The organism is Acinetobacter sp. CWB-G5, from assembly GCF_019209785.1.
Lineage (GTDB): Bacteria > Pseudomonadota > Gammaproteobacteria > Pseudomonadales > Moraxellaceae > Acinetobacter > Acinetobacter johnsonii.
On sequence record NZ_JAHUTF010000002.1, the window covers coordinates 57,672 to 173,014 of the forward strand.

Consider the following 115,343-nt stretch of genomic DNA (forward strand, 5'->3'; position numbering starts at 1 on the left):
CAAACAGATAAGCGTATATTACAAGTACTACAAGTCGATGGGAAACTTCAAAATAATGAACTGGCTCAGCGCATTGGACTGTCTGCTTCACCGTGTTTAAGACGAGTAAGACAACTAGAAGAAGACGGGATTATTCGGGCTTATGTGGCTTTGGTAGATCCTGCTAAAGTGAATCTGCGATTGACCGTGTTTGCACGCATTTGGCTAAAGAGTCAGGATCCGCAAACGGTGAACCAATTTGTTGAATCGATTCGTGAAGTTCCTGAAGTGGTCGAGTGTCATTTAATGGCAGGGGATTGTGATTTCTTTTTACGTATTGTGGTTGCAGACTTAGACGCCTATCGACAGTTTCAAATCCATCGTCTAAATAAAATCCCCAATATACAAAGTATTAAAACAGAAATTCCATTACAAAATATCAAACAAACCACAGAATTGCCGATTTGGTAACTCAAAAGTTGATAGCGAAATTGCCCGTGAATGTGACAGCATGACTCAAAGTGATAGGACTTGTACTCTAGTCATGCTACTTAGGATATTATGACTCTTCGTTTAAAAAGCCTTCTTTAATTTCTTTAGGCAGATCTGCGTGCCACCATGCATAAATACTGGCTTTAATTTCTTCATCTTCTTCAGGATCATTTAAAGGTTCATCATCTTCACGAACCAGTTCATCACCTTCAAATTTGAACCAAAACTCCCAAGGATCATCATCACCGCAACCCCATGCTTGCGCATGGATGTCAGGAAGCAAGGCTTTCAGGAAGAATAAAATCGCTTCCATGAACTCATCACCTGATGAACCATGGACAAAGTGTGCGATGGAATAACCCGCGAGGGAGTATAGCGATTCAGGACCTAAGTCAAACTCGATATTATCGACGGTATTTAAAATATCTTCGGCCAGTTCAGCACCATGTTCTGGATTGATGTCACAGACTAAAGCTGTAAATTGACTCGCATCGCCGCGATGTTCTTGAAATAATCGGTCTAACTTTGACATGATTTGAGCATCTGCATGCCTGTAATATAAGTTGCTATGCATTTCCATCGAATTTTCCCCAAGTAAAAAATATGTGATTAAAAGTGCTATCTGTATAGCGCCGTTGTATTTATTTTTGCTGTCAAATTGAGCTGAAGTATAAAAGAATGTGCCTTTTGTGCAAGCATAGGTATAATTGGAAATAAAATATAAAACAAAGTCTTATATGAATTTTTCCAATCTGTGCGGAGCACTAGGATGAGTTAATATTATTGATTATGATACTTGGGCATTGTCTAAAGACATGTTTTGAATGGCTCGCTCCAAATCGGTCAGAATGTATAAACTTGTTAACGATGACATCGAAACGATAAATTAAATTTTCCGAAATTGTCTAATGCACAGCACATTGTATCGTGATAGACTAAGAGAAATCGGGTGTGCCCCGATTTTTTTATGCGGATTCGTTCCGCGCAGACAAGATTTTAGGTTTACAACATGCCCATTTCAGAGACATGGTTATTACCTGATGGTGTAGCTGATGTACTACCAGAACAGGCGCAAGTGATTGAAACTTTGCGTCGTCAAGCATTAGATTTCCTCGCAACTCGAGGTTATCAGTTGGTGTACACGCCATTCATTGAATACATCGAATCGTTATCTTCTCTTTCAGAATCGAATCAAGATTTAGACTTAGCCACTTTTAAAGTGATTGATCAGCTTTCTGGTCGTTTGCTTGGTGTGCGTGCCGATATGACACCACAAGTGGCTCGTATTGATGCGCATGTACATCCAGTTGAAGGCGTCGCTCGCTATTGCTATGCAGGAACAGTCCTACATACCAAACCACAGGGCTTTAATACCACGCGTACACCTTTGCAGTTAGGTGCTGAGCTATTCGGTTCAGACAGCATCGATGCCGATGTTGAACTGATCGATGTGATGATCAGCCTGCTTGAAAAAACAGGTTTTGCAGACGGTATCCATTTGGATTTAGGCCATGTGGGCTTATTCCGTAGTATGGTGAAGGTTGCGGGTTTAAACAAAGCGACTGAACGCCAACTCTCTGATTTATACCAACGTAAAGCTCTGCCAGAATTGGCTGAATTTACCCAAGATTTAAACTTCGGTGCTGACTTTTATACTTTAGGACGTTATGCAAGTGACTTAGATGCCTTGCAAACGCATTTAAGTTCAGAAGTCGTTGCCGATGCAGAATTTAAGCACGCTTTCGATGCATTAAAAACCACACAATCTGAGATTCAAGCACGTTGGCCAAATCTTCAGATGGGTATTGATGTGGTTGAGCTACGTTCGTATCACTACCATACGGGCTTAATGTATGCCGTTTATGCACCAAACCGTGCTGCGCCATTGGCACAAGGTGGACGTTATGACGGAATTGGTGAGCACTTTGGGCGTGCGCGTCCAGCAACGGGCTTTAGTTGTGACTTATATGCACTTAGTGCAGGTCGTTTTCAGCAAAACAGTCTTGTGGTTGCACCCAAAGGTACTCAAACAGATTTGATCCAAGCGATTGAACACACGCGTGCTCAAGGCATGAGCGTGATTCAACTTTTGGGGCAGGATGATTTAACTACACTTCCATATGCAACGCACCAGTTGGTGAATGTTGCAGGTCAATGGACTGTAGAACAGATTTAATCACTTCTTCAGGTAAGCTAAAACCTGAGAAGTTCTTCAATTTTAACAGCATGATGCAATGAGGCTATTATGGGCAAGAATGTTGTGGTACTCGGTACCCAATGGGGCGACGAAGGTAAAGGTAAAATCGTCGACCTGCTCACAGATCAAGCGGCTGCGGTCGTTCGTTATCAAGGCGGACATAACGCAGGTCATACACTTGTCGTTGGTGGTAAGAAAACTGTATTACACCTCATTCCATCTGGTATTTTACGTGAAAACGTACTGTGCTTAATTGGTAATGGTGTGGTGCTTTCTCCTGAAGCGCTCATCAAAGAGATGGACATTCTTGAAAAAGAAGGCGTGCCAGTTAAAGAACGTCTACGTATTTCTCCGAACTGTCCACTGATTTTGCCAAACCATATTGCACTTGACCAAGCGCGTGAAATCAAGCGTGGTAATGCGAAAATTGGTACCACTGGTCGTGGTATTGGTCCTGCGTATGAAGACAAAGTTGCACGCCGTGCAATTCGTGTTGCAGACTTGGTTCGTGGTGGCGAGCATCTTAAAGCTCAGTTAACTGAACTTCTTGAGTACCATAACTTCCAATTAACGCAATTCTACGGCGTAGAAGCAGTTAAATTAGAAGATGTACTTGCGCTGTGTGATCAATGGCGTGAAGTGGTTGCACCACTTGTGATTGATGTCACTACAGAGCTGCATAATTACCGTAAAAACGGTGACAACATCATGTTTGAAGGTGCTCAAGGTTCACTTCTAGATGTTGACCATGGTACATATCCGTATGTAACGTCTTCAAACACGACTGCTGGTGGTGTAAGCTCAGGTTCTGGTTTGGGTCCATTACATCTTGATTATGTATTGGGTATTACTAAAGCATATACAACACGTGTAGGTGCAGGTCCGTTCCCAACTGAGTTGGTTTATGACGCTGCAAATGACGTAGGTGATGCGATTGGTAAGCACTTAGGGACTGTAGGTTCTGAATTTGGCGCTTCTACAGGTCGTCAACGTCGTTGTGGTTGGTTCGATGCTGAAATCCTTCGTCGTTCTGTAGACGTAAACTCACTTTCAGGTATTTGCTTAACTAAACTTGACGTTCTTGATGGTTTAGAAGAAGTGAAAATCTGCGTAGGTTACGAAGCGGCAGATTCTGGTTGTGTTGGTTCTTCTGATGCGCTTGCATTTGAAACTTTAAAACCAATTTACGAAACGATGTCGGGTTGGTCTGAGTCTACCTTTGGTGCGAAATCAATGGATCAATTGCCACAAGCAGCGATCAACTATGTAAAACGCATTGAACAATTAATCGAATGCCCAATCGATATCATTTCTACAGGTCCAGACCGTGAAGAAACGATTGTTTTACGTCATCCATTTGACGCTTAAACGATAAAGCATTGAGTAAAAAACCCTGTCTCGTACAGGGTTTTTTATTTGTGCGATCCATCTGTACATGAGCGTTACAGATATTGATTTAAGCTGCTGAGCTGGAATGATTTTCCCGACTAAAGTTGCATGAATAAGCACGACATAGTGTATAAGTGCTTGTTAGAATAAAATGCACAATAAACAGATGAGCAGGCAGGATGCAAAAGAATATCGCGGGAACTATTTTTTACTCACTACTTTTTGCTATGGGTGGTGCGCCAACAATCGCGATGATGATTATTCAAGGGCAAACCACCGATCCAGACGTGATTTATAGTGCGCTCATTGGATTGTCTGTGATTATTGCTTGTATCTTGGTGCCGATCATTCTGCTCCAAAATGCATTTCTGTTTGCAAAGCGTAAAAGTGCGACCCTTGAGGAAAAAATTGAACCTTTAAGCCACCTGTATTTGGGTTTAAATATCCTGTGTTTGGTTTATTGGCTTTTAATTCAGTTTATGTAAGTAGGTTTAAGGTGGCGTGTAGATAAGGCTTTACCGCTGAAATTTGGCTTATTGTACTTAATTGTGAAGATATTTTTACATAATTGCTATGATAAAACGCGGTGATGATATTTAACACTTTAAATCTATTCAATATAATTCAGCACATTATGTAAAATGCTTTGAGATGGATGGAGTTAAGCAATAATGAAAAATAAAATATTAATGAGTTTGTGTGCAGCAAGTGTGGTTACCATTTCAGGTTGTGCAACTTTTGCGGAAGTGGCAGGTGCAGACACTGCAACATTAAATGCAGCAGCAACCCAAGGCTTCAACAAAACAGTGAATGAAGCGCGAAGCACAAAGACCTTAGATACCTCATCTACGACCTATAAGCGTATTTATGGTGTATTCAATCGCTTGAAGCCATATGCCGATCAAATGAACCAAACTGGAACGAAATTTGACTGGCAGTTGGCGGTACTTAAGTCAAATCAGGTCAACGCCTATGTTGCACCTGGTGGTAAGGTGGTGTTCTACACAGGTATTGTAGATAAATTGAACCTAACTGATGCTGAAATTGCAGCGGTGATGGGACATGAGATGGTGCATGCTTTAGAAGAGCACTCGAAGAGTAAAGTGGGTGCGCAGGCATTAACGGATTTGGCCTTGGGAATTGGTCTAAGTGCAGCAGGTGTGGGTCAAACAGGTTCAGCAGCAGCGCAGCTAGGTAGTCAAATTGGTATTGGTTTGCCATACTCACGTAGCCTAGAAAGTCGTGCGGACCAAGGTGGTCTAATGTTGATGGCTAAAGCAGGTTATAACCCTCAAGCCGCAATTAGTCTGTGGGAAAAAATGAATAAGCTTGATGGAGCAGGCGGTTCTTCATTCCTGTCGACACACCCATCAAATAGTCAGCGTATTGAAGCAATGCGTAAGAATTTAGCTGCTGCTCAAGCGGTTTATAATCAAAGACGTTAATTTATCTTTGAGTAAAAAAGGACGCTAAGGCGTCCTTTTTTAATGTCAGTTGATGATTTTGAAAAGTATAAATTATTTGTGACAGGTGAAGTCGTGTTTCACCTGAACAGCTAACTAAGAAATATCTATGGCGCAGGATTAGGTTGTTGCTGATGGATAGCTTGAATACCCTGTAAAACTTCTTCCGATAAATCTATCTCAAAGGCTTGGATATTTTCTTTCAACTGGTCTAAGTTGGTTGCCCCAATAATCGTACTGGTCACAAAAAACTGCTGCTTGATGAAGGCTAAAGCCAGTTGCGTCGGCGTTAAACCGTGATGTTCAGCCAGCTGTGCATACTGTTCTGTTGCCCATTCACTCTCTGGGTTGCTATAACGACTAAAGCGGCTGAAAAGCGTCACGCGAGCATTCGCTGGGCGTGCACCATTACGGAATTTACCTGTGAGATAGCCAAAAGCGAGTGGGGAATAGGCGAGTAAACCAACGCCTTCATATTTCGCAATTTCTGACATACCAATTTCATAAGTACGGTTCAATAGGCTATATGGATTTTGCACACTGACAAATTTAGACAGGCCGAGCTGTTCTGCAATTTGTAGAAACTTCATGGTGCCCCATGGTGTTTCATTAGATAAGCCAATATAACGAATACGACCTTTTTGAATCTCTGCTTCTAGTGCTTGTAGTGTTTCTTGCAAAGAGGTCACGGTTTGCGTGTTATGAGCTTCACTGTTTTCATAGCCTAATTTGCCAAAAAAGTTGGTTGGACGTTGTGGCCAGTGTAGCTGATATAAATCGATATAATCGGTCTGTAAACGCTTTAGGTTGCCATCTAGAGCCGAAGAAATGTCGCTTGCATTAAAACGAGTCTGTCCATCACGAATATGACTACCACCTTGAGATGGCCCTGCAATTTTAGAGGCTAGAAATAACTTGTCCCGACCGCCGCGCTGGGCAATCCATTGGCCAATAATACTTTCGGTTGCACCTTGTGTTTCAGGTTTTGGAGGAACAGGGTACATTTCAGCAGTATCCCAAAAGTTAATGCCTTGCGCCAAAGCATAGTCAAGTTGCTCAAAGGCTTCAGCTTGAGTGTTTTGCTCACCAAAGGTCATGGTGCCGAGACAAATTTCAGGCACCAAAATGCCTGTATTGGCTAAAGGTTTAAATTGCATTCAACATTTCCTTTTATGGACTGCGTTTTTCCGGTCGAATTAGGTTACACAGTTATGCCCAGTAGGTTAAATCACTATTTTTACAAAGTTTGTCATGAATTTGTCAAAACAGAAGCAGATTTAAAGGCAAAAAAAAGCAAATCCTAAGATTTGCTTTTGGCTGTATCAGCTACGAAGAAAAGTCTTATTCTTCGTCTTCATAGTCATCAGCATTCGCTTTTGACTCTTCTAAAGAGGCATCAAAAATTAAGATGGCTTTACCATCAGTTTCGATCATGCCTTGCTCTTCGAGTGTTTTTAAAACACGACCAACCATTTCACGTGAACAACCGACAATACGTCCAATCTCTTGACGCGTAATACGAATTTGGCGGCCATTTGGTAAAATCATCGCTTCAGGTTGCGAAGATAGGTCGATTAGGCAACGCGCAATACGACCTGAAACGTCGATAAATGCAAGGTCAGTCACTTTACGAGTGGTATTTTTTAAACGGCGAACTAGCTGTGCAAATACTGCATAGCTTAGGTCAGGGTATTGTTTGCTGAGTTCATGGAAGTTTTCATAAGTCACTTCAGCAATTTCGCAGACATCACGGGTACGAACTTCTGCAGTACGTTGTGAGTTTGCTTCGAATAGACCCATTTCCCCAAAAAAATCACCCGCATTTAAATAAGCGACCACGATTTCACGTTCATCGTCTTCACGCAGAATAATGGAGACCGAACCTTTTAAAATCAAATATAAAGATTTAGATTCTGAGCCTGCATCTACGATGGTGGTACGCTTAGGATAACGATTAATATATGCGCGTTTTAATAATGCTTTGACTGACTCGGGGAGTTGACCTGGAGACAGCGCATCAGTGCTTAATTGTGAAAAGCTTGAAGTCATGCTAACGGTTCCGAAAATGGATAAAATATAGATCGCACAGACCTAGGGTGAACTTGTCACACAGTCAGAGCTGAAATTCCTTATCAACTCAATTTATGTTAGTGTACAGTCACTTCGTCAATCTATAGCTTTTTTTAGGTACTTGCAATGCAAACAACTGTTCATTGGTTAGAGAATGTTGCTTTCGAAGCAAAAACTCAAAGTGGTCACAGTGTTATCATGGATGGATCGCCAGAATATGGGGGTGAAAACCGTGGTCCAAGACCAATGGAATTGATCCTGACAGGGCTGGGTGGTTGCGCTTCTTTTGACATCGTAACCATACTTAAAAAATCACGCCAAGAAATTACCGATGTACGCTGTGAACTCAAGGCAGAGCGGGCAGATAGCATCCCTGCAGTGTTCACAAAAATCCACTTACATTTCGTGATTACGGGTCATGCGGTGAAGGAAAAACAAGTCGCAAAAGCTGTGGAATTATCGGCAGAAAAGTACTGTTCTGCGAGCAAAATGTTGATGGATGGTGGGGTTGAAATCACCCATGATTTTGAGATTATTGAAGCAAATTAAACGCTGACTTTTAAGTCATTTGAGGCTGATCTAGTGATCGGCCTTTTTCATGCTTCACGCTTTTGTTTTGATTCCGTAAACTGGGACACAATTCATCACACGAATAAATAGAAAAATGCGTTGTTTGTTTGATTAATAATTGATCAAATGATTTTGGTTGTCACGGATTGATAGGTCGTCGTGGTCTTTAATACATAAATAATCTAGGTTGGCGCTTGAAAATAAGGCGGATAAGACCCATCTTATAACCGAGTCTTATGAATTTATTGTTAAGATAAGCTAATGAAAAATAAGTTAAAATGTAGAAAAATTAATTAAATTTGAATTGAATTTTGAGCAATTGTTCCCATATATCCATCAAGTTCGAAATTTGTTGTGAGGAAAACAAGAATGCGATTTGAAAAATTCACAAACCGCTTACAGCAAGCTCTCTCAGATGCTCAATCACTTGCAGTGGGGAAAGACCATACCGCAATTGAAGGTATTCATATCTTATCAACATTGTTAGAAGAAACCTCTAATCTGAGTTTGTTGCAACAAGCGGGTGCCAATTTACCTGCTTTACAAAGCAAATTAAAACAAGCACTAGCTGATGCACCAACACTGACTAATCCCACAGGGGACGTCAACTTAAGTTCAGAGGCAGTCAAAGCACTGAATTTGGCAGATAGCTTCGCGCAAAAAGCAGGCGATGAGTTTTTGTCTACCGATTGGGTGATGCAAGCCTTGGCCGAAGTGGGGGCAACTAAAACGCTACTCAACAGTGTGGGCGTGCAAGCAGAAAGCTTACGCAAAGTCATTTTAAAAATTCGAGGTGATGAGAAAGTCATGAGCAACAATCATGAAGATCAACGTGATTCTCTGAATAAATACACCATTGATTTAACTGAACGCGCACTGGCAGGTAAGTTAGATCCTGTGATTGGGCGTGATGATGAAATTCGTCGTACCATTCAAGTTTTGTCGCGTCGTACCAAAAATAACCCAGTGTTGATTGGTGAACCAGGGGTGGGTAAAACAGCCATTGTTGAAGGCTTGGCACAGCGGATTATTAACCGCGAAGTGCCTGAAAGCCTACAAGGTAAACGTGTTTTATCCTTAGATTTGGGTTCATTGCTTGCGGGTGCTAAATATCGTGGCGAGTTTGAAGAGCGCTTAAAAGCAGTACTGAAAGATTTGTCTAAACAAGATGGTGAAGTCATTTTATTTATCGATGAATTACACACGCTGGTAGGCGCTGGTAAAGGCGATGGTGCGATGGATGCAGGTAATATGCTCAAACCTGCTCTGGCACGTGGTGAGCTACGCTGTGTTGGTGCAACCACATTAGATGAATATCGCCAATTCATTGAAAAAGATGCTGCGCTAGAGCGTCGTTTTCAAAAAGTGTTGGTCGATGAGCCGAGTGTGGAAGATACCATTGCGATTTTACGTGGGTTGAAAGAGCGCTACGAAGTGCACCATGGTGTGAAAATTTTAGACTCTGCCATCATTGCAGCAGCGAAAATGTCACATCGTTATATCACCGACCGTCAATTGCCTGATAAAGCAATTGATTTGATTGATGAAGCGGCTTCTCGTATCAAAATGGAGCTGGACTCTAAGCCAGAAGCTCTGGATAAACTTGAACGTCGTTTGATTCAATTGAAACTACAACTTGAAGCAGTGAAAAAAGATGAAGATGCAGGTAGTCGTGCGGAAGTCGCTCATCTTGAAAAGCAAATTAGCGAAGTTCAACACGAATACAATGATCTAGAAGAAGTTTGGAAAGCTGAAAAAACCTTAGTTGAAGGCACCAAACAAGTTCAAGCTGAATTAGATCAGGCTCGTATTGCGCTGCAAAAAGCGCAGCGTGAAAACGACTTGGGTGAAATGTCACGTCTTCAGTATGGTGTGATTCCAGAGCTGGAAAAACGTCTCAATGAAGAAGAAGTCGTTGAGGAAAAAGAAGAGCCAAAACTACTGCGTAACAAAGTCACTGACAATGAAATTGCAGAAGTCGTTAGTGCTGCTACCGGCATTCCAGTGGCTAAAATGATGCAAGGTGAACGTGAGAAACTTCTCCATATGGAAGAGTTCTTACATAACCGTGTCGTTGGGCAGGATGATGCTGTAGTTGCAGTATCCAATGCGGTTCGTCGTTCGCGTGCTGGCTTATCTGACCCGAACCGACCAAGCGGCTCGTTCTTATTCTTGGGCCCAACGGGTGTTGGTAAAACAGAGTTGACCAAAGCACTGGCAAACTTCTTGTTTGATAGTGACGATGCCATGATTCGTATCGACATGTCCGAGTTTATGGAAAAACACTCTGTCAGCCGTTTGGTGGGTGCGCCTCCTGGTTATGTCGGCTATGAAGAAGGTGGTGTGCTAACCGAAGCTGTACGCCGTAAACCGTATAGTGTCGTGCTGTTCGATGAAGTAGAAAAAGCACATCCCGATGTGTTTAACATCTTGCTCCAAGTTTTGGATGATGGTCGCCTAACGGATTCGCAAGGTCGCGTGGTTGACTTTAAAAATACCGTGATCGTCATGACATCGAATTTAGGTTCGAGTGATGTGCGTGAGTTGGGTGATAATCCTTTGGATGAAGAAGTGCGAGCAGTGGTGATGAATGCTGTGACGCAACATTTCCGTCCAGAGTTTATCAACCGTATTGATGAGTTAGTGGTTTTCCATTCACTCAAAAAAGCGCAAATTCGTGGTATTGCGGATATTCAATTGGATCGTTTACGTGATCGTTTGGTTGAAAAAGATATGCGCTTAACGGTGGATGATCAAGCCTTTGACTTATTGATTGACGCTGGTTTTGACCCTGTATACGGTGCACGCCCATTGAAACGTGCCATCCAACAACAGGTCGAAAACAATTTAGCACAAAAGATATTGTCTGGTTACTATGTGGCTGGAGACAATATTATGATCACTGCACATGATGGTCAGTTGAGCTTTGATAAAGTGAAAATGAGTTAATCATTTACATGGTTCATTGAAACTAAAAAACCCAGCTTCGGCTGGGTTTTTTATTGCGTGATAGAAATGTTAAAAGATGACACTTTTAAGCAAAAATGTGACCTAAGTTTTCACATTTATGTGATAGGTATGGCATATAAGTGATTTATTTGCAAAACAATTATCTTTATTCGAAGATTCTCTTTATAATTTATTTTAATAAAAAACAAACAACTTGAGATAGAAGAAATGACTCAATTGAAGTGGGGTATTGGAGGCGTACTTACGCTTGCTGTGGTCGCAGTGGGGGGTAATCTTTATGCGGATAAAAGCTTGAAGGCTTATTATCAACACAGCACCAAACAGTCGAATGATTTAAAGTTGCAATATCAACAATTTCAAATGGGTGCTTTAAATGGCAGTGCGAACTGGACCGCTGAATTAGTACTAGACCCATGTAAACCGAAAGAAGTGATCCAATTGAAGGGGCAGGATCATATTCAACGGAGTTGGAATGGATATGCGATTCGTTCAGATATTAATATTATGCAAGCACCTGGTGCACTTCAGTCCTTGTTGAAGGAACCACTTAAAGTACAAAGCAAAGTGAATTGGTTGGGTACTTTGAATAGTACCTTGACTACGCCAGTGATTACCCGCAATGAAGCTCAACTCCAGTCTAGATTAGACCCGATGACATTAAAGTTTCGGGCAAAACCGATCGAACAACAGTTAAAGATACTGGATTTACAGCTTGAAATTCCGAATCTAACAGTCACCGATCCAAATATACATTTGCAAATGGTGGGACTAAAGCTAGAAAGTAACCAAGGGCTGAATGGTGAATATCTTGAGGCGGGTGAAACCAAAATTAAGATGGATCTACTGAAAATGTCAGATCGAGATATCAATAAACCGATCAATGCCGAACTGAAGAATTTTAGTATAGAAACGCAAAGTGAACTGACAGACCGAGTTGTAAACACTGAAATGTTGTTGCGTCTAGATGAAATGAAAATGCCTTCAGCACCCGCTGTCCAAAACGTACAGTTTAATTTTAATGTGCTCGATGTAAACCGACAAAAATTACAGACGCTGTTTGATATTTTGGCGAAAAGTGAAAACAGTTGTTTGGCAAAAGAGGCAATGGAAAAAGATATGGAGCCTGCTTTATTGGCAGTGATTAATGAAGGTTTCCGTTTTGAATCAAAAGAGAACCAATTTGCTATTGGGGAAGGGGTTGCACAAGCGAGTGTGACAGGGCGTATTATGCCGAGTCATCAATCGACGGTGATGGGTATGGTGAAAATGATGCCGAGTTTAATGGAATACAAAGCAGATATTCAGTTTGATAAAAATATGATCTCACGCATCATGAATAATTATCTGCAAAAAGGAGGCATCAGCATGTCTGATCAAGAGATCGAAAGCATGCTTTCGACGATGCAGAGTTCAGGGCAGGTGAAACGTGAAGGGAATACCATGAAAATGTCAGTTGATTACAAATATGGGCAAACCAATTTCCTGACTGAATAATGCAAAATATGATGATCTAACATAATAAAAGGGACGTATTTCGTCCCTTTTTTATATCTGAAAATTGTCTAATGCAAAATTTAGCGAAGATGAAAGACCTGCTGGTATTTCATCTTCAGTGCATTAGTTTTTTGGATGGGTAATTTTCCATGCACGGTGGATTTTTTGATTGCGCTTGAAATCAGGCCCAATGGTTTCACTGGTAATTTCTTCGACATCAAAGAATGCTAAAATTTCTTCGTCCATTTCAAAACCACGATAGTTGTTCGAGAAGTACAAAGTACCATCCGTAGTTAAACGGTTCATCGCGCGTTTGAGCAATGATAAATGGTCGCGTTGTACATCAAAGGTACCGTAGAACTTCTTCGAGTTTGAGAAGGTTGGTGGGTCAATAAAGATCAGCTCATACTGTTCATGACCTTCTTTTAACCACTCAAAACAATCACTAGCAAAGAACTGATGTTGTTCATCGGCATGATCGACTGTTAAGCCGTTCAAGACGAAGTTCTCTTTAGACCAGTTCAAATATGTATTTGAAAGATCAACGCTGGTGGTACTTGCCGCACCGCCTAAAGCTGCATGTAAGCTGGCTGTAGAGGTATAGCTATAGAGGTTCAAAAAGTGCTTACCACGCGCTTCTTGCGCAATGCGTAAGCGGATTTGACGGTGGTCGAGGAACAAACCTGTATCTAAGTAATCGGTTAGATTGACTAAAATTTTTGCTTTGCCTTCCTGCACGATAAAACGCTTAGAAGCAGTACTTTGCTTGGTATACTGGTTTTTACCTTCTTGGCGAGCACGTGTTTTGATAAAGATCGCATCACGGCCTAAACCTGTTACCGCACGAATCGCCTGTAAAGCAAGGTTGAAACGCTTTTTGGCTTTTTCAGGATCGATTTTTTTCGGTGGCGCATATTCTTGGACGTGTAAACGTTCACCATACAAATCGACTGCGACGTTAAAGTCTGGAAGGTCAGCATCATATAAACGTAAACAGTGAATGTTTTCTTTTACTGCCCATTTCTTTAAGGTCTGCATGTTCTTTTGTAAACGGTTAGCAAAGTCTTCAGCACCTTCAATCGCTTCAAACTGTTGCGGTTGCCATGTTTCCAAGAAAGGTTTGACTACTGCAACTGGCTTAACTGAACCTGAACGTACGTAAATTGGCAGTTTACCATTCATCAAACGCATGGTTTGCGGGTCATTCAGCGCCAATACATCGGCTTGCTCGACGGCTGCGGCGATAACTGCTGCGGTTTGATTTGGGAAGTTCTTTTGCAGCAAAGCAGATAAGCCTAAATATAAAGCACGGTTTGAGGCTTTATCACCCAAACGCTCACCATAAGGTGGGTTGGTCACAATAAAGGCTGTTTTTCCTTCGGCTTCAAAGTTTGGCCAATCGGCTAAAGTTCGTTCTTCGATTTGGATCTGGTCAAGTACACGTTCAAAACCAGCAGCAATAATATTTTGCTTGGTGGCTTTTACCGCTTCCCAGTCTGCATCAAATGCGTAGAACTTAGGGAGAGGTTGTTCCAAGGCTGTTTGATGGCGTTCAGCTGCTTCCGCTTTAATGCTCATCCACAGATCATGATCATGGCCATTCCAGCCATTGAAACCGAAACGACGAACTAAACCAGGTGCGCGGTCAGTCAGCATCATCAATGCTTCAATAATGAACGTCCCAGAACCACACATGGGGTCAAGGAAAATATCGGGTCTTTTTGCAAGGAGCTTAGCTTTTTGTAAAATCGCAGCAGCTAAGTTTTCTTTAATTGGGGCATCGGTCATATAACGACGGTAGCCACGTTTATGCAATGAATCACCAGATAAGTCTAAACAGTAGGTGTGTTCAGTTTTTCCTGCGAGTGCATAAATGGTAATTTCAGGTTGCTTAATATCAATACTTGGACGCTTACCGACAGCTTCCATGAATGAATCGACGATACCGTCTTTTACACGTAGAGTTGCAAACTGGCTGTTCACCTTAATTTCACGTTCAATATGTAAACGAACGGCGAAGGTGCTTTGTGGTGCAAAAATTAGCGACCAATCAAAGTTCATTGCACCTTCGTAGAGCTCTTCAGCGACATCACGTGCGTCATGGCTAAATTCCAGCTCATGGACATGAATTGGTGTGAGTACACGCGAAGCAAGACGCGACCACATACAAATGCGATAGGCATGTTCCAGTGTACCTTTGAAAACTAAACGCCCAGGAAAACGTTCAATGTTTTGAACACCTAAACCTTCTAATTCTTCTTGGAGTAAGGTTTCTAAGCCATCGGCACACGTAACCCAATAGCTGCTTAAACGCGAAGCGGTTTTCATAAATTTGAGAGACCAAAATAAAACAAAATAAACTCGCTAAAGTTTAACGTATTTTGCCTCTGAATGGTTTTTTAAATATGCTTCTACTCAGCGGAAATATCAAAATAAATGAATCACCATGTGAACAATAACGTTTTTGGTACGTATTTTGCTAAATCCTTGCAAGTTTAATTTGCTGACTGATTTCTGATAGATCGTTAGTAAATATTTTTCACTTGAAAGGGGATGAATATGTCGACCAAGTTAGATCGCGGTGTTGTAAGTCATGCTGATGCTTTTTCAATTGCAACTTTACTTTATGCACGTCTGCGCCGTGTATCGGGGCGTGTAATTGATGTGATGTATTTGGTGGAAAACCCAAGTTATGCACGTCAAATGGCAGAGCTTGCTTTAAGTACAGAAGATGCTGAACTGATTCGATTGGTGAGTCGTTTAGACAGTGTCATGGATGTTTTTAACTATGAAGAAACCGCCGTGATCGAAAAACCTAAACAGGTCGACACGACACGACATGAGTTGGAAGCCACTGAAGAAGAAATCTACCGTGCCCAAGTGTCACATCACTATATTGGCGCTTTACGATAAGAATGGCTGAAGTTGGATCGCTCTCGCAAGAGAGCTTTTTAAAATGTCCGCTTGGGATAAATAAGATAAGAAACTCTATAGAATTGATATTTATAGCAATTTGATGGACTCAGAATTTGGCTAATTTAGCCTTTGATGGTTTAATTTAACTGGTTGAAATAATAGATAAGAATTTCATAATCTTAGTTTTGAAGCCGATGATAATTAAGGCAATTGTTTTAAACTGAGGTCCAAATCAAAAAGAAAATCTGTATAATGCGTTAACTTAACGTACAAGGAATCTCTCATGCACTTGGCAGCATTGCATACTCCGAGTCAGATTCAACTCAACCAAGATGGTCATCTCAAACACTTCCTCACCATCGAAGGTCTTTCTAAAGAAACTCTTACAAAAATATTGGACACCGCGCAGTCCTTTTTTAATGACCAAAATCAGCTGATTACCAACAACCTCTTAGAAGGTCGAACGGTAATGAACCTTTTCTTTGAAAACTCAACCCGTACTCGTACCACTTTTGAAGCAGCGGCAAAACGTCTTTCTGCAAATGTATTAAATATTGATATCGCACGTTCAAGTACGTCTAAAGGGGAGACGCTCAGAGACACTTTGTGGAACTTAGAAGCGATGGCCGCGGATATTTTTGTGGTACGTCATTCTTCCTCGGGTGCGGCACATTTTATTGCCCAAACCGTTTGTCCGCATGTCGCAATTATCAATGCAGGTGATGGCCGTCATGCGCATCCAACACAAGCTATGTTGGACATGCTGACCATTCGCCGTGAAACCAAAAAGAAATTTGAAGATATTTCAATTGCCATCATTGGTGATATTAAACACTCACGCGTGGCGCGTTCAGATGTTGCTGCATTACAAACACTGGGATGTAAAGACATTCGTGTAATTGCACCGAACACACTGCTGCCATACGGCTTTGATGAATATGGTGAAGGCGTACGTCTATTTAATAACATGGAAGCAGGGATCCGAGACTGCGATGTAATTATTACCTTACGCATTCAAAATGAACGTATTGATTCGCCAGCGCTGTCATCTCAAGCTGAATTCTACAAAATGTACGGTTTAAACAAAGAACGTCTTGCGATGGCAAAACCTGATTGCATCGTGATGCATCCGGGGCCTATGAACCGTGGTGTAGAGATTGATTCCAGTATTGCCGATGGTCCGCAGTCTGTGATTTTAAATCAGGTGACCAACGGGATTGCTGTACGTATGGCAGTTTTGGCGCTTGCAATGCAAGGTCAACTGCAAGAGCAAGGTTTGTTAGACGCGATTGCGGTATAAGGAATAAGTCATGACTGTTGTAAAAATTGAAAATGTACGTGTTCTTGACCCAATTCATCAAACAGATGCGGTTCAAACGATATATATCGAAAATGGCAAGTTGGTTGCTGAAACAACCAATGTCACTGAAACAATTGATGGTCAAGGCAAGTGGTTAATGCCAACCATGGTGGACTTATGTGCACGCCTACGTGAACCAGGTCAGCAACAGCACGGGACATTAAAATCAGAAGGTCGTGCTGCGCGTGAAAATGGTATTTTGCATGTGTTTACACCGCCAGACTCAAAACCGATTGTGCAAGACAATGGTGCTTTGATTCATGGTTTGATGGAAAAAGCCATGTTGGATGGCGGCATTTATCTTGAAGTGATTGGTGCTCAAACCCAAGGCTTACAAGGCAACCAACCTGCAAATATGGCGGGTCTTAAAAAGGGCGGTTGTAAAGCAGTTTCAAATGCCAATGCGCCTTTTGCAGATGACGATGTGGTGCTGCGCACTTTAGAATACGCAGCAGGCCTTGGTATGACGGTAGTGTTTTATGCCGAAGAACCGCAAATTGCCAAAGATGGCTGTGTCCATGAGGGCTTTGTGGCATCGCGTCAGGGCTTACCGACCATCCCAGCGATTGCCGAAACCATTGCCATTGCCAAGTATTTGTTAATGATTGAAGCGACGGGTGTTCGTGCCCACTTTGGTTTATTGTCTACAGGTGCTTCTGTTGATTTGATTAAAATCGCTAAAGATAAAGGTCTACCAGTCACATGCGATGTGGCGATGCATCAGCTGCATTTAACAGATCAGCTGATTGATGGCTTCAACTCACTTGCACATGTCCGTCCGCCGTTACGTGCTGAGTCGGATAAAGAGCTCCTTCGCCAAGGTGTGAAAAGTGGAGTGATCGATGCGATTTGTACACATCATGAACCGTTAAGCAGTTCTGCAAAGCTAGCACCATTTGCTGAAACACAACCGGGCATCACTGCTTTTGATACCTATGTAGCTTTTGGTGTGCAATTGGTACGTGAAGGTTTATTTAGTCCTTTGGAATGGGTCGAAAAAGTCACGATTGCACCTGCCACGGTAGCCAATATGCTTGAACGTTGGACTGCTGAAGCAGGCTGGGTATTGGTTGATCCTGAGTTAGACTGGATTGTGAATAAAGACAATATTTTGTCGCAAGGTAAAAATACACCTTTGATCAATCAAGTGGTGAAAGGAAAAGTTCTAAAAACTTTTGCAGCTTAAATATTGCCTTAAACGTGGATTAAAAAGTCAGCTTCGGCTGGCTTTTTTATTGGGCCTAGATAAAACTGATGCAAATACAATATTTTACAAAGTATAAAAAATGAACAGATAAACTGGAAAATGACGATGAAAACAATGAGAAAAAGTGGGGTAAGGCTTCATGAATGTCGATTTTATGGATTTACTAAAACAAAATGTCTCTGCAATTGTTTTAGAGGGTGATACACAACATTTACTTGAAAAAAATCAAGCAATTCAATCCTTTTTACCAATTTTACTGTCTATATTAAAGTCAAAGTCTGAACTGATTCCTGCATTTCAGCAGCAGTTGAATCCACGTCTTAATGATGCTTTTGCATCGAATGTCAGTCTCAAGCAACAGTTTTTGGAGCATGTCCGCGGGGCAGCACCCGCAGATGAAATTGAAAGTACCTTGAGCCGTTCGATTACACCTGCATTAGCATTTTTAGCCACAGAGGCAGGTTCTTCAGAACCAGAAGCAATTTCTCATTTACTACAAGTCAACACAGATTCCATTAGTCGTGCGTTACCTGAGTGGGCAACTGCATTACTAGCCGGATTGGGGGTAAATACCTTACAAGGACAAGCTACACATGTTGCACCTGCAAGCGTACATGCTACAAAAGTAGATGAGAAACGGTCATTTTTACTGCCAGTTTTGGCTTTAATTATTTTTGCGGCATTGTTTGCTTTTATTTTTAGAGCCTGTACCGAAAAGGCCACAACTGAAACAGCACCTGCTGCAAATGTGAATGCCAGCCAACCTGCTAAATTTCAAATCACCACAGGGGCAACAGGAGATTTGGTCACTTGCCAAATTTTCTCAGCCAATGCGGCTTATGTTGAAATTTTGCAAAAAGAAGTAAAGCAAATTTTTAATAACAGCATCGGCTGTGGTGCAGATATGCAGAGTATGTATCACACTGAATTTATCGACCAAGATGCGATACCCAGTGTAATCAGTGCATTGAAAGGTGTGCCAAATATAAATTTAACATGGTTTGGCAATCAGTTATCGATTCAATCACAAGATCCAGCCAATGCACTTAAAGTGGCAGATCAAATTAAACCTTTACTGCGTAATATGACAGTTGTGACGCAGCAACCACTGGATGTAAACCGTGCCGTGGATACCAGTATTAGTGATGCTGAGCGTGCACTGGCAGAAATTAATCCTGAGCAAGTTCGAGCACTAGACGTTGCCACGGCATTGAATTTGCAAATTATTAACTTTGATACAGCTTCATCGACGATACCTGATGTCAATAAGTCGATTTTGGATCAGGCCGCGGCGCTGATGCAAAAATCACCTCAAGTTAAACTGACCGTGATGGGGCATACAGATGCAACGGGAGATGCGGCAGTCAATAAAACTTTGTCGCAAAATCGAGCGCAAGCGGTGGTGGATTATTTAATTTTTAAAGGCGTCGATCCTGCGCAGTTGAGAGCGATTGGTTATGGGCAAGAAAAGCCAATAGCAGACAATCAAACTGATGAAGGCAAGTTTAAAAACCGCCGTATCGAGTTTGAGGTTTTAAATACAGACTCTGGTGTGGTGCGTGAAGTGGATGATCGTGGTGTTGAAAAGGTCAACTAAGCGATGTTTTAACCCTGCTACGGCAGGGTTCTTTTATATAGCTACTCGCATAAAAGCTTATTTTTTGGTTAAATACGCTGCGAAAAACAACAGCCTTATGGTTTTATAACAATGATGAAGAAAACAATTTTTGCCAGTCTAATCTTGAGCAGTTTATTTTTAAGTGCTTGTAACCGAACCGAGAATAAAACAGAAACGGTTGCTGAACCGCAAGAAATGTCAGATTGGAGTTGTACGGCTCCGGCCAACGTCGAACAAATTCAAGCGCATTTAAAAGCTGAATACTTAAAAGCCCTAGATCGCCGTCTGCGTGATAGCCGTGAATATGAGGCCGATGAAAAATTATTAACGCAGATTAATAACGGTATTCGCTTTGAAATTAAAGGCATTTCAACCACCACAGAAAAGCCTGAAACTGCGAAGCAATTGGACTGTGAAAGCCAGTTGGTGGTGATTTTCCCGAAAGGGTTACAGAAACGTGCCGAAAATGCGTTTTTAGCGCGTCCATGCGAAGAGTGTGAGGAAGGTTATCAAAGTACTTTGCGTGATGTCTTAGAAGAGGGTGAATATTCACTCAACTTAGACAATGATCAGCTACAAGGTGCATTTAGCTATAACATCATTAAAACGGATAAAGAAGGCATTAGCCTGAATGTACCCAATCAAAATGGCGTGATTGATGGTGTAGTGTTGGTGACGCAGCATGCGGTTCAGTTTGCGGCATATGAAAAAGAAAATGCAGAAATACAAAAGAATATAAAACAATATAATGAGCAAGAAGTTGCGCAGATGGAACTGGCACAAAAAGCCATGAATATTCGTAAGAAGGAATTGGACGCTGACCAAGTCAAAGTGGTGGAACGTCTGAACCAAACTTGGGACAATTTCACTGAGGAGCAAAAACAGCAGCTTCAACAAGACCAAACGGAGTGGTTTGAAAAGCGTGATGTGGACTGTAAAGTGATTTCCCAAAAAAGTGTTTACCAAATGACGGATAGTGAAAAAGAAACCTATCAAAAGCAGTCGCAATATTGGGATGATGCTTTACGTGCCCAAGATCAACAATTGCAATATACCAAGTGCTTTAACCAAAAAACCAATGAGCGCATTGTGTATTTAAATAATGTGTTTAATTAATTGGGCTACATTAAAAATACGCTTTAGTGAGTATTTATAGAATGAGAAAAGGACGAATATGATTCGTCCTTTTTTATTTAGATTGTGTTTTTTGTCCTTGTTTAGAAGGTAGGTGGCATATAGGTCAGGCTACGGCCTAAAATCCAAAGTAGGAACAGCACCAAAGGTAGGTGGAAAACCAATTGAGTAACGGTAAAGCCAATCACATCTTTAGCTTTTAATTTGAGAATGCCAAGCATTGGCAGCATAAAAAATGGGTTGATTAAATTCGGCAAGGCCTCCGCAGCATTATAGATTTGCACCGACCAGCCTAAATGCACTTTCAAATCATGTGCAGCTTGCATGACATAGGGTGCTTCAATAATCCATTTACCACCGCCAGAAGGAATGAAAAAGCCTAAAATGGCAGAATATAAGCCCATCACAATGGCAAAGGTCTCTTTGGAGGCAATCGAAACAAAAAACTCAGCAATATAATGTGATAGCGACAAATCATGACTGTTCAGTGCTTGCGTCATCATAAAGGCGATACTGCCATACAGTGGAAACTGAATCAGGACACCTGAGACTGCTGGCACGGCTTTGGTGACAGCATTGAGGAAATTTCGTGGCGTACCATGTAGTGCAATACCCAGCATCAGGAAAATAAAGTTGTAGGTATTTAGGCTTGAAATGGCCAAGATTGGATTACTTTTGCTGAACTCATTGAACATCCAAACCAGACCCAAGAGCACAATCAATATACTCAATAAAGGTGAGTTCTCTAACCAGTCTCCTGGGCGTTTTGTGGTTGGAGTCGGTTTGGCATCTTCCTCCAACTGAATAGGGAATTGATCAATGGTTTTAATGTCTTGGCCTTTGGGTGCAGACCAAAATGCAATAGCAATCGAGGCAATAATCAATACAGCCGTCATGATCATCGACTGAGGCAAAAAAATGGTTTCGGTAAAGGGAATCACACCGGTTAGATTGTAAATCGATTCGGGCAGGCTGGCTTTGTTGGCTTGCAGTTGTGCCGCAGAAGAACTAATACCTAAGGCCCACGTTGCTCCCATACCAATAATCGCGGCGGCAGCGGCAGCACGATAGTCCATATTCAGTTCTTTGCGTTTAGCTAACGCAATCACCAGCAGGGCAGTCAGTACTGTACTCATGGCCCAGTTAATCAGCGAAATTAATAAACTGACCGTCGCAACAAGTACAATCGCACCACGTCCACTATGGGGAATTCGAGCCATTTTTTGAATCAGCAGCTCTACAGGCTTTGAAACAGAAACCACATAACCAACCACAATCAGCATACACATTTGTAAGGTAAAAGGAATCAGACTCCAAAAACCATCACCAAAGGACACTGCGACATCTTTGGCAGGTGCGCCAATGCTGATCGAAGCAATCGCGACGATCACGACACCCAATAGGGCAAAAATATAAGAGTCTGGAAACCATTTCTCCGACCAATCACTGACACGTAGTGCAAAACGTTGCAAAATATTTTGAGAGTTTTCCATGCATTGATTCCATTTTTATCTATGAGGTATGAATTTTTGATTCAGCCTATCCGTGCTGATAGAAATGCCTTTAAAACAGGATCGCTGCTTTAAAGGCATTGGATTATTTTTTCTATTGTATAAATGATGTCGAATTAGCGGATCAGAGCAACACCTGTCACTTTTTGAATATCTTCAAAACTGACATCTTTCGCCAGTTCAACTAATTTCACACCTTCCTGCGTAATGTCCATGACACCGAGGTCAGTAATCACGCGATGTACGACATTTTTACCTGTCAGAGGCAGGCTACACTGCTCGACAATTTTCGGTGTACCATCTTTTGCAGAGTGTTCCATGAGCACCACCACTTTTTGTACTCCAACGACCAAATCCATCGCGCCACCCATGCCTTTGACTTTTTTACCCGGAATCATCCAGTTGGCCAAATCGCCATTTTGTGAGACTTCCATTGCCCCTAAAATGGCGATATTGACATGACCTCCACGGATCATGGCAAAAGAATCTGCACTAGAGAAAAATGCGGCGCCCTGACGTGCGGTAACAGTTTGTTTTCCAGCATTGATTAAATCGGCATCGACTGTTTCCGCCGTTGGAAACTCGCCAATACCTAACAATCCATTTTCAGACTGCAACCAGACGTTGACGTTTTCAGGAATATAGTTGGCCACCAGTGTGGGTAAGCCAATGCCTAAATTGACATAAAAACCATCTTCCAGCTCAAGCGCTGCACGTTGTGCCATTTCATTACGAGACCAAGCCATGGGTTAAGCCTCCTCTTTTAATGTGAGTTGTTCGATACGTTTTTCAGGGGTTGCATTTAGCACAATGCGATTGACATAAATACCCGGCAGGTGAATCTGGTCTGGGTCTAAAGCGCCAATTTCAAGAATTTCCTCAACTTCGACAATGCAGACTTTTCCAGCCATCGCACATACAGGATTAAAGTTTTGTGCGGTTTTACGGAAAATTAAGTTACCTGCAGTATCGGCCTTGTAAGCCTTCACGAGTGCAATGTCAGCGGTGAGCGAGTTTTCTAGAATATATGGTTTGCCATTAAACTGACGCTCTTCTTTGCCTTCAGCAATAAGCGTACCGAAGCCTGTTGCGGTAAAGAAAGCGGGAATACCTGCACCTCCAGCACGGAGTTTTTCTGCCAGTGTACCTTGAGGGGTGAGCTCCACTTCAAGCTCACCACTTAAGAACTGACGTTCAAATTCTTTGTTTTCACCTACATAGGAAGCAATCATTTTTTTGATTTGTTTGCTTTCTAATAAGAGTCCTAAGCCGAAACCATCGACGCCTGCATTATTTGAAATACAGGTGAGGTTTTTCACGCCCGTTTGTTTTAAGGCCGTAATTAGACTTTCTGGAATACCGCATAAACCAAAGCCACCAACCGCTAGGGTTTGACCATCTTGAACCACATCTTGCAGTGCATCCTTTGCACTTGAATAAACTTTATTGACCATAGTGTTCTCGTTATCAATTGAATGGCTTAGGCACAGCGCTTTTGCCAGTAGGCATTGGCATAGTTAGATGGATTGGTGCGTTGTAGCACTTGGCTGATGTTTTGGCTGGCAATCATCAGTGCATCAAGATCAATCCCTGTGTCATAACCCATGTTGGAGAGTAGGTAGTAAAGGTCTTCTGTGGACACATTGCCTGATGCACCTTTGGCATAAGGGCAGCCACCTAGACCTGCAATGGACGAATCAAATACACGAATGCCTTGTTCTAAAGACTGGTAAATATTGGCAATGGCCATGCCATAGGTATTATGAAAATGTCCTGCTAAACTCGCGGCATCCATTTCAGCTAAACATGCCTGCCAGACTTTTTTCACGCGGTCTGGTGTCGCCGTGCCAATCGTTTCACCTAAGGACACTTCATAGCAACCCATGTCCAGCAAACGTTGACTGACGTGTGCAACTTTGCTCGGTGCAATTGCGCCTTCATAGGGGCAGTCGACAATACAAGACACATAACCACGCACTTTGATGTTATGGGCTTTCGCCGCAGTCATGATGTCTGCAAATTTTTCAAAGCTTTCGTCAATGGAGCAATTGATGTTTTTTTGGGTAAAGCTTTCGGAAGCTGCGGTAAAAACGGCAACCTCCTGACAGCCGACTGCCAGAGCAGACTCAAACCCTTTCAGGTTCGGCGTCAGTAAACTAAAACTGATATTCGGATCTTTGGGTAAGCTGGCAAAGAGTTCGTCACTTTGTGCCATTTGTGGAACCCACTTTGCAGAGACACAAGAGCCCACTTCAATGGCACTGAGTCCTGTCTGCATTAAATCTAAAATCAGTTTACGACGGTCATCCAAAGTGAGCGGTGTCTTTTCATTTTGCAAACCATCTCGCGGCCCGACTTCGACAATTTTGACAAATTCACTCATGCGGCACCTTCCAAGCTTGAAAACTCAACCAATTCATCACCCGCTTTGACCTGATCACCGACTTGGAAGTAAGCCGCAGAGACAATGCCATCATGTGGAGCACGAATTGAATATTCAATTTTCATCGCTTCAAGCGTGAGGAGGACATCATCTTTTTTCACTGCGCTGTTGTTTTGTACCAAGACTTGCGTAATCACACCCGGCATTGGTGCTTTTAAGTTATTGGCATCAGAAGCATCATCTTCAGTATTAAAGTTAGGCTGAATATGTGCAAATTTATAGCTTTGACCGTCTGCATACAGGATTAGGCCCTGTGCATTTGAACTATAAGCATAGGTCTTTTTGCTTGTTGCACATTCAATTTTAGCTAAATGTGCCTCTAACAATTCACCTTGAATGAAAACGCTATGTCCATTGTACTTCGCTGTAAAGCCTTTTGCTGTTGGGCTGAAATAGACTTTATGTTCTTCATCGTTTAGTGCCAGTTTAATGGCATAGCTAGCATTAATATTTAAACGCCATAGAGAGTCGGCTTGCCATACAGGATTTGCAGCTGTTTTATTGTTGGCAAAACGGGACAAGAGTTCAATCAATGCTGCCGTAATGATGAGCTCTGAAGAGGCTGTTTCATTATGTTGCAATAAAAACGCTTCTTCACGTTGAATTAAGTTGGTGTCTAGATTGGCGGTTTTAAAAGACTCTGAACGGACCAAACGGTCTAAGAATGCAATGTTATTGCCCAAGCCATCGACATGGAATTGACTCAGTGCATGGTGCATTTGGGTGAGTGCGGCTTCACGATTCTTTGCCCAAACAATTAATTTGGCAATCATTGGGTCGTAAAAGGTCGTGATTTCATCCCCTTCAACAATGCCACTGTCTACGCGGACATGCTCATTTTGCTGAGGGTAGTGCAGGTAGTGGATTTTACCAATTGCAGGTAAGAAACCTTTTTCAGGTTCTTCAGCATAGACACGTGCTTCTAATGCATGACCATGAATACTGAGCTCGTGTTGTTGTTTAGGCAGTGGTTCACCAAAAGCTACACGTAGTTGCCATTCCACCAAATCTTGCCCTGTAATCATCTCTGTTACAGGGTGCTCAACTTGCAGGCGAGTATTCATTTCCATGAAATACGCCGTGCCGTCTTGTTCCACAATAAACTCAACAGTCCCTGCACCGACATAATCCACTGCACGTGCTGCATCAATAGCGGCTTGGCGCATGGCTTCGAGTTTTGGTTCTGCCATTTGGGGTGCAGGTGCTTCTTCTAGTACTTTTTGATGGCGACGTTGTACCGAACAATCGCGTTCAAAGAGGTGCACATAGTTACCATGTGTATCACCAAAAACTTGCACTTCAATATGGCGCGGTTGTACCACATAGCGTTCAACCAGAACATCGTCATTGCCAAAGCTTGAACGCGCCTCACTTTTACATGAAGCTAGATGGCTTAAAAAGTCTTCGCCGCGATCAACCAAACGCATGCCTTTACCACCACCGCCAGCACTGGCTTTAATCAGCACAGGGTAGCCAATGGCATCGGCTTGTTGTTTTAAAAAATCAGGATCTTGGTTGGTGCCATGGTAGCCCGGTGTCAGCGGTACACCTGCTTTCTCCATTAGCGATTTAGAAGTGGCTTTCAGGCCCATGGCTAAAATGGCATCTACAGGTGGGCCAATAAAGACAATGTTGTTTTTTTGGCAGGCATTGGCAAATTGGTCATTTTCAGATAAAAAGCCATAACCTGGATGAATTGCTTCAGCACCTGTGTCTAAGGCAGCTTGAATAATACGTTCAATTTGTAGGTAGCTTTGTGCAGCAGGAGATTCACCGATATAAATGGCTTCGTCGGCTTGTTGCACGTGCTGTGCCTGAGCGTCAGCATCTGAATAGACTGCAACGGTGGCAATGCCCATTTTTTTTGCAGTTCGGATCACACGACAAGCAATTTCACCACGGTTCGCAATTAAGATTTTATTAAACATATCGATATCCTTTCTTGTTGTTATGCCGTTGTCTTGATCCAGACTGGACTGTGTTTATTTAAAAAAGCATTTAAGCCATTTTTCGCCTCTGATCCTTGGCGTACATGGGCAATATGTTGTGCTGTTTGCAACAATAATGCTTCGGTTAACACTTGCTGGTCGACCATTTGGATGAGTTGTTTTGAAGACGTTTGTGCTTCTGGCCCACCCAAAAGTAAGGCATCGACCATTTCTGCGACTTTTTCATCTAACTGTTCAGCATCGGCCACCACATGCGCTAGACCAATGTGTAGGGCTTGTTCCGCAGAAATACGCTCTGCGGTTAAAAAGTAGCGTGAAGCCTGACGTGCACCAATCGCACGAATCACATAAGGGCTAATGGTTGAAGGGGCTAAACCTAAGCGCACTTCAGAGGTTGCAAACTTAGCATCGCTGCTTGCGACACAAATATCACAGGCAGAAGCCAGTCCCATGCCACCACCAAAAGCAATGCCTTGTACGCGGGCGATGGTCGGTTGTTTTAAAGTCGCTAAACTTTGTAGCATTTTCGCTAGTTTTAATGCATCGGCTTCATTTTCAGCCTGTGAGGCTTGTCCTGCTTCTTTCATCCAGTTCAGGTCAGCACCCGCCGAGAAGCTTTTGCCACGTCCTGCTAAAATCACGACACGGACATCATCACGTGTATTGAGTTCGCTAAAGCAGCGGTGCAGTTCTTCAATCACTTGAGTATTGAAGGCATTATGCATTTCTGCACGATTAATCCATACCGTTGCCACTTGGTCGCGTTGTTCGAGTTGTAAATATTGAAAGCTCATCGCTCATCTCCTACATGCGGAACACGCCGAATTTGGTCGGTTGAATGGGTGCATTTAAGGCTGCGGCTAAACTTAAACCGAGCACCTGACGGCTTTGTGCAGGGTCAATCACACCGTCATCCCATAAACGCGCCGATGCATAATATGGATGGCCTTGTCGTTCAAACTGATCGCGAAAAGGTTGTTTAAAATTATCTTCTTCTGCCGCAGACCAAGACTCGCCACGTTTTTCGATTTGATCACGCTTTAAGGTCGATAATACACTTGCCGCTTGTTCACCACCCATGACCGAAATACGCGAGTTTGGCCATGTCCACATGAAGCGTGGAGAATAGGCACGACCACACATACCGTAGTTGCCTGCACCAAATGAACCACCAATCACAAGGGTAAGTTTCGGCACGTTCGCAGTTGCAACAGCCATGACCAGTTTAGCGCCATTTTTGGCAATGCCTTCATTTTCGTATTGGCGACCGACCATAAAGCCAGTAATGTTTTGAAGGAACAATAGGGGAATATTGCGCTGCGTACAGAGTTCAATAAAGTGAGCCCCTTTTTGTGCAGACTCTGAAAATAAAATACCGTTGTTGGCAATAATGCCAACGGGCATGCCATAGATTTTGGCAAAACCTGTGACTAAGGTGGTGCCAAAGCGAGCTTTGAATTCATCAAACCGTGAACCATCGACAATACGCGCAATCACTTCACGAATATCGAATGGTTTGCGTGCATCACTTGGTACAACACCATACAGTTCTGTTGCATCAAATAATGGTTCTTCAATCTCTGTTGCACGCGTATGTGGTGTTTTATTCAGGTTGGCTACGATGTTACGAGCAATGGCAATAGCATGTTCGTCGTTTTCAGCCAAATGATCCGCTACACCAGACAGGCGAGTATGCACATCACCACCGCCTAAGTCTTCACTGCTGACCACTTCACCTGTTGCCGCTTTCACCAGCGGTGGGCCACCTAAGAAAATCGTCCCTTGGTTACGCACAATAATAGTTTCATCAGACATGGCAGGTACGTATGCCCCCCCAGCCGTACAACTGCCCATTACCACCGCAATTTGGGCAATTCCCATGCTCGACATGCGTGCTTGATTATAGAAAATACGCCCAAAGTGATCGCGGTCAGGGAAAACTTCGTCCTGCATGGGTAAATAGGCACCACCTGAGTCCACCAAATAAATACATGGCAGATGGTTTTGCTCCGCAATTTCTTGAGCACGTAAGTGTTTTTTCACAGTCAGTGGGTAGTACGTGCCGCCTTTTACTGTCGCATCGTTGGCGACGATCATGCAGGTCACACCATTGACCTGACCTACACCAGCAACGACACCAGCCGCAGGCACATCGTCTGCATAGACGTTTTGTGCTGCCAACTGACCAATTTCAAGGAATGCCGTGCCTGCATCAATTAATTGATCAATACGATCACGTGCTAACAGTTTTCCGCGTGCCAAATGCTTTTGTCGCGCCGCTTCGCCGCCGCCTAAAGCAATTTGTTCTGCTTTTTGCTTTAAGTCATCGACCAAGCTTTGCATCGCGGTTTGGTTGGTTTTGAAGTCTTCACTTCGAATATTGATCTTGCTATGTAATTGATTCATCACGAACATCCTTGTCATTTTTATTGTTGTGGAGGGTTAAGCTGTTTCATTAAACAGTTCACGGCCAATCAACATACGGCGAATTTCAGAAGTTCCCGCGCCAATTTCATAGAGTTTTGCATCGCGCCATAGACGGCCTGCAGAAAATTCATTGATATAACCATTTCCACCTAAGGTCTGAATGGTTTCACCTGCCATCCATGTGGCTTTTTCAGCAGCATATAAAATTGCACTGGCTGCATCTTTACGTAGGCTACGGCTATGGTCAGCCTTGTCGCACTCAGCACCCACGGCATAAACCAACGCTTTACATGCCAACCAAGTCGAATACATATCGGCAATTTTGCCTTGCATCAACTGGAACTCACCGAGTGCTTGGCCGAATTGTTTACGGTCATGGATATAGGGAATCACGGTGTCCATGCAGGCATCCATAATGCCTAAAGGACCTGCGCTTAAAACCGCACGCTCATAGTCCAAACCACTCATCAGCACTTTCGTACCGTTTCCTACACCGCCCATCACGTTTTCTTTTGGCACTTTCACATTGTCAAAGAACAGTGGATAAGTGTTCGAACCACGCATACCCAACTTGTCTAAATGTGTGCCATGACTAAAACCTTCCATGCCTTTTTCTACAAGGAAGGCTGTCATGCCTTTAGCGCCTGCATGCAGATCCGTTTTGGCATAAACCACAAGCACATCAGCATCACCACCATTGGTGATCCACATTTTTGAACCATTTAACAAGAAGTGATCGCCACAATCTTCAGCTTTGAGTTTCATGCTGACTACGTCTGAGCCTGCGTTTGGTTCAGACATGGCAAGTGCACCGACGTATTCACCTGAAATTAGCTTCGGTAAATAGCGCTGCTTTTGTTCCTCGCTGCCATTTCGGTTAATTTGATTCACACATAGGTTAGAATGTGCACCATAAGAAAGACCTATCGAAGCTGAAGCACGTGAGATTTCTTGCATGGCAATGATATGCGCTAAATAACCTAGGCCTGTACCGCCATATTCTTCACTGACGGTTAGACCGAGTAAGCCCATATCGCCAAATTTTTTCCACAACTGAGCTGGAAATTCGTTGTTCTGATCGACTTGTTGCGCAATAGGAGTAATTTCCTTGGCACAAAAAGCGGCAACGGAATCACGTAGTGCAATGAGTGTTTCATCTAAACCGAAATTTAAGCTTTGTAGGGTCATTTCTTCATTCGTCCTATGAGTGTATTTATTGTTCCTGATAAAGCATTTTTGTTGTGCTTGATTTTTACAATACATCGAATTTTTAAAAAAGTGAACTAAAATTCACAAATTGATTTACAATTCATTTTATCTGGTTGAGAATAGAATTATGAGTTATAAAAGATCATCATTGATGCAAGAACGAATGGAACAAAATCGTGAAGCGATTTTGCAATCCGCTCGTGAACTTATTGCTCAAGGGGGGATTAAAGACGCGCAAATTCAAGCAATTGCTGAACGCGCGGGTGTTTCGAGTGGTTTGGTGTATCGATACTTCGATAACAAAAGCCAAGTGTTAATTGAGGTTTTGTCTGAGGCCATACAGCATGAGGTGAAAATTTTAAATCACATTGCTGAAAGTGAGCTCTCGTCAAAACAGAAATTGGACAAGGCGGTAACCACGTTTGTGAAACGTGCCATGAATAGCCCCCAACTTGCGTATTCACTCATGTTTGAGCCAGTCGATGCTGAGTTAGAACATGAACGTTTTCGCAGTAAACAGCTGATTAAACAGAGCATCAAAGAAATACTGGCCGCAGGGAAAATTAACGGTGAGTTTGGATTTGAAGATTTAAATACCGCAGCACTTTGTGTGGTTGGTGCCATGACTTTTGTGGTCATTGAGCCTTTAAATCCGTCTCGAAATGTGATGTTTGATCAAAACTATAAAGACTACTTTGTGAAACAAATTGCCGAATTTTGTGTCAATGCAGTTCAGGTTCAGGAGGAAAAATAGTAGCAGGTGTGAACACAAAGGCTTGGTGTTTGAAGGGAAGTAGTCATAGAACAATTAAAGTTGAATAACAAGATTACAATGAATCAAGGAGATCGATTCGATGACACAAGAACGGTTAAGTTATGCCTATGGAACGAGCAGTCAGCCCCTATTAGGCATGACGATTGGTGAGAAATTTGATCAGGCTTGTCAGCAGTATGCGGAACAAGATGCTGTTGTCAGCCTGCATCAAAATGTCAGACTCACGTATAAGGAATTACAAGCTCAGGTCAATGCGTTTGCCTGTAGTTTACTAAAACTGGGCTTGAAGAAAGGCGATCGACTTGCGATTTGGTCTCCAAACTGTGTGGAATGGACGATTACCCAGTTTGCTGCGTTTAAAGCGGGCATCATTTTAGTCAACTTGAACCCTGCCTATAAAAGTAATGAGCTCGAATATGTATTGAATAAAGTTTCTTGTAAGGGCTTGGTCATTGCATCGCAATTTAAAAGCACGAATTATCAAGATATTTTAATGAAAATTGCACCTGAAATTAAAGGTGCTGAAAATAAAGTGTTAAAGGCAGAACGACTGCCACATTTGAAATATATTATTAAAATTGATGAAGAAGAGCATACGGGTTTGCATCGTTTTAGCGATCTGCTCACTCCCCCCAGCAAGAGACAGCTCAATCAACTAGAGCTTGTTGCAAGCGAATCGCAGTTTGATGAAACCATCAATATCCAGTTTACTTCGGGCACCACAGGTAACCCGAAAGGCACAATGCTGACACATAATAATATTCTAAATAATGGTTATTTTGTTGGTGAAGCCATTCATTTAAGTCCTGCCGATCGAGTCTGTATTTCTGTACCGCTCTTTCACTGTTTCGGTATGGTGATGGGTAATTTGGCCTGTATTACGCATGGTTCAACCATGGTCTATCCATCGGCGGTGTTCAATCCTTTAGAAACGTTAAAAGCCATTCAGCAGGAAAAATGTACGGCTGCATACGGTGTACCGACCATGTTCATTGCTATTTTAGAGCATGAACAGTTCGAAGATTTTGATCTTTCCAGTTTACGTACAGGCATTATGGCGGGCAGTCCTTGTCCACGTGAAATTATGCAACGTGTTATTGATCGGATGCACATGTCCGAAATTACCATTTGCTATGGTATGACTGAAACGGCACCTGTCAGTGCACAAAGCTCAACCTCAGATTCAGTTGAACAACGAGTCGGAACCGTAGGGCGTGTCCATCCACATCTTGAAATTAAAATTGTAGATGAACAAGGCAAAGTCGTACCACGTGGTCAGTTGGGTGAACTGTGTGTTCGTGGCTATTCGGTAATGTTGGGGTATTGGGAAGACCATGAAAAATCGCAAGAAGTGATTGATTCAGCACGCTGGATGCATACAGGTGACATCGCAGAAATGGATGAAGCTGGCTTTGTGAAAATTAAAGGTCGAATTAAGGATGTGGTCATTCGTGGCGGAGAAAACTTATTCCCGAAAGAAATCGAAGACTTTTTATATACCCATCCTGATGTCAGCGATGTCCAAGTCATTGGTCTGCCAGATGCACGTTATGGTGAAGAATTGTGTGCTTGTATTATATTACATGAGCATCATGAAATTACTGAAGAGTCGATCCGTCAGTACTGTGCGGAACATATTTCACACAATAAAGTTCCACGTTATGTTCGGTTTTTTAATGAGTTCCCAATGACAGCTTCGGGGAAAGCGCAGAAGTTTAAATTGCAGGAATTTATGCGTAATGAACTGGATTTGAAAGAAATCGCATAAGGTTGAAGACGGACTTTCCTTTGCTGGGTTAAAGCCAAAGGAAAGTCCGAAGTGAAAAGCAAAAGGAATAGCATATGCACCTGAGAAATGATTGGGCTCGCGCTGAAATACAAGCACTCTACCAACAGCCTTTTTTAGATTTGGTCTTTCGAGCACAGCAAATTCATCGTCAGTACTTTGAAGCGAATGCCATCCAAGTCAGTACTTTACTGTCGATCAAAACAGGTAAATGCCCTGAAGACTGCAAATACTGTTCACAGTCTGCGCGCTATGACTCAAAGCTTGAAGCTGAAAAAAGAATTGCGGTTGAAAAGGTCATTAGCGAAGCACAACAGGCGAAGGCCTCGGGTTCTACTCGGTTTTGTATGGGTGCGGCATGGCGCAATCCACATGAACGCGATATGCCTTATGTCTTGGATATGGTGCGTGAAGTCAAAGCTTTGGGTTTAGAAACCTGTATGACGCTAGGCATGCTGAATGCCTCTCAAGCCGAACGTTTAAAAGGTGCAGGACTCGATTATTACAACCATAACTTAGATACGTCGCGTGAGTACTATCCCAATGTGATTAGTACCCGTAGTTTTGATGACCGTTTGGATACCTTAAGTCATGTTCGAGAGGCAGGCTTAAAAGTATGTAGTGGCGGGATTGTTGGCCTAGGCGAAGAGACCAAAGATCGAATTGGCTTGTTGTTTGAATTGGCGACTTTACCGATACATCCTGAGTCTGTGCCGATCAACATGCTGGTCCCAATGCAGGGTACGCCTTTGGCAGAAGTTGACAAGTTAGATGTGACCGAGTGGATTCGCACTATTGCGGTAGCGCGAATCATTATGCCGAAAAGTTATATTCGTCTGTCCGCGGGACGTGAATCGCTGTCCGATACCGACCAAGCTTTGGCTTTCATGGCTGGTGCAAATTCACTGTTTTCTGGTGAAAAATTGCTGACTACGCCAAATACAGCACAAGGCAAGGATCAACAACTCTTTCACAAACTGGGGCTACATGCAGAAAAAGCCAAACCGCAACTTGCTGAGTTAACGGTCGATGCTATGGCTGTGGCTTAAATGCTAGAACATGCGGTCATGAACGTGTAGATTTAGGGCGACGATTAAAAGTAGATGAGTGAACAATAAAATGGCGAAAGACTTTCAGAGTCAAACTGTAGTAGATGGTTATGATCAACATATTCGTAAGCTCATTCCAGGATATGAGTTGGTTCATCTGCAAATTCAAGCCATTTTAAAAACACATTTACCAGAATATGCGCACGTATTGATTGTGGGATGTGGTACAGGTTATGAGCTTTCATATTTGTTGGCGCAGCATCCGACGTGGAGTTTTACCGCTGTCGACCCATCTTTGACCATGATTGAAAAAGCGCAGCAGTTATTGAGCGAGACCCATAGTGATTTAACGCGGGTTCACTTTGTTCATGGTGATACGACGGCATTACAGGAAAGTGCACAGTTTGATGCCGCTTTAGCCATATTGGTGGCGCATTTTATTCCACTTGAAGCAAAGTCATTCTTCTTTGCCGACATTTTACGCTGTCTTAAAACACAAGCTATTTTACTGAGCTATGACCTGATGTGTTCTAGTGATGACACTGAACTCAAGGTTATACAAACCTTATGTCAGAGCAATGGTTTGACGGTGGTACAGAGTGAAAAAATGCTTGAGCGCCTACAACAAGATTTTTATTTGATCTCGGCCAGCCAGATGCGAGAGCTTCTGACGAAAGTTGGATTTCATGAAGTACGAACTTATAGTCAACTGTTAAATTATTATGGTTTTTTTGCACAAAAGTAAAAACCAATGGCAGTAAAAAGATACATTTTAAAGATAAGAGTGAAGGAATATACATGGCAGCCTATTATCAACTTTTAAATCGTGAACAGCACAGTGATGGGAGCTGTACAGCATCTTATCTTTCCAATATTCATGCACAAGGCGCATGGAATCCGCATGAACAGCACATGGCACCTGCAACAGGGGTTTTGTGTGCAGAGTTAGAGCAGTTTCAACCACGTGACGAGATGCGCATTGGACGCGTGAGTTTAGATATTTTTGGACTGATCGCTTTTGGTGAGTTTACCGTGCATACCCGTGTCATTCGTGCTGGAAAAACCATTGAACTGATCGAGGCGGAAATGAAAGCAAACGGGAAGACTTGTATTGTGGCCCGTGCTTGGAAAATGATGAAGCAAGATACCAGTGCAATTGCAGGGCTGGAAGATCAACCGATTGTAGATCCTGAAACTTTGCCAGTATGGGATGGGATGAAATGTTGGCCGGGTGGTTATATCCAGAGTATTGAGACACGTGCGGCAGAAGGGCACCGTGCGGGTAAAGGCATTGTTTGGTTACATAATGATTTGGACATGGTGGAAGGTCAGGACACATCGAGTTTTGTGCGCTTATTGGGCATGGTCGATACAGCCAACGGTATTGTGCCACGTCAAAATCCAGCATCTGGATGGGGCTTTCCCAATTTAGATCTACAACTGCATTTATACCGTTTACCCCAAGGGAAATGGTTAGGTTTGGAAGCGACGCAGCAATATGGTGATAATGGTATCGGTTTAACCAGTGCGGTTTTGCACGATGAGCAAGGGCCATTTGGTCGTAGTGAACAGATTTTGACCCTGCGTAAGTTTTAGTTGGTCAGTGTCAATTTAATAAAAAAGGATGAATTGCTTCATCCTTTTTTTATTGGCATGCTGTAGGCACTTTAAAATAGTGAAATGAAGATGCGGATCAGTTTAATTGGAGCCGGGCGGGTGGCTCATCATTTAGCCAAAGCCCTGATGTCTCAGCATGAAATCATCAATATTTATAGCCGAAGCTTCGACAAAGCTACAGATTTGGCGCAAGTCGTACATGCAAAGGCGGTCAGTCATTTTCAGCAGTTAAATGTTGATGTGGATTTGGTGATGATTGCAGTAAGTGATCAGTCTATTCCAAGCGTGATTTCGGCATTGACTGAATATCTGCCGAATGTGTTGATTGTACATACTTCAGGGAGTACAGCACTTTCAGTTTTGGCGACGCAACATGCACGTGCAGGAGTTTTTTATCCCTTACAGACCTTTAGCTTAGAACGTGAAATTGATTGGTCAAATACACCGTTGTTTGTAGAAGCCACTGAAAATACAGATCTTCAAAGACTACATACACTGGCAGAAAGCCTGAGCCAACGCGTGTATAGCTACAGCTCTGCACAGCGTCTAAGTTTGCATTTAGCGGCCGTTTTTGCCTGTAATTTTAGTAATTATTGTTTTGACATGGCGAAACAAGTGGTGGATGCAGAGCAGGTCGATTTTAATCTGCTACAACCATTGATCTTAGAAACCGCACAGAAAGCTACACAGAATGACCCGAAGCAGATGCAAACTGGCCCTGCGATGCGTCAGGATCAGAATATTTTACAGATGCATCAACAGATGCTTGCACAAGTTCAACGAGCAGATCTTGCTGAAGTGTATGCCTTAATGAGTCAGCAGATCAGTCAACGTCACAGTTGATATTCAATATAATAAACGAAGAAGCAAGTCACAAAGAACAAGCAAAGCCACTGAAAACGTGGCTTTTTTTATGCCCTAAGATTCGGTACAGTGTTGCTTAAAATAAATACAAACAAATAGAGGGCGTATGCGTTCATATTCATTATTAGAACAAGTGCAGTGGAAAGATCTTGTGCAGCTAGGCCATACCGATGTGATCAGTGAGTTATTTATCTCTTTACCGTGGTTGATCGTCTCTTTCATTTTTGCAGGTTTACAGTGGTATGTCTTGGCGCTGTTTTGTTCGTTTATGTTTTTCTTAACAGGGCTTAGACAGGTGCATAACGCTTTTCATTTTGCCTTAGGGATTAGCCGTCCTGCGACTCATTGGGTCATGTTTGTTTTGAGCATCGTCATGCTCGGTTCGATGCATGCTGTACAAATTAATCACCTCCGCCACCATCAGCACTGTATGCAGGACGAAGATATTGAAGCGAAAAGTGCAAGCATGAAGTGGTGGCAAGCTTTGCTTTTTGGTCCAGTTTTTCCATGGATGTTGCATAAAAAAGCCTTTGAGGTTGGGACTAAAACGCAGAAAAAATGGATGTTTTCTGAGCTGGTTGCCAACGTCATTGTATTGTTTTTAGTTTTTGTGATCTTGGATATCAGTATTTTAAAATACCATGTCAGTGCCATGTTAATCGGGCAATGTATGACGGCTTTTTTTGCGGTGTGGACGGTGCATCATGATACAGAAGATCATGTCTATATGGCGCGAACAGTGCGTAATGAGTTTAAACGGGTTGTGACCTACAACATGTTTTATCATGTGGAGCATCATTTGTTTCCAGCAGTGCCGACACGACGTTTACATATTTTGGCAAAACGCTTGGATGAACATGATCCAACGGTTGAAATTCGGCATGTGTTCTAACAATTTAAGCATAAAAAATAGGGCACTAGGCCCTATTTTTTATGAGATCTAAAATTTATTTAATTTTCTTAAATAAGAAGTCGTTAATCTTATGACCTTCTTCGAGTCCACGACGTTCAAATTTAGTTTGTGGACGCCAGTCTGGACGTGGGTAGCTGTTGCCTTTACCTGCCATATTTTCAAGATTTGGACGGTTATCGAGTACATCAATCATCCATTCTGCATACGGTTCCCAGTCTGTCGCTGCGTGGAATGAGCCACCCATTTCCAACTTTTGCTCAACCAGTGGCATACGGTCATGTGACACAAAACGACGTTTGAAGTGACGTTTTTTCTGCCAAGGGTCTGGGAAGTACAGTTGCACAGCGTTGATGCTGTTATCTGGCATTTCACGTAATACTTGAATAGCATCTGCATCTAAAAGACGAAGATTGGTTAAACCTGCAATTCCAGCTTCATACACACATTGCGCAATCCCCGGAACATGCACTTCAATCCCGACATAGTTACGTTCAGGGTTGGCCTGCGCCATCAAGACCAATGAACGTCCCATACCAAAGCCAATTTCAACCGTGAGCGGACGCTCTGGATGTTCAAACTGCTGGCGTAAGTCACCTACAGGATATTCCAAAATCATGTGACCATATTGTTCAAGCGCAGTGCGTTGCGAGGTGTTCAGCGGAGATGAACGACGCATAAATGTCACAATTTCGCGGTGTTCATTTAAGTTGTCTAGCTCGACGACTTGCTGGTCTAATTGATCATTCGTCATAATTTTGGCAGATGTAGAAATTCGAAAGCGGTATTGTAAGTCCTGAGCAGGACAAGTCAAATTTTTTACTCAGAATTTATTAAATTCAGCACCATTGAGTTTGCGCAGCCTAGAAATTGTCATCATTTATTAATCATGATGTAACGAATAAAAATTAACCTGCCAGCTGATTTAACCAACTGATAAAAAATGATGAAAAATTTTAAGCCACAGATATTAAGCCTGAGCCTGATTTTGGCGGGTTGTTCTTTTCCAGCGTATGCACAACTATTATTTAGTCAGTATGTAGATGGAACTTCAAATAAGAAAGGATTGGAAATTTATAATCCAGACCCGACGACGGTCAATTTGGCAGAATATCAGATCAAGCAGTTCGCAAATGGCAGTACCAGTGCAAATTTGACAGTGAATTTGACAGGTCAATTGGCGGCAAGGGGGCATTACTTGGTCGGGCATTCTGCTTTAAAAGAAGCTCTGGGCGATGCGGTGCAACAGCAGGCGAACTTAGCTTTCAATGGTGACGACACTTTGGTGCTTTATCATAATGGCGTTGCGATTGACCGCTTTGGTACAGTGGGCGAAAGGCCAAGCACTGGATGGGGTAGTGTTGCAACAGCGAATAGTTTTAAACGCACTTTATTAAGCAATAATGTTTCTAGTACGGGGATTGATGTTACCGCACCGTTTGATTTGGCATCGGCATGGGAAAAATGGTCAGACCAAAATGCATTTTCCAGTTACCTTGCAGGAAATACGGCACCACCCCTAACCGCTGTGAGCTGTAATACGACAGCTACCCCAATTGCGGCATTGCAAAGTGAAGCGCAAGATGTGGAATATGTGGTGAAAGGCGTAATCACGGCTGATTATCGTTATAGCAATGGTTTCTCAGGTTTCTTTGTACAAACACCAGATGTTCAAGCCCAAGCCAATACCAGTAATGCGGTGTTTGTCTATGTTCCCTCTTCAAGTCGCGTGACAGGTGGGCAAGTCGGGCAGGAAGTCATTTTCAAAGGCAAGTTAAAAACCTATCAAAACCAACTGCAGCTTCAAGATTTAAGCAGCGATATTAATGTCTGTAATCCTTCGGCAAGTGATTGGGTTAAACCAATGGCGATCAATTTGCCTTTTGATAGTTTGACTGAAACTTCAGGTCATACACCAAAACGCTATCAAGGCATGTTGGTGAACATCCCCCAAACGCTCACGGTCAGTGAAAACTATAACTATGGGCGTTTTGGAGAATTGGCTTTAAGCCCCGCGCGTTTATATATTCCAACCAATTTATATCCTGCCCATTCAACCGAGGCCAAAGCACTGGCACAACAGAATTTACGTTCTAAACTCATTTTGGATGATGGCTATAACAATCAGAACAGAACGCCGTGGTTGCCAACGACCTTTAGTGCTAAAAACACCCTACGTACAGGTGCACAACTGCAAAATGTACAAGGCATTTTAGAATACCGCTATAACCAATGGAGAATTCAACCTGTGCTTGGGGCAACAGCGCCACAAGTCTTAGACGCGACAAACCCACGTGCAAGCGTTCCCGCAAAGGCTACACAGCAAGTCCGTGTTGCAGCATTTAACGTACTGAATTATGACAATGGTTTGGCACAAGGTTTTCCGACGGAACGTGGTGCAAGTTCTGAGGCTGAGTTTAAAAAGCAACATCTGAAAATTGTCAGTGCATTAAAAGCGATTGATGCAGATGTTTATGGTCTGATGGAAATTGCCAACAATGGTTATGGCGAGCGTAGCGCAGTTGCTTATTTAGCTCAGGCGCTTGGAAGCGACTGGAAATATGTAACGCCTCCGAATGCTGACAAACTCGGAACCGATGCGATTGCTGTTGCCATTATTTATAATGCTAAGCGGGTCAAACCAATCAATGTTGCAGCGGTCTTTGATGACCAGAGCCAGAAAAATCGAGTCACGATGGCGCAAACCTTTCAAGCCTTATCAGGCGGGAAAACTTTTACGGTTATTCCGAACCATTTGAAGTCTAAAGGTAGCTGTCCAGATGATAAAACTTCGATAGAGGCAGATCAGGGCGATGGTCAAGGTTGCTGGAATCCAACCCGCGTTAAAGCGGTACAAGCGTTAATGCAATGGGTTGCAAAAAATCCAACGCAGGTGAGTAAACCGAATGTCTTACTGTTAGGTGATCTGAACAGCTATGCCAAAGAAGATCCAATTCTGGCGCTTGAACAAGCCAACTATAAAGTATTGTTGAATGATGAAAAAATTGGTCAGGGGAAAGCAGCTTATAGCTATGTTTTCGGCGTAGCCAGTAATGCTCAAGGTTATGGTGGTGCAGGAAATCTAGATCATGCGATTGCCGATGCAGCACTTTATCCTTTGGTGAAAAAAGCATTTGCATGGCATATCAATGCAGATGAACCGACAGCATTAGACTATAACGAAGAATATAAAACGGAGGAGCAAATTGCTGCATTCTATGCAGACGATGCTTACCGCTCTTCTGACCATGATCCTGTGATTGTGGATTTAGACTTAAACGATGCAGTGGTTAACGATGATGATAAAACCAGTGCGGGAAGTACAGGGCTGTGGTCTGTATTAGGATTAATCAGTTTGGCCTTGTATGGCAGCCTAAGACGCCGCAAGAATCAGTCTTAACTTGCTTTATGGATAATAATAAAAGGGCGTCATCGCCCTTTTATTTTGTTTATGATTTGAAACCTTTTATGAGCTGATACGGTCTATGAGGGTGCTGCTGGCTTCATTTAAGCCTAACACCTCGACCATAACACCGTGGGCTTCAAACTTTTCAACCACAGCATTCAACATATTGACTGAAGTCATATCCCAAATATGTGCTTTACTGAGGTCAATTTCAACCTTCTGAATATGTTCGTTAAAGTCAAAAAACTGAAAGAATTTCTCTGAGCTGCTAAAGAAAATTTGACCACTCACCACATAGCGACGAGTATGGTTATGCAGTTCAGACTGAACATGAACCGTACTTTCTAGCTTGTTAATGAAAAATAATGCGGACAGTAAAACTCCGACAAAGACACCCAAGGCAAGATTATGTGTGGCTAAGACAATCATCACGACACTGAGCATCACTACATTACTTTGTAGCGGGTGTTTAGCGATGTTTTTAACCGAGTCCCACTGAAAGGTTGTAAATGCCACCATGATCATGATTGCAACCAACGCCGCCATTGGAATATAGGACAGCCAGTCTTTAAAAAATACCACCAAACACAGTAAAAACACACCTGCCACTAAGGTTGAAAGTCGAGTACGTGCACCGGAGCTGACATTAATTACAGACTGTCCAATCATGGCACAGCCTGCCATACCGCCCATAAAACCGCTCACAATATTGGCCATACCTTGTCCGCGACATTCTTGATGACGGTCACCTTCAGTATCTGTGACTCCATTCACTACTGTGGTGGTCATCATGCTTTCAAGCAAACCGACGGTCGCTAATGTGATGGCGTAAGGGAAGACAATTTGCAGCGTTTCAAAGGTCAGTGGAATATCAGGCAGTAGAAAAATAGGTAAAGTATCGGGGAAATGACCTAAGTCACTGACCATACGCATATCTGTACCTAAAAACAGCGCCAAAGCGGTCAGGACAAGAATGCAAATCAGCGGTGAGGGAATACTTTTTCCCAGTTTAGGCAGATAAGGAAACAGATAAATCACAGCGAGGCCAAGAGCGACAAATGCATAACCCCAGTGATTCATTTGGCTGAGCTCTGGAAGTTGCGCCACGAAGATTAAAATCGCCAGTGCATTTAAAAAACCATACACTACCGACTGCGACACAAAACGCATCAGTTTGGCAACTTTAAAATAACCCGCAATGATTTGAATGACACCTGTGAGAATGGTTGCCGCCAGTAAATACTGTAAACCATGCTCTTTGACCAGCGTGATCATGAGTAGTGCCATCGCGCCTGTTGCTGCTGAAATCATGGCTGGACGACCACCAAAAAAAGCAATGCTCACTGCGATACAAAAGGAGGCATACAGTCCGACTTGAGGGTCTACACCTGCAATTGCTGAAAAAGCAATAGATTCGGGAATCAGTGCAAGTCCTACCACTAAACCAGCAAGAACATCGGTACGAATGTTAGAAAACCATTCATCTTTTTTAAAGCTAATCACAGATCAAATTCATTTTAGGGTCAAGGGGGCTATGATAAAACAACTCTGTTGCAAATTGCAGCGTTGTTGTACTTGAAAAAAAATGTGAATTAGACAATATTCAATAGGCGAACGAATGATTTTTCGTTTACGCTTTTTTGCAATTTACAGGTTTTGATCACTTGAAAGTTTGTTAGAAGCCATTTAAAACAGAGAATAGAGTTATAACAAGGATCAGATATGAAGCTTTATTATGCACCGGGTGCGTGCTCGCTTGCGGCGCACATTATCCTCAATGAAATTAATGTTGACTTTGATTTAGTCCGAGTAGATTTAAAAACACATAAAACAGAAAAAGGTGCTGATTATTACGAAATTAATCCAAAAGGATATGTCCCCGCTTTAGAGATTAATCCAGGTTTGATTCTGACTGAAAATGTAGCCATTTTGCCATTTTTAGCACAACATGATCCAAAACAAGATCTTATTCCGCCATCAGGTTTGGGGCGTGCCAAAGTTTTAGAATGGCTAGGTTATTTAAACTCTGAATTGCACGATGCTTATGCTGTTTTCTTTGGTGCGCCATTAGACGCTGTTGCTAAAGAAAAAGCCTATGCAGAGATTGATCGTTTACTTAGTTATATCGACAAACAAATTGGTGAGTCGGATCATGACTATTTGGTTGATGATAATTTTGGACCTGCAGATGCGTATTTATTTGTCCTCACCAATTGGTCAAATGTCATCGAACATGATTTATCGCCGTATAAAAATATTATCTTTATCCGTAATAAAGTGGCTGAACGTCAGTCTGTACAAATTGCAATGCGAGATGAAGGTCTAATTCCTTAATTTTGATGCATTGAAGAAGCGCCGAGAGGCGCTTTTTTATTACTCTAAAGTTTATTGTTGATATTTAGTCAATAATATTTTGCAGATTCACTACTTATTGGCGCTGAACAGAGTCTATATAGTGCCTGCATAGATTTTGGTTTTTAGGCTCTTCCAATGAAAAATATTTTATTAGTTAACGGTGCGAAAACTTTTGCACACTCGAATGGTCAGTTAAACGATACCTTAACTGAACTTGCACAAGAGGTGTTGTCAGACTTAGGACATCAGGTTCAAGTGACACGCGCCGACAGCGAATATGATGCAAAAGCTGAAGTGGAGAAATTTCTGTGGGCAGACACCGTGATTTACCAAATGCCAGGTTGGTGGATGGGTGCGCCGTGGACTGTGAAAAAGTATATCGATGATGTCTTTACCGAAGGGCACGGTAGTCTGTATGCCAATGATGGTCGCTCACGTTCGGACGCTTCAAAAAAATATGGTTCAGGCGGTCTGATTCACGATAAAAACTATATGCTGTCGTTGACATGGAATGCGCCAATGGATGCATTTAACGACGCTGAACAATTTTTTCATGGGGTTGGGGTCGACGGGGTTTATTTACCTTTTCACAAAGCCAATCAATTTTTAGGGATGGAAACCTTACCGACGTTTATTGTCAATGATGTGATTAAAGCACCTGAAGTTGAAGCCTATATGGCACAGTACCGTGAGCATTTGACGCAAGTTTTTGCTTAATTGGGAGATGCGAGTATGTTAACTGTCATTGCTGAAATCATTTGTCATTCAGAGCAAGATTTTAAAACGGTTCTTGATTCATTCAACAACATCCGTGAGCAAGTATTACAAGAGCCCGGTTGCCATCTCTATGATGTGCATATCGATCATCCTGCTGTTGAGAGTGCATTACAAACCAAAGTACCGTTTTCAATCATGATGTATGAAAAATGGGAAAGTATGCAGCATTTAGAAACACATATGCACAGTGTCAATATGCAGCAACATGCTCAAGCAACCGAAGGGGCAGTTGCTCATGTGCAAATTCGTATTTTAGAAGCGCAATAAGTGATGCATATGAGTTTGACAGCGCTTTTCTTCGCTCCGTTTATTTAAACTCCAGTGTTTCATTAAACTGAACCTGTTCGAGTTTCAATGCATAACGCTGTTTTAATGTTGACCATTGAACTTTGACAGGTTGTGTTGTTTCAGCAAACTCATTTTCACCTGTTGTACTTTTTACTTTGCCTGTCATAAAGTTGATACTTCGCGCCGTGATGTCGCCTGATGCACGGTGGAAATCATCGACATCATAACCAATCAGTTTAAATGCACGGTCTTGGTATCGAAAGGTATACGTGTGATTGGTCACATACCACGAACCACAGCTTAACCAGTAGTGTAGATGAACTTTGAGCACGCCTTTTTGAATACTTAATGCTTCAGTCTCACCGAGTGGATCAGCGAGGCAAGGGGACTCTATATCGCCTTCTGTCGGCAAAGTAGTATTAGTCGCCGCAAGTTGATAACCATACGTTTGCTTCAATAAAACCAAAAGCTTTCGTTCATTTGTATTAAGCACATTACTCCCTAAGCGATCATTTTTAACAATATGTTCAGGATTGGTGTCTTCAATAATCAGGGCAATATCCGCTTGACCATCTTGGTTTAAATCGCCTTGGACTTTTTCTAAAATCTTCCAGTTTTTTGGTACAAAAGATTGGTAACTTACTTTGAGAGTCGGTTTTGCCTCTACTTTGGCCCAAGCATTGCTTGTGAGTGTTATGAAAAATAGGGCATTGACTATGTGTGTTGGTCTAATCCATTTTTGCATGGGCATCGTTTCCTCTCATTTTTATATGGTTATAGATGTTTGAAGGTGGGTATTGCTGAGTGTATCAAAGCGTGTGGCGAAATGTCCCTACAACCTAGGTCATCATAAAGTGTTGTCCTAGTGTTCAGATAAATAAAAAAGGACTCCGAAGAGTCCTTTTTTATTGCTTAAAACAGATTAAGAGATTATTTAAAGAAATAACCTGTTTCTGGTGAGCTTGCATTGGCCATACGTTTGCGAGGCATACGACCTGCGAGGAATGCTTCACGACCCGCTTCAACTGCTTTTTTCATTGCAGAAGCCATTAAAATCGGGTGTTGAGCTGCAGCAATCGCGGTATTCATCAACACGCCATCACAGCCGAGTTCCATTGCAATGGCTGCATCACTTGCAGTTCCCACACCAGCATCCACCAACACAGGCACTTTGGCATTTTCTTTAATAATAGAAATTGTGTGTGGATTCAAAATCCCTAAACCCGAACCAATCAAACTGCCTAAAGGCATGATGGCAACACAGCCCATGCTTTCAAGCTCTTGTGCCACAATTGGGTCATCCGAGGTATAGACCATGATTTCAAAACCATCGTCAATCAGGGTACGTGCCGCTTTCAATGTTTCGGTAATGTTTGGATACAGCGTTTTTTCATCACCGAGTACCTCAAGCTTGACCAAGTTATGACCGTCTAATAATTCACGCGCTAACATACAGGTACGCACGGCACTATTGGCATCAAAGCAGCCTGCTGTATTTGGGAGAATGGTGTATTTTTCAGGTGGGACCACGGACAATAAGTTTGGTTGGTCGGGGTGTTGACCAATATTGACCCGACGAATAGCAACAGTCACGATTTCTGCGCCACTGGCTTGAATGGCCAAATCGGTTTCTTGCAGGTCCTTATATTTACCTGTGCCCACCAGTAGACGAGATTGAAATGATCTAGAACCAATGATGAGAGGGCTGTCTTGCATGTGAACTCCGTATTAACCGCCACCGACGGCATGAATAATTTCAATTCGATCCATTGCACAAATTGGAGTGTGTTCCAATTTACTTTTACTAATAATATTTTCATTTTGCTCAACAGCAAAACGTTTGCCTTCAAGTGCAAAGGTTTGCACCAGTTCAAGCAGGTTTTTACATTCGGTGTGCTGTAGTTCGCCGTTTAAATAAATCTGCATCGTGCTCATCTCTAGTTGTTTACTTGGCATATTTCATGGCATTCCATGCCAGAACCAACCAACCTGCAATCATCAATGCACCACCAATCGGGGTAATCGCACCTAGGCCACGCGGTAAGCCCAATGCCATGACATAGAGGGAACCACAGAAAAAGAAGATGCCGATTTGAATCAGTAAAAAGCTGGTTTTGATGGGAAGTTGAGGAATAACTTTGGCCAAAATGCCGAGCGCCAGTAAACCAAGCGCATGGTAAAAAAAGTAATCAGTTGCAGTTTGCCACCAAGCCAATTGGGCTTCAGTAGCACGTGCTTTGAGACCGTGTGCGCCAAAGGCACCTAATATAACGGCAAACGCTAAATTCAGCGCTGAAATCGCAATCCACATATGCAATGCTTTACTTATATCACTGTGCGCAACAAAGTAGCATATTTTGAAGAAAGGTTAAAAGACAAAAAGCCTCATTTATTAGTAAAAAGAAAAGGGCATTTCGCCCTTTTCTGTATTGGTATCATCTTAGTTCGATGACATCGCCACTTTAATTTTTTCCATGGCATTTTTTTCAAGTTGACGAATGCGTTCGGCGGAAACATTGTATTCAGCAGCTAGTTCGTGCAGTGTCGATTTTTCATCATCTAACCAACGGCGCTGTAAAATATTACGCGAACGGTCATCAAGTTGTTCCATCGCATCATGCAAAGCATTGGTGCTCTGTTCTTCGTAATCTTCTTCTTCAGCCAAACGCGCTGGGTCATAGCGGTTATCTTCAAGATAGAGCGCAGGTGCAACATGGGTTGAACCTTCATCGTCATCATCGCCTTGAGCTTCAAACGCTGCATCATAAGCAGTTAAACGACCTTCCATTTCTAACACCTGTTCAGGTGCTACATTGAGGTCATTCGCAATCGATTGCGCTTCTTTTAGAGTGAGCTTTTTAGACGATTTTTTTAGACTACGTAAATTAAAGAACAGTTTACGTTGTGCTTTAGTCGTTGCAATTTTGACAATACGCCAGTTACGAATCACATATTCGTGAATTTCGGCTTTAATCCAGTGTACCGCAAAAGAGACCAAGCGTACGCCCATGTTTGGGTCGAAGCGTTTAACAGCTTTCATTAAGCCCAAGTTACCTTCTTGAATGAGGTCACCTTGAGGTAAGCCGTAGCCTGCATAACTGCGGGCAATATGAACCACAAAACGCAGATGCGACATGACTAGAAGTTTAGCGGCATCGAGGTCTTGGTCATAATAGTAGCGTTCAGCTAGCTCTTTTTCTTGTTCCGCTGTCAAAATCGGGATTTGGTTGACAGTACTAATATAAGCGCCCAAGTTTACACCTGGTGCCGATAATGACAGGGGCATCAATTGATTGCTGCTGTCACTCATGTGTTCTCCTTAGGGATTTCATTTTTACCCAACAATTGAATTTATCTTAATCCAATCTTCCACTGAATAATGGAAAATTGGGTATAGAAATGTAAACTTTTATGCAAATGTGAATATACTTAGTGTAATTGAAAAGAATTAAGATTCAATGAAGTAGTGAAATTCATGCTCATTAATTTGTTTCAAAACGCAAGTTAAATGATGGATTTCGCAATAACGCGTGATATCGATCTGACTGTGCGGATCAGACGATTTTAATAGAAAATGCTGCGCTGGACTCTTCTTAAGTGCGCGTTTAAGCAACAACAGAGGCATAGGACATGGTTGCCCCATTGCATCAATAATGTTGGTATTTTGTTCGATATCACTCATATAGCTAAGGAAGGCTTTACAACATTTAGGTGGGTAGAAATATTAGCAAATTCAGTGCCAAAACCCAAATATTTCATGCTTTATAGGCCTATAGTCGCTATATCTAAAATTACAAATAACTAGTTAAAAAATATGCTGAATTAAAAAGACGATTAATCAAAAAAAAGGGTATGAATTGTTTTTAACCCATGTTAAGCTCGTCGCGTACTGGGATTTAACACAACCATAAATTGTTTTAAAGCCTATTTTACAAATGGATGTAACCGGGATTTTGTTAATAGTTATACAGAATGATTACAAGCTTAGAAATAATAAATATTTTTAAACCTTGTTTGGTCTGCTGTTTGCAACACCGGGTGGTCCTTCTTTTAGATACAATGAGGATTAACTTATGACAGCTCGTGAACAAGGCGTAGTTAAATGGTTCAACGACACTAAAGGCTTCGGCTTTATCCAACGCAATGGCGGCGACGATGTATTCGTTCACTTCCGTGCAATCCAAGGCGACGGCCATCGTTCACTACGTGACGGCCAACGCGTTGAATTCAGCGTTGTAAAAGGTCAAAAAGGCTTCCAAGCTGAAGAAGTACAACCTTTAGACTAATTGTCTGAACGTACTTTAAAACGCCCCAATGTAAATTGGGGCGTTTTTGTTTATACTACAGATCAATTTTCGTGATTTTTCGTCAGAGCGCACTTATATGTCATCAGGTTTTGAAACCTTAAATTTACATCCTCAACTTAAACGAGCTATTGATGCTTTAGGTTTTAAGGATATGACGCCTATTCAGCAAAAGGTTTTAAAATTCACTTTGGCGGGACACGATGCAATTGGTCGTGCGCAAACAGGGACTGGTAAAACAGCGGCATTTTTGGTGAGCGTGATTAACGACTTGCTGAATAATCCAATTCAAGAGCAGCGCTACCGCGGTGAACCTCGTGCCTTGATTTTAGCACCGACTCGAGAGCTTGCACTGCAAATCGAAAGCGATGCGAAAGAACTCACAAAATTCTCAGATTTACATGTCGTGACGCTTTTAGGCGGCGTTGACTTTGATAAACAAAAAGCACAACTTGATAAAAAACCTGTCGATATTATGGTGGCGACGCCAGGTCGTCTGATTGACTTTGTTGAACAAAAAGAAGTTTGGCTCGACCAGATTGAATTTTTAGTGATTGATGAAGCCGATCGCTTATTAGATATGGGCTTTATTCCTTCAGTCAAACGTATTGTTCGTTTCTCACCGCGTAAGGAACAACGTCAGACTCTGATGTTCTCTGCAACGTTTAGTTACGATGTTTTAAACCTTGCGCAGCAGTGGTTGTTTGAACCTGTAACTGTTGAAATTGAGCCAGAGAAGAAGACCAATGCAGACGTTGAACAACGGGTGTACATGGTCGCAAAGTCTGATAAATATAAATTGCTACAAGACATTCTGCGTGATGAGCCCATTGAAAAAGTGATGATTTTCGCAAATCGTCGCGATCAAGTGCGTAAGCTCTATGACAACTTGAAGCGTGATGGCTATAAAGTGGTGATGCTGTCAGGTGAAATTGCACAAGACAAACGTTTGAAAATGTTAGATCAATTTAAAAATGGTCAACATAACATCATGATTGCAACCGATGTTGCGGGACGTGGTATCCATGTGGATGGTGTATCGCATGTGGTCAATTTCACTTTACCTGAACAGTCGGATGACTATGTACACCGTATTGGTCGTACAGGTCGTGCAGGTACACGTGGTGTGAGTATTAGTTTCTTATCTGAAGATGATGCATTCTATCTACCAGAAATTGAAAAAGCCATTGGGCAAAAACTGCCACTGACACGTTTAGATGGCTATTGCTAATCGTTTGACGTGATTGGTGTAAAAAAACCGCTCAGATGAGCGGTTTTTTTATGGCATCTTTATTTTGCTTTACACGAAAAAGTCAGGATTGTTTGATAGTCACTGTCTTGGTTAATGCCTGAGTTTGTACCCGAAATAGAACCCAGTACAGATGCGGCTGCTTGGATCATTTTTCCAGTTTCGTCACTCACTACGCCTTTTAAAGCACCTTGATATTCGGTTTTTTCATCACTCACAATCGCTGTTGCTTTAGAGCCACACGTTTTAGCTGCTGCTTCAATCGCGTTGTTTTTTGCAATCAATGCAGTTTTCCCAATACCTGTAACTTCGTATTGATTGTCAGCTTTTTGGATCGCTAAAGAGTTGCTTGGTGTCGATGCGCAAGCGCTTAGAAGTAGTGTTAGTGCTGCTGCTCCAGCAATAGCGATATTCTTTTTCATTTCATACCCCAGTCATGTTTTATTAAATCATTGTTTATTGGAACATAGCTTGTCGGATGAATCATGTAAGAAATGTATGAAAAATGCAGTCTTATCGGACAGTTTGAAAAATGCTCAGAATTTTAAAATTAGTTTTGTCGAAACTGGGTATTTCATACTGAAGCGCTAGAGCAAACTTTTCAGAGTGTGCTACTCTAAAACGTATTGTTTAATTTGAAAGATTAAGAGCCTAATGACGGAACTCGCGGTAGATATCGTTCACCAGAATATGCATCAACGTCAATCGATTGGCCATTTGGTCGAGCCTGCACCAAGTGCAGAACAATTAGAGCGGGCATTTCGAGCCGCATTGACTGCACCAGATCATCATCGTTTAAAACCGACACGTTTTATCGTGATTGCTGAAGATCAACGTGAGGCATTTGGTGAGTTATTGTCACAAGCCTTGGCTGATTTGGGTGAGACTGAGTCAGCACAGTTAGAGCGTGTTAAAAATCATCCTTTTCGTGCCCCATTACTGGTTTTGGCATTGACTAAATTTCAATCGCATCCGAAAGTCCCTAATTTTGAGCAGACTTTAAGTAGTGGGGCTACTATTCAGAATTTTATTTTGTCCCTACAAGCTCAAGGTTTTTCGAGTATGTGGCGTAGTGGGGCAGTGGTGGAGTCGGTGCATTTCAAACAGGCTTTAGGCCTCAGCGCAGATGATTTGATCTCAGGTATTTTATATATTGGTACGGCAGTTAAAGCGATTCCGCCACGTGCCGAAATTCAAACCCAAGATTATGTAAGTTATTGGAATCAATAGTTCCATTTTAGGATATAAAAATAATGTCAGAGTTAAAGTTTTCAGATTTGGTTGAACCTGTAGCAGTAGATCAAAAAACGGCACTACGTATTACCGTTTTGGGTGGAGGTAGTTTTGGGACTGCGATGGCGAATACCGCGGTTCGCAATGGCTGCGATACCATGATTTGGATTCGTGATAAAGCGGTTGCGGCTGATATCAATGCGACACATGTGAATAAACGCTATTTGCCCGATTTTAAACTTGAAGATGGTTTACGTGCAGTTTCAAATATAGAAGAGGCGGTTCGTGATCGCGACATTATTTTGGTGGCGATTCCGAGCCATTCTTTCCGTGATGTCCTTAAACAAATTAAACCGTTTATTACTTCGCAAGCAGTGGTGTCTTTGACCAAGGGTATTGAAGCGAATACTTTTAGTTTTATGAGTGACATTATTCGCTCAGAGCTACCAGAAGTGCCTTATGGCGTGTTATCTGGGCCCAACTTGGCCAAGGAAATTGTGGCAGGACAACCAGCTGGGACGGTCATTGCAAGCCAGTCTGACTTAGTGCGTTATGCGGTACAACAAGCTTTGCATAGTGCCTTGTTCCGTGTTTTCGCCAGTGATGATGTGCATGGTGTAGAACTCGGCGGTGCGCTTAAAAACATTTATGCGGTTGCGATGGGAATGGCTGCTGCATACAAAGTCGGTGAAAATACCAAGAGTATGATTTTGACTCGTGCTTTGGCGGAAATGAGTCGTTTTGCTGTGAAGTTAGGGGCAAATCCACTGACCTTCTTAGGGCTGTCTGGTGTCGGTGATTTATTTGCAACGTGTAGCAGTCCACTGAGTCGCAACTATCAAATCGGTTTTGCACTGGGGCAAGGCAAGAGTTTGGAACAGGCAACCGCTGAATTGGGACAAACAGCAGAAGGCATTAACACTATTGTACAAGTCAAATCACGTTCTGAAGAGCTAGATGTGTATATGCCGATTACTAGCGCTTTATACAGTGTTATTTTTGAAAATGCGCCACCAATGACAATTGCATTATCCTTAATGAAAAATGGACACCGCAGTGATGTGGAGTTTGTTTTGCCGCATCATGAGGTTTAAAGTCACTTAAAAAACGAAATAAAATGAGCGTTTAAGTGGGTAGAATGACTGAATTGTCATAAAAATTAATTAAAATAATCAGGATTTGAATAAGGATTTTTTATGCAACTGACTTTGGTACGTCATGGCGAAGCTGCACCACCGATCATGGGGAATGACACTAAGCGCCCACTCACCGAACGTGGGCATGCACAGGCAGTGCAAACTGCTGACTTTTTAAAGTCACGGATCCAACCTGATGTCTTTGTGGTTAGCCCATTGCTGCGTGCGCAGGAAACATTGGCACACATTAAACAGCACTTTGCGGATGTACCTGTTGTAATCTGCAATACCATTAAGCCCGATGATGATGCAAAAGCGGCTGTGGAATGGTTATCACATTTGCCGTATGAGTCTATTGTGGTGGTGTGTCATATGAATGTGGTGGCACATATGGCCTCGATTTTGGTGACAGAATCTTTCAATCCTTATGCTTTGGCTGAAGCGCGGATTTATGAGCAAGCGGTTATTGCGGAAGGCTTGTCGACACAAACAAAAGCATTTATACCTAGCATATAAAAACCAATTAAAACGGCAGAATATAATACATGTTGCAAATTTGGATGCCCGAAGCCGATGGAACATGGCACTGGTCTATAGGGGAAAGATGGCAATCAGCTCATACAATTGAGCAATTGATCCAAGATATACAAGCGCATCATGGTGAGGAAGCAACTGTTTTCTTTCCAAGCCGTGATGTGCAAATTATTCAGCAAAATATGCCTAAGGCCCAATACAAGCAGTTGGGGGCTGAAGGTGTGAAGTATTTGCTGGAAGAATATGTATTGAGCTCAATCGATCAGATGAAAGTATTACATCAATTTCAAGCGCCTGAGCAACTCACTGTTTTGGGTATTTCAAAGCATCGTTTAGAGACTTTACAGCATGCCTTGAGTTTGATTCCTGTGAAGCTGGTCAGCCTATTGCCTGATTTTCTGATTTTGCCTGTACCTGACGCAGAACAGGTAATCTTGGGCTATGTTGAAGAGCGACTTCTGTTTCGCGCTAATACTTGGTTGGGCGGATCAATTGATGATCTTGCTGTATTTTTAGATTATCAAGCAGTCAACCAAAAATATAAAATTTGTAACTTTAGTGCTTCGCACATGCATAGCTTAAACGCCAGTGTGACGCAGGAGCAGCTTGAGTCTTTCCATTATGAATGGATGGCATTGCCAAGAGCAAAACAACATCCATGGAATCTTTTGCCGAAGGTGAAAGAGCAACATGTTTCAACGGGCTATTGGAAAGCCTGTGCAGCGGTATTGGCTGCATTGATTGTGACGCAATTGACCTATGATGCGACCCGTTGGTATCAAAATAAAAAGCTTGCAGAGCAAGTGGCTGTTCAGGCGGTCGATCAATTTAAATATTGGTTTGGTGCGAACTATCCTGTGACCGAGCAAACGCTGCGAAGCCAGTTTGAATATCAACTGAATATGAATAAACAAGCGGATGCGCAAGCTTTGTCTTTATTGAGTCGCGTTGGGCCTGTGCTTATGCAACAGCAAATTGTGGCTAATCAGGTGGTGTATGAAGCGAATAGCCTAAATATGCAACTTAAAGCCAACTCGGCAGAGGCTTTACAGACACTCACTCAGCAGCTTAATCAACAAGGTTTTCAGGTTGAATTAGGCAATATTCAGCCGACCACGGGTGGGGCAATTGGAATGGTGAAAATACAATAATGAAAGCCATGCAAAATTTACAAACTGTTTTGGATCAGCGTTTAGAGCTGATCAGTACTTATTTTGATCGTCTTACACCGCGCGACCGTGTATTAGTCATCTTCTTGCTCATTTTCGTATTGGTGAGCTCGATAGGGGCTGCACTTTGGTATACCCATGCTGCGGCAGAGAAACAGCAAAAACGCGTGAACCAGCTCAAAGAAACCATGACATGGATGCAGAGCAATGCAGTCACCATGAAATCGAGCTCAGATGGTCAACTAACCCCGATGGAACAGATCCAGCGTATTGCACAGCAGCAAGGTTTGTCGGTTGCTTCGCAGCAGAATGCTGAACAAATTCAGTTGGTAGTAAGCCATGCCAACTATGTAGTGTTAGCCAACTTTTTGACCCAACTAACGCAAAATGGTTTGAGTATTGAAAAAATGGAGTTGGTCTCAGACGCAGGGCAGATTAAATTATCGGCGAGCGTGAAATAATCGCTAAAAATAAAGCCAGACGAAGCATGGTGTTTTAGCTAGGCTATGCCTATAATATGGCGACTTAAAAAGCAGTAGACTTTTACAGATATGTTGTATTCTCTTGCCCGCCCTTTGTTGTTTACTTTAGCACCAGAGCGTGCACATGAGCTAACACTATCGCTATTGAAATCAACGCATAAGCTAGGCTTAATGCGTCAAAATATAGCGGCTAAACCGGTGACATGTATGGGCATCGAGTTCCCCAATCCTGTAGGTTTGGCTGCTGGTCTAGATAAAAATGGTGCTTATATTGACGCACTGGCAGGTCTAGGGTTTGGTTTTATTGAAATTGGAACCATTACTCCACGTCCACAGCAAGGCAATCCTCTACCGCGTTTATTCCGTATCCCACAAGCTAAAGCCATTATTAACCGTATGGGTTTTAACAACGCTGGTGTGGATCAACTGATTGAAAATGTCAAAGCGGCAAAGTTCAAAGGGGTTTTAGGGATTAATATCGGCAAAAATGCGGATACCCCAGTCGAAAAAGCAGTAGATGACTATCTCATTTGTTTAGAAAAAGTCTATAACTATGCGTCTTATATTACCGTTAACATTTCTTCTCCAAATACTAAAAACTTGCGTAGTTTGCAAAGTGGCGATGCTTTAACCGAGCTGCTAGAGACGCTGAAAAAACGTCAGTTAGAGTTGGCTGAAGAGCAACAGCACTATGTACCCTTGGTGCTGAAAGTTGCGCCAGATTTGGAAGCGGAAGATATTCAATTTATTGCGAAACAACTGCTTCAGTTTAAAATTGATGGTCTGATTGTGACCAATACGACTTTGTCTCGTGAAGGGGTGGAAAACTTACCTTTTGGTGACGAAGCGGGTGGTTTATCTGGTGCGCCTGTGTTTGAGAAAAGTACAGCGTGTTTAAAAGCCTTTGCTGAGGTTTTAAACGGTCAGATTCCTTTGATTGGTGTGGGTGGGATTTTGTCGGGTGAGCAGGCGCTTGCAAAACAAAATGCAGGGGCAAACCTTGTACAAGTTTATAGTGGCCTCATCTATACAGGACCAACCTTAATTCAAGACTGCGTCTCTGCAATGAAAACAACATGAATGCCATTGATATCTTCATATTGATTGTATTGCTCATTGGAGGGCTCAACGGTTTGCGTCAAGGATTTGTTAAAGCCTTTGCGAACTTGATAGGATGGATTTTAGCGCTGATTGTTGGTGCTAAATTTGCAAGCGTCCTAGCACCTTCGATGGTCTCACTCAGTGAAGATCCAGTGGTTCAAAAAATTGCAGCTTTTGCATTTATTGTATTGGTTATTGTGGTTTTGACGTGGATAGTCACGGCATTACTGAATAACATATTGAAGAGTTTAAAACTCGGGCCTTTGAATCGATTAGCCGGCGGTGCTTTTGGTTCATTAAAAGGGTTGTTAATTGTTCTGATTACGATGCAAGGTGTGGGTTCTTGGGTTGAAAGTTCTCCATATTGGAGACAATCCAAGTTTGTCCAAACACTTTTGCCTTACGCGCCTTGGGCGATGGAGCTTTCTAAAGAGGCTGCAAGCGAGGCGATGTCACATATCAAGTCTAAAGATACACATGTATCTTCAGATTCTTCACCGAAAATTTCCTCGAAAAATGCTGAGGGACAGGGTGAGTCAACAAATAATCCTTTTTATTAATCCTAGCTTGTCTGCGAGGTTGCTATGTGTGGAGTAGTTGGTATAGCTGGTAAATCAGCTGTTAACCAAATGTTGTTTGATGCATTAACGATGTTACAACATCGTGGGCAAGATGCAGCTGGGATAGTAACCTGCCACGAAGGTCGTTTATTCTTACGTAAAGACAATGGCATGGTTCGTGATGTGTTCCACACTCGCCATATGCGTGCATTACAAGGTAACTATGGTATTGGGCATGTGCGTTATCCTACAGCGGGTTCATCGAGCAGCGCTGAAGCGCAGCCCTTCTATGTGAACTCACCTTACGGGATCACGTTAGCGCATAATGGTAACTTAACCAATGCTGAAGAAATTCATGACGATCTGTTCAAAACAGACTTACGTCATATGAATACGGATTCAGACTCAGAAGTACTGTTAAACGTGTTTGCGCATGAATTGCAAAAACGCGGCAAATTAATGCCTACAGCAGACGACATTTTTCATGTGGTTAGTAAAGTACATGAGCGCTGTAAAGGTGGTTATGCCGTGGTTGCAATGCTTACTGGGCATGGCTTAGTCGGCTTCCGTGATCCAAATGGTATTCGTCCACTGATTTACGGATCGCGTGAAACTGATGCTGGTATGGAATATATCATTGCATCTGAGTCTGTCGCTATTACGGCTCTTGGCTTTAAAGTTGAGCGTGATATTGCACCGGGTGAAGCGATCTTTATTGATTCAACAGGGCAGATGTTTACCAAGCAGTGTGCTGAAGCCCCAGAATACCGTCCATGTATTTTTGAATATGTTTACTTTGCGCGTCCAGATGCGATTATTGATGGCATTTCAGTCTACAAAGCACGTTTAAAAATGGGTGAGAAACTTGCTCAGAAAATTCTGACGGAGTGGAGTGAAGAGCACGATATCGATGTTGTGATCCCAATTCCAGATACCTCGCGTACTTCTGCACTTGAACTTGCAAATATGCTGGGTGTGAAGTTCCGCGAAGGCTTTATGAAGAACCGCTACATCGGCCGTACCTTCATTATGCCGGGTCAGCAATTACGTAAAAAATCAGTCCGTCAAAAGTTGAACCCTGTTGAACTTGAGTTCCAAGGTAAAAATGTACTTTTGGTGGATGACTCAATTGTACGTGGTACTACGTGTAACGAAATTATCCAAATGGCACGTGATGCGGGTGCAAAAAAAGTCTTCTTTGCTTCTGCTGCACCGATGGTGAAATATCCAAACGTGTATGGCATTGATATGCCAGCAAAAGAAGAGTTGATCGCATCTGAGCGTACAGTTGAAGAAATTCGTGAAATTATTGGTGCAGATCGCCTAATTTTCCAAGATTTAGAAGACTTAAAAGCAGCTGTGCGCACCAGCAAAGTGCCAGATTTACAAGAGTTTGATTGCTCGGTATTTGATGGTAAATATGTTGCTGGCGGTATCGATGAAGCTTATTTAGATGAATTACAGGCGAAACGCCGTGAAACATCGAAAAAGAAAGACAGCTATATTGATGTCAACATTGATGCAGCTTCCGTTGATTTGACGGGTGTGAAAGAAGTCTAATTGATTTAGATTTGAGAAAAGCGGGAGTTTCCCGCTTTTTTCATTTATGATGGATTGATTCAAACAATGTAAGAAAAGGGATTTACATTGAAGGGTGTAAGTTATTCAATCATAAAGAATAAAAACATGTTGTGGTCTGCCAGTATCTGCTTGCTTGCGGTACTTTTGTCGCTATTTATTTTAAATACTGTGGCTGGACTGCTGGTTTTTTATTTTGATTCGAGTCAAAGCATTTTTTGGCATAGCTTGAGTATTTATATCATTGGTTTATTGCTCTTGGTGATGAGTTATTCCGTGGTATATGAGCTGTATGTGTTCCGTTCAGGCGGACACAGTCTGGCCAAGCAACTGCGTGCACGACGTTTAAGTTTGATTGAAAGTACACCAGAAGAAAGTATTGCTCTGAAAATTACAGAAAAACTAGCTGATACTTTTTTAATTGAAACACCTGCTGTGTATGTTTTGCCCGATGAAGTGGGGGTAAATGCTTTAACCGCTGGTTTTGATCCCAAAGATATTGCGATTATTTTAACGTGGGGCGCCCTGCAAAACCTCGATGAACTTGAGCTGACGGGGTTATTGAATCATGAGTTTAATCAAATTTTATCGGGTGAGACTGCTGAAAATACACGGCTAAAAATTTTATATAGTGCCCTCACCACCTTCAGTCAGTGGGGCAGTAAAATTGCTAAATTGGGTTTTTCAACTCATCATAAAAAGTCGCAAAGTTTTGAAACCACTTTTGTCGCAACAGGTGGTGTGATTTGGCTGATTGGTAGTTTGGGGGTGCTGGTTACCCGCTGCATTAAGTTTCTGACGTTGGGGGGGCGTACTTTAAAAAATGATATGAAAACACGTCGTCTGATGCAAAATGATGCCAATATTCAAACCTTGATGCGTATCTATGTGCATCACGCAGGTTCACAAATTCACAGTGAATACTCTGAATCGATTGCACACATGTGTTTTGCCAACTCATTAAGTGCGCAAAGTTGGATGAATATTCATCCAAGCATTGAAGAGCGTATTTATGAAATGAATCCGAATTTGGTTCAAGACATACAGTTAGAAAACCTAGAAAAACTGCGCAACCGTCCGTTATTTGGCTTGTTTCGTTCCTTAGAAGAGCAGTACGCAGATTTCCAAGCGCCTTGGACTTCACCGCAGCCTTTGCCCTTATTAAGACTGTCTCCGATTAGTTTTGCCATTAAAGATGCAATTAAACCGCTTAACCCTGAAGTACGTGCACATATTGAACGTCCAGAGTTAATTCAGCGAGCTTTACAGACCGCAACAGGTTCGCGCGAGCTGATGGTCGCGATTCTCATGATTCGTCAATTCCGTGAGTTTATTCCTGCTGAGGCTGAAGTCAGCCGTGCCATTGTTGATTCATTGTTAAACTTAGATGGTCGTGTTCATATTTCAATTTTCCATGAGGCATGCCGAAATATTGGTGGCATGCCAGCGACAATTGCACGCCAGTTTTTATTAAAGTTGGCGAGGATTATTCAAGAAGACGGTGAAATTGGACTGTTGGATGCACTGCTACTTGAACGGGTCAAGTTTGAGTTGAATTTGTTGCCTGTACATACACCTGCGGCCCTAGATGAAGTTAAACCGCAGATTGTGCGTTTAATTGATGCTTTGTTGCATGTGCAACAAATCAATAGTGAAACACAGCTGGAAGTACGAGAGAAAATCTTGCGTCGAGTTTTAACTGTGCAAGAGTTGGAGCAGTATGCGGAAATTTCAGATGAGCCGATTGATTTGGCCGAAATTTTAAATGATATGGCTGGGCTGCTGCTGCGGGATCGTTTGAGTATTTTGGGGGTGGCTGAAATTTGTCTATGGAATGACCGCATTATTACTCAAGATGAGCAGGATGTTTTGGAGTTGCTCTATTGGCGTCTCGGTTTTGACAGTGAGGAGATCGTTGAGCAAATGCAAAAGAAGAATCGCTTGATGATTGTTTAATTGAGGGTTTAATGCGTTCTTAGTATTTGCATACTGTCTATGCGAATATAATGTGAAAAGAACAGCATCTCTAGGCATTTCTCGATAGAATATGCACTGAATTAAGTGTGAAGGTATAAGATGATCGGGCATCAGCGTGAGGTTTTGGCGAGTTTAGGAATTGATTTGTGGGTTCCTGATTTTTTGCCGTCTCAACAAAATGTAGCCACATCGATCTGGCGAGATCAAAACGCGACTGAGATTATTTCTGAAATTGTGCGACCTCAGTCTCAGCCCGAAGCCAAAAGCATTCCTGAACATCCACCTGTAAAGAATAAGCTTCCACATCCAGCGCCTCTTGCTGAAATTGCAACACAACCGATTGAACAAGAAACTGTTACAGCATTAAAAGAAGAGATTGTCCGAGAGGCCATCCATGTTGAGGCTTTTCAGTTGCAAGCTGTTGCCTTGGAGCACTGCGCCTTGGTCATTGAAGCGACACAATTGAGCGTGGAGCAGCAGCAGCTGTGGCAAAATATTGTGCAAGCCTTACCAGCGCAAAAGTATGCGCTGACTTGGCCTTTTCCTTTGTTGAACTTACAAGATGGGCGCGGTGTCCAGAGTTATATTCAAGGTTTCTTTGATGGTTTAAGTCAGGGTAAAACTGTTATTGCATTGGGCTCTATACCAAATGCTAATGGTATAAAAGTCACACAAGCAGCAAGCTTACAAGAAATGCTTGATCAGCCATTGCTTAAAAAAGCCCTGTGGCACATGATGCGAGCAAAACAACAAAATATGGAATAGGTATGAAGCAGAAAGTCGTTGTTTTTAGTCAAATAGATGCAGAAGTATTACAGCGCCTAGAGCAGCGTTATCACGTGGTGGTCATCAACCCGAAAGCAGGTGATGTAAATACGCAAATCCGCGAGCAAGTTGCGGATGCGGATGCCATGATTGGTGCAGGGCGTTTACTGAATCAAAACAACCTAGAAACGGCGAAACAGCTCAAAATTATATCTAGTGTCAGTGTTGGCTATGACAACTATGATTTGAACTACTTAAACCAAGCAAAAATTTGGCTCAGTCACACCCCTCATGTGCTAACTGAAACGACAGCCGATTTGGCCTTTACTTTGTTGATGAGTGCGGCACGTCAAGTGCCTTATTTAGATCAATGGACCAAAACAGGTCAGTGGTCGCGTACTGTCGGGCAGGCACAATTTGGTCAGGAAATATTTGGTCAAACATTGGGTATTATAGGCTTAGGAAATATTGGTGCGGCAATTGCGCGACGGGGTTTTCATGGTTTCAATATGAATATTTTGTATCACGGGCGCCGAGAAAAATTAGAATTGGCACAACCCCTAAATGCACGTTTTTGCGAATTAGATGAGCTGTTACAGCAATCGGACTTCATTGTTGTGGCGGTTGATCTAAACGCGCATACGCAGCATTTGATTGATGCAGAAGCTTTTAAGAAAATGCAATCTCATGCCGTCTTTGTAAATATTTCGCGTGGTGCCGTAGTGGATGAACAGGCACTTATTCAGGCCTTGGAGCAAAAGCAAATTTTTGCAGCTGGGCTGGATGTTTATGAAAAAGAACCCTTGCAAGATTCAGCACTGTTCCAGCTGCATAATGTGGTAACGTTGCCACATATTGGTTCTGCAACATCTGTAACACGTAAAAAAATGGCAGAGTTGGCTTACCAAAACTTGGTGAAAGCATTGGAAGGTGGTCAACCTCAATATGTGGTGAATCCTGAATTTAGATAAAAATTTGATAACACTTCATTGCATTTTCATTCAATTATCAATGTTATAGTCATTCGATTCCTTTAAATAAAGTCGGGGTGAGGGTTGAAGCGTTTTCTGTGTGCGTGCAGTTTAAGTCTTATTTCGACTGTTGGTTTTGCAGAAGGTCAATTTCTTACGAATGCCCCACAGTTTAATGTGCCTGAGATTGGTTCGGGTATAGGTTTTATTGATCAATATAATGAGCGCTATATTGGTGAAAAAGTTTATCGTGAAGTACAGCGTCAGCTACCTGTTACGCAAAATCCGTGGTTAGAAGATCAACTGATGAATGCTTTTTCAAGCATTTTGAGTCAAACCCAACTCGGTCAACCGATTGGTCTGGTGGTCATTAATGACCCGCAAATTAATGCCTTTGCAGTCCCAGGTGGTTTGTTTGCATTAAATGCTGGTTTGATTACCAATGCCAATAATATGGATGAAGTTGCCGGCGTAATGGCGCACGAAATTGCGCACGTCACACAGCGCCACTACAGTCGTTCGCAAGAGGCGTTTAAGGGGCAGGGGTTACTCGCGCTGGCTGGGATTTTGGTTGGTGCTTTGGTTGCGTCTCAAGCCGATGGTGATGTCGGTTCAGCGGTCATGGTTGGTACGCAAGCCGCACTCATGGACAAGCAGTTGTCTTATAGTCGTAACCAAGAGCGTGAAGCTGACCGTATAGGGATGCAGTACATGTATAGCGCTGGTTATAACCCGCAAAGTATGGCTGATTTTTTTGAAGTGATGCACCGTGCAACCAGTCGAGTGAGTTTTTTACCCGACTTTTGGTTCACACACCCACTCACGACTGAGCGAATGAGTGAGGCGAGACTTAGAGCGAATCAGTTGCCTAAAGTGAAATCTACTTGGCGTGATGAAGACTTTGAGATCTTGAAGCTGTATACCATGGTGATCTCGAATCAGGCGACAGAACAGCAACTACAGATGCTGGTGAGTCGTAACAGTTATGCAGCACAACTGGCTTTGGCCAGTTTTTACCTTAAACAAGGTGACTATAAACTTGCTCAACAAGTCTTAGATCAGGCCAAGTCACATCAGAAATTACATAACCTACAAACCTTGATTCAAACTGATATTTTACTTGGACAAAATCGGGTGAATGAAGCTCTTACCGTGATTCAATCACCTGCGAGCATCATGCCTGAAAATCGGGCTTTAAATTATAAATTGGCTGAAGTTTACATTCGTCAGAATCGACCTGAGCTTGCGCAGCCTGTACTCAATCGGTTTTTGAAAAATAATCCGCGTGATGTGAATGCGTGGAGACTGATGCAGCAAGCCGCAAGTTTAGATAAAAAGTCCCCAATGCATACCATTAATGTTCTGCGCTACCGGGCTGAAGTGCAGTTCTGGTCGGGTTTTGAAGAAGAAGCGATTAAATCTTTATTGCATGCTCAGCGTTTAGCGAAAGATAATGAATCAATGTTAGCGACCATTAAAACGCGTTTAACCCAAATGCAAAAGGATCGACAATTTAGAGCTTAGAAAAGTGGTATTGAAAATAGAGGGTCAACAGAGAAAATTCGGAAGCAGTTTTAAATCAGAGAATGAATAGATAAAATAAAAAGAATAATAATAATTTTTATATATAGTAGAACTTTGAACTGCCTTTTTTAAGGTCAGTTCAACGTAATCGATTTAAAGATTTTTAAATTAAGCCAGTTTTGCTTTAATTTTTGCTGAAACTTGAGAAGGATCGGCGCGCCCGGCTATGAGCGGACGCAGAGAATTCATCACCTTACCCATATCTTTCATGCTAGTAGCTTCTTGCGCTGCAATCGTTTGCGCAATCATGGAATCAAGTTCTTCCTCAGTCATAGCTTCTGGTAGAAATTGAGATAAAACCTCAAGTTCGGCTTGTTCCTTACTAGCTAAATCTTCTCGACCAGCGCCTTCAAAGGCTTTGATCGATTCTTTACGTTGTTTAATTTGTTTTTCAATGACCGCAAGAACTTGAGCGTCGTCAAGTTCTTTGCGCTCATCGACTTCGATTTGCTTAATTGCCGCCTGTAGACCACGAATTACCGTTAACTTATCCATTTCTTTAGCACGCATAGTGGCTTTCAAAACTTCAGTTATTTGGCTTTTTAAAGTAGTCATTATTTAGTCCAGGCAGTCAATCACAAATTAATCTTAGTAAAGGCGAGTAGTACGTACTGATTCACGCGCCAATTTCTTTTGGTAGCGTTTAACAGCAGCAGCTTTTTTGCGCTTACGTTCTTGAGTTGGTTTCTCGTAGAATTCGCGCTTACGAACGTCAGCTAAAACGCCCGCTTTTTCGCATGAACGTTTGAAACGACGGATAGCTACGTCTACTGGTTCGCCTTCTTTCAATTTAACTTGTGGCATGAAGAATCCTCATTAAGTTATGGATAAGATCTGGGCGACATTGCCCTGATCACAAGTGAAGGTCAGTATTTTACTCATTTACATCTCATACCACAAGTCTATAATGGTTCACGCAATAGATTTGATACAGGTTATAGGCAGTTTAATGATCGTTTTAGGCTTAGAAACATCTTGTGATGAAACAGGACTTGCCCTTTATGACAGCGAGTCGGGTTTACGTGGGCAAGTGCTGTACAGCCAAATTAAACTGCATGCAGAGTATGGTGGTGTGGTGCCGGAGTTGGCATCGCGTGACCATGTGCGTAAGCTGATTCCATTGATGAATCAACTGCTTGAAGAAAGTGGTGTAAAAAAATCTGAAATTGATGCCGTGGCATATACGCGTGGCCCAGGTTTGATGGGCGCGCTGATGACAGGTGCGCTGTTTGGTCGAACTTTGGCCTTTGCTTTAAATAAACCTGCAATTGGTGTGCATCATATGGAAGGGCATATGTTGGCACCACTTTTATCGGAAACGCCGCCAGAATTTCCTTTTGTAGCACTTTTGGTCTCAGGTGGGCATTCTCAATTGATGGCTGCCTATGGGATTGGACAGTACGAATTATTGGGTGAATCAATTGATGATGCTGCAGGTGAGGCCTTTGATAAGGTTGCGAAAATGATGGGATTACCGTATCCAGGTGGCCCAAATATTTCAAAACTGGCTGAGCAAGGTGATCCGAATGCCTTTGCTTTCCCACGTCCAATGCTGCATCAAGGTTTGGAGTTTTCATTTAGTGGTTTAAAAACAGCCGTATCTGTGCAAATGAAAAAACTCGGTGACGAAAACCGTGATGCGGATATTGCAGCGAGTTTTCAAGAAGCCATTGTGGATACCTTGGTTAAAAAATCTGTGAAAGCATTGAAGCAAACAGGTTTAAAACGTTTAGTCATTGCTGGTGGTGTAAGTGCAAATAAGCGCTTACGTGAACGTCTTGAAGCAGATTTAACTAAAATTCGCGGGCAGGTGTATTATGCAGAACCTGCACTTTGTACGGACAATGGCGCTATGATTGCTTTTGCTGGTTATCAGCGGTTAAAAGCAGGGCAGCAAGATGGTTTAGCTGTAACGACAACGCCTCGCTGGCCAATGACTGATTTGACCAATCCCAGTGAAGTCTAAGACTTTCATTTGATAAGCCTAAAGCCCGACTAAATGTTGGGTTTTTTTACATTTAGGTCTTTACCAAAGGGCTGTTAAAAATGCTCTGCTTCGACTTTAAAAATATTTTTTGACTCATTTAAATGTAGCTTAGCATCAAGTTAAAAGTATTTACCCATAGGTTTATCCATAGAAATTGGGGATAAGTATGCCTAGTGTGGTTTTTGATTGATCTCAAAAGATTAAAACTTTGAGTATTTTGACTTCAATTGAAATTCTATTTTATATGGTTTTAAGGTATTGATTAATGTTAATAGTTTCTATTTTTCTTAAGTTTTTATTTCTATACGAGGATAAAACTCACAGCCACGAAGGCCAATTACAACACGTAACATGATTTAGCTTCCTGAGCTTAAGGATATTCTTTAGTTTATATGAAAGGCAGATGTAGATTTAATTAAAAAATATCTTGGTCGTATAAATCACAAAGCTATGACGGTCTGTCTTAGGAACTTTCATTACAACAATGGAAGTACATAATTAGAAGAAAATTTTAGAGGTGTTACCCATGGCGGCTACTAATGGAATGCTAGACCCTGATGATTCGATAATTCTACTGATTGATCATCAAAGTGGACTTTTTAATACCGTACGCGATGTACCTGTACCCGACTTACGCAATTATGTGATTGCAATTGCAAAAGCGGCAACTTTATTAAATATACCTGTAATTACTACGGCTTCTGTACCTGATGGCCCCAATGGCCCTTTAATTCCTGAAATTCACCACTTTGCTCCGCACGCAGTTTATGTACCACGGACTGGACAAATTAATACTTGGGACAATCCATTATTTGTAGATGAAGTTAAAAAAACGGGTAGGAAGACACTGATTATTGCGGGAACACTGACCAGTGTATGTATGACTTTCCCTGCTGTAAGCGCTCGTAAAGAAGGTTATAACGTCTATTGTGTTGTGGATGCATCAGGCAACTGGAGCAAATTAGCTACAGATACATCAATTGCTCGTGTGACCCAAGCGGGCGCAATTCCAACCGATACTTTTGCGATTGTGGCCGAGTTAATGCGTACTTGGAACCGTCCAGAAGGCTCCCGTTTTGCTGAAATTCTTTCAGATCATGTCTGCCCAGAATATAAATGCTTAATGGAGAGTTATGCAAAAGCACAAGCTGTGGTTAAAGATGGGCCAGAAACAAACTTAGATAAATATCAATAATCAGATCAAACCGATTTGAACTGATATTTATCCCTAATTTTCAAAGAAATAACCCAAATTCTAATGCGGAATTTGGGTTATTTCTTTGATCAGACTGAACTATTAAATATAAAAATAATTGAAATAAAATAGATGCTTAAGCGCCGATCAGTATTTTTATACTAAAGCTGTTTTAATTGTTGTGAACCGACCCAGTGTTTAGAAAATTGATACGCGGCACGTCCAGAGCGTTGTCCACGTGCTTGACACCAACGAAGCGCTTCGGCTCGTACCCTATCGTCCATGGAGATTTGAGCTTTTGCTAAGTAGTGCTGCACAATGTCCAAATATAAGTTTTGATCCATTGGATAAAAAGACAGCCATAATCCAAAACGATCGGAGAGTGAAATTTTTTCTTCAATCGCTTCTTGTGGATGCAGTTCAGTGTACTGCGGTACGTCGACTCGAGTCACAGGTGTGTTTTCATGCATAAACTCAGGCAGCAAATGACGACGGTTACTGGTGGCATAAATAATAAAATTACTTGAACCTGACTGCAAAGACCCATCTAGCACACTTTTTAAACTGCGATAGTTTTCATCTTCGGCGTTAAAAGCCAAGTCATCACAATACACAATAAACTTTTCAGGGCGCTCTGCAATTAGCTTTTGAATTTCAGGCAGTTCGGATAAATCATCACGTTCAATTTCAATCAGTCTTAAGCCTTGCTCTGCATATTCTGTTAATAAAGCACGCACAATAGAGGATTTACCTGTCCCGCGAGAGCCTGTAAGCAGGACGTCATTGGCAGGTAAACCATTAAGAAACTGTTCTGTATTTTGCAGTACTTTTTCTTTTTGACGCTCAATGCCTTTTAAATCATTTAATTCGATTCGTTTGAGCTGATGAATGGCTTTTAACTCGCCATTTTCCCATTTAAAGGCAATCGCTGAAAAATCAGGTGCTTGTTTAACTTCTGGTAGGCTTTGCTGTAGTTGTTGGAGTACAGTTGATAGTGCTTCTAAGATATTGTTCGGTAGGTCAATGGTCGCCATGATTAATCAGCTTATAATTACACTTGTTGTTGATCTTAACATCCGATCTAGCCGCGTCAAACCCTTAACGTGGTGTAGATTTGCCAATTTTAGGGTTGAAATGGCAATTGTAATGCTCACATAATTTGCACATAGTCAGTTAGACTGACGCTTTAACGTGTCAGTGAAATTTTAGGAAAACAAAAAAAGTGGGTGAGGATGAATATGTTGTTTAAAGATTTCACACGGGAAATCAACCCGCACCAAGCCTATCGAATCAAAAAACTGAAAAACCAATTGGCTCAGGTAGACAATTATACTGAGTGGAAAAGCATTGCGCTTAGAATTGATGAAGAGTCAGGGGCGCAAGAGTGGAAGTATGACAACTGTTCACCTTATTTCGATGCAGAAGTCATTACCCATCGTTTGGGATTATTGAAGCGTTATCGCCAACAAAAGCGCACGACCGATTTGATGTACTTGCTACGGGAAGGTCTGAGTTATGACATTGCCAATATCGCTCACCCCATGTTGTTTACCGCAACTTACGTCGGCACCAAGAAAATTATTGAAGACTATATTGAAGAAGTCAGTCGAGGTTTAGCATTTGTAGCATCTATGGATTGCCAGTGTCTCGATAAACAGCAAAAAATTGAATTTTTTCAGCACTGCCAAAAAGCTTTTGGACAACCTGCCATGATGTTTTCAGGGGGGGCAACATTAGGACTGTTTCATACAGGTGTGTGCAAGGCTTTGCTTGAGCAAGACCTGATGCCGAAAGTGCTGTCTGGTTCAAGTGCAGGTGCCATTATGACAGCGATGCTGGGCCGAGCAACGCCTGCAGAAATGCTGAGCATCTTAAATGGTGAAAACTTTTTCACCGACGCATTTCAGTTTCGAGGCTTTCGTGAGGTCTTAAAGGGCAATGGCGGCTTAGCGGATGTAAAGCATTTAAAAAACTTTTTAATTGCAAATTTAGGTGACGTTACCTTTGAAGAGGCATTTAAGCAGTCAGGCTTGTATAATAATGTTGCGGTTGCGCCTTATGATGCCTCACAAAATCCACGCATTATGAATACCTTTACTTCACCTGACTTATTGGTATGGAGTGCGGTACTCGCGTCTTGTGCAGTGCCGATTCTATTTCCGCCAGTCAAGCTCACCAGTAAACGACATGATGGCTTATATACCCCCTATATGTCTTCTACTCGCTGGGTTGATGGCAGCGTGCGTAGCGATTTTCCGCAGGAAAAAATGGCGCGTTTATACAATTTAAACTACACCATTGCCAGTCAAGTGAACCCGCATGTGGTGCCGTTTATGCAGTCAGATGAAGCGCGGTTTCGGAAAGACATGTTGAGCTGGCCTGAACGGATTGTACGCAGACAGGGTAAAGTGATTAGTAAAGGGGTGATGGACTTTGCCCGTGAGCGTGTGGGTATGATTCCACCGATTCGTCGTTTACTGGATCATGGCTATGGCGTGGTCGATCAGCGTTATTATGGCGATGTAAACATTGTAGGGAAATATGGCCTGCGCCATTATAGCTATATGCTGCAAAATCCAAGACCACACTTATTTAAACTCTTACAACGTGAAGGCGAACGTGCAACTTGGCCAAAAATCTCAATGATTGAAACACATGCTCGTGTCGGGAAAACTATACAACATTGTTTAGAGGTCTTAACTGCATTGGATACGGCAGAGATGAATGAATCCGAATTCTTGGCAGTTTAATCGTCAAGAATTAAATGCTCTCGCGATGTCGCTTCATACTCCGACTCAGCGTTTGGGCTGGGGGCGAAGGCTTTATCGCTTTGAAGTTGCAGGGCAGGGGTATTGGTTAAAGTATCAGTCGCTATCAGAGCATGTGGCGCTAATTAACGGCTTTGACACTGAACTTAGTTTTTATCAACATGCACTTGCGATGCTGCAACTGCCAAAGTTCTTGCCTGAAGTGCAAATCCTTGAAAATTTTGAGTTTCACTCAGAGCTGGTGAAAGCCGCACTCATCTTAAAAGATGTTCCATCCTTACTTATGGCGAATTCCCATCAGTTAAGTCGTGATCATGTCATTCATATCATTTTTAAAATGCTGAATGCTGTTGAAGAATTACATCAGATGGGGTGGATTCATGCTGATTTAAAAGCTTCGCATTTTTTGTTAGATGGTTCTACATGTAAATTAATTGATTTTGAGCAGAGCCAAAGAATTGGTGAAATAAGCTGTCAAAAGGCTCTAACGGCGACACCGCGCTATATGGCACCTGAATTATTTCATGGTGAAGCAAAGACCGTACAAACCGACCTGTATGCACTCGGGATCATTCTACTTGAGTGGTTGACTGATCAACGTTTGCAGGCATCAAGCTACCAAGATTGGGCGTATTTACACTGTCAGTTTTTGAAGATAGCACTTCCAGAACCTTTTCAGGGTTTTAGTCCATTATTACATGGACTTTTAGCTAAGCAAAAAAGCCAAAGATGGCAAAATACCATGGCTGCAAAACGATGCTTAATGACTGAAATTGAATGAGAAAAAGCCAAGTATAAAGTTTTTGTTTCTTATTTAATCAAATGAGTGTGTTTTTCTTAAAAATTGCTTGTCATGCGAAAATGATCCCTATAGTATACACAGCCATTGGGGACGTGGCGAAATTGGTAGACGCACTGGATTTAGGTTCCAGCGCCGCAAGGTGTGAGAGTTCGAGTCTCTCCGTCCCCACCATAAATCATTTGAATTAAGATGGTTTATAAGGCAATAGAGGATTGGTGTAATGGTAGCATGACGGTCTCCAAAACCGTTCGTCAAGGTTCGAATCCTTGATCCTCTGCCAACTTAAAGTCTAACGCAAAGTTAGCACCCTGATGGGGACGTGGCGAAATTGGTAGACGCACTGGATTTAGGTTCCAGCGCCGCAAGGTGTGAGAGTTCGAGTCTCTCCGTCCCCACCATCAGTAATGAAGCAAGGTATTAAGCCTTGCTTTTTTATTGCCTAAAATTTAGTAAAGAGCTGAATAGTCTTTTTATACAGATAGAGCATAAAAATAGATTCAACTGCCGATTTTATGACAGAAAAGCGGGTGATTGCTTATAAAAGCGCTTGTCATATAGTGTCTATCGCTATAATATACACAGCCATTGGGGACGTGGCGAAATTGGTAGACGCACTGGATTTAGGTTCCAGCGCCGCAAGGTGTGAGAGTTCGAGTCTCTCCGTCCCCACCATAAATCATTTGAATTAAGATGGTTTATAAGGCAATAGAGGATTGGTGTAATGGTAGCATGACGGTCTCCAAAACCGTTCGTCAAGGTTCGAATCCTTGATCCTCTGCCAACTTAAAGTCTAACGCAAAGTTAGCACCCTGATGGGGACGTGGCGAAATTGGTAGACGCACTGGATTTAGGTTCCAGCGCCGCAAGGTGTGAGAGTTCGAGTCTCTCCGTCCCCACCATCAGTAATGAAGCAAGGTATTAAGCCTTGCTTTTTTATTGCCTAAAATTTAATAGATGATTCATATATAAAAAAAGCCCCTTTAAGGGGCTAAATTTTGATTCATCACGCGAAGTAAGTATGGAGCAATTTTAGGCTTTCAAATGGTCTTCGAATTCTTCACCGAGCTGCATGGCTAAGTTATTGCCCGCTAGGTCGCAAGTCACCAGTCCATATTCTTTTTTAAAGCTAAAAGTAAAGCCACGGTTGTCTGCTAAAGTTTTAACTGAATAACCTAATTTCTCTAGCCAAATACGAAAGGCGATGAGGTTTTTTGCTTTCACTACTTTTTTCACGAGGATATTCCTTTTTCACTGATAAATTATTAATAGGGATATTTCACGCTTTTTTAAAGGGGATTTTTTTATATATTTTTGTTTTTGTCTCTTTTTAAAGCAATCTAAACTAAGGCGAAAACGTATAGAAAGCATAAACGATAGTTTTTCATTGTTTAAAATAATTTTATCATGATGAAAAATAATAATATTTTGAGATGAGTCTCAATACAATGGAATTATGTGCGTTCGTGATAGAGAAGTATTTTGTCATAAATAGAAATGTAATGATTTTTTTCAAAGGCTGGGTCTTTTGTGACAGTATTTTCAAACAGCCTTGCTCGTGATCATTCGATTCAGGCATCGTGTGGCTTGAAACTGCGTAGGTTGAAATTTTGAGAGCTCAAAGGTTAAGGGTGGGAGCCCAAACTGATCGTTATAACTCAATAGAAGCATACATACATAATAGGAGACTGCGTTAGTCAGCAGTCTCTAGAAGGCGGAGACCAATTAAAATTGATCCTTCAGATCACGCAGTCGTTTAAACTCTTCAACATTTTCTGTACGTAAAAAAGGATTGGTTTCGAGTTCGATCTCAATACTGCTTGGAAGGGTACATTGCCCCAAATAACGCATGGTTTCGACACGGTCTAAACGTTCTTGAATGGCGATATTGTCTGGTTCAACATGGATGGCAAACTTCGCGTTAGAGAGCGTGTATTCGTGCGTACAATAGACTTTGGTTTCGGCAGGTAAAGCCGCTAAACGATTGAGCGAATGGTACATCTGCTCATGTGTACCTTCAAACACTCGCCCACAGCCCATAGCAAACAGAGTGTCACCGCAAAATAAAGTCTGCATAGGTTCAATAAAGTACACAATATGGCCCAGTGTGTGGCCTGGAACTGCTAAAACGTCGACATGTAAATCATGAAATGAAAAATAGTCATCATCCATCAATGCATGGGTGATGAATGGAATTTTAGATAATTCCTCACGTGGCCCATACACAGGAATATTCCGACTCGCAATCAGGTCAGAGACACCGCCAATATGGTCTTTATGCCAATGAGTCAGCCAAATTTGAGCAATGTTTAAGCCATGTTCAGTGCAATAATCTTCAACTAATCCAGCCTCAGTTGGATCAACCACCACGACTTGCTTTGATGAGGTGTGTTCCAGTAGCCAAATATAGTTTTGGAGTTGGTTTTTCACATCAATCATATGAACTTGATAAGTCATTTTTCTTCTTCAAAGAGCTGCATGTATTCATTCTACTGTAGCGGGTACAAGTACTGAATTCCAGTCATGAATTATGTGTAACGCATAAAGGATAGCTCTTTCTTATTCTATATTTTTCTCTTTCTTGTCATATTGTGCTGTTATCTTGGCCATAAAAAACCACGCTAAAAAGCGTGGTTTTTTATGTGTTCAATCTAATTTAGATTAGATTTTACCTACTAGGTCGATTGAAGGAGCAAGAGTTGCTTCGCCTTCTTTCCATTTAGCTGGGCAAACTTCACCTGGGTGAGCGTGAACGTATTGAGCTGCTTTAACTTTACGAAGTAATTCTTGAGCATCACGACCAATACCACCAGCGTTGATTTCAACGATTTGGATTTTACCTTCTGGATCGATTACGAAAGTACCACGGTCAGCAAGACCAGCAGCTTCGATTAGAACGTCGAAGTTTTTAGAAAGAGTCCAAGTTGGGTCGCCGATTAATGGGTATTGGATTTTACCAATAACTTCAGAAGTGTCGTGCCAAGCTTTGTGAGTGAAGTGAGTGTCAGTAGAAACACCGTAGATTTCCACGCCTAATTTTTGGAATTCAGCGTAGTTGTCAGCAAGGTCACCAAGTTCAGTTGGGCAAACGAAAGTGAAGTCAGCTGGGTAGAAGAATACTACAGACCATTTGCCTTTAAGATCTGCTTCAGTTACGTCAACAAATTGACCGTTGTGATATGCAGTAGCTGCGAATGGTTTTACTTCAGTATTAATCAAGCTCATCATTGTCTCCATGATTGGGGTTTGTATTTAATGTTGAATAGGGTATCGAAATTTTTGTTATTGCTGAAACAGTATTTTTACATTACAAGAATCGGAAAAACCGAATCTTACTCCAGACTATTTCAGCGAATGTGATCATTCTGTTCATTTAGCATGATAAATATGATGACCAAATGACAAAATCATCTATTCCGCAACTCGTCTACAGACATGATGTCCCTAGGCTTAAAATTCAAGGGGATATTTGAAAAAAAGTTAAAATTAAAAAATTATGCTGTACTTTCGCTTCGCTGTATTACCACGTAAACTAAGCGATTGATGTTTTGATGTAGGTGTTTTTTCTGTGCAGCGTCCTTTAAATATAGAGCAATTGGTGATGGTCAAAGACCGTCATCGTTTAAACCGACTCAAAAAAGGAAAAGATGCCAACGAAAAGCAATATCAAGCATTATTTGAACAGTCGCATTTAAAAGTTCTAGAGCGTATTGAACGCATTCCGAGTATTAAACTGAATCAAGACCTGCCTGTTACGCAGTATGCAGACAAGTTAATTGATGCCATTCAAGAGCATCAAGTGATTATCGTTGCAGGGGAGACGGGTTCGGGTAAAACGACGCAACTACCGCAAATTGCGATGTTGGCGGGTCGTGGTTTAACCGGTCTGATTGGTCATACACAGCCACGTCGTTTGGCTGCGCGTAGTGTGTCCCAGCGTATTGCAGAAGAAGTTGGTGAGAAACTTGGCGAGTCCATTTCTTTTAAAGTTCGTTTTAATGAACAAGGCTCGCAGGATTCAATCATTCGTTTAATGACCGATGGTATTTTGCTGGCAGAGCTGGCCAATGACCGTTATCTCAATAAATACGACACCATTATTATCGATGAAGCGCATGAGCGTTCGCTCAATATCGACTTTATCATGGGGTATCTCAAACAGCTTTTGCCTCGCCGTAAAGATTTAAAAGTCATCATCACTTCAGCAACTTTAGATGTAAACCGTTTTAGTCAGTACTTTAACAATGCACCTATTTTTGAAGTAGAAGGTCGTAGCTTTCCAGTCGAACTACGTTATCGCCCTGTGTCTGAAATGAGCATTGTTGGTAGTGATGATGATGAGTTTGATGACTTTGAAGAAAACTTACCTCGTGCTGTCGTACAAGCTGTGGAGGAGTGTTTTCGGGATGCACAAGAAAAAGGCCATCCTGAATATGCCGATACTTTAATTTTTGCCAGTACCGAACAAGAGATTCGTGAATTACAAGAAACTTTGCAAAAGCATGGGCCGCGACATACAGAAATTTTACCTTTATATGCGCGTTTGGCCTTGGCTGAACAACAAAAAATCTTTAACCCATCTGGTGGTGGGCGACGCATTATTATCGCCACCAACGTTGCAGAAACAGCGCTAACTGTACCCAATATTCGTTATGTGATTGACAGTGGTTTTGCGCGTATCTCTCGCTATAACTATCGTTCACGCGTACAGCGTTTACCGATTGAAGCAGTTTCTCAGGCCGCAGCAAATCAGCGTAAAGGTCGTTGTGGTCGTATTGCCCCAGGTGTATGTATCCGTTTGTATTCTGAGGAAGACTTTCAAAGTCGCCCTGAGTTTACTGAACCCGAAATTAAGCGAACGAACTTAGCTTCAGTGATTTTACAGATGCAAAGTTTAGGGCTGGGTGCTTTAGAAGATTTTGATTTTATTGAGCCGCCAGATCATCGTTTAGTCAACGATGGTCGTAAGTTGTTGGTTGAACTTGGGGCAATGTCTGATAAAGGTAAAGCCCCTCTTTTGCAAAGAGGGGTTGGGGGAGATTCATCTGAAGTGAATCCCCCTCAATCCCCCTTTTCCAAAGGGGGAAGTAAAGGAGATTTAACCAAAATTGGTCAACAAATGGCCAAAATGCCAATTGATCCACGTTTGGCCCGTATGATTTTGGGTGGGGCACATTTTGGTGTGTTGAATGAAGTTTTGGTGATTGTTGCCGCCTTGGCCGTACAAGACCCACGTGAACGCCCTGCGGATAAACAAATGCAGGCAGATCAAAAACATGCATTGTTCCGTGAAGCCGATTCTGACTTTTTATTTTATATCAAACTTTGGGAAGCACTGGTTGCCAACCGGGATATGAGTGAAAACAAACGTCGTACTTTTGCGCGTAATCACTTTTTAAGCTGGTTGCGTTTACGTGAGTGGAAGAAAACTCATGAGCAATTGGTTGATTTGGCAAAAGGCTTAAAGTTGTCTTTTAATGAGAAAAAAGCCAGTTATGAAAATTTACACCGTGCACTTTTAACAGGTTTGTTGTCTTTTATTGCCAATAAAACCGATGAACGCAATGTGTTTATGGCGGTACGTCAGCAAAAGGCCCGCATTTTTCCAGCATCTACCTTACATAAGACCAATACGCCTTGGGTCATGGCTTTTGAGATGGTAGAAACCTCACAGGTCTACATTCGTACACTAGCAAAAATTGAACCTGAATGGATTTTGCTTGCAGCAGGTGATTTGCTGAAGCACCACTATTTTGAGCCGCACTGGTCGAAAAAAGCAGGTGTGGTTAATGCCTATGACCAAATTTCACTATTTGGCTTAATTATTGAGCCGAAACGTCAAATCAACTATGAAAAAGTCGACCATGTTGCAGCACATGAAATTTTCCTTCGAGATGCACTGACGACAGGGCATTTGGGCATTACGCCACCCTTTTTAAAACACAACCTACTTAAACTTGAAGAAGTAGAGCGGGTCGAGGATAAGCTACGCCGTCGTGATTTGGTGGTGGATGAAGAGACTATTTACCAGTTTTATGCGGCTAAAGTTCCTGAAGAGGTGGCAAGCCGTCGTAGTTTTGAAGACTGGCGCGCAACGGTTGAGCCGCAAAACCCACGTTATTTATTTATCGATGATGATGCATTGTGGGTGAACGACCGTCCAACCACGCAGCAGTTTCCCGATTTTTTACGTAATGGCGAACTGCGCCTTGCGGCCAGTTACCGTTTTGATCCAAGTCATGACGAAGATGGAGCAACAGTGAAAATTCCGTTGCAAGCTTTGCCTCAGGTGGATGAAAACTTATGGTCGTGGGGCATTCCCGGCTGGCGTCAGGATTTAATGGAAGCCTTACTCAAAGCACTGCCTAAAGATAAACGTCGTCACTTGGTACCAATTCCTGATACGGCTGCAAAGCTAATGGCGAAAGTAGATGCGATGCATTTGCAACAGCATATTTTTAGTTTTTTAGCCTTCCAGTTACGTGGCGAACAAATCACTGAAAAAGACTTTAGCTTTGAGCGGGTTGAACAATATTTATTGCCGTTGATTAAAGTCATTGACGACAAAGGCCGTGTGATTGAACAAGGTCGTGACTTGTCTGAGTTAAAAGCGCGCTGTCGAACAGAAACTCATAGTCCAGTCAAACAGCTCAAAGGTGAGTTCCAAACTTTTCCTGAAAATTTTGTGTTTGAAGCATCACAAAAAGTGACGGGTGTGGTGGTGAAGCAGTATCAAGCTTTAGTCCCGACCAAGGCCTTTGCGGCACTGGAACAAAAGGATGAGTCTGGTGTGGTGATTCAGACCTTTAATGATCAAGCTGAGGCGATTAAACAGCACCGTGAGGGTGTACTTCGTTTGGTGCATATACAACTGGGGGATTTGGTCCGTCAGTTGAAAAAACAAATTTCCAAACCTTTGGCATTGGCGTATTCACCTTTGGGCGATAAGGCGCAGCTGGAGCAAATGTTAGTTTATGCCACACTGCAAATGTCGATCAATGAACTGCCTGTCAACGCACAAGAGTTTGAAAACTTGGTTGCAAATGTCAAAAAAACTTTTCTGACCCATGGGCAAAAAGCACTGGCAGATGTGACAGAGATCTATATTCAATGGCAGGATATACGTCGAAAGTTGTTGGTCTTAGATGATGCAGTGTTTGGGAAAAATATTGATGATGTTGAAGATCAGCTAGATTTGATGTGCTTATCAAACTTTGTTTATGTGAAATCTTCCGACATCTGGCTTGAATTTCCTCGATATTTGAAAGCATTGGTCTTGCGTTTGGAGCGCCTGCCCAATAACCTACAGAGGGATAATTCTGCCATTGATCAAGTTGACCCGTGGATGGAAAAATTATTTAAGTTTAAAAATGACACTCGCCTTAAAGAATTGTATTTCATGGTTGAGGAGTTTCGGATTTCTTTATTCTCTCAACCGATGAAGACAAAGATGCCCATTTCTCCAACTCGCTTGCAAAAAGTATGGGAAAAACTTGGAATCAGTTAAGATATAGGTAATTTAAAGAAGGAGTTTTACATGGGCATCCGCATTACAGGTACGGGTCTTTATCATCCCGAAGACATCATTACCAATGAAGAGTTAGTTGAAAGTTTAAATGCTTATGTGGAACAGTATAACCTAGACAATGCTGACAAAATTGCTTCGGGCGAGTTGGAAGCCCGTCGTGGGTCAAGCGCAGAGTTTATTGAAAAAGCATCTGGTGTAAAACGTCGTTATGTGGTTGAGAAAACAGGGATCTTAGATCCGAAGCGTTTACGTCCATTGTTACATGAACGTTCAAATGATGAACTCTCGATTCAAGCCGAATGGGGTGTGATCGCTGCAAAACAAGCGATGGAAAATGCAGGCGTAACTGCAGAAGATATCGATGTCGTGATTTTATCGTGCTCTAATTTACAGCGTGCTTATCCGGCTGTTGCGATTGAAATTCAAACAGCATTGGGTATTCAAGGCTATGCCTATGACATGAACGTGGCTTGTTCGGCAGCAACTTTTGGCATTAAACAAGCCTATGATGCGATCAAAGCAGGCGGACGCCGTGTATTATTGGTGAATGTAGAAATCACCTCTGGTCATACCGACTACCGTTCACGTGATTGTCACTTTATCTTTGGTGATGTTGCAACCGCTTCAATCATTGAAGAAACCGACAGCAAAACTGGTTTTGAAATTGAAGACATTAACTTATTCACCCAGTTCTCAAACAACATCCGCAATAACTTTGGTTTCCTAAACTTAAGTGAAGTCGATGCAGACATTGAAAACAATCGTTTCGCTCAAGACGGTCGTAAAGTGTTCAAAGAAGTTTGTCCACTGGTTGCCAAAATGATTACAGCGCAACTTGAGAAAAACAACATTGCACCGACTGATGTGAAGCGTTTCTGGTTACACCAAGCCAATGCCAGCATGAATGAGCTGATTTTGAAATTGGTCGTAGGCAAAGAACATGCTCAGCCTGATTTAGTACCGATCATTTTAGATGAGTTTGCAAATACCTCTTCAGCAGGTGTCATTATTGCGTTGCACCGCACAGCAGACCAAGTCAATGACGGTGAATACGGTGTCTTGTGTTCATTCGGGGCAGGTTACTCTGTTGGTGCTGTGCTTGTGAAAAAACACGTCGCATAAGCCCGTATGTTGCAGGTTGAGCATGATGAAAAATGGATTAAACGCCTGAGTGCTTTATCCAAAGTTTATTTCACACCGACATTTATTGGTGCTGAACAGTTAGATGCATCACAACCTGCAATGTATGTAGGAAATCATTCTATGTATGGTGTGCTCGATTCACCTATGTTGATTGATTATCTCTACAATGAGCATCAGGTGGCTGTGGTCAGTATTGCTGATCATAGCCATTTTTATTTGCCACTGTGGCGCAGTGTGGTGAAAAAATTTGGTGCGGTTGATGGTGTTCCAGCCTATGTACGTGAAGCCATGCAACAAGGCTATTCCATTTTGGTTTTTCCTGGTGGCGGACGCGAAGTTTTAAAACGTGAGGGCGAACAGTACCAACTGATTTGGAAACAGCGCTACGGCTTTTTAAAACTTGCTCAAGAATTTGGCTATGACATTGTACCCTTTTCTGCTTTGGGCGGAGATGAAGTCTTTGATATTGGTTTTGATGCAAATAAAGTGGTTCAGCACCAATATTTTCAAAAGTTGCTACAAGTGCCACAGTTAAGTCGCTTGCTACGTAAAGGGGAGGTGATTCCATCTTTACCGAAACATTTGATTCCGAAACGCTTGCCTTTTTATTTTAATTTTATGCCCAGACAAAGTTTGATGCATATTGAAAACCTAGAACAGTTACAGCAGTTCCGCGACTTGATTGCAGCAGAAATTTATACTGGGCTTGCAGACTTAAGAGTATTGCGTCAACAGCAACATGGGGACCGATTTGATTGAGCATTTACAGGCGTAAAATCTGCTTAGTCTTCCTGTAAATCTTTCAACAAATGTGCAATTTTTAAAGTATGGGTCTTATTCCCTTTGACTTCCATAACCTTATTTTCCACCCACCATAAATATTCAAAAATTTCAGTTTCACTGGCTTGTTCACAAATGAATTGAAATAAACTGGGTAAGTATTCCTCATACTCATCTTGTAGTGCAGGATTACGATAGATACACAGGGGATCCCAGTCTTTAATCAGTATTTTGTTAATCGCATGTAATAAAGAAACATGTCGATTTTCCTCGGTAAACATAATACACCCCGCTGTCCTTGGGTTAGTTTGACGTTTAAAAAAGAAGTGGTGATGAAGATTATTTGTCTATTGTTTTCATGTTTTAAAAGATCTTAGCGTGCTTTTCGCATGAGTAAATAGCGTGCTCAGATAAGTGGAAGCTAAAGAAAAATATCTAGTAAAGTGGCAGTAAAGTTAGATCGCAGATTTACTTCAAAATATTATTCAGAATAAATGTTTCAAAATAGTGCGTAATTACGTATTAAGTAACATATAGTAATAATTTAAAAATCAAGTCTTTGTTTGAAGGACGCAATTTTTACTAATACCGTGAATTTCATCACTATCTAAATTTACATCATCCCATTTTTGCATTTGCTGTGTGAGCCAAACAAAATCCGAAACTTGCGGCTGGACTTGTTCGGGAATAAAACCACGAATGATGTTCTGAATCAGGTGATATTTTTCGACATGAACACTTGCTGAACACGCAAAGCGAATGATGTTGTAATCGACCAAGACTTGCCAAACAGGCTCAAGATCCTGCATCTGTTTAAGTTCAACTTGTGCTTTTTGGATGGCTTGGATGAGGGCTGTAAGTGTATTGGGATTGGATATAGCCCATTCTTGAGTCACAGCCAGTACTTTGTCTGCGACGCGAGGAATAATGTCTGAGCCAGTCGCAATGATTTGGCTATAGCCTTGAATTTCCGCTTGTGTGTTCCAAGGTTCCCCAACACAAAAACCATCGATCAATTGATTTGAAATGGCTTCCACCATATAGGGTGGCGGTAAAGTGCGTAAATGTACGCGTTTGGCAAACTCAGGATTGGCCAACGCCAACCACTCACGTAAACAATAATGATGAATAGACTGCTTAAACACATGGGCAATCGGAAGATACTGTTCATGCTGCATGGCACTAAAAAATTTCTGTGCAGTGGTGGCTGCATCGTCAGTTTTTTTGATATCGAGCGCATAGCATAGTTTTTGGCTTAAGCTAATAAAAGCACTGTTATAACTTAAGACAAGAGGGGTTTGTAGCGGAATACCGAGTTGATCTTGAGCGAGTGCGGCAGCAGGCAACATAGCAGATAAGCAATGTGCTGCGTCTAGGAAACCAAAAGCCAAACGATCTCTTAAACTTGCCCAAGACGCTTCTTTGACTAAGCTCACGTCTAAACCCACTTCTTCAAAAAAACCGCGTTGTTTAGCCCACAGTAAAGCAACACAGTCTAAAAGCGGAATATAGGCCAGATGAAGTTGTGACTTTTCGAGTTGAGCCATGACTTAGTCCTTGAGTTGAGATTGTAAAAGCTGTTGAGCATCCAACAGACGTCTTGCCATTTCACCGATGGTCATACGGTGGCTCATGGCATTTTTACGCAGCAATTGAAAGGCATCATCTTCAGATAGTCCATGTAATTGCATCAGCAAGACTTTCGCACGCTCTACATCTTTACGATCGGCGAGTTTATTTTTAGTATCCTGTAAGTCTGTGAGCAACTTTTTGTGTTTACGAAACTGTTCGATCGAGATTTCTAAAATATTTTCTAACTTTGAAGGATCGATCCCATCCACTATATAAGCCGTCACTCCAGCATCTATGGCACTTTTAATGGTGTCTTTATGGCTATTTTTAGTAAATAAAACAGTGGGTAGGTTAAATTGACTTACACAGCTTTCAATAATGTCACGTTGTGGATGGTCCATATCTAACAAAATGACGTCAGCACTTAATTGTTCAAGACGGCTAATATTGATGTGATCGATAATCAGGCAGGCAACCACATCGAAATCATGTTCGATGAGGGAACTTCGAATATATTGTGCGCGTTCTTGATTGTCATCAATCAATGCAATTTTCAGTTTAGGCATACTGTACAGTGCTCAGGAAAACCTGAAAATGAGATCTAAAAGTGTACAAGCAATTTAAATGCCAAACTTAACAAATGCCAGCTTTATCTCGAATCAGGCAGTCAATCTTTATCGTCGCGATTACAGACAAAGTATGCATGTTGCATATGTTGTGATCGGAGTTTTAATGAAAGAATTTAAGGATATGGATTCAGTAAATTGAAGTGTTGATGTTCTCAGTCGATTTGTACATCTAAGGGCGAATTTCTAGATGTCGTGCTTAGAACAAAGCAATGTCGTTTATTTGAGAAAACAGATGCTCATCGATAAGGCAAAATGCACCAAGAGGTAGCAGGGTTTTAAAAAGTCGGAAAAATTAGCTGTTGTGCTTTAAAAATAAAAACAGCTGATTATATCGAATTATAAGATTTTATTTTAAATAAATCATTAAAAAACAACAGATTAAAATTTAATTATAAATATTGGCACACTCGTTGCATTATCCCTAATGAGTCAAAGACGACTCTAAATCAAATTTGTAAGACGGCCAACGACGTCCGTTCTGATCGCTTCTACATCCCAAGTGTTTGTGCTGTAGAAAAACTATACGCTCAGTTCAGTCTGGAGAAGGTTATGTCTTCAAATTTACATGCTAAAAAAGCAACAAAAATAAGTCTTTTCAGTTTTAACGGCGCAGCAATGAGAGCCTTCCACATGAGTTGGCTCGCCTTTTTTGTCTGCTTCTTTGCTTGGTTCGCTTGTGCGCCGCTGATGCCAGTGATTGCGGGTGAATTTCATTTAACCAAAGATCAAATTGCCAATATCAATATTGCAGCTGTCGCGATCACCATTTTAGTTCGTCTTATTGTGGGGCCATTGTGTGATAAATACGGCCCGCGTAAAACCTATACCGCACTTCTTGTACTCGGCAGCATTCCAGTCTTTGGAGTAGCGTCTGCAAATAGCTATGAATCCTTCTTGTTCTTCCGTCTATTGATTGGTGCGATTGGGGCAAGCTTTGTCATCACTCAGTATCACACCAGCATTATGTTTGCGCCAAACGTAGTCGGGACTGCAAACGCAGCGACAGCAGGCTGGGGTAATGCAGGCGGTGGTGCAACACAAGTACTCATGCCATTGATGCTTGGTGCCTTAGTGATGTTTGGTGTAGAGCAAGCGATGGGCTGGAGAATTGCACTGATTGTTCCGGGTGTACTGATGCTGATCGTGGGGTTGATGTATTGGAAATTTACCCAAGACTGCCCACAAGGCAACTTCAAAGAACTTCGTGCAGAGGGTGTCAGTGTTGGTTCAGATAAAAAAGGTGGTGTAGCGATTCTGATGCATGCTGCGAAAAACTACCGTGTTTGGATTTTATTTGGTGCCTATGCCGCGTGTTTCGGGATTGAAATTTTTATTCATAACATTGTCGCGATGTACTACGTTGACCACTTTAGCTTTGGTTTAAAAGAAGCCGGGATGGCGGCTGGTATTTTCGGTTTACTGGCACTGTTTGCTCGTGCTCTGGGTGGCATTGTGTCAGACAAAGTCGCAACCAAAAAAGGGCTTGATGGTCGTACCAAAGTGTTATTTGGCATGATTTTGCTGGAAGGTCTCTTCCTCGTCCTATTCTCTCAAATGAACACCCCTATCTTTGCGATTCTCGCAATGACAGTTTTCGCATTGTTCACGCACATGGCATGTGGTGCAACTTATGCTTTGGTGCCTTTTATTGATCGTGATGCCTTGGGTGGTGTGGCAGGCATTATTGGCGCAGGGGGTAACGTGGGTGCAGTGGCAGCAGGTTTCCTACTCAAAGGTATGTTGGATATTCAAACCACACTGATGATTTTAGGTGGCTTGGTGGTCATCGCTGCAAGTTTTGTCCTGATGATTCGCTTCTCTGTTGAGCATAAAGAAAAGGAACAGCGCTTATTCGAACAAGCGGTACATGATCGTAGCATTGCTGAAGCGCAAAACTAAATAAAGAGATTAAACCCAAGCCTCAAGGCTCAGGCAGAACAAATGAAATATTGCGGAGAAAGAATATGAAAATCATCATGATTGGTCATGGCATGGTTGGCCACAAATTTATCGAATCAGTACTCGAACATGTGGGTGACGATGTTGAAATTACCATCTTGGCTGAAGAACCGCGCTTGGCTTATGACCGCGTACATTTGACTGAGTATTTCAGTGGTAAATCAGCAAAGGATTTAACCCTTTGTCGTGCAGATTTTGCTGATGCTTATGGCATAGATTTACGTTTGAATACCAAAGCGGTTGCAATTGATCAAAGCCATAAAACGGTGACGACGAATCATGGTGATGTTCTTAGTTTTGACAAACTAATCTTGGCAACAGGTTCATACGCTTTTGTTCCGCCTATTTCGGGTAATGACCGTGAAAATTGCTTTGTTTACCGAACCATTGAAGACTTAGATGCGATTCGTGCTGCAAGTCTCAATGCGAAATCAGGTGTGGTAATTGGTGGCGGTTTATTGGGCCTAGAAGCCGCTAAGGCGCTACGGGATCTGAACTTGGAAACCCATGTGGTTGAGTTTGCACCGCGTCTCATGGCGGTTCAAATTGATGACTTGGGCGGAAAGGTTCTACGTGCAAAAATTGAAAACTTAGGCGTAAAAGTCCATACCCAAAAAGCGACTTCATCAATTGAGGAGGGTGCTACGACGAAGCACGTGATGAAATTTGGAGATGGTTCTGAGCTTGAAACAGACATCATTTTGTTCTCAGCGGGTATTCGCCCACGTGATGAGTTGGCGCGTCAAAGTGGTTTAGCCCTTGGGGAGCGCGGCGGGATCATGATTAATGATTATTGCCAAACGTCAAATCCAGATATTTACGCCATTGGTGAATGTGCACTGTGGCAAAACAAAATTTATGGTCTGGTGGCACCAGGCTATGACATGGCACGTATTGCAGCAAAACATGTCACTGAACAAGCTTGTGCTGAATTTGCAGGTGCGGACATGAGCACCAAGTTGAAACTGATGGGCGTTGATGTGGCTTCGGTCGGTGATGCACATGCGATGACACCGAATGCACTCAGTTATTTCTATGCCGATGAAGATACACAAGTCTATAAGAAAATTGTGGTGAACGGCGAAAAGACCAAGTTACTTGGCGCAGTTTTAGTGGGCTGTGCAAAAGAGTACAACGACTTACTACAAATGATGCTGAATGGTTTAGCGCTTCCAGAAAATCCTGAAAGTTTAATCATGCCAGGTTATGCGCAATCCTCAAGTAAATCTGGAGGTAGTGGAGTTGATTTACTGCCAGACAGTGCAACCATTTGCTCATGTAATAACGTATCTAAAGCCGATATTTGCAGTGCAATCGCCGAGGGTTCAACGTCTCTAGGTGCCCTAAAAAAATGTACCAAAGCAGCTACTGCATGTGGTGGATGTGCACCATTAGTGACCCAAGTTTTAAAATCTGAATTACAACGCCAAGGCGTTACGGTCAATAATCATATCTGTGAGCACTTTGCTTACTCACGTCAAGAGCTGTATCACTTGGTACGGGTCAATGAAATCAAAACTTTTGATGACCTGATCCAACAACATGGTCATGGTTTGGGCTGCGATATTTGTAAGCCAACTGCAGCCAATATTTTAGCGTCGTGTTGGAATGACTTTGTTTTGAAACCAAGCCATGCAGGTCTACAAGACAGTAACGACTACTACCTAGGAAATATTCAAAAAGATGGTTCTTATTCTGTAGTACCACGCATGGCAGGCGGTGAAGTGACGCCTGATGGCTTAATTGCTGTGGGGCAAATTGCTAAAGAATATGGCCTATATACCAAGCTCACTGGTGGGCAACGTGTCGATATGTTTGGCGCGCAAATTCACCAACTTCCTGAAATTTGGGAAAAGCTCATCGCGGCGGGCTTTGAGTCAGGCCATGCGTATGGGAAATCGTTGCGTACAGTGAAGTCTTGTGTCGGCAGTACATGGTGTCGTTACGGTGTGGATGACTCGGTGGGTTTAGCTATTTTCCTAGAGAACCGCTACAAAGGACTGCGCTCACCGCACAAATTAAAAATGGCTGTTTCAGGCTGTACCCGTGAATGTGCCGAAGCGCAAAGTAAAGATGTCGGTGTGATTGCCACTGAAAAAGGCTGGAACCTGTATGTCTGCGGTAATGGTGGGATGAAGCCTCGCCATGCCGAGTTATTGGCTTCGGATCTTGACACCCAAACTTTAATTAAATACATCGACCGATTCTTTATGTTCTATGTGCAAACCGCAGACCGTCTACAACGAACTTCGGTATGGCGCGACAATATGGAAGGTGGTTTAGATTATCTCAAAGATGTGGTTGTGCATGATTCTTTAGGTCTAGCTGCTGAACTGGAACGTCGTATGAGCCATGTGGTGGGGACTTATCAAGATGAATGGCGTACGGCTGTTGAAGACCCAGAAGTACGTAAACGCTTCGTGACTTTCATCAATGCCAAAGCTGAGCAACAACAAGATCCGCATATTCAGTTTGCAGAAGTTCGTGGACAGATTCGTCCTAAAACTGAGGCTGAACGAGATCGTAGCCGTATTCCAGTGGTTGAAGCTTAACAAATTAGGGTATTCAAACTTCTTTCTTCAGTGCTCTCTTAATAGGAAAGGCAGAGGGGTTAAATGAATGGAAAAGTTTAAAAAGGATCAAGACGATGACAATTTTAAAAGAAATGAATGAGCTAGATTGGGTTGATGTCTGTGCGCTAGATGATGTAACGCCAAATACAGGCGTAGGTGCACTTATTGAACATCAGCAAATTGCTATTTTCCGTGTCGGTGCTGAAAAGCGGGTATATGCCTTGAGTAACCAAGACCCATTTAGCCAAGCTTTTGTGATGTCGCGCGGCATTATTGGTGATTTACAAGGTGAGCGGGTGGTGGCGTCCCCGATTTATAAACAGCATTTTAGCTTGGCGACAGGACGCTGTTTAGAAGATAAAGATCAAAAACTGTTAGTTTTTCCAAGCAAAATTGAAAATGGCCGAGTGTGGATTAGTCCAACACCACAAAAAACCTATATCACCAACACAGGTGCATCTCAGGAAAAAATGAAGCTGGTGCTGGTTGGCAATGGCTTAGCGGGCATGCGTTGTTTGGAAGATTTACTCGACATGGCACCAGATCGTTATGACGTGACAGTGATTGGTGAAGAGCCTTGGGGAAACTACAACCGTATTATGTTATCGCCTGTATTGTCAGGAGATAAAACCATTGACGATATCATGTTGCATCCACATGCATGGTATAGCGACAAAGGAATTTGTTTCATTGCGGGTGATCCTGCGGTACGTATAGACCGTCCTCGTAAGCAGGTCTATACCGAAAAAGGCGAAGTGGTCGATTATGATCGTTTAATTTTAGCGACAGGTTCGAAACCGTTTATTCCTCCAATTGCTGGAGCGGATTTGAAAGGTGTCATTAGTTTCCGAGATATCTACGACATCAACACCATGCTGGATTACTGCAAGACCAAGAAAAATGCCGTGGTAATCGGTGGTGGACTGTTGGGACTTGAAGCTGCATATGGTCTCAAACAACGCGGGATGAATGTCACGGTTTTACATCTGATGGATCGTATTATGGAGCGCCAATTAGACAGTAAAGCCAGCCAAATGCTACGCCATAGTATTGAACAAAAGGGTATCTCCATTATTACTGAGGCCAATACTGAAGCATTGGTGGGTGTAGATGGTCATGTCACTCAAATTCGCTTGAAAGACGGTACAGTTTTAGCGGCGGATCTTGTGGTTTTTGCAGTTGGTATTCGTCCGAACATGGCACTTGCACAAAGTGCAGGACTGCGCTGTAACCGTGGTGTGTTGGTGAATGACACCATGCAGACTTTTGACCCAAGTATTTACGCCGTGGGAGAGTGTATTGAGCATCGTAGCCAGACTTTTGGTTTGGTTGAGCCACTTTGGGGGCAGGCGTTCATTTGTGCCTCACATTTGGCGGAGCATGGCAGCTTAACGTTCAAAGCGCCGACAGTACCAACACAGTTAAAGGTAAGTGGCTGTGATGTGTTCTCAGCAGGTAATTTTGAACCTAAGGATGACTTTGAAGATATCATTTTAAATGATGAAAAACGTCAGATTTATAAACGTATTATTATTCAAAAGGATAAAGTCATTGGTGCGGTGTTGTTTGGTGATACCGAAGATGGTGTCTGGTATGCAGAGCTTATTTCGGATCAAACCCCAATTTCCTCAATTCGAAATAAACTGTTATTTGGTAAAGATTTTGCATTAAAAAAAGCAGGGTAAAACCTTCCACTAACCCCTTCTAAAAAGGAGGGGGTGATTTTAAGTATTTGCCATAGATGAAGGAGCGAAGCAGAAATGAATAGTATCCCTGTAATGGAATTGCATAGCTCCACAGAAAAAATGATTACAACTACACAAACCACCTGCCCATATTGTGGGGTGGGTTGTGGGGTAACAGCAACTGTTGAAGAAACGGCTTTAGGGCAAAAAGTCTCTGTGGTGGGTGATGCTCAGCATCCATCTAATTTCGGAAAGTTGTGCATTAAAGGCAGTAATTTAGCCGACACGGTAGGTTTAGAAACGCGCGTCTTACATCCCATGTTGGGGCGTAAACCGCAACGTGAGGTAAGTTCATGGGACACCGCAACAGACTTAATCGCCAACAAATTTCAACATTATATCGATCAATATGGGCCTGAAAGTATAGCTTTTTATGTCTCAGGTCAACTGCTGACTGAAGACTATTATGTGGTCAATAAATTTGTTAAAGGCTACTTGGGTACAGCCAATATCGACACCAATTCACGGTTGTGTATGTCTTCAGCCGTTGCTGCGCATAAACGTGCTTTTGGGGAAGACTTAGTTCCAGCCAGTTATAGTGATTTTGAACACACTGATATGGTGGTTTTAGTCGGTTCAAATACAGCTTGGTGTCATCCTGTGCTGTATCAACGCATCATGAAAGCCAAAGAGGAGCGAGATCTTTTTGTCGTCGTGATTGACCCGCGTTTTACTGCAACCTGTGAGGCGGCTGATTTACACTTACCAATTTTACCGGGGCAGGATGTCGCACTGTTCAATGGTTTATTACAGTATTTAGCAACCAATCATTATACCGATACCGATTTTATTGCAAAGCATACTCAAGGCTTAGAACAAGCGCTGGTAAGCAGTGCTTCTGAATCATCCATAGCGAGTGTGAGCGAACGGACGGGGATTTCTGTTGAAAAATTAGCACTCTTTTTTGAAAAATTTGCACAAACAGAAAAAGTGATGAGCTTATTTTCAATGGGTGTGAATCAGTCTTCACGTGGGGTAGACAAAGCCAATAGCATTACCAACTGTCATTTGTTAACTGGAAAAATTGGGAAATTGGGCGCTGCACCTTTTTCGATGACGGGCCAGCCGAATGCAATGGGCGGGCGTGAAGTGGGTGGCCTTGCCAATATGTTGGCTGCCCATATGGATTTGGATAATCCCAAGCATCAACAATTGGTACAGCAGTTTTGGCACAGTCCAACCATTGCCAAGCAAGTAGGTTTAAAAGCTGTCGACCTTTTTGAAGCAGTTGAAAGCGGTAAAATTAAAGCCATTTGGATTATGGCGACTAATCCTGTGGTGAGTTTACCCAATGCTGATCAGGTGAAACGTGCACTAGAGAATTGTGAGTTTGTGGTGGTGTCAGACATTTGTCTAGATACCGATACCACGCAATATGCCGATGTGTTGCTGCCTGCATTGGGTTGGGGTGAAAAAGATGGGACAGTCACCAATTCAGAACGCCGTATTTCCAGACAGCGTGCTTTTCTAGAACGCCCAGTCCAAGCACAAGCGGATTGGTGGTCAGTTTCACAAGTTGCGAAAAAATTAGGATTTCAGGGTTTTGACTTTGAAAGTAGTCATGACATTTTCAAAGAACATGCCCAGCTCTCAGTCTATCAAAATGCAGAAATTGCTTTACGTTCATCGACAGAAACATTCCGCTATTTCAATTTGGCAGGTCTGACGAATCTTTCATTTGATGACTACCAAGAGCTTGAACCGACGCAATGGCCTGTGCTCGTACCTTTGAAAAATGGCCAAACCACACCAAACACTTTTGCCCAATTATTTAAAGATGGTCAGTTTAGTCACCCAGATGGTAAAGCCAAGTTTATTGCAACAACAGCAGTTGGTGCAGTAAATCCAACCAGCAGTGAATATCCATTGGTGCTCAATACGGGACGCATCCGCGATCAATGGCATACCATGACACGTACAGGTTTATCAGCCAATTTAAGTACACATAAAGCAGAACCCTATTGTGAAATTCACCCAAATGATGCCTTGAAATATGGTTTGAAAGATGGGGAACTGGTAGAGATCAAATCGGCTTGGGGAAATTGCGTACTGCGTGCCACGGTCAGTGACAATATCCGCCGTGGACAGATTTTTGCACCGATTCACTGGAGTGATCAATTCGCATCAGATGCACGGATTGGCAAAGTGGTGAATCCTGTGGTGGATGCGATTTCAGGAGAACCTGAGTTCAAACATACCCCTGTGATGATTCATCCGTTTTATACGCAATGGCAGGGCGTATTTTATGTCAGAACGGGCTTTGAACATTTGGTACAACAAAGTATTGAACAAAGCATTTGGTGGACCAAAATCAAAACGTCCAAAGCTATTCGTTATGAGCTGGCAGACCGTCGACGTTTTACGGAAACGACCGAACAACTCAAAGCTTTATTGCCTTTTGATGATGAAAGTTTTGAATGGCTCAATGTAGAAGATCAAACCGCTCATATCAGTCATAGTGTGGTGTTACAAGATGGACACCTCGTTGCAAGTCTGTATATTGCGCCTAAAGCGTTATTGCCAGATCGAGACTGGGTGGCAAGTCTGTTTAAGCGCGAACGCTTAAGTGCGATGCATCGGAAGGCTTTATTGGCAGGGCAAGCCATGTCAATGACTAATAGCGATGGCCCACTGGTCTGTAGTTGCTTTAAAGTTGGGAAAAATCGTATTATCGATGTCATTAAAGAAAAAAATATCACCCATGAAAAACAAGTCACTGCATGCTTAAAGGCAGGAGGCAATTGCGGTTCCTGCTTACCTGAAATTCGAGGTCTGATCAAAGCTTGTCAAACGGAGGAGGTAGAATGAAAAGAAAAATATTCAAACCCGTGAGCTACCCAGAAACTGAAGTTGTCATTTTGGCGGGCGGTCAGGCGCGTCGTATGAATGGCATTAATAAGCTCTTGCAAAAATTTGATGATGAAATTCAACTTATCAAAATTCATCAGCAGTTAAAGTCACGTGCAACCAAGGTATGGGTCAACAGCCATAGGGATCATTCCATTTATGAGCGGTTGATTCCGTCGATTGGCTTTTTTGAAGATGAGGCAACAGGCTTTCAAGGGCCCTTGATGGGGATGAAAAGTGCATGGAGACATGTGCAATCAGACTATGTGCTGTTCGTACCCTGTGATGTGACTTTTATTCCGAAAAAAGTGTTTTCACGGTTACATCAGGCGATGCAACAAGATCCGAACTGTGGTGTTGTTATTGTAGAAATCAATGCTCGTGCACTGTATCCGTTTTGTTTGTTAAAAAGGAGCAGTTTACCGATATTGATTCAGCACCTTGAGCAAAATCAGCGCAGTTTAAGGCAGTGTTTTGCAGATTTGCACCCACAAGTGGCACGATTTAAAAATCATGCACTGTTTTTTCACAGCATTAACTCGTTGGATGAGTTACAACAGCATCGGCAGCTCAATTTTTTATAAATATCTCAGATATTGAAGAGAGGAGGTTTGTGTCGAGAGTAGAAGATGTTGCCATAAACTGATTTGACTGTTTAAATAAAAATCTATAAAAGAACTAAATAAATACTTATTTTTATATTAAATTTATTATAAAACAATTATTTGAAATAGGTTTAGAGGGAGTCGTTATTTTATTTAGATCTTGAACGTATGTAGCAGTGATCACTTATTGCGGCGGTGAACTGAAATACTCAAAATTTAGAAAGTGCACAAAGTTGGAACAGTTATTGCAAAATATACTTCAGAAAATAGGGCGTGAAATATGAACTGCACCCACACCGCTCAAAGGACGCATAGGCAAGACAGATGAACAGCATGACCCATGTATCCGCAGTTAGAGTATTCCAAGATCAGTTTGGACGTGAAAAGCGCAAACTACGAATCTCGGTGACGGATCGTTGTAATTTTAAATGCGTCTATTGCATGCCCGAACATCCCGAATGGATGAAAAAGCACGACTTGCTCAACTTTGAAGAACTGTACCATTTTTGCAAATTTATGGTGCAGCATGGCATTGAGCAAATTCGTATCACGGGAGGTGAACCGTTGATGCGCCAAGGTGTGGTACATTTTATCGAACAGTTACAAAGCCTAAAAAAACAGGGGCTGAAGCGTATTTCCATGACCACCAATGGTCATTATTTAAAACAATATGCTGCTGCTTTAAAGCAAGCAGGGCTGGATGATTTAAATATTAGTCTAGACAGTCTAGATGCCGAGCAATTTCATCACCTCACCAAGAAACAACTAGATACAGTGTTGGAAGGCATTCAGGCTGCACAACAGCTTGGTTTTAACATCAAAATCAATACTGTGTTGATGAAAGGCATCAATGACGATCAAATTGTCCCTTTGGTGCAGTGGGCAAAGCAGCAAAAGGTAGAGCTGCGTTTTATTGAGTTTATGCCTTTAGATGGCGATCAAAATTGGTCGCAAGCCGATGTCGTCACTGAACAAGAGATTTTGTCGCAACTCAGCTCGCAATTTAAAGTGCAAGTGCTTGAGGGGCAAGGTGCCAATCCAGCACGTAGTTATCGGGTAGATGGCGAGATGGTTGGGATTATCTCCACCATTAGCAACTCGTTTTGTGGGGAGTGTGACCGACTACGGTTGAATGCACAGGGTGAGTTTTATAATTGTCTTTTTGCCAAGCAAGGCTTAAATTTAAAGTCAGATATTCAGCAACTTACTCTGCTCAATCAGCACGAACCCTTTGTTTTAGAAAGTAAACTTTCAACTTATGTTTGGCATAAAGAGCAAGGCTTTTATACTATTCAAAAACAGCAGTTGCATCAGCCCGTGCGAAAAATCAGTATGCATATGATTGGAGGTTAGGATGACTCAGGAATTAAACAATGTGATTAGAGTGAAGATCGAAGCTTTTGGTGCGATTGAACGCCAGTTACCCCCCAATTTAACGCTGCAATGTGAGCCAGATTCATCGGTTACGGTGGTTTTAAAGGATCTCGTTGCTCAATACCCAGCTGTCCATACATTATTGGAGCGCTGTGCCTGTGCAATGGGTGAAGACATTATTCCAAGGCAGACTATTTTAAGTCGAGATTGTACTTTGGTATTGTTGTCCCCTGTGGCAGGAGGTTGAGATGGAATTAAAACAATTTCCGCGGATTCAAACCGTGGTTTTTAGTCAAAATGACTTTGATGGCATCCAACATTTTCCTGAGTGTGGTGGCATTGGCATATTCATTGGCACAGTGCGGAATCACCATCAAGGTAAAGCTGTAAAAGCATTAAAATATACCGCTTATGCACCTGTCGCTGAAAAAATGATTCGTCAAATTGAACAAGAGATCCAATTAAAATATGGCGTGTCTTATGTTCGGGTGGTGCATCGCATTGGTGCTTTAGATATTGGTGATACTGCGATTATTGCGATGGCGTACGCCGCGCATCGCCGTGAAGCCTTTCAAGCCTGTGAGGAAGCGGTAGAGCGGGTCAAACATGAAGTTCCTGTGTGGAAAGAGGAATTTTATATGGACGGTACCAGTCAGTATGTAGAGGGCTGCTGTATTCGAACAGATCATGAAGCGCCAAAACCTCATAGCCATGAGCATTGCGAGCATGCACATGTTCATCCCTAACAACTGCATCATGCACTGCCAATATTTACCAGTAATTCCTTTCAGATCTGAATAAAGGAAATTTAGTAATAGTTGAGTATGAATGAAAAGTGGCGAGATAATTGAAAGAAAAATCTTCTGAAAACTTTATGAAAAATAATGCTTAGGTTAAGATGATCCATTCTTATATTTGAAGTCTTTTGAATCGCTATGCAACCATTTGTTCTATATAACTCAGAGCAACGCAAAAAAGTAGAATTCGTACCTCGTGTTGAGGGGCATATTGATATGTATGTCTGCGGTATGACGGTGTATGACTACTGTCATATTGGACATGCGCGCGTGATGGTTGCATTTGACTATATTATTCGCTTCCTGCGTAGCCAAGGTTGGAGCGTGAAATATGTACGTAATATTACCGACATTGACGACAAAATCATTAAACGTGCCAATGAAAATGGCGAGTCGATTACGCAGTTGACAGATCGCTTTATTCAAGCGATGAATGAAGATGCTGAAAATCTAGGCTGCCTACATCCAGATGAAGCACCGCGTGCGACGGATTATATTGATCAAATGCAAAGCATGATTGGTAATCTGGTTGAAAAGGGTACAGCTTATCCATCTGCCAATGGTGATGTGTATTTCCAAGTGGAAAAATTCGCTAAATATGGTCGTCTTTCAGGACGTAAATTGGAAGATATGCAAGCGGGTGCATCTGAACGTGTCGATGTTGAAGTTGAGAAAAAACATCCCTTTGACTTTGTACTTTGGAAACATGCCAAAGAAAATGAACCTGCATGGGCTTCGCCATGGGGCAAAGGTCGTCCGGGTTGGCACATTGAATGTTCTGCCATGTCGACTTGCTGCCTAGGGAACCATTTTGACATTCATGGTGGTGGTTCGGACTTGATGTTCCCGCACCATGAAAATGAAATTGCACAGTCTGAGGCTTCAACTGGCGAGCAGTATGTCAACTACTGGATGCATGTCGGTTTTATCAACGTTGATGGCGAGAAAATGTCGAAGTCATTGGGCAATTTCTTTACCATTCGCGATGTGATGGATAAGTTCCATCCTGAAGTGATTCGCTACTTCATTGTGTCATCACACTATCGTAGCCCTGTGAACTTCTCTGATGTTGCTTTAAAAGAAGCAAAAACAGCGCTGTCACGCTTCTATCATTCATTTAAAGCTTATCAACAAGCCTATGGCGATACACAAATCGCTACCTTAGATGAAACATTGCTTGAGCGTTTCAATAGTGCCATGCGTGATGACTTCAATACCGCTGAAGCCATTGCGGTATTGTTTGAAGTCAACAAAGAATTGAACCGTGCCGTGAAAGAGCAACAAGCGGAACAAGCGGCGATTTACTATGCAACCTTACGTCATTTAACCAATATTTTAGGTTTGGTTCAGCACAATGTTGAAGAATTCCTGAAGTCTGATATTGGGCAAGAGGCTTTGGCTTTGTCTGAAGAGCAAATTGAAGATTTGATTCAACAACGTCAAGATGCGAAAAAAGCCAAAGAATTTGCCAAAGCGGATGAAATTCGTCAGTCCTTGTTGGATCAAGGTGTGGTTTTGGAAGACACTCGCCAAGGGACAATCTGGCGCCGTGCTGATTAATTCAGCAATTGCATTATAGAGTGTTGACAGTTTGATGAAACTCTCTATAATGCACATCCATATTGCGGGAATAGCTCAGTTGGTAGAGCACAACCTTGCCAAGGTTGGGGTCGCGAGTTCGAGTCTCGTTTCCCGCTCCAAAATTTAAAAAGCCTCAAGTTTAACTTGGGGTTTTTTTATGCCTGTCATTTGAGTGTGTTGAAAATAATTCATTTAAATGTGAAATTATCTCGGCGTTTCAGCCCATAATTTTGACAAAAATATGCTTAAATTATTCATCTTCATTTGTGAATAAAATTGTGTTTCTTCAACCCCATAGCACTGTCGTATCGACCGAAGCTCGAGACTATCCTGAATGGCATTTGGGACGAGAACGCTATGCACTTTGGTATATTGAAGTGGATGATCCCGTTTTGATCAGCTATTTAACAAAGCTTCGTGAGCAGTTCTCAGATTTGCTTTATCAACCAAATCAACGGCAGTTTCATATCACTTTATTTGTTGCAGGTTTTTGGGTAGAACAGGCAACACAGTCGGATGACTTTAGTCGAGTGCAACTGAATCAGCAGCTTGAACGCCTTAAAAATTTAAAACTAGAATCTTTTCAGTTACAGATAGGTGGATTAAATAGTTTTGAAAGTGCCTTATTTTTAAAAGTGGATGATACCGCAGGCGTATTGGATAAAATTAGAAAAACATTGCTGCATACATCGCAGGAAGTCGCAGCATTAAGTTATTGTCCACATATTACATTAGGTCTATACCGTGAAGCGGTGAGTAGTGATCATGTATTGGCACGTATGGCTGAAATTGAAGATATTAGCTATAGCTTAAATGTCTCAAAGCTCACGTTTGGTTTTTATCAGTCCCATGTCTTACAAGGGTCATTGTTTTCACATACACAGATTGAGTTGGGGAATGCGCAATGCAACTGATTTTAGGTGGTGCACGTTCGGGGAAAAGTCGCTTGGCGGAGCAGATTGCACAACAGTTGGCGCAGCCTGTGGTTTATGTGGCAACTGCACAAGCCTTGGATGGGGAGATGCAAGTGCGTATTCAACACCATCAGCAACAACGACCTGAAGATTGGGGGCTGTGTGAAGAACCTATTTATCTTGCAGCGCAGTTGCTCAAATTAGATTGCCCAAACCAAACCATTTTGGTCGATTGTCTGACTTTATGGATGAGTAATTTACTGATGCATACTGACCCAGATTTGCAAGTTCAAGAATGCCAGAAGTTGTTAAATGTTGTAGGAAATTTACAGTCTGAGCTGATTTTAGTGAGTAATGAAACAGGCCTAGGTGTGGTTCCAATGGGACAAATCAGCCGTCGGTTTGTCGATGAAACAGGGCGATTGCATCAGCAGTTAGGTCAAATTGCTCAAAAAGTGGTGTTCTGCGTAGCAGGATTTCCAATGATTTTAAAAGGAGAACAAGTGTGAGTTGGTGGTTAGAAGCATGTCAAAGTCCGAGTGAGTCTGTATTGGCTCAAGCCCTAGCACGCCAGTCACAGTTGACCAAACCGACAGGCTCGTTGTCGGAGCTTGAATCGGTTGCAGTGACTTTAGCTAGTTTGCAAAACACTGTAAAACCCAAGATTGACCGTCCATGGATTACGATTTTTGCAGGTGATCATGGGGTGATGGAAGAAAATATTTCTGCCTATCCACAAGCGGTGACGCGTCAAATGTTGCAGAACTTCGCAACTGGCGGGGCGTGTATTAGTGTGATTGCCAAAGAGTATCAAGCCAAGTTACAAGTCATCGACTGTGGTTCAGTCGGTGAAGCGTATGAATATGTCGGGGTTGAACGCCACTGCATCCGCGCGGGGACGGCTAACTTTGCTCAAACCCAAGCCATGACTGAAGCTGAATGTGAAGCAGCTTTTGCTTTGGGACAAAAAAGTGTGGAAGATGCCATCGCTTATGGGGCAGATATCTATGTCGCGGGTGAGATGGGCATTGGAAATACCTGTTCAGCCTCAGCCGTGGCTTGTTTTTTATTGGCTGAACCCGCTGAAAAGCTCACTGGTGTTGGAACAGGTATCCGTACTGAACAATTGATACATAAAAAACAGGTGATTGATCAAGCACTTTCACTGCATGCGCAATATGTCGGGAATGATCCGTTTAAAGCCTTATGTGCAGTGGGTGGACTTGAAATTGCAGCCATGACAGCTGCGTATATTCGCTGTGCGCAATTGGGGCTGCCAATGGTGGTAGATGGGTTTATCAGTACCGTTTCGGCATTGCTCGCAGTATATTTAAATCCAGACGTTCGCGCTTGGATGCTTTTTGGGCATCAGTCGGCTGAATATGGTCATGTACGTTTGCTAGAAGAACTTAAAGCGATGCCTTTATTGAAGCTGAACCTACGTTTGGGTGAAGGCAGTGGCGCAGGGGCTGCACTGGGGTTGATCAAGTTAGCCTGTCGCTTACACAATGAGATGGCAACATTTGCTGAAGCGGCCGTGATTGGTGAGAAAGTTTAAGGATGTTGTATTTAGATTTCCTACGCCACGGCGAAACCAGCTTAAGCCATACTCTACGGGGTAGAACGGATGATGCTTTGACTGCGAAGGGTTGGACGCAAATGCGATATACCATCACACAGACTGAGCAGCTTAGGCAGGCGTGGGATATCATTTATAGCTCACCATTACAGCGCTGCCGTTTGTTTGCAGAGCAATGGGCGGGGCAAAAACAGCTTCCTTTGTTTATAGAACCGAATTTGCAAGAAATGGATTTTGGGGAATGGGAGGCTCAGTCGACTGCGCGACTCTATCAACTCTACCCAGATGAATTGGCTCAATTTTGGCAAACACCGTTAAGCTTTACCCCGCCTCAGGCGGAAAGTTTATTGACATTTAAAAGCCGAGTTCTAGAGTCTATAGAGACCTTGACCCAGCAAATGTATGCGCAGGGCTGGCAACGGGCGTTGATTATTTCCCATGGTGGAGTGATTAAACTCTTAAAATGCCAAGCGCTGAAACAGCATGATAATGATCTTTTAAAAATGTCAGCAGAGTTGGGACAGTTGAACCGTTTTGTATTCGATCAAGGGCAACTTCAGTTTATTCAAAATGAGGATGTGTAATGACACCGTTTTGGATTGCATTACAGTTTTTAACGACGTTTCCAGTTCGCTTAAGCGCAATGCCAACGCCTCAGCAAAATGCGCAGGCATTGTTGTTTTATCCTGTAGTGGGTTTGCTTATGGGAGGCATTCTATATGGGATCGCCCTATTATTGCATGCTTTGCCACTTGTGCTGTTAAGCAGTGTGATTCTGGTGTTATGGATTTGGCTTACAGGTGGTTTGCATCTGGATGGTTTGGCTGATACCGCAGATGCTTGGGTCGGTGGTTTTGGCGATAAAGCATGCACACTTGAGATCATGAAAGATCCAAGTTGTGGGCCGATAGGTGTACTCAGCCTTGTCATTGTATGCATATTAAAGTGGTCTGCACTGTATGTGTTATTGCAGCAGCAGTGTTATAGCACACTCATTTTATTTCCTGTCTTAGGGCGTCTCGTGCCGCTATTTTTCTTTTTAAGCACAGACTATGTGCGTGCGAAAGGACTCGGCAGCCAGTTGAGCCAACATTTAGCACGACCAATTGCAATGGCACTTTTACTGCTGATACCTTTGGTGGCTTTGAATTGGGCATGGATTGGTGTTGTAGTGATTGCCACATTTTATCTGGTACTGTGGTATTTGCGATATAAATTTATACGGCGTATTGGTGGTGTGACGGGAGATACCATTGGTGCCAGTATTGAAATAATTGAATTAGCGACACTCTTTAGTTTTGTGGTGGCTACTTTTTATTTCACTTAAGTTAAGGAATTAATAAGAGCCTCTCAGCGTGAAAGATGTGCAGTCATACGTGGTAGAAAGAAAAAATAATAAAAGGTAACAAGCTATATGCACTTGAAACAAAGGTCTTCCATCATCAGCAAAACACATTTGTAGATATGTTGTGAAAATCCAAAGATTTCCGCGCTAGTTGTCTACAGAGATATGATAAAATTGCGAAAATTATTTTTTATGTGCTGACGTTTCATTTCGTCACACGGTTCAGGTAAAACAACGTTGAATTCTGAAAATATGTCAAATCCCATTGATTTCCAAAAAGTTGCTTTAGAAACACTAGAGATAGAGCGTCAGGCACTCTCGGTGCTTGCTCAGCAAATCGATGATCGTTTTAGCCGTGCTTGTGAAATTATCTTAAAGTGTAAAGGTCGCTTAGTCATTACTGGCATGGGTAAATCAGGGCATATTGGCCGAAAAATGGCAGCCACCTTTGCCTCTACAGGTACGCCATCATTCTTTATGCACCCAGGTGAAGCGGGGCATGGTGATTTGGGGATGTTGGTTGCAGGTGATGTGCTGATTGCGATTTCAAACTCGGGTAAGAGTGATGAAATCATGATGCTGATGCCTTTGATCAAATATTTGGGTGTGCCTTTAATTACCATCAGTGGGGATGACCGTGGGCCGATGCCACAGAATGCTGATGTGGCGCTAACGTTAGGCAATATCCAAGAAGCGTGTCCATTAGGTCTAGCACCAACATCGAGTACAACGGCGACTTTAGCTTTGGGTGATGCATTGGCTGTTGCACTGTTAGATGCACGCGGGTTTACTTCAGATGACTTTGCACGCTCGCATCCTGCGGGTGCTTTGGGTAAACGCTTGTTATTACATGTGAAGCATTTAATGCACACTGGAGACGAACTACCGAAAGTGTCTCCAGATACAGCAATGAACAAAGTTCTGTACGAAATCTCTAACAAACGCCTAGGTTTAACCACAATTGTGGATGACAATGATCATCTATTGGGGATTTTTACCGATGGTGACTTACGCCGTTTGATTGATAAACAGCAAGGTTTTGATGTGAACTTGGCGGTGTCTGATGTGATGATTAAGAGCCCGCTGACGATTTCACCGGAAGCACGTGCTGTTGAAGCATTAGAGCGAATGAATGAAAAGAAAATTAACCAATTTGTCGTTGTTGATGAGAGCAATAAAGTCATTGGTGTTTTGAGTATGCATGACCTGATTCAAGCTGGGGTAAATTAAAAAATGGCTTCTTATATTTTGTTAGAACAAGCGCGTTATGTAGAAGCTCTAGTTTTGGATGTTGATGGTATTTTAAGTGATGGTTTTGTGACTTTGACCAACTCGGGAGACGAAATCAAATCTTTTGATATCCGTGATGGTCTAGGCATGAAACTGGTTCAGCAAGCTGGTGTGAAAGTGATTATTATCACAGGGCGTAAAAGTCAGATTGTAGAAAAACGCATGTCTGATTTGGGCGTGGACCTTGTTTATCAAGGCCGTGAAGACAAAGGTGTTGCATTGCGCGAGGCTTGTGCAAAATTTGGTATTTCACCCGAAGATTGTTTATACATGGGTGATGATTGGCCTGACCTATCTGCATTTGCCATTGCAGGCATGAAAGTGACCGTGCCAAATGGTCATTTAGAAGTACGTCGCCGTGCCGATTTGGTAACTCAAGCGATGGGTGGACGTGGCGCGGTACGTGAAATCTGCGATATGATTTTACAAGCCAAAGGTGTATACGAAACTTTACTTGAAAAGTACACCGCAGTCCCGCATTAATCTGTATGCATGCATGAGAGTTTAGTTAACATTTATGGATACTAAAGTTTTATATATCACTGCTGTAACCATTGCGGCTATCAGTAGTGGTTATTACTATTACAGCGGAAAAGGGCAAAAGCTCGAGGTCGATGGTGCGCAAAGCATGACCTATTCTGCTGAGCAGATCCAACTGACTCAAACAGATGAGCAGGGTAATTTATACGTCCGCGCAAAAGTAGATCGTCTTGAGCAGGACATGCAAAAGAAGACCTCTAAGTTAGAGAACTTAAATGCTGAGATGTATAAAGATGGAAAAGTGGATGCGACTTTCTATGCCAAGCAAGCCAATGGCATCAACGACAACGAAAAAGTCGTTCTGACAAACCAAGTGGTTGCAAAGAAAATGTTGGATCAAGGTCAGATGAAGTTTGAGACCGCAGAATTGACTGCGTTTCCACAGACGCGTGAACTTGAATCTCAGCATCAAGTGGTTGTTACGACACCACAAGCCGAATTTGTTAGTCAGGGCTTAAAAGCGAATTTAAATACGGGTCAATATGACTTTTTCCATATTCGAGGGAAGTATGAACCATAATCCAAAATTTTCTATTTCGAAAACTTTCCTCAAGCAAACACTTGCACTGAGTTTAGGTGTGGCTGTTTCAACTTTTGCTTTAGCACTGCCAAGTGACCGTAGTAAAGCGATTTCGTTGGTGGCAGATCGAGCAACGTTTAATGAAAAAACGGGTGTTACGACGTACACAGGCAATGTCATCATTGAACAGGGTACGATGAAACTACAAGCAGATTCAATTGTTGCCAATTTAAATCAAACCCGTCAAATTAGCACCATTACGGCCAATGGTAAGCCTGCACGTTTCCAGCAGCAAGTCAGTACCAATAAAGGTATTGCCAAAGGTCAGGCGCAAAAAATTATTTATAATGCAGAAACAGGCATTATTACCTTATCAGGCAGCGCACTTCTAGAACAAGATGGTGCCAGTATTCGCGGTAATACATTACGTTATAGTATGAACAAAGGTGATATCGAAGCGATTGGTACACCAAACAGCAGTGGTTCGTCGAGTGGTCGTGTTCAAATTGTGATCCCACCTTCAGGGTCTCAATCCTTCCCAGGAGCGCGTGACTAATGGAGCAAACTCTCAATCAGCCACAAACCCTATGTATTAAGCATCTCGCGAAAAACTACAGTAAGCGTTGGGTAGTGAAAGATGTATCTTTTAGCATGCAAAGCGGACAAATCGTAGGTTTGCTCGGTCCTAACGGTGCAGGGAAAACCACCAGCTTCTACATGGTGGTTGGACTGGTGCGTATGGACAAAGGTGAAATTCATCTTGATGACCTAGACATGTCTGATTTGGCCATGCATGAACGTGCGCGTAAAGGCATTGGTTACTTACCTCAAGAAGCCTCAATTTTTAGAAAACTCACCATTTCTGAGAATATTATGTCGATTTTGGAAACGCGTAAAGACCTAAACAAAGAACAACGTAAACAGCGTTTGCATGAATTGCTGGCCGATTTCAAAATTAGCCATATTAAAGATTCATTGGGTATGAGTGTGTCTGGTGGTGAGCGTCGTCGTGCTGAAATTGCTCGTGCGCTGGCAGCCGATCCAAAATTTATGTTGCTCGATGAACCTTTTGCTGGGGTTGATCCAATTTCCGTGGGCGACATTAAAGATATTATTCGTACCCTAAAAGACCGTGGTATTGGCGTTCTTATTACGGATCATAACGTTCGTGAGACTTTGGCGATTTGTGAACGTGCTTATATCGTGAGTGAGGGTGCGGTGATTGCTGAAGGTTCTCCAGATGAAATCTTAGCCAATGAAACCGTGCGTCAAGTTTACCTTGGTGATGACTTCACTGTATAAGATTATTCTGCGCCAATGAAAAGAGTTGGCGCAGATTTCCCTCCCATATGTTTAATCCATCGCTTTGCATTGAATTAATAACAGGGCATCCCCTTATACTCAAACTGTGTGCTCTGCCATCCTTTTGAAATCGCTTTTTTTAGCATGCTACATAAGATGCATATCTCTTTATTTTGTGTGGGCTTAAAGCGAAAAGCCATTTTCATACGATAGTTGATTGAAAATACGTTATAATTTTTTGTGAAATTTTTAAAAATTACGCTATGCCATTTACCATCTCTAGTTTAGTGAGCTATGAAGAAGACATTAAAAAAAGTCGTTTTCAAGCTTTTGCTGTGCCTGTTGAAAATGAACAAGCCGTTAAAGATTTTCTAGAGCAATATAAAGATATCAGTACCACACATCAGTGCTGGGCATGGAAAGTTGGCCACAATGTTCGTTTCAATGATGACGGTGAACCTTCAGGTACCGCAGGTCGTCCTATTTTGGCCACCATCGAAGGTAATGAGCTAACCAATGTTTTGGTTTTGGTCAATCGTTGGTATGGTGGTGTCAAGCTAGGCACAGGTGGGCTGGTACGTGCTTATGGTGGAACAGCGGGACAGTGTTTACTGTTGGCTGAAAAAATAGAACTCATTGAAAAGAAAAAAGTACATTTTGCCTGTCAATTTAATGAATGGGCAATTTTCCAGTATGAGCTGAATAGCCAGCAGATTGAGTTTAATGAGCAATATACTGCGGAGGGCGTGCTTGTAGAGGCATTATTACAAGTGCATCAGATTGAAGCGCTCGCAGTTAAAATACAAGACCTAACCCGTGGGCGTGAAGCATTAAAAATTGTGGATGGCCATCATGACTGATCCCTTATTAAAATATCGTGAACAGCATAAGCACCGCTTAAATTATATGCCTTGGTTGTATTGGTCGCTCAAGCCTAAAAACCGTGTGTGGGCTGAAGCATGGCAGCAAGAATACCAAGCTTATTTAATGGAAATGGAAACCGTTGAAATTGGTCAAAATTGTTTTATTTCTCCATTGGCACACATATTTGCAGAGCCTGGTCGTAAAATTGTCATTGGGGACAACACCTTTATTGCTGCGGATTGTACTTTGCATGGGCCTCTAGAGATCGGCAGTGAAGTTGCGATTAACCATCATTGTATTTTAGATGGTGGACGTGTGGGGATTAAGTTACATGATCAAGTGCGTATTGCGGCTTATTGTCACTTATATGCCTTTGATCATGGTATGGCACTTAGCGATCCGATTTATCAACAACCTGTGCGTTCAAAAGGGATAGAAATTGGTCGGGATGTTTGGTTGGGTGCACATGTGGGTGTGAAAGATGGGGTGAAAATTGGTGCACATGCTGTGGTGGGGATGAATAGCATGGTAACCAAAGATATCGCCGAGCAATCGATTGTTGCTGGCAATCCTGCACAGTTTATTCGTTTACGTGATTAAGATATCAAAGAATATTGAACATTTATCAATACTTAATTACATAAAAACCTGCCATCAAAAAAAAAGATATGCTAACTTTAGAACAACAATGAGACCTTATACCAAATGCGGTGTAATGAGAGGCGATAATGAAACGAGTCATTGCATGTATTGATTCTTCCCCTTGTATCAATGCCCTAGCAGAAGCTGCGGCATGGATTGCAAAACAGACGGGGCGGGAATTGGTCCTTTTACAAGTTTTGGATTATTATCCTGCAAGTTATCACTTAGGTGAAATTAGCGGGGTAATTGGATTTGAAAGCAATGCAATGTTGCTCAAAGAGCTGGCTGAATTAGAGCAAAAACAAAGTGAACTTGCGCTCAGTTATAGCAATAATTTGCTCGATCATATTTCTAAACTCATTCTCGAAACGCATGGCCTACATACAACGCATATTCAAGAAAAGGGTGACTTTCTAGAGCAAAGTTTTAACTTATTGCACGAAGATGACATTGTGGTGATTGGCCGTGTGGGTGAGAAATCGGCTGAACGCAATAAACCATTGGGCAGTAATGTTGAAAACTTTATCCGTGGTGCAAATTGTACCGTCATGACGGTAGGTGATAGCTTTAAGCCACCTACGCGCTTTATCTTTGCCTACGAGTATTCACCGACGTGTGTGAAGATGATGAAGCGGATTGCGCAAAGTGATCTACTGCGCCTCTTACAATGCCATTTGGTCTATGTCGGTGACCACCCTGAAATTTTAAGAGAACCTGAACAGTATTTGAAAGATGCGAATTTGGATGTGATTACAGAATATCGTTATGGTGACGTGGCTGAAAATATTCTGGAATACCAAAATGAGCATGGCATACAACTGATTGTGCTCGGTGCGTTCAGCCACAGTAAAATTCATCAGTTCTTCTTGGGCAGCATTGCAACCACTATTTTTAGGAATGCCAAAGTTCCTTTACTGGTTGCCCGTTAATTTAGAGTGATTTCTCTGAATTGGAACTGTTTTATCCATAGTTATCCGCATTAATTGTGGATAACTATATGGACAGTAAATGTAAGTTTATAATTTATATAAGCTTAAATTAATCGATTGTTTTTTAATCTAAGTTTTGGCTTATTTTACAATGGCTAAGGCAAATCCATCATGTCCTTTGCTACCGACCGTTTGAAGTGCGGTGCACGACAAAATTTTCGGATGGTTTTGCATCGCTTTGAACATATCTCGAATCCCTTCAATACTTGGTTTATGATTTTCAGGATTGATAATATCGCCTGCACGAATTACGTTATCGAGGAAAATCAAAGTACCTGAATGAGATAGGTTCAGGCTTAATTCCAAATACTCTGGGTAGCTTTGTTTATCGGCATCAATAAAAATAAAGTCGAAAGGTTCAATGTCTGCAGGCAGTGATTTAAGGATATCTGCTGCACGTCCACATTTGAGTTCAATGGTTTGTTTAAGCTGAGCTTTGTCAATATTTTCTTGACCCATCGCGGCATGCGTATCACGCCCTTCAATCGTTAAAATATAGCCGTCTTCAGGTAAAGCACGCGCTAACCACATGGTGCTATAGGCAGCAAAAGTGCCGAGTTCTAGCACACGTTTACACTGATTCATTTGAATCAACATCTGTAAAAGCATACCTTGGTTGGGTGCAACAGCTAAGTGATCTGGAAAACCATGCTTCTCTGTATTTTCTAAAGTTTGCAGTAGAATGGGGTCTTCAGGAATTAAATGTGCATCGATATAGTTATCAATCTCTGTCCACATTTGTTGCATAGCATGTTCACCTTGGTTGCGATGTGGAGCATTTTAAACTTTTATTTTCAGAGTGCAATTTTTCCGACCATATTTGTTGAAATTAATGCTCAAAAAAAGAGGTCATATTGACCTCTTTTAATTTTTAAAAACTAGTAACTACACATCGAAGAATTGCGACTGAGGTCTGGGCCCCATGTGCGATATCCTTGGGTATCAATGTGAATCTGACCAGAAGCATATAAACCTAAGCCCATGTTCAAGCTCTGACCATGTTGGGTCCAAAATTGGCATAGACGATATTTTGTATTTTCAATATAAGCATAATCTTCGGGTTGCGGGTTTTCAGACCCAATTCGAAAATCGATGGCAGAATTGAATAAGTGGCGGGATGAGTTTGCACCGCCAGCACATTGGTTTAAAGGTAGATCACGATAAACTGAAGTGACTTCAAAATCAGTCAGTACTTTGGCTGCAACTAAATATTTAAATACTTTTAAGGTCGCAATTTGGTTTTTCCAAAGTTCACGGTTCGGGATCATGTATTGTGAACGACCACATTTTTGCCAGTCACGTGCTGTTCTGAGCAGTTCAAAGCTTGGGATGATATTTCCCACGCCATTGCGTTCAAGAAAAACTTCATACTCACGTACGCGTGCTAGCGTGTCACCGACAGACATCCAAGCATTGTAGGTATAAGGAATAATTTTAGGTGGAGCAGGGCGGTCAAAACTAATTTTCTCTTGCGGGATAAAAATACGTTTTCCATCAGGAGTTGTGATGGTCTGTCCTTTGTGGGATGAAGTCGTACAGCCAATCATCACCAAGGGGATTATGCTAACCGCAAATAATCCCTTTAAAAATTTCTTCATTATAGAAATCAAATATTTAAAAAATACGGCTATTATTTTAATCCAAATTTGTGAGGAAAAATTGGAAATATTGCAATCAAATGTGTGTTTTAGGTATAAAAAAAGATCAGCTTATGCTGATCTTTTTCTGGCTTACTTTTCTAAGTATTGTAACTTATCTGTTTTACCGTTCCATTCTTCACGGTCAGCAGGTTGGTCACCAATCTGGGTAATGTTCGGCCAAGTTTGTGATAATTCAGCATTTAGTTCAATAAATACTTCTTGACCTTCTGGCAGTTCATCTTCAGAGAAAATTGCATTTGCTGGACATTCAGGTTCACACAGTGCGCAATCGATACATTCATCCGGATTGATCACTAGAAAGTTTGGACCTTCATAGAAACAGTCTACTGGACAAACTTCTACGCAGTCTTGATATTTACATTTAATACAATTTTCAGTGACAACAAAGGTCATGGCGAAGGCTACCTAAAAATATGGTTCTAATAACTAATGTGTATTTTAGGCAAAAACAGCACCAACTAACAATTGCTTTTATTGATATTTGTTATATGCACGGCTGTTAAATTTAATAAAAACTGAATATTCTGCTGAAAACCGCTTTTAACAATAAAAAAGACCGTCATTTTGACGGTCTAGATGATTTACGAAAATCGAAAGCCATTATGAATGTAACTGATCTTTCAATGCATAAAGCTGCTGTAAAGCTTCACGTGGGCTTAAGTTATCGACATCAATGCTCTTGAGTAGTTCAAGTGCGGCAGAAGGTTTCTCAATTTCGACTACACGTTCAATGATTTCAAGTTCAGGCGTTTCTATTACAGCAAACAAATCATTTTGAACGACTTTAGGTTTTTGCAGTTGTTGCTTCTCTAAAACTTTCAGACGATTTTGTGCTTCTTTGATCACATTGGCAGGAATACCCGCCAATTTTGCTACTTGTAAGCCGTGACTTTGACTCGCTGGCCCATGTTGGACTTTATGTAACAAAATGAGGTTGCCGTTGAGTTCTTTTGCAGTGACATGGTAGTTATCAATAGCAGTTTCTTTAGCCAGTTCGGTCAGTTCAAAGTAGTGCGTGGCAAATAAACATAAGCATTTAATGCGTTTGGTTAAGTCAAGTACGCAAGCCCATGCCAAAGATAAACCATCATAGGTACTGGTGCCACGACCAACTTCATCCATCAAAACCAAAGACTGATTGGTTGCATGATGCAGGATTTGCGAGGTTTCAGTCATTTCCACCATAAAGGTCGATTTGCCTGTAGATAGGTCATCTGCAGAACCAATACGGGTAAAGATTCGATCAATTGGACCTAATACTGCCGATTGGGCTGGTACATATGAGCCACAATAGGCCAATAGGCTAATTAAAGCCGTTTGACGCATAAAGGTTGATTTACCACCCATGTTAGGACCTGTAATAATGGCCATACGGTGGTTAAAATCAAGTGTCGTGTCATTCGGTGTAAATGTGGCTTTGTTCAACGCCTCAACTACTGGATGACGTCCCGCAATAATTTTAACCCCAATTTCTGGGCTATACTCAGGACGTGACCAATTGCGTAAGCGAGCCTGATGTGCAAAGTTGGCTAAGAGGTCGATTTGCGCAATAGCGCTACTCATCATTTGTAAATGACCAATGTCGGCGCGGAGTTCATCTAAAAGCATTTCGAACAGCATTTTTTCGCGGGCTAATGCGCGGGACTCACTCGAAAGCACTTTGTCTTCAAAGGTTTTTAGCTCAGGGGTGATATAACGCTCAGCATTTTTCAAGGTTTGACGACGAATGTAGTGATCAGGTGCTTGCTCGGCTTGTGCACGGGTCAGTTCAATATAATACCCACTGACACGGTTATAACCAATTTTTAAGGTCGAAATTCCAGTATTTTGACGTTCTTGAATTTCAAGGTCGATCAAGTACTGTCCTGCATGATCGCGAATTTTACGGAGTTCATCCAGTTCATGATCGAAGCCTTCGGCTATTACATTTCCATCCCGTAAAAGCACAGGTGGATGTTCAACAATGGCAGACATTAAACGTTGATGTAAGCCATGGAAATCACCCAATTCCTCATTCAATTGGCTAATGAGTGCAGACTGTTTGCTTTGGATCACGGGTTGAATGGCATGACGTAAATAAGGGATTTGTGCACAGGCTTGGCGCAGTTGCACTAAGTCACGTGGACGGGCACTACCTAAAGCCACCCGACTGAGGACACGTTCAATGTCTCCAATCTCTTTTAATACTAAACGGACTGGCGATTCGTGGTAGCCATCCACAAGACTCTTGGTGGCATCTAAACGTGCGTCTAAGAGCTTGGTGTCACGTAACGGTTGCATCAGTGTACGACTAAGTAAACGTCCACCCATTGCAGTTTGACAGTCATTGATGAGTTGGAATAATGACGTGCCGTGTTCAAACAGAGGCTCAACCAGCTCTAAGTTTCTACGCGTCACAGGATCAAGCGCAATGAAATCACTGCTTTGTTCTAGTTGAATTGAGCGAATATGCGGCAAGGCAGTCTTTTGCGTTTCTTTGGCATAATGAATCAGCGATGCTGCTGCTGCTTTGGCAAGCGGCAAATGATCAATACCGAAACCAGCTAAAGTCGATACAGCAAACTGATCACATAAAGTTTTTTGTGCATTGTTTAAATTAAAGTCGACATTGGGACGGCGTGTTACAGGGCAGTCGAGCAGTTTTTTAATGTGTTCAATGATATTGGGGTCGACAATATTTTCATCGACCAAAATTTCACTTGGCATGAGGCGAGACAGTTCAATACCGAGTTGCTCAAGCTGAAACTCTTGTTGCTGAACTTTGAATAAACCTGCACTCAAATCTAACAGCGCAATACCAATTTCATTTTGTTGTACGCAAAGCGCAACAAGGTTTGAACTTTGATGTGCAGTCAGTAAGGCATCGTCAGTCAGCGTACCCGGTGTAATAATCCGGACAACGCCACGTTCAACAGGTGCTTTACCTGTAACCTCACCAATTTGCTCGCAAATGACGACGGTTTCGCCTTTTTTCACCAAGCGAGCAAGGTAGCCTTCAGCTGCATGGTAAGGAACACCTGCCATAGGGATGGGTTGACCATTGGCTTTGCCACGATGGGTCAGGGTAATTCCGAGAAGTTTAGCGGCCTTATGTGCATCTTCAAAAAATAGCTCGTAGAAGTCACCCATACGATAGAACATCAAAGAGTGCGGATGTTGCATTTTGACGCCCATGTACTGTTGCATCATGGGAGTGAGGGTGGACAAATCAGTTATGATTCCCGAATTGCTCATGTAGGTGAAATCCTTAAATCTTTGAAAATGCACAATATAAAAATAGACCGAGCGACACCGCTTACCGTGTGTATTTATGCGCTATGAACAGCTATTGTATGAATGGCAATATCTTAGCAAAATTGAAAACGACTAAACAATAAATCATCTATAAAGCGAACAGTTGTTAAACAGCCAAGTGATTATTGCTGTATGCGTTAGCGTAAAGCAAAAATAAAAGAGCCTAAACATCTGTTTAGGCTTTTAAAGATTTAAGGTTTATACAGACCGAGTTCAGTCAGGTGCAACCGCAGGATACGACGTAACTCAAGAACGGCTTCAGGCGTTTCTTGAATAGAATGTCCACCTTTAATAATCTTCTCAGACAATGCACCATCTAGATGGGCACTCGTATAAGGCACGACATCGTCTGTAATGATATTGAGGTCATCACTTTTGGTCGCATTCCCCATGATACTGTGGAATTTCATGCCTTTGTATGGAACGACATTTTTCGTTAATCGAGTGAAGTTAGAGTTCTTGCTGAGATCACTTGGCCCATTTTGAATGAGTCCATTATCGACATCTTTAATGAAGGCTTGTAGGTCAGGGTCACTACTTTGTATAACATCGGTCAGTGCCCCCAAAAACGCACCTGGTAGACGAATAACTTTACGTGCCGCAAGGGTAAACCAGCGGTCAGCAAACTCTGTCCCACGATGTGGCGCTGCCAAGAAAATGGCCCGACTAAAGTTTGGAATCGGTTGAATGTCGAGGCGCGATTTAAACAGAGGGTCATTTTTAAATTGTTGCACACGTCGATTAGGTAGCAGTTTCATTGCCGCAGGGGTTAAGTCAGCATCGCTTACCAAAAGCCGCGCAATAATGCCGCCCATACTATGACCAACTAACACTGCATCCTTTTTGGCAGGCGCTTTGCTGTCGACCAAATTAAAACTTTGTTGAATGATTGCATAGATTTGGAAACGACTTTCCAAAATTGGCATATTGGTCGAGTAGAACACTTGCCAGACTTGATAGTGTTCACGCAGCACAGGATCGCCCATGACATCATTCGTCAAACGAATCCATGCCTCTGGACTACTGGCTAGTCCGTGAACGAGCACCACTACTTTTTTATTTGGGTTGTACGGCTCAAGCATGTATAGGTGCGGCATGGTGAGGCGTGCATCACGATCAATCAGTGATAAATACGCGGCTTTGCCTAAGTTGTTTTGTGCCAACCATAAGCCATAAGGTGCAGAAAAGTTTGCAGCAAGAGGGTAACTTTTGCCTGCAATTTTCGCAGATTCAAACTTGTAGGGATCATAAGCTGAGATTTCAAACTCAGGGTTGTTTAAGATCTCATCGATACTGGATGCAGAGCGTGGCTGTGCAGTAATGGTCGCTGCTAAATAACGGGCATTGTGAATGTTGGGATTACGACCATTGGTATACTGATAATGTAGTGGATCGACAATATATTTGGCTTTTTCTGGTGAGGTGTCATTGTGCTCAGGTGGGAGGACAATCAGAAACTCTGAACCAAAACCATCGCGACGTGTGATAGAGCGCAGGCCTGAAAAGTTCATATTGTAAGTTGACATTAGTTGTTCAACTTGACGGTTTTTTAAAAGTGGGTAGTTATCGTAATTTATGCGGTAAATACTTTGTCCCACTTTGATTTGATTGCCGACTTCTGCTGGTCCATGGCGTAGTCCATAACTATGTACAAGTTTAGCGATAGCTTGGTTATAAAAGTCACGGAGTTGGACTTGTCGGTTATCAAAAATACGATCTTGGGGGCCACGTTTGGTGTTAAACATGTATGCATAACTGTAGCGAATACTTTTATCCAACATGCCGAGTTGTTGATCTAGGCAGCTTTGGTAGTTTTGTTTTTGTAGCGCTTTTTTTTCTTCAGACTGGGTCTTGGCTAAAAGACTCACTTTACAGGCAGATGATTTTTCTAAGGAAATTGCTTTAGCGAGATACAGTTCGCTGGCAGTAGAGAGGAGCTGTTCATCCTGAATTTGTGGAATTTGTCTGAGTTCGCTGACACATTCTTCAGGTTGCTCTGAACAGATTTTGGCTTCTCGACCTGTCATGGACAGCACGTTTAGACTCGCTTCACTGAGCTTATCCCGCGTTAAAATACTTTCACGTTCATTGGTAATCGTGACGTTCAGTGATTGATTTTTCACACTGACCACTTGGCAACCACTCAAGAGCGAAAATAGAGTGGTTACCATCAAGGTGCTACGGATGTATTTAGGCATAAAAAGCGTCGACTACCGTTTATTCTTTTGAATTTTTTAAATCATACGATAATTCTCGGATTTATCAATTCGCCTAAAATAAAAATAGACCGAAAATTCGGTCTATTTTTAGGTACATCAGAAGTGATGGAATTATTTTGCAGTATTTAGAACTTGCCAAACATTCCAACGACCTTGTTTTTCAATTTCATTAATCAAGCGATCTGCAACTTCGGCTTCTTGTGGATATTTCAGCTTGTAGTTTTTCAAGGTTTGCACCGCATTTTTCTTTTGTTCCATAGCAATGTAGTTATTTGCTGTCGCTAAATAGGCTTCTTGAACACCAGCTTTCATTGCTTTATCGAGGTATGGCATCGCTTCGCGTTGACCACCACCTTCAGACAAAGCAAAACCGAACCAGAAGTTTGCTTCAGGGTCTTCTTGGTTAATTTTTAAAATACGCTGTGCATAAGCCAAAGACTTGGTGGTATAGACTGAACCAAGGTCTAAATTACGTGCCATAACGCTGGCTTTGAATGCACGAACCAGTACATCAAATGAAGCATTGTCTTTCGATGCTAACGTATCAAGCTGTTGTGTCACTTCTTTTAGTTTTAACTCAAAACCTTTACGTTCTTGGCGTTCCGTAAAGCGCGGTGGGTAGTGACGGGCTTTGCCTTCAACCAACTGTAAGAAGTCATCAATTTCAGTAATGTCGACTTCATTGTCGCCCGCCAGTACGGCAAACTTCAACTGACGGTCTTTGCTGTTTACGGTTGGAATAATCAGTTTATTGGTGTCTAAAACCATTTTTTTAGATGGATCGTCAGAGCGAGTCACTTCCATTTTTGTTACAGGCTGAGCCGCTGCTTTTTTTAAGTTAATTTCAAATGGAGGTGGCGCATCATAATTAAATGGATTGAGTGCATAAAATGGTGCAGTTAATTCAGGCTCTGTAAAAACGATGGTATCGTTGTTATTCTTCGTTGGGTTTGAGCTACACGCTGTTAAAAACGAGACAGCAAGAACAGCAACCGCTAAGGGTTTAAGCATCATAAGGTTCTTCCATTCATTATTTTAAGAAGTGGTATAAAAGGCATGTTCGTCAGTCTAAAAAAACTCTGATGAACATGCAAGGTTTGCTATAGGCAGGTTTTCAAAAACTAACACTTTTCATGTTTAGTCGTTAGATGGCAGGCTTTGAGCTTCACATTCGCGGCGTACATCTTCCAAAATTTTCAATTCTTCAGCACTAAAGGGTTGTTCATTTTGTTGTTGCTTTTTAAAAGTTGGATCAAGTAAAGACAAACGTTGGCAAAGGGTATTCATCCGTTTTTCATTCAACTGAATGCGGTCAAGTAGAACACGCATACCTTCAAGAATTGGATCAGACTGGTCTTGCGTTGCAGCATAAGGTTGGAAACCAATACTTTCTGCATAATCGCGACGACGTGTTTCTGCTTCATCTTTCGGTTTATCTTTAGAAATAAAGCGTGCAGGGTTGCCAACTGCGGTGGTGTCGGCTGGTACAGCTTTGGTGACGACTGCATTTGAGCCGACTTTCGCATTTTTACCGACAGTAAAAGGGCCTAAAATTTTAGCACCAGCACCAACCACCACGCCGTCTTCTAAGGTCGGGTGACGTTTGCCTTTATTCCATGTGGTTCCACCTAAAGTGACACCGTGATATAAGGTCACATCGTCGCCAATTTCAGCGGTTTCACCAATCACGACGCCCATGCCATGGTCAATAAAAAAACGACGACCAATTTTAGCACCTGGGTGAATTTCAATACCTGTTGCAAAACGGCTAAAAGAAGACAATAAACGTGCTGAGCCTTTACATTCTTTTTTCCATAACTCATGCGCCATACGGTGCATAATCAAAGCATGAATACCTGGATATGTGGTTAGAACTTCTAAAGTGTTTCGTGCCGCAGGATCGCGCGCGAATACAGCTTGTATATCTTCTTTGAGCTGTTTAAGCATTAGATTGATCCTCTGTTTGATCCGTATTTGACTTTTTCCATGTGCCATTATTTAAGGCTTGTACACGACTAAAAATACCACGAAGTAAATGATATTCCATACGATCTAATTGTATACGTCCAAAAAGACGACGCAAGCGTAAAGGCAGTAACCGAGGATTTTTTGGATCTAAAAATTCAATCTCGGCCAACATTTTTTCAATGTGCGGGTAGAACTGTTCCATTTGCTCATGTGTGACCAAAGGCTCATCCCATTGCATAGACTCAGTATCTGTTACAGGCATGGTTGCAGTTTCATCTTTACCGCTTTCCACAGCAGCCAGTGTGGCCATACGCATTTCATAACAAATCACTTGAATGGCTTGAGCCACATTTAGTACACCATAGTCTGTATTTACAGGAATGGTGACATGATAGTTAGCCATGGCGAGTTCTTCGTTGGTCAGTCCGCGGTCTTCACGGCCAAATACAACAGCAACGTCTTGCTGATCATTCACCACTGCTGAAATTGATTTTTCAGCTGCGGGACGTGCGTCTAGCAAAGGCCAAGGAATGGTACGACTACGCGCACTCGTGCCAAACACTAAATGGCAGTCTTTGATGGCATCAGCAAGGGTTTCAACGATTTCAATCTGCTCAATTAAATCAGTTGCACCCGCTGCCAAAGCATCAATATCGGGATGTGGATAGGTTTTTGGCGCAACCAACACCAGCTTTGAGAGTCCCATTGTTTTCATGGCGCGCAGTGCGCTACCAATGTTCGCAGGGAGTGTGGTATTGACCATGACAATACGCACATGGGAGAGATGCGCTGAAACAGCGGCATTGTCAAATTGGCTCATGATTTTTCCAATGAATCTTTAAAATTTAAATAATTAAGAGAACTGACCGACTTCAGCTTGATATAAGTCCATGGCATCATCCATGCTCATATCCGCAGGGGGCGGTGGTACATCTACAGGTCTGGCTTCTTCATAGCTCACCGCTTTGGCTGCTTTGGATTTGACTTGATATTCCACATGAAGATTTTCTTTACCAAAATAGTCACGCAGTTTAGAAAGTAGTTCATCCAGCGGTGCCACTTTCCAATTGATCCCTAAGTGCAATTCAGCCGTGGCATACGGGTAGTCCAACAGCAATTGCAGCGGAATGTGATTACACATATCGACATTACAAAAGGGTGCAAGTATATTTTTTAAATCTTGACTCAGTGTTTTTGTACTATGTGTTGGGTCGAGACGAATTTGAATACAGTTGGCGCGTTTTTGACGAATTTCATTCAGAGTAAATGCTTTGGTTAAGCGTCCCATTGGACGGTCAAAACCTTCACGCTCGTAAATTTCGCCTTCAATTACCACGACTTTTTCATTTTGAATGATGTCTTTAAAACGCATAAAGCGTTCATGATTCGCAGAGACTTCAATTCGTGAGGTACCATCATCCAACGTCACCATCATTCGGTTCGGGAAGTTAGCTACATCAACCACG

At 42.2% G+C, this 115,343-nt stretch carries 106 protein-coding genes and 7 tRNA genes (2 of these 113 cut by a window edge); 74 read left to right on the plus strand and 39 right to left on the minus strand.

The window, feature by feature from the left end; all coding sequences use genetic code 11:
• On the plus strand, positions 1-450 hold the 3' portion of the coding sequence (locus KVY11_RS04365) for an Lrp/AsnC family transcriptional regulator (protein WP_062033751.1). 6 nt of this gene lie to the left of the window's left edge; the window shows 450 of its 456 coding nt (coding positions 7-456); its start codon lies off the left edge, out of view; its stop codon occupies positions 448-450.
• 88 nt (positions 451-538) lie between these two features.
• On the opposite strand, the gene KVY11_RS04370 is transcribed toward KVY11_RS04365, so the two are convergent.
• A complete protein-coding gene (locus tag KVY11_RS04370) occupies positions 539-1,051 on the minus strand; it encodes a hypothetical protein (protein ID WP_114836828.1) in 513 nt (170 codons plus the stop codon).
• 429 nt (positions 1,052-1,480) lie between these two features.
• Between KVY11_RS04370 and KVY11_RS04375 the strand changes: the two genes are divergently transcribed.
• From KVY11_RS04375 to KVY11_RS04390, 4 genes are all read left to right on the plus strand, one after another.
• Entirely contained in the window at positions 1,481-2,647 is a 1,167-nt protein-coding gene (locus tag KVY11_RS04375; protein ID WP_218288245.1) for an ATP phosphoribosyltransferase regulatory subunit, read from the plus strand.
• 69 nt (positions 2,648-2,716) lie between these two features.
• Complete coding sequence (locus KVY11_RS04380; protein ID WP_218288246.1) at positions 2,717-4,036, plus strand: adenylosuccinate synthase; 1,320 nt, start codon at positions 2,717-2,719, stop codon at positions 4,034-4,036.
• Between the two features lie 200 nt (positions 4,037-4,236).
• Entirely contained in the window at positions 4,237-4,542 is a 306-nt protein-coding gene (locus tag KVY11_RS04385; RefSeq protein ID WP_004696180.1) for a hypothetical protein, read from the plus strand.
• A gap of 186 nt (positions 4,543-4,728) precedes the next feature.
• Positions 4,729-5,502, plus strand: coding sequence for a M48 family metallopeptidase (locus tag KVY11_RS04390; protein ID WP_004982314.1), 774 nt, complete (start codon positions 4,729-4,731; stop codon positions 5,500-5,502).
• A 125-nt stretch (positions 5,503-5,627) separates the two neighbouring features.
• Here KVY11_RS04390 and KVY11_RS04395 read toward each other — a convergent pair whose 3' ends face one another.
• Both KVY11_RS04395 and crp read right to left on the minus strand, forming a co-directional pair.
• The gene (locus tag KVY11_RS04395) at positions 5,628-6,677 is read right to left on the minus strand and encodes an NADP(H)-dependent aldo-keto reductase (RefSeq protein WP_218288247.1); all 1,050 of its coding nucleotides are present in this window, start codon (positions 6,675-6,677) and stop codon (positions 5,628-5,630) included.
• A 184-nt stretch (positions 6,678-6,861) separates the two neighbouring features.
• Positions 6,862-7,569 (minus strand): cAMP-activated global transcriptional regulator CRP, encoded by a 708-nt coding sequence (gene crp / locus KVY11_RS04400; protein ID WP_004696183.1) that lies wholly within the window; start codon positions 7,567-7,569, stop codon positions 6,862-6,864.
• A 147-nt stretch (positions 7,570-7,716) separates the two neighbouring features.
• Here crp and KVY11_RS04405 point away from each other — a divergent pair, with 147 nt between their 5' ends.
• The 3 genes from KVY11_RS04405 to KVY11_RS04415 all read left to right on the plus strand — a co-directional run bounded on the left by KVY11_RS04405 (position 7,717) and on the right by KVY11_RS04415 (position 12,624).
• Complete coding sequence (locus KVY11_RS04405; protein ID WP_004982311.1) at positions 7,717-8,139, plus strand: OsmC family protein; 423 nt, start codon at positions 7,717-7,719, stop codon at positions 8,137-8,139.
• 390 nt (positions 8,140-8,529) lie between these two features.
• The gene (gene clpB / locus KVY11_RS04410; RefSeq protein WP_218288248.1) at positions 8,530-11,109 is read left to right on the plus strand and encodes an ATP-dependent chaperone ClpB; all 2,580 of its coding nucleotides are present in this window, start codon (positions 8,530-8,532) and stop codon (positions 11,107-11,109) included.
• Between the two features lie 228 nt (positions 11,110-11,337).
• Positions 11,338-12,624, plus strand: coding sequence for a DUF945 family protein (locus tag KVY11_RS04415; RefSeq protein WP_218288249.1), 1,287 nt, complete (start codon positions 11,338-11,340; stop codon positions 12,622-12,624).
• 123 nt (positions 12,625-12,747) lie between these two features.
• On the opposite strand, the gene rlmKL is transcribed toward KVY11_RS04415, so the two are convergent.
• Positions 12,748-14,952, minus strand: coding sequence for a bifunctional 23S rRNA (guanine(2069)-N(7))-methyltransferase RlmK/23S rRNA (guanine(2445)-N(2))-methyltransferase RlmL (gene rlmKL, locus KVY11_RS04420; protein WP_184118300.1), 2,205 nt, complete (start codon positions 14,950-14,952; stop codon positions 12,748-12,750).
• A gap of 231 nt (positions 14,953-15,183) precedes the next feature.
• Between rlmKL and KVY11_RS04425 the strand changes: the two genes are divergently transcribed.
• The 5 genes from KVY11_RS04425 (at position 15,184) to KVY11_RS04445 (ending at position 20,841) form a co-directional block, all read left to right on the plus strand.
• Positions 15,184-15,537, plus strand: a complete 354-nt coding sequence (locus tag KVY11_RS04425) for a hypothetical protein (RefSeq protein ID WP_004696191.1) — start codon at positions 15,184-15,186, stop codon at positions 15,535-15,537.
• A gap of 286 nt (positions 15,538-15,823) precedes the next feature.
• Positions 15,824-16,840 carry an aspartate carbamoyltransferase catalytic subunit gene (locus KVY11_RS04430; protein ID WP_218288250.1) on the plus strand — a complete coding sequence of 339 codons (1,017 nt, stop codon included), beginning with the start codon at positions 15,824-15,826 and terminating at the stop codon, positions 16,838-16,840.
• A gap of 10 nt (positions 16,841-16,850) precedes the next feature.
• Positions 16,851-18,086: a dihydroorotase gene (locus tag KVY11_RS04435; RefSeq protein ID WP_218288251.1), complete on the plus strand. Its 1,236-nt coding sequence runs from the start codon at positions 16,851-16,853 to the stop codon at positions 18,084-18,086.
• A 160-nt stretch (positions 18,087-18,246) separates the two neighbouring features.
• Positions 18,247-19,704 carry an OmpA family protein gene (locus KVY11_RS04440; RefSeq protein WP_218288252.1) on the plus strand — a complete coding sequence of 486 codons (1,458 nt, stop codon included), beginning with the start codon at positions 18,247-18,249 and terminating at the stop codon, positions 19,702-19,704.
• A 114-nt stretch (positions 19,705-19,818) separates the two neighbouring features.
• Positions 19,819-20,841, plus strand: coding sequence for a DUF1311 domain-containing protein (locus KVY11_RS04445; RefSeq protein WP_218288501.1), 1,023 nt, complete (start codon positions 19,819-19,821; stop codon positions 20,839-20,841).
• 101 nt (positions 20,842-20,942) lie between these two features.
• On the opposite strand, the gene KVY11_RS04450 is transcribed toward KVY11_RS04445, so the two are convergent.
• The 8 genes from KVY11_RS04450 to KVY11_RS04485 form a co-directional block, all read right to left on the minus strand.
• Entirely contained in the window at positions 20,943-22,352 is a 1,410-nt protein-coding gene (locus tag KVY11_RS04450; protein ID WP_218288253.1) for a short-chain fatty acid transporter, read from the minus strand.
• 134 nt (positions 22,353-22,486) lie between these two features.
• Positions 22,487-23,116 carry a 3-oxoacid CoA-transferase subunit B gene (locus KVY11_RS04455; RefSeq protein WP_218288254.1) on the minus strand — a complete coding sequence of 210 codons (630 nt, stop codon included), beginning with the start codon at positions 23,114-23,116 and terminating at the stop codon, positions 22,487-22,489.
• 3 nt (positions 23,117-23,119) lie between these two features.
• Complete coding sequence (locus tag KVY11_RS04460) at positions 23,120-23,824, minus strand: CoA transferase subunit A (RefSeq protein WP_218288255.1); 705 nt, start codon at positions 23,822-23,824, stop codon at positions 23,120-23,122.
• Positions 23,825-23,850: 26 nt separating this feature from the next.
• A complete protein-coding gene (locus KVY11_RS04465) occupies positions 23,851-24,753 on the minus strand; it encodes a hydroxymethylglutaryl-CoA lyase (protein WP_218288256.1) in 903 nt (300 codons plus the stop codon).
• On the minus strand, positions 24,750-26,741 hold the full coding sequence (locus KVY11_RS04470; protein WP_218288257.1) for an acetyl/propionyl/methylcrotonyl-CoA carboxylase subunit alpha: 1,992 nt from the start codon (positions 26,739-26,741) through the stop codon (positions 24,750-24,752). Before KVY11_RS04470 ends, KVY11_RS04465 begins: the two co-directional genes overlap by 4 nt.
• A gap of 20 nt (positions 26,742-26,761) precedes the next feature.
• Complete coding sequence (locus tag KVY11_RS04475; protein WP_151836394.1) at positions 26,762-27,556, minus strand: enoyl-CoA hydratase/isomerase family protein; 795 nt, start codon at positions 27,554-27,556, stop codon at positions 26,762-26,764.
• Positions 27,557-27,566: 10 nt separating this feature from the next.
• On the minus strand, positions 27,567-29,168 hold the full coding sequence (locus tag KVY11_RS04480) for a carboxyl transferase domain-containing protein (RefSeq protein ID WP_218288258.1): 1,602 nt from the start codon (positions 29,166-29,168) through the stop codon (positions 27,567-27,569).
• Positions 29,169-29,204: 36 nt separating this feature from the next.
• A complete protein-coding gene (locus KVY11_RS04485; protein ID WP_005400596.1) occupies positions 29,205-30,377 on the minus strand; it encodes an isovaleryl-CoA dehydrogenase in 1,173 nt (390 codons plus the stop codon).
• A gap of 148 nt (positions 30,378-30,525) precedes the next feature.
• Between KVY11_RS04485 and KVY11_RS04490 the strand changes: the two genes are divergently transcribed.
• The 7 genes from KVY11_RS04490 to KVY11_RS04520 all read left to right on the plus strand — a co-directional run bounded on the left by KVY11_RS04490 (position 30,526) and on the right by KVY11_RS04520 (position 37,381).
• Complete coding sequence (locus KVY11_RS04490) at positions 30,526-31,152, plus strand: TetR/AcrR family transcriptional regulator (RefSeq protein ID WP_004982268.1); 627 nt, start codon at positions 30,526-30,528, stop codon at positions 31,150-31,152.
• A 100-nt stretch (positions 31,153-31,252) separates the two neighbouring features.
• Positions 31,253-32,941 (plus strand): AMP-binding protein, encoded by a 1,689-nt coding sequence (locus KVY11_RS04495; RefSeq protein WP_218288259.1) that lies wholly within the window; start codon positions 31,253-31,255, stop codon positions 32,939-32,941.
• Positions 32,942-33,015: 74 nt separating this feature from the next.
• Positions 33,016-34,008, plus strand: coding sequence for a biotin synthase BioB (bioB, locus tag KVY11_RS04500; protein WP_218288260.1), 993 nt, complete (start codon positions 33,016-33,018; stop codon positions 34,006-34,008).
• Between the two features lie 70 nt (positions 34,009-34,078).
• Complete coding sequence (locus tag KVY11_RS04505) at positions 34,079-34,753, plus strand: class I SAM-dependent methyltransferase (protein ID WP_218288261.1); 675 nt, start codon at positions 34,079-34,081, stop codon at positions 34,751-34,753.
• Positions 34,754-34,806: 53 nt separating this feature from the next.
• A complete protein-coding gene (locus tag KVY11_RS04510) occupies positions 34,807-35,604 on the plus strand; it encodes a thioesterase family protein (protein ID WP_218288262.1) in 798 nt (265 codons plus the stop codon).
• A gap of 90 nt (positions 35,605-35,694) precedes the next feature.
• Complete coding sequence (locus tag KVY11_RS04515; RefSeq protein WP_218288263.1) at positions 35,695-36,468, plus strand: Rossmann-like and DUF2520 domain-containing protein; 774 nt, start codon at positions 35,695-35,697, stop codon at positions 36,466-36,468.
• A gap of 127 nt (positions 36,469-36,595) precedes the next feature.
• Positions 36,596-37,381, plus strand: a complete 786-nt coding sequence (locus tag KVY11_RS04520; RefSeq protein ID WP_218288264.1) for a fatty acid desaturase — start codon at positions 36,596-36,598, stop codon at positions 37,379-37,381.
• Positions 37,382-37,436: 55 nt separating this feature from the next.
• Here KVY11_RS04520 and trmB read toward each other — a convergent pair whose 3' ends face one another.
• Entirely contained in the window at positions 37,437-38,153 is a 717-nt protein-coding gene (trmB, locus tag KVY11_RS04525; RefSeq protein ID WP_218288265.1) for a tRNA (guanosine(46)-N7)-methyltransferase TrmB, read from the minus strand.
• 192 nt (positions 38,154-38,345) lie between these two features.
• Here trmB and KVY11_RS04530 point away from each other — a divergent pair, with 192 nt between their 5' ends.
• Positions 38,346-40,799 (plus strand): ExeM/NucH family extracellular endonuclease, encoded by a 2,454-nt coding sequence (locus KVY11_RS04530; RefSeq protein WP_218288502.1) that lies wholly within the window; start codon positions 38,346-38,348, stop codon positions 40,797-40,799.
• A gap of 66 nt (positions 40,800-40,865) precedes the next feature.
• On the opposite strand, the gene KVY11_RS04535 is transcribed toward KVY11_RS04530, so the two are convergent.
• Entirely contained in the window at positions 40,866-42,308 is a 1,443-nt protein-coding gene (locus tag KVY11_RS04535) for a SulP family inorganic anion transporter (protein WP_218288266.1), read from the minus strand.
• Between the two features lie 219 nt (positions 42,309-42,527).
• Between KVY11_RS04535 and KVY11_RS04540 the strand changes: the two genes are divergently transcribed.
• The 3 genes from KVY11_RS04540 to KVY11_RS04550 all read left to right on the plus strand — a co-directional run bounded on the left by KVY11_RS04540 (position 42,528) and on the right by KVY11_RS04550 (position 44,204).
• Complete coding sequence (locus KVY11_RS04540) at positions 42,528-43,139, plus strand: glutathione binding-like protein (protein WP_183174866.1); 612 nt, start codon at positions 42,528-42,530, stop codon at positions 43,137-43,139.
• A 156-nt stretch (positions 43,140-43,295) separates the two neighbouring features.
• A complete protein-coding gene (locus KVY11_RS04545) occupies positions 43,296-43,877 on the plus strand; it encodes an NAD(P)H-dependent oxidoreductase (RefSeq protein ID WP_218288267.1) in 582 nt (193 codons plus the stop codon).
• Between the two features lie 15 nt (positions 43,878-43,892).
• On the plus strand, positions 43,893-44,204 hold the full coding sequence (locus tag KVY11_RS04550; RefSeq protein WP_178927663.1) for a putative quinol monooxygenase: 312 nt from the start codon (positions 43,893-43,895) through the stop codon (positions 44,202-44,204).
• Between the two features lie 40 nt (positions 44,205-44,244).
• On the opposite strand, the gene KVY11_RS04555 is transcribed toward KVY11_RS04550, so the two are convergent.
• From KVY11_RS04555 to KVY11_RS04580, 6 genes are all read right to left on the minus strand, one after another.
• Complete coding sequence (locus KVY11_RS04555; protein ID WP_218288268.1) at positions 44,245-44,970, minus strand: hypothetical protein; 726 nt, start codon at positions 44,968-44,970, stop codon at positions 44,245-44,247.
• Between the two features lie 185 nt (positions 44,971-45,155).
• Positions 45,156-45,941, minus strand: a complete 786-nt coding sequence (locus KVY11_RS04560) for a thiazole synthase (protein WP_005400610.1) — start codon at positions 45,939-45,941, stop codon at positions 45,156-45,158.
• A gap of 12 nt (positions 45,942-45,953) precedes the next feature.
• Positions 45,954-46,151: a sulfur carrier protein ThiS gene (gene thiS / locus KVY11_RS04565; protein ID WP_004696245.1), complete on the minus strand. Its 198-nt coding sequence runs from the start codon at positions 46,149-46,151 to the stop codon at positions 45,954-45,956.
• A 19-nt stretch (positions 46,152-46,170) separates the two neighbouring features.
• On the minus strand, positions 46,171-46,536 hold the full coding sequence (locus KVY11_RS04570; RefSeq protein WP_062033855.1) for a DUF423 domain-containing protein: 366 nt from the start codon (positions 46,534-46,536) through the stop codon (positions 46,171-46,173).
• 129 nt (positions 46,537-46,665) lie between these two features.
• Entirely contained in the window at positions 46,666-47,535 is an 870-nt protein-coding gene (gene rpoH / locus KVY11_RS04575) for an RNA polymerase sigma factor RpoH (RefSeq protein WP_218288269.1), read from the minus strand.
• Between the two features lie 138 nt (positions 47,536-47,673).
• Positions 47,674-47,907 carry a sulfurtransferase TusA family protein gene (locus tag KVY11_RS04580; protein WP_004696251.1) on the minus strand — a complete coding sequence of 78 codons (234 nt, stop codon included), beginning with the start codon at positions 47,905-47,907 and terminating at the stop codon, positions 47,674-47,676.
• A gap of 391 nt (positions 47,908-48,298) precedes the next feature.
• Here KVY11_RS04580 and KVY11_RS04585 point away from each other — a divergent pair, with 391 nt between their 5' ends.
• Both KVY11_RS04585 and rhlB read left to right on the plus strand, forming a co-directional pair.
• Positions 48,299-48,511 carry a cold-shock protein gene (locus KVY11_RS04585; RefSeq protein ID WP_004648643.1) on the plus strand — a complete coding sequence of 71 codons (213 nt, stop codon included), beginning with the start codon at positions 48,299-48,301 and terminating at the stop codon, positions 48,509-48,511.
• Positions 48,512-48,608: 97 nt separating this feature from the next.
• On the plus strand, positions 48,609-49,760 hold the full coding sequence (gene rhlB / locus KVY11_RS04590; protein ID WP_140402869.1) for an ATP-dependent RNA helicase RhlB: 1,152 nt from the start codon (positions 48,609-48,611) through the stop codon (positions 49,758-49,760).
• Positions 49,761-49,819: 59 nt separating this feature from the next.
• Here the strand turns inward: rhlB and KVY11_RS04595 are convergent, their stop codons facing one another.
• The gene (locus KVY11_RS04595) at positions 49,820-50,200 is read right to left on the minus strand and encodes a hypothetical protein (RefSeq protein WP_004982234.1); all 381 of its coding nucleotides are present in this window, start codon (positions 50,198-50,200) and stop codon (positions 49,820-49,822) included.
• Between the two features lie 232 nt (positions 50,201-50,432).
• Here KVY11_RS04595 and KVY11_RS04600 point away from each other — a divergent pair, with 232 nt between their 5' ends.
• From KVY11_RS04600 to KVY11_RS04655, 12 genes are all read left to right on the plus strand, one after another.
• Positions 50,433-51,008, plus strand: a complete 576-nt coding sequence (locus KVY11_RS04600) for a nitroreductase family protein (protein ID WP_218288270.1) — start codon at positions 50,433-50,435, stop codon at positions 51,006-51,008.
• A 23-nt stretch (positions 51,009-51,031) separates the two neighbouring features.
• Positions 51,032-52,105 (plus strand): NAD(P)H-dependent glycerol-3-phosphate dehydrogenase, encoded by a 1,074-nt coding sequence (locus tag KVY11_RS04605; RefSeq protein ID WP_218288271.1) that lies wholly within the window; start codon positions 51,032-51,034, stop codon positions 52,103-52,105.
• A 102-nt stretch (positions 52,106-52,207) separates the two neighbouring features.
• The gene (locus KVY11_RS04610) at positions 52,208-52,663 is read left to right on the plus strand and encodes a phosphoglycerate mutase family protein (protein ID WP_218288272.1); all 456 of its coding nucleotides are present in this window, start codon (positions 52,208-52,210) and stop codon (positions 52,661-52,663) included.
• A 29-nt stretch (positions 52,664-52,692) separates the two neighbouring features.
• Complete coding sequence (gene gspL / locus KVY11_RS04615; protein ID WP_218288273.1) at positions 52,693-53,832, plus strand: type II secretion system protein GspL; 1,140 nt, start codon at positions 52,693-52,695, stop codon at positions 53,830-53,832.
• Positions 53,832-54,311, plus strand: a complete 480-nt coding sequence (gene gspM, locus KVY11_RS04620; protein ID WP_168158910.1) for a type II secretion system protein GspM — start codon at positions 53,832-53,834, stop codon at positions 54,309-54,311. The genes gspL and gspM overlap by 1 nt, the downstream gene beginning before the upstream one ends.
• A gap of 90 nt (positions 54,312-54,401) precedes the next feature.
• On the plus strand, positions 54,402-55,412 hold the full coding sequence (locus KVY11_RS04625; protein WP_010327095.1) for a quinone-dependent dihydroorotate dehydrogenase: 1,011 nt from the start codon (positions 54,402-54,404) through the stop codon (positions 55,410-55,412).
• Complete coding sequence (locus tag KVY11_RS04630) at positions 55,409-55,993, plus strand: CvpA family protein (protein WP_004696270.1); 585 nt, start codon at positions 55,409-55,411, stop codon at positions 55,991-55,993. The genes KVY11_RS04625 and KVY11_RS04630 overlap by 4 nt, the downstream gene beginning before the upstream one ends.
• 24 nt (positions 55,994-56,017) lie before the next feature.
• Positions 56,018-57,553 (plus strand): amidophosphoribosyltransferase, encoded by a 1,536-nt coding sequence (purF, locus tag KVY11_RS04635; protein WP_218288274.1) that lies wholly within the window; start codon positions 56,018-56,020, stop codon positions 57,551-57,553.
• 87 nt (positions 57,554-57,640) lie between these two features.
• Positions 57,641-59,527 (plus strand): M48 family metalloprotease, encoded by a 1,887-nt coding sequence (locus tag KVY11_RS04640; protein WP_218288275.1) that lies wholly within the window; start codon positions 57,641-57,643, stop codon positions 59,525-59,527.
• Positions 59,528-59,647: 120 nt separating this feature from the next.
• Complete coding sequence (locus tag KVY11_RS04645) at positions 59,648-60,313, plus strand: hypothetical protein (RefSeq protein ID WP_062033874.1); 666 nt, start codon at positions 59,648-59,650, stop codon at positions 60,311-60,313.
• Between the two features lie 2 nt (positions 60,314-60,315).
• Positions 60,316-61,284 carry a D-glycerate dehydrogenase gene (locus KVY11_RS04650; protein WP_218288276.1) on the plus strand — a complete coding sequence of 323 codons (969 nt, stop codon included), beginning with the start codon at positions 60,316-60,318 and terminating at the stop codon, positions 61,282-61,284.
• A gap of 84 nt (positions 61,285-61,368) precedes the next feature.
• Positions 61,369-62,808 carry a M48 family metalloprotease gene (locus tag KVY11_RS04655; protein ID WP_218288277.1) on the plus strand — a complete coding sequence of 480 codons (1,440 nt, stop codon included), beginning with the start codon at positions 61,369-61,371 and terminating at the stop codon, positions 62,806-62,808.
• Between the two features lie 168 nt (positions 62,809-62,976).
• On the opposite strand, the gene KVY11_RS04660 is transcribed toward KVY11_RS04655, so the two are convergent.
• Both KVY11_RS04660 and rpsU read right to left on the minus strand, forming a co-directional pair.
• Positions 62,977-63,423, minus strand: coding sequence for a GatB/YqeY domain-containing protein (locus KVY11_RS04660; protein WP_004982206.1), 447 nt, complete (start codon positions 63,421-63,423; stop codon positions 62,977-62,979).
• A gap of 33 nt (positions 63,424-63,456) precedes the next feature.
• Entirely contained in the window at positions 63,457-63,672 is a 216-nt protein-coding gene (rpsU, locus tag KVY11_RS04665; RefSeq protein ID WP_001136722.1) for a 30S ribosomal protein S21, read from the minus strand.
• Positions 63,673-63,817: 145 nt separating this feature from the next.
• On the opposite strand from rpsU, the gene tsaD reads away from it, so the two are divergent.
• Positions 63,818-64,834: a tRNA (adenosine(37)-N6)-threonylcarbamoyltransferase complex transferase subunit TsaD gene (gene tsaD, locus KVY11_RS04670; protein WP_218288278.1), complete on the plus strand. Its 1,017-nt coding sequence runs from the start codon at positions 63,818-63,820 to the stop codon at positions 64,832-64,834.
• A gap of 547 nt (positions 64,835-65,381) precedes the next feature.
• Positions 65,382-66,050, plus strand: coding sequence for an isochorismatase family protein (locus KVY11_RS04675; RefSeq protein WP_010327090.1), 669 nt, complete (start codon positions 65,382-65,384; stop codon positions 66,048-66,050).
• A gap of 161 nt (positions 66,051-66,211) precedes the next feature.
• Here the strand turns inward: KVY11_RS04675 and KVY11_RS04680 are convergent, their stop codons facing one another.
• Entirely contained in the window at positions 66,212-67,084 is an 873-nt protein-coding gene (locus tag KVY11_RS04680) for an ATP-binding protein (protein WP_218288279.1), read from the minus strand.
• A 204-nt stretch (positions 67,085-67,288) separates the two neighbouring features.
• On the opposite strand from KVY11_RS04680, the gene KVY11_RS04685 reads away from it, so the two are divergent.
• The 8 genes from KVY11_RS04685 to KVY11_RS04720 all read left to right on the plus strand — a co-directional run bounded on the left by KVY11_RS04685 (position 67,289) and on the right by KVY11_RS04720 (position 70,519).
• Positions 67,289-68,800, plus strand: coding sequence for a DUF3336 domain-containing protein (locus KVY11_RS04685; protein ID WP_218288280.1), 1,512 nt, complete (start codon positions 67,289-67,291; stop codon positions 68,798-68,800).
• Positions 68,775-69,599 carry a protein kinase gene (locus KVY11_RS04690; RefSeq protein ID WP_218288281.1) on the plus strand — a complete coding sequence of 275 codons (825 nt, stop codon included), beginning with the start codon at positions 68,775-68,777 and terminating at the stop codon, positions 69,597-69,599. Before KVY11_RS04685 ends, KVY11_RS04690 begins: the two co-directional genes overlap by 26 nt.
• A gap of 107 nt (positions 69,600-69,706) precedes the next feature.
• Positions 69,707-69,791 (plus strand) — tRNA-Leu (locus tag KVY11_RS04695).
• 35 nt (positions 69,792-69,826) lie between these two features.
• Positions 69,827-69,900: transfer RNA gene (locus KVY11_RS04700), tRNA-Trp, on the plus strand.
• Positions 69,901-69,933: 33 nt separating this feature from the next.
• Positions 69,934-70,018: transfer RNA gene (locus KVY11_RS04705), tRNA-Leu, on the plus strand.
• 189 nt (positions 70,019-70,207) lie between these two features.
• Positions 70,208-70,292, plus strand: a tRNA-Leu gene (locus KVY11_RS04710).
• 35 nt (positions 70,293-70,327) lie between these two features.
• A tRNA-Trp gene (locus KVY11_RS04715) sits at positions 70,328-70,401 on the plus strand.
• A gap of 33 nt (positions 70,402-70,434) precedes the next feature.
• A tRNA-Leu gene (locus KVY11_RS04720) sits at positions 70,435-70,519 on the plus strand.
• Positions 70,520-70,649: 130 nt separating this feature from the next.
• Here the strand turns inward: KVY11_RS04720 and KVY11_RS04725 are convergent.
• From KVY11_RS04725 to ahpC, 3 genes are all read right to left on the minus strand, one after another.
• Entirely contained in the window at positions 70,650-70,853 is a 204-nt protein-coding gene (locus KVY11_RS04725) for a hypothetical protein (protein WP_004696295.1), read from the minus strand.
• A 489-nt stretch (positions 70,854-71,342) separates the two neighbouring features.
• A complete protein-coding gene (gloB, locus tag KVY11_RS04730) occupies positions 71,343-72,074 on the minus strand; it encodes a hydroxyacylglutathione hydrolase (RefSeq protein ID WP_218288282.1) in 732 nt (243 codons plus the stop codon).
• 204 nt (positions 72,075-72,278) lie between these two features.
• A complete protein-coding gene (ahpC, locus tag KVY11_RS04735) occupies positions 72,279-72,842 on the minus strand; it encodes an alkyl hydroperoxide reductase subunit C (RefSeq protein ID WP_004982189.1) in 564 nt (187 codons plus the stop codon).
• 343 nt (positions 72,843-73,185) lie between these two features.
• Here ahpC and hrpA point away from each other — a divergent pair, with 343 nt between their 5' ends.
• Genes hrpA through KVY11_RS04750 form a run of 3 tightly spaced genes read left to right on the plus strand, consistent with a single transcriptional unit; the run spans position 73,186 to position 79,047 of the window.
• Positions 73,186-77,124 (plus strand): ATP-dependent RNA helicase HrpA, encoded by a 3,939-nt coding sequence (gene hrpA, locus KVY11_RS04740; RefSeq protein WP_218288283.1) that lies wholly within the window; start codon positions 73,186-73,188, stop codon positions 77,122-77,124.
• Between the two features lie 30 nt (positions 77,125-77,154).
• Positions 77,155-78,267, plus strand: coding sequence for a beta-ketoacyl-ACP synthase III (locus KVY11_RS04745; RefSeq protein WP_218288284.1), 1,113 nt, complete (start codon positions 77,155-77,157; stop codon positions 78,265-78,267).
• 6 nt (positions 78,268-78,273) lie between these two features.
• Entirely contained in the window at positions 78,274-79,047 is a 774-nt protein-coding gene (locus KVY11_RS04750) for a 1-acyl-sn-glycerol-3-phosphate acyltransferase (RefSeq protein WP_218288285.1), read from the plus strand.
• 23 nt (positions 79,048-79,070) lie between these two features.
• Here KVY11_RS04750 and KVY11_RS04755 read toward each other — a convergent pair whose 3' ends face one another.
• From KVY11_RS04755 to KVY11_RS04765, 3 genes are all read right to left on the minus strand, one after another.
• Positions 79,071-79,349, minus strand: coding sequence for a hypothetical protein (locus KVY11_RS04755; protein ID WP_168158899.1), 279 nt, complete (start codon positions 79,347-79,349; stop codon positions 79,071-79,073).
• A 270-nt stretch (positions 79,350-79,619) separates the two neighbouring features.
• The gene (locus KVY11_RS04760) at positions 79,620-80,615 is read right to left on the minus strand and encodes an ABC transporter substrate-binding protein (RefSeq protein ID WP_218288286.1); all 996 of its coding nucleotides are present in this window, start codon (positions 80,613-80,615) and stop codon (positions 79,620-79,622) included.
• A gap of 3 nt (positions 80,616-80,618) precedes the next feature.
• The gene (locus KVY11_RS04765) at positions 80,619-81,206 is read right to left on the minus strand and encodes an ANTAR domain-containing response regulator (protein WP_004696311.1); all 588 of its coding nucleotides are present in this window, start codon (positions 81,204-81,206) and stop codon (positions 80,619-80,621) included.
• 612 nt (positions 81,207-81,818) lie between these two features.
• Between KVY11_RS04765 and KVY11_RS04770 the strand changes: the two genes are divergently transcribed.
• From KVY11_RS04770 to KVY11_RS04880, 23 genes are all read left to right on the plus strand, one after another.
• On the plus strand, positions 81,819-83,168 hold the full coding sequence (locus KVY11_RS04770; protein WP_058869915.1) for an MFS transporter: 1,350 nt from the start codon (positions 81,819-81,821) through the stop codon (positions 83,166-83,168).
• Positions 83,169-83,233: 65 nt separating this feature from the next.
• The gene (nirB, locus tag KVY11_RS04775; protein WP_078425908.1) at positions 83,234-85,780 is read left to right on the plus strand and encodes a nitrite reductase large subunit NirB; all 2,547 of its coding nucleotides are present in this window, start codon (positions 83,234-83,236) and stop codon (positions 85,778-85,780) included.
• 95 nt (positions 85,781-85,875) lie between these two features.
• Positions 85,876-87,486, plus strand: coding sequence for a nitrite reductase small subunit NirD (gene nirD / locus KVY11_RS04780; RefSeq protein ID WP_218288287.1), 1,611 nt, complete (start codon positions 85,876-85,878; stop codon positions 87,484-87,486).
• Between the two features lie 75 nt (positions 87,487-87,561).
• A complete protein-coding gene (locus KVY11_RS04785) occupies positions 87,562-90,354 on the plus strand; it encodes a nitrate reductase (RefSeq protein WP_218288288.1) in 2,793 nt (930 codons plus the stop codon).
• Positions 90,351-90,977 (plus strand): molybdenum cofactor guanylyltransferase, encoded by a 627-nt coding sequence (locus KVY11_RS04790; RefSeq protein ID WP_218288289.1) that lies wholly within the window; start codon positions 90,351-90,353, stop codon positions 90,975-90,977. Before KVY11_RS04785 ends, KVY11_RS04790 begins: the two co-directional genes overlap by 4 nt.
• A 345-nt stretch (positions 90,978-91,322) precedes the next feature.
• Positions 91,323-92,351, plus strand: a complete 1,029-nt coding sequence (gene moaA, locus KVY11_RS04795) for a GTP 3',8-cyclase MoaA (RefSeq protein WP_218288290.1) — start codon at positions 91,323-91,325, stop codon at positions 92,349-92,351.
• A 1-nt stretch (position 92,352) separates the two neighbouring features.
• Positions 92,353-92,619, plus strand: coding sequence for a MoaD/ThiS family protein (locus tag KVY11_RS04800; RefSeq protein ID WP_205667818.1), 267 nt, complete (start codon positions 92,353-92,355; stop codon positions 92,617-92,619).
• A gap of 1 nt (position 92,620) precedes the next feature.
• Entirely contained in the window at positions 92,621-93,118 is a 498-nt protein-coding gene (locus KVY11_RS04805; RefSeq protein ID WP_114836567.1) for a molybdenum cofactor biosynthesis protein MoaE, read from the plus strand.
• Positions 93,119-93,307: 189 nt separating this feature from the next.
• On the plus strand, positions 93,308-94,729 hold the full coding sequence (gene cysS / locus KVY11_RS04810; RefSeq protein WP_218288291.1) for a cysteine--tRNA ligase: 1,422 nt from the start codon (positions 93,308-93,310) through the stop codon (positions 94,727-94,729).
• Between the two features lie 64 nt (positions 94,730-94,793).
• Positions 94,794-94,869, plus strand: a tRNA-Gly gene (locus KVY11_RS04815).
• A 147-nt stretch (positions 94,870-95,016) separates the two neighbouring features.
• Positions 95,017-95,664 carry a 2'-5' RNA ligase family protein gene (locus tag KVY11_RS04820; protein WP_218288292.1) on the plus strand — a complete coding sequence of 216 codons (648 nt, stop codon included), beginning with the start codon at positions 95,017-95,019 and terminating at the stop codon, positions 95,662-95,664.
• Positions 95,655-96,173 (plus strand): bifunctional adenosylcobinamide kinase/adenosylcobinamide-phosphate guanylyltransferase, encoded by a 519-nt coding sequence (gene cobU / locus KVY11_RS04825; RefSeq protein ID WP_218288293.1) that lies wholly within the window; start codon positions 95,655-95,657, stop codon positions 96,171-96,173. Before KVY11_RS04820 ends, cobU begins: the two co-directional genes overlap by 10 nt.
• A complete protein-coding gene (gene cobT, locus KVY11_RS04830) occupies positions 96,170-97,222 on the plus strand; it encodes a nicotinate-nucleotide--dimethylbenzimidazole phosphoribosyltransferase (RefSeq protein ID WP_218288294.1) in 1,053 nt (350 codons plus the stop codon). The genes cobU and cobT overlap by 4 nt, the downstream gene beginning before the upstream one ends.
• Before the next feature lie 2 nt (positions 97,223-97,224).
• Positions 97,225-97,827, plus strand: coding sequence for a histidine phosphatase family protein (locus KVY11_RS04835; protein ID WP_218288295.1), 603 nt, complete (start codon positions 97,225-97,227; stop codon positions 97,825-97,827).
• Entirely contained in the window at positions 97,827-98,570 is a 744-nt protein-coding gene (locus tag KVY11_RS04840; RefSeq protein ID WP_218288296.1) for an adenosylcobinamide-GDP ribazoletransferase, read from the plus strand. Before KVY11_RS04835 ends, KVY11_RS04840 begins: the two co-directional genes overlap by 1 nt.
• Positions 98,571-98,840: 270 nt before the next feature.
• A complete protein-coding gene (locus KVY11_RS04845; RefSeq protein ID WP_218288297.1) occupies positions 98,841-99,818 on the plus strand; it encodes a KpsF/GutQ family sugar-phosphate isomerase in 978 nt (325 codons plus the stop codon).
• Between the two features lie 3 nt (positions 99,819-99,821).
• Positions 99,822-100,361 (plus strand): HAD family hydrolase, encoded by a 540-nt coding sequence (locus KVY11_RS04850; protein WP_004982122.1) that lies wholly within the window; start codon positions 99,822-99,824, stop codon positions 100,359-100,361.
• A gap of 34 nt (positions 100,362-100,395) precedes the next feature.
• Positions 100,396-100,938: an LPS export ABC transporter periplasmic protein LptC gene (gene lptC, locus KVY11_RS04855; RefSeq protein WP_218288298.1), complete on the plus strand. Its 543-nt coding sequence runs from the start codon at positions 100,396-100,398 to the stop codon at positions 100,936-100,938.
• Positions 100,928-101,494, plus strand: a complete 567-nt coding sequence (lptA, locus tag KVY11_RS04860; RefSeq protein ID WP_004982118.1) for a lipopolysaccharide transport periplasmic protein LptA — start codon at positions 100,928-100,930, stop codon at positions 101,492-101,494. Before lptC ends, lptA begins: the two co-directional genes overlap by 11 nt.
• Entirely contained in the window at positions 101,494-102,240 is a 747-nt protein-coding gene (gene lptB / locus KVY11_RS04865) for an LPS export ABC transporter ATP-binding protein (protein ID WP_004696348.1), read from the plus strand. Before lptA ends, lptB begins: the two co-directional genes overlap by 1 nt.
• Before the next feature lie 263 nt (positions 102,241-102,503).
• Positions 102,504-103,100 carry a YigZ family protein gene (locus KVY11_RS04870; RefSeq protein WP_218288299.1) on the plus strand — a complete coding sequence of 199 codons (597 nt, stop codon included), beginning with the start codon at positions 102,504-102,506 and terminating at the stop codon, positions 103,098-103,100.
• Complete coding sequence (locus tag KVY11_RS04875) at positions 103,093-103,704, plus strand: DapH/DapD/GlmU-related protein (protein WP_218288300.1); 612 nt, start codon at positions 103,093-103,095, stop codon at positions 103,702-103,704. The genes KVY11_RS04870 and KVY11_RS04875 overlap by 8 nt, the downstream gene beginning before the upstream one ends.
• A gap of 128 nt (positions 103,705-103,832) precedes the next feature.
• Positions 103,833-104,675: a universal stress protein gene (locus KVY11_RS04880; protein WP_004696353.1), complete on the plus strand. Its 843-nt coding sequence runs from the start codon at positions 103,833-103,835 to the stop codon at positions 104,673-104,675.
• 141 nt (positions 104,676-104,816) lie between these two features.
• Here KVY11_RS04880 and KVY11_RS04885 read toward each other — a convergent pair whose 3' ends face one another.
• The 9 genes from KVY11_RS04885 to dnaE all read right to left on the minus strand — a co-directional run.
• Positions 104,817-105,482, minus strand: a complete 666-nt coding sequence (locus KVY11_RS04885) for an O-methyltransferase (protein ID WP_010327063.1) — start codon at positions 105,480-105,482, stop codon at positions 104,817-104,819.
• A gap of 131 nt (positions 105,483-105,613) precedes the next feature.
• Positions 105,614-106,333, minus strand: coding sequence for a D-Ala-D-Ala carboxypeptidase family metallohydrolase (locus KVY11_RS04890; RefSeq protein ID WP_004982106.1), 720 nt, complete (start codon positions 106,331-106,333; stop codon positions 105,614-105,616).
• A gap of 132 nt (positions 106,334-106,465) precedes the next feature.
• On the minus strand, positions 106,466-106,789 hold the full coding sequence (fdxA, locus tag KVY11_RS04895) for a ferredoxin FdxA (RefSeq protein ID WP_010327061.1): 324 nt from the start codon (positions 106,787-106,789) through the stop codon (positions 106,466-106,468).
• Between the two features lie 207 nt (positions 106,790-106,996).
• A complete protein-coding gene (mutS, locus tag KVY11_RS04900; protein ID WP_218288301.1) occupies positions 106,997-109,630 on the minus strand; it encodes a DNA mismatch repair protein MutS in 2,634 nt (877 codons plus the stop codon).
• A gap of 251 nt (positions 109,631-109,881) precedes the next feature.
• Positions 109,882-111,888 (minus strand): triacylglycerol lipase, encoded by a 2,007-nt coding sequence (locus KVY11_RS04905; RefSeq protein WP_218288302.1) that lies wholly within the window; start codon positions 111,886-111,888, stop codon positions 109,882-109,884.
• A gap of 132 nt (positions 111,889-112,020) precedes the next feature.
• Complete coding sequence (locus KVY11_RS04910; protein WP_218288303.1) at positions 112,021-112,923, minus strand: ABUW_2363 family tetratricopeptide repeat lipoprotein; 903 nt, start codon at positions 112,921-112,923, stop codon at positions 112,021-112,023.
• Between the two features lie 123 nt (positions 112,924-113,046).
• On the minus strand, positions 113,047-113,856 hold the full coding sequence (gene cysE / locus KVY11_RS04915) for a serine O-acetyltransferase (protein WP_004696365.1): 810 nt from the start codon (positions 113,854-113,856) through the stop codon (positions 113,047-113,049).
• Entirely contained in the window at positions 113,849-114,697 is an 849-nt protein-coding gene (locus KVY11_RS04920) for an RNA methyltransferase (protein WP_005400658.1), read from the minus strand. Before KVY11_RS04920 ends, cysE begins: the two co-directional genes overlap by 8 nt.
• Positions 114,698-114,730: 33 nt before the next feature.
• A protein-coding gene (gene dnaE, locus KVY11_RS04925; RefSeq protein WP_218288304.1) for a DNA polymerase III subunit alpha crosses the window boundary here: on the minus strand, positions 114,731-115,343 show its final stretch. The gene runs 2,957 nt beyond the window's last position; 613 of the gene's 3,570 nt are visible here — the last part of the coding sequence; its start codon lies off the right edge, out of view; its stop codon occupies positions 114,731-114,733.

What these genes read in the sequence shown, in the direction of transcription:
- KVY11_RS04765 (WP_004696311.1), bottom strand. Translation starts at nt 81,206, where the DNA reads ATGCCTAAACTGAAAATTGCATTGATTGATGACAATCAAGAACGCGCA.
- tsaD (WP_218288278.1), top strand. Translation starts at nt 63,818, where the DNA reads ATGATCGTTTTAGGCTTAGAAACATCTTGTGATGAAACAGGACTTGCC.
- KVY11_RS04645 (WP_062033874.1), top strand. Translation starts at nt 59,648, where the DNA reads ATGATCGGGCATCAGCGTGAGGTTTTGGCGAGTTTAGGAATTGATTTG.
- cysE (WP_004696365.1), bottom strand. Translation starts at nt 113,856, where the DNA reads ATGCTTAAACAGCTCAAAGAAGATATACAAGCTGTATTCGCGCGCGAT.
- KVY11_RS04905 (WP_218288302.1), bottom strand. Translation starts at nt 111,888, where the DNA reads ATGCCTAAATACATCCGTAGCACCTTGATGGTAACCACTCTATTTTCG.
- KVY11_RS04460 (WP_218288255.1), bottom strand. Translation starts at nt 23,824, where the DNA reads ATGGTCAATAAAGTTTATTCAAGTGCAAAGGATGCACTGCAAGATGTG.
- crp (WP_004696183.1), bottom strand. Translation starts at nt 7,569, where the DNA reads ATGACTTCAAGCTTTTCACAATTAAGCACTGATGCGCTGTCTCCAGGT.
- KVY11_RS04840 (WP_218288296.1), top strand. Translation starts at nt 97,827, where the DNA reads ATGACACCGTTTTGGATTGCATTACAGTTTTTAACGACGTTTCCAGTT.
- KVY11_RS04805 (WP_114836567.1), top strand. Translation starts at nt 92,621, where the DNA reads ATGGAATTAAAACAATTTCCGCGGATTCAAACCGTGGTTTTTAGTCAA.
- KVY11_RS04370 (WP_114836828.1), bottom strand. Translation starts at nt 1,051, where the DNA reads ATGGAAATGCATAGCAACTTATATTACAGGCATGCAGATGCTCAAATC.
- KVY11_RS04435 (WP_218288251.1), top strand. Translation starts at nt 16,851, where the DNA reads ATGACTGTTGTAAAAATTGAAAATGTACGTGTTCTTGACCCAATTCAT.
- lptC (WP_218288298.1), top strand. Translation starts at nt 100,396, where the DNA reads ATGGATACTAAAGTTTTATATATCACTGCTGTAACCATTGCGGCTATC.
- KVY11_RS04385 (WP_004696180.1), top strand. Translation starts at nt 4,237, where the DNA reads ATGCAAAAGAATATCGCGGGAACTATTTTTTACTCACTACTTTTTGCT.
- KVY11_RS04885 (WP_010327063.1), bottom strand. Translation starts at nt 105,482, where the DNA reads ATGCAACAAATGTGGACAGAGATTGATAACTATATCGATGCACATTTA.
- KVY11_RS04390 (WP_004982314.1), top strand. Translation starts at nt 4,729, where the DNA reads ATGAAAAATAAAATATTAATGAGTTTGTGTGCAGCAAGTGTGGTTACC.
- purF (WP_218288274.1), top strand. Translation starts at nt 56,018, where the DNA reads ATGTGTGGAGTAGTTGGTATAGCTGGTAAATCAGCTGTTAACCAAATG.
- KVY11_RS04680 (WP_218288279.1), bottom strand. Translation starts at nt 67,084, where the DNA reads ATGGCGACCATTGACCTACCGAACAATATCTTAGAAGCACTATCAACT.
- rhlB (WP_140402869.1), top strand. Translation starts at nt 48,609, where the DNA reads ATGTCATCAGGTTTTGAAACCTTAAATTTACATCCTCAACTTAAACGA.
- KVY11_RS04890 (WP_004982106.1), bottom strand. Translation starts at nt 106,333, where the DNA reads ATGAAGAAATTTTTAAAGGGATTATTTGCGGTTAGCATAATCCCCTTG.
- KVY11_RS04910 (WP_218288303.1), bottom strand. Translation starts at nt 112,923, where the DNA reads ATGATGCTTAAACCCTTAGCGGTTGCTGTTCTTGCTGTCTCGTTTTTA.
- KVY11_RS04455 (WP_218288254.1), bottom strand. Translation starts at nt 23,116, where the DNA reads ATGGCTTGGTCTCGTAATGAAATGGCACAACGTGCAGCGCTTGAGCTG.
- KVY11_RS04850 (WP_004982122.1), top strand. Translation starts at nt 99,822, where the DNA reads ATGGCTTCTTATATTTTGTTAGAACAAGCGCGTTATGTAGAAGCTCTA.
- moaA (WP_218288290.1), top strand. Translation starts at nt 91,323, where the DNA reads ATGAACAGCATGACCCATGTATCCGCAGTTAGAGTATTCCAAGATCAG.
- KVY11_RS04625 (WP_010327095.1), top strand. Translation starts at nt 54,402, where the DNA reads ATGTTGTATTCTCTTGCCCGCCCTTTGTTGTTTACTTTAGCACCAGAG.
- gspM (WP_168158910.1), top strand. Translation starts at nt 53,832, where the DNA reads ATGAAAGCCATGCAAAATTTACAAACTGTTTTGGATCAGCGTTTAGAG.
- KVY11_RS04600 (WP_218288270.1), top strand. Translation starts at nt 50,433, where the DNA reads ATGACGGAACTCGCGGTAGATATCGTTCACCAGAATATGCATCAACGT.
- bioB (WP_218288260.1), top strand. Translation starts at nt 33,016, where the DNA reads ATGCACCTGAGAAATGATTGGGCTCGCGCTGAAATACAAGCACTCTAC.
- KVY11_RS04685 (WP_218288280.1), top strand. Translation starts at nt 67,289, where the DNA reads ATGTTGTTTAAAGATTTCACACGGGAAATCAACCCGCACCAAGCCTAT.
- KVY11_RS04450 (WP_218288253.1), bottom strand. Translation starts at nt 22,352, where the DNA reads ATGGAAAACTCTCAAAATATTTTGCAACGTTTTGCACTACGTGTCAGT.
- KVY11_RS04630 (WP_004696270.1), top strand. Translation starts at nt 55,409, where the DNA reads ATGAATGCCATTGATATCTTCATATTGATTGTATTGCTCATTGGAGGG.
- KVY11_RS04465 (WP_218288256.1), bottom strand. Translation starts at nt 24,753, where the DNA reads ATGAGTGAATTTGTCAAAATTGTCGAAGTCGGGCCGCGAGATGGTTTG.
- rpsU (WP_001136722.1), bottom strand. Translation starts at nt 63,672, where the DNA reads ATGCCACAAGTTAAATTGAAAGAAGGCGAACCAGTAGACGTAGCTATC.
- KVY11_RS04485 (WP_005400596.1), bottom strand. Translation starts at nt 30,377, where the DNA reads ATGACCCTACAAAGCTTAAATTTCGGTTTAGATGAAACACTCATTGCA.
- KVY11_RS04610 (WP_218288272.1), top strand. Translation starts at nt 52,208, where the DNA reads ATGCAACTGACTTTGGTACGTCATGGCGAAGCTGCACCACCGATCATG.
- KVY11_RS04585 (WP_004648643.1), top strand. Translation starts at nt 48,299, where the DNA reads ATGACAGCTCGTGAACAAGGCGTAGTTAAATGGTTCAACGACACTAAA.
- KVY11_RS04545 (WP_218288267.1), top strand. Translation starts at nt 43,296, where the DNA reads ATGAAAAATATTTTATTAGTTAACGGTGCGAAAACTTTTGCACACTCG.
- KVY11_RS04875 (WP_218288300.1), top strand. Translation starts at nt 103,093, where the DNA reads ATGACTGATCCCTTATTAAAATATCGTGAACAGCATAAGCACCGCTTA.
- KVY11_RS04845 (WP_218288297.1), top strand. Translation starts at nt 98,841, where the DNA reads ATGTCAAATCCCATTGATTTCCAAAAAGTTGCTTTAGAAACACTAGAG.
- KVY11_RS04490 (WP_004982268.1), top strand. Translation starts at nt 30,526, where the DNA reads ATGAGTTATAAAAGATCATCATTGATGCAAGAACGAATGGAACAAAAT.
- KVY11_RS04560 (WP_005400610.1), bottom strand. Translation starts at nt 45,941, where the DNA reads ATGCAAGACAGCCCTCTCATCATTGGTTCTAGATCATTTCAATCTCGT.
- KVY11_RS04475 (WP_151836394.1), bottom strand. Translation starts at nt 27,556, where the DNA reads ATGAGCTTTCAATATTTACAACTCGAACAACGCGACCAAGTGGCAACG.
- KVY11_RS04495 (WP_218288259.1), top strand. Translation starts at nt 31,253, where the DNA reads ATGACACAAGAACGGTTAAGTTATGCCTATGGAACGAGCAGTCAGCCC.
- KVY11_RS04380 (WP_218288246.1), top strand. Translation starts at nt 2,717, where the DNA reads ATGGGCAAGAATGTTGTGGTACTCGGTACCCAATGGGGCGACGAAGGT.
- KVY11_RS04580 (WP_004696251.1), bottom strand. Translation starts at nt 47,907, where the DNA reads ATGAGTGATATCGAACAAAATACCAACATTATTGATGCAATGGGGCAA.
- KVY11_RS04425 (WP_004696191.1), top strand. Translation starts at nt 15,184, where the DNA reads ATGTCGACCAAGTTAGATCGCGGTGTTGTAAGTCATGCTGATGCTTTT.
- KVY11_RS04835 (WP_218288295.1), top strand. Translation starts at nt 97,225, where the DNA reads ATGTTGTATTTAGATTTCCTACGCCACGGCGAAACCAGCTTAAGCCAT.
- KVY11_RS04660 (WP_004982206.1), bottom strand. Translation starts at nt 63,423, where the DNA reads ATGACTACTTTAAAAAGCCAAATAACTGAAGTTTTGAAAGCCACTATG.
- clpB (WP_218288248.1), top strand. Translation starts at nt 8,530, where the DNA reads ATGCGATTTGAAAAATTCACAAACCGCTTACAGCAAGCTCTCTCAGAT.
- KVY11_RS04745 (WP_218288284.1), top strand. Translation starts at nt 77,155, where the DNA reads ATGGGCATCCGCATTACAGGTACGGGTCTTTATCATCCCGAAGACATC.
- KVY11_RS04530 (WP_218288502.1), top strand. Translation starts at nt 38,346, where the DNA reads ATGAAAAATTTTAAGCCACAGATATTAAGCCTGAGCCTGATTTTGGCG.
- KVY11_RS04750 (WP_218288285.1), top strand. Translation starts at nt 78,274, where the DNA reads ATGTTGCAGGTTGAGCATGATGAAAAATGGATTAAACGCCTGAGTGCT.
- KVY11_RS04675 (WP_010327090.1), top strand. Translation starts at nt 65,382, where the DNA reads ATGGCGGCTACTAATGGAATGCTAGACCCTGATGATTCGATAATTCTA.
- KVY11_RS04480 (WP_218288258.1), bottom strand. Translation starts at nt 29,168, where the DNA reads ATGAATCAATTACATAGCAAGATCAATATTCGAAGTGAAGACTTCAAA.
- KVY11_RS04790 (WP_218288289.1), top strand. Translation starts at nt 90,351, where the DNA reads ATGAAAAGAAAAATATTCAAACCCGTGAGCTACCCAGAAACTGAAGTT.
- mutS (WP_218288301.1), bottom strand. Translation starts at nt 109,630, where the DNA reads ATGAGCAATTCGGGAATCATAACTGATTTGTCCACCCTCACTCCCATG.
- KVY11_RS04800 (WP_205667818.1), top strand. Translation starts at nt 92,353, where the DNA reads ATGACTCAGGAATTAAACAATGTGATTAGAGTGAAGATCGAAGCTTTT.
- lptA (WP_004982118.1), top strand. Translation starts at nt 100,928, where the DNA reads ATGAACCATAATCCAAAATTTTCTATTTCGAAAACTTTCCTCAAGCAA.
- KVY11_RS04415 (WP_218288249.1), top strand. Translation starts at nt 11,338, where the DNA reads ATGACTCAATTGAAGTGGGGTATTGGAGGCGTACTTACGCTTGCTGTG.
- KVY11_RS04440 (WP_218288252.1), top strand. Translation starts at nt 18,247, where the DNA reads ATGAATGTCGATTTTATGGATTTACTAAAACAAAATGTCTCTGCAATT.
- rpoH (WP_218288269.1), bottom strand. Translation starts at nt 47,535, where the DNA reads ATGAGTGACAGCAGCAATCAATTGATGCCCCTGTCATTATCGGCACCA.
- KVY11_RS04550 (WP_178927663.1), top strand. Translation starts at nt 43,893, where the DNA reads ATGTTAACTGTCATTGCTGAAATCATTTGTCATTCAGAGCAAGATTTT.
- KVY11_RS04470 (WP_218288257.1), bottom strand. Translation starts at nt 26,741, where the DNA reads ATGTTTAATAAAATCTTAATTGCGAACCGTGGTGAAATTGCTTGTCGT.
- KVY11_RS04510 (WP_218288262.1), top strand. Translation starts at nt 34,807, where the DNA reads ATGGCAGCCTATTATCAACTTTTAAATCGTGAACAGCACAGTGATGGG.
- trmB (WP_218288265.1), bottom strand. Translation starts at nt 38,153, where the DNA reads ATGACGAATGATCAATTAGACCAGCAAGTCGTCGAGCTAGACAACTTA.
- KVY11_RS04785 (WP_218288288.1), top strand. Translation starts at nt 87,562, where the DNA reads ATGAATAGTATCCCTGTAATGGAATTGCATAGCTCCACAGAAAAAATG.
- KVY11_RS04770 (WP_058869915.1), top strand. Translation starts at nt 81,819, where the DNA reads ATGTCTTCAAATTTACATGCTAAAAAAGCAACAAAAATAAGTCTTTTC.
- gloB (WP_218288282.1), bottom strand. Translation starts at nt 72,074, where the DNA reads ATGACTTATCAAGTTCATATGATTGATGTGAAAAACCAACTCCAAAAC.
- gspL (WP_218288273.1), top strand. Translation starts at nt 52,693, where the DNA reads ATGTTGCAAATTTGGATGCCCGAAGCCGATGGAACATGGCACTGGTCT.
- KVY11_RS04375 (WP_218288245.1), top strand. Translation starts at nt 1,481, where the DNA reads ATGCCCATTTCAGAGACATGGTTATTACCTGATGGTGTAGCTGATGTA.
- nirD (WP_218288287.1), top strand. Translation starts at nt 85,876, where the DNA reads ATGACAATTTTAAAAGAAATGAATGAGCTAGATTGGGTTGATGTCTGT.
- KVY11_RS04870 (WP_218288299.1), top strand. Translation starts at nt 102,504, where the DNA reads ATGCCATTTACCATCTCTAGTTTAGTGAGCTATGAAGAAGACATTAAA.
- cobU (WP_218288293.1), top strand. Translation starts at nt 95,655, where the DNA reads ATGCAACTGATTTTAGGTGGTGCACGTTCGGGGAAAAGTCGCTTGGCG.
- KVY11_RS04920 (WP_005400658.1), bottom strand. Translation starts at nt 114,697, where the DNA reads ATGAGCCAATTTGACAATGCCGCTGTTTCAGCGCATCTCTCCCATGTG.
- KVY11_RS04520 (WP_218288264.1), top strand. Translation starts at nt 36,596, where the DNA reads ATGCGTTCATATTCATTATTAGAACAAGTGCAGTGGAAAGATCTTGTG.
- KVY11_RS04880 (WP_004696353.1), top strand. Translation starts at nt 103,833, where the DNA reads ATGAAACGAGTCATTGCATGTATTGATTCTTCCCCTTGTATCAATGCC.
- lptB (WP_004696348.1), top strand. Translation starts at nt 101,494, where the DNA reads ATGGAGCAAACTCTCAATCAGCCACAAACCCTATGTATTAAGCATCTC.
- KVY11_RS04405 (WP_004982311.1), top strand. Translation starts at nt 7,717, where the DNA reads ATGCAAACAACTGTTCATTGGTTAGAGAATGTTGCTTTCGAAGCAAAA.
- KVY11_RS04430 (WP_218288250.1), top strand. Translation starts at nt 15,824, where the DNA reads ATGCACTTGGCAGCATTGCATACTCCGAGTCAGATTCAACTCAACCAA.
- KVY11_RS04540 (WP_183174866.1), top strand. Translation starts at nt 42,528, where the DNA reads ATGAAGCTTTATTATGCACCGGGTGCGTGCTCGCTTGCGGCGCACATT.
- KVY11_RS04650 (WP_218288276.1), top strand. Translation starts at nt 60,316, where the DNA reads ATGAAGCAGAAAGTCGTTGTTTTTAGTCAAATAGATGCAGAAGTATTA.
- KVY11_RS04760 (WP_218288286.1), bottom strand. Translation starts at nt 80,615, where the DNA reads ATGGCTCAACTCGAAAAGTCACAACTTCATCTGGCCTATATTCCGCTT.
- KVY11_RS04595 (WP_004982234.1), bottom strand. Translation starts at nt 50,200, where the DNA reads ATGAAAAAGAATATCGCTATTGCTGGAGCAGCAGCACTAACACTACTT.
- ahpC (WP_004982189.1), bottom strand. Translation starts at nt 72,842, where the DNA reads ATGAGCTTGATTAATACTGAAGTAAAACCATTCGCAGCTACTGCATAT.
- KVY11_RS04515 (WP_218288263.1), top strand. Translation starts at nt 35,695, where the DNA reads ATGCGGATCAGTTTAATTGGAGCCGGGCGGGTGGCTCATCATTTAGCC.
- fdxA (WP_010327061.1), bottom strand. Translation starts at nt 106,789, where the DNA reads ATGACCTTTGTTGTCACTGAAAATTGTATTAAATGTAAATATCAAGAC.
- rlmKL (WP_184118300.1), bottom strand. Translation starts at nt 14,952, where the DNA reads ATGAAAACCGCTTCGCGTTTAAGCAGCTATTGGGTTACGTGTGCCGAT.
- KVY11_RS04395 (WP_218288247.1), bottom strand. Translation starts at nt 6,677, where the DNA reads ATGCAATTTAAACCTTTAGCCAATACAGGCATTTTGGTGCCTGAAATT.
- nirB (WP_078425908.1), top strand. Translation starts at nt 83,234, where the DNA reads ATGAAAATCATCATGATTGGTCATGGCATGGTTGGCCACAAATTTATC.
- KVY11_RS04555 (WP_218288268.1), bottom strand. Translation starts at nt 44,970, where the DNA reads ATGCAAAAATGGATTAGACCAACACACATAGTCAATGCCCTATTTTTC.
- KVY11_RS04755 (WP_168158899.1), bottom strand. Translation starts at nt 79,349, where the DNA reads ATGTTTACCGAGGAAAATCGACATGTTTCTTTATTACATGCGATTAAC.
- KVY11_RS04570 (WP_062033855.1), bottom strand. Translation starts at nt 46,536, where the DNA reads ATGTGGATTGCGATTTCAGCGCTGAATTTAGCGTTTGCCGTTATATTA.
- KVY11_RS04605 (WP_218288271.1), top strand. Translation starts at nt 51,032, where the DNA reads ATGTCAGAGTTAAAGTTTTCAGATTTGGTTGAACCTGTAGCAGTAGAT.
- KVY11_RS04445 (WP_218288501.1), top strand. Translation starts at nt 19,819, where the DNA reads ATGAAGAAAACAATTTTTGCCAGTCTAATCTTGAGCAGTTTATTTTTA.
- thiS (WP_004696245.1), bottom strand. Translation starts at nt 46,151, where the DNA reads ATGCAGATTTATTTAAACGGCGAACTACAGCACACCGAATGTAAAAAC.
- KVY11_RS04505 (WP_218288261.1), top strand. Translation starts at nt 34,079, where the DNA reads ATGGCGAAAGACTTTCAGAGTCAAACTGTAGTAGATGGTTATGATCAA.
- KVY11_RS04690 (WP_218288281.1), top strand. Translation starts at nt 68,775, where the DNA reads ATGAATCCGAATTCTTGGCAGTTTAATCGTCAAGAATTAAATGCTCTC.
- cysS (WP_218288291.1), top strand. Translation starts at nt 93,308, where the DNA reads ATGCAACCATTTGTTCTATATAACTCAGAGCAACGCAAAAAAGTAGAA.